Annotated in this window: 64 protein-coding genes and 1 pseudogene (1 of these 65 only partly in view); 22 read left to right on the top strand and 43 right to left on the bottom strand. The window is 35.2% G+C overall.

Annotated features, from left to right (window positions below):
• Window positions 1-121 precede the first annotated feature (121 nt).
• From ypfJ to B6A10_RS07350, 34 genes and pseudogenes are all read right to left on the bottom strand, one after another.
• A pseudogene (gene ypfJ, locus B6A10_RS07515) lies at window positions 122-997 on the bottom strand (KPN_02809 family neutral zinc metallopeptidase).
• A gap of 23 nt (window positions 998-1,020) precedes the next feature.
• Window positions 1,021-5,043, bottom strand: coding sequence for a PAS domain S-box protein (locus tag B6A10_RS07510; RefSeq protein ID WP_188220377.1), 4,023 nt, complete (start codon window positions 5,041-5,043; stop codon window positions 1,021-1,023).
• A gap of 156 nt (window positions 5,044-5,199) precedes the next feature.
• Complete coding sequence (locus tag B6A10_RS07505; RefSeq protein WP_188220376.1) at window positions 5,200-5,952, bottom strand: DUF2189 domain-containing protein; 753 nt, start codon at window positions 5,950-5,952, stop codon at window positions 5,200-5,202.
• Between the two features lie 75 nt (window positions 5,953-6,027).
• Entirely contained in the window at window positions 6,028-6,717 is a 690-nt protein-coding gene (locus tag B6A10_RS07500) for an RluA family pseudouridine synthase (RefSeq protein WP_055091062.1), read from the bottom strand.
• 90 nt (window positions 6,718-6,807) lie between these two features.
• A complete protein-coding gene (locus B6A10_RS07495) occupies window positions 6,808-7,593 on the bottom strand; it encodes a glycosyltransferase (protein WP_188220375.1) in 786 nt (261 codons plus the stop codon).
• Between the two features lie 66 nt (window positions 7,594-7,659).
• On the bottom strand, window positions 7,660-8,478 hold the full coding sequence (gene panB / locus B6A10_RS07490; protein WP_055091060.1) for a 3-methyl-2-oxobutanoate hydroxymethyltransferase: 819 nt from the start codon (window positions 8,476-8,478) through the stop codon (window positions 7,660-7,662).
• Window positions 8,479-8,578: 100 nt separating this feature from the next.
• On the bottom strand, window positions 8,579-9,946 hold the full coding sequence (locus B6A10_RS07485) for an MGH1-like glycoside hydrolase domain-containing protein (protein ID WP_157502546.1): 1,368 nt from the start codon (window positions 9,944-9,946) through the stop codon (window positions 8,579-8,581).
• A 39-nt stretch (window positions 9,947-9,985) separates the two neighbouring features.
• Window positions 9,986-11,281, bottom strand: a complete 1,296-nt coding sequence (locus B6A10_RS07480; RefSeq protein ID WP_188220374.1) for an acetylxylan esterase — start codon at window positions 11,279-11,281, stop codon at window positions 9,986-9,988.
• Window positions 11,282-11,373: 92 nt separating this feature from the next.
• On the bottom strand, window positions 11,374-12,702 hold the full coding sequence (locus B6A10_RS07475) for a rhamnogalacturonidase (RefSeq protein WP_188220373.1): 1,329 nt from the start codon (window positions 12,700-12,702) through the stop codon (window positions 11,374-11,376).
• A gap of 165 nt (window positions 12,703-12,867) precedes the next feature.
• Complete coding sequence (locus B6A10_RS07470; RefSeq protein ID WP_188220372.1) at window positions 12,868-14,166, bottom strand: APC family permease; 1,299 nt, start codon at window positions 14,164-14,166, stop codon at window positions 12,868-12,870.
• 109 nt (window positions 14,167-14,275) lie between these two features.
• On the bottom strand, window positions 14,276-14,848 hold the full coding sequence (locus B6A10_RS07465) for a uracil-DNA glycosylase family protein (protein ID WP_188220371.1): 573 nt from the start codon (window positions 14,846-14,848) through the stop codon (window positions 14,276-14,278).
• Between the two features lie 155 nt (window positions 14,849-15,003).
• Window positions 15,004-15,390 (bottom strand): DUF805 domain-containing protein, encoded by a 387-nt coding sequence (locus tag B6A10_RS16435; protein WP_188220370.1) that lies wholly within the window; start codon window positions 15,388-15,390, stop codon window positions 15,004-15,006.
• A 13-nt stretch (window positions 15,391-15,403) separates the two neighbouring features.
• The gene (locus tag B6A10_RS07455; RefSeq protein WP_188220369.1) at window positions 15,404-15,712 is read right to left on the bottom strand and encodes a hypothetical protein; all 309 of its coding nucleotides are present in this window, start codon (window positions 15,710-15,712) and stop codon (window positions 15,404-15,406) included.
• A gap of 179 nt (window positions 15,713-15,891) precedes the next feature.
• Window positions 15,892-16,281, bottom strand: a complete 390-nt coding sequence (locus B6A10_RS07450; protein WP_188220368.1) for an energy transducer TonB — start codon at window positions 16,279-16,281, stop codon at window positions 15,892-15,894.
• A 62-nt stretch (window positions 16,282-16,343) separates the two neighbouring features.
• Entirely contained in the window at window positions 16,344-16,712 is a 369-nt protein-coding gene (locus tag B6A10_RS07445; protein ID WP_188220367.1) for a lipocalin family protein, read from the bottom strand.
• A gap of 350 nt (window positions 16,713-17,062) precedes the next feature.
• Window positions 17,063-20,410, bottom strand: coding sequence for a preprotein translocase subunit SecA (gene secA, locus B6A10_RS07440; protein ID WP_188220366.1), 3,348 nt, complete (start codon window positions 20,408-20,410; stop codon window positions 17,063-17,065).
• A 77-nt stretch (window positions 20,411-20,487) separates the two neighbouring features.
• Complete coding sequence (locus B6A10_RS07435; RefSeq protein WP_007138072.1) at window positions 20,488-20,709, bottom strand: DUF2795 domain-containing protein; 222 nt, start codon at window positions 20,707-20,709, stop codon at window positions 20,488-20,490.
• 172 nt (window positions 20,710-20,881) lie between these two features.
• A complete protein-coding gene (locus B6A10_RS07430) occupies window positions 20,882-21,451 on the bottom strand; it encodes a cob(I)yrinic acid a,c-diamide adenosyltransferase (RefSeq protein WP_188220365.1) in 570 nt (189 codons plus the stop codon).
• Window positions 21,452-21,532: 81 nt separating this feature from the next.
• Window positions 21,533-22,222: an ABC transporter ATP-binding protein gene (locus B6A10_RS07425; protein WP_055091221.1), complete on the bottom strand. Its 690-nt coding sequence runs from the start codon at window positions 22,220-22,222 to the stop codon at window positions 21,533-21,535.
• Window positions 22,223-22,338: 116 nt separating this feature from the next.
• On the bottom strand, window positions 22,339-23,118 hold the full coding sequence (locus tag B6A10_RS07420; protein ID WP_055091052.1) for an O-methyltransferase: 780 nt from the start codon (window positions 23,116-23,118) through the stop codon (window positions 22,339-22,341).
• Window positions 23,119-23,212: 94 nt separating this feature from the next.
• A complete protein-coding gene (locus B6A10_RS07415; protein WP_188220364.1) occupies window positions 23,213-23,884 on the bottom strand; it encodes a 3-keto-disaccharide hydrolase in 672 nt (223 codons plus the stop codon).
• Window positions 23,885-23,912: 28 nt separating this feature from the next.
• Entirely contained in the window at window positions 23,913-24,248 is a 336-nt protein-coding gene (locus B6A10_RS07410; RefSeq protein ID WP_055091050.1) for a cupin domain-containing protein, read from the bottom strand.
• Window positions 24,249-24,310: 62 nt separating this feature from the next.
• On the bottom strand, window positions 24,311-25,669 hold the full coding sequence (locus tag B6A10_RS07405) for a glycoside hydrolase family 28 protein (RefSeq protein ID WP_188220363.1): 1,359 nt from the start codon (window positions 25,667-25,669) through the stop codon (window positions 24,311-24,313).
• Between the two features lie 42 nt (window positions 25,670-25,711).
• Window positions 25,712-27,262: a glycoside hydrolase family 43 protein gene (locus tag B6A10_RS07400; protein WP_188220362.1), complete on the bottom strand. Its 1,551-nt coding sequence runs from the start codon at window positions 27,260-27,262 to the stop codon at window positions 25,712-25,714.
• A gap of 10 nt (window positions 27,263-27,272) precedes the next feature.
• Window positions 27,273-28,670: a Gfo/Idh/MocA family oxidoreductase gene (locus B6A10_RS07395; RefSeq protein WP_188220361.1), complete on the bottom strand. Its 1,398-nt coding sequence runs from the start codon at window positions 28,668-28,670 to the stop codon at window positions 27,273-27,275.
• A gap of 167 nt (window positions 28,671-28,837) precedes the next feature.
• Window positions 28,838-30,106 (bottom strand): bile acid:sodium symporter family protein, encoded by a 1,269-nt coding sequence (locus B6A10_RS07390; RefSeq protein ID WP_188220360.1) that lies wholly within the window; start codon window positions 30,104-30,106, stop codon window positions 28,838-28,840.
• Between the two features lie 10 nt (window positions 30,107-30,116).
• Window positions 30,117-30,779, bottom strand: a complete 663-nt coding sequence (locus tag B6A10_RS07385; protein WP_055091044.1) for an aspartate/glutamate racemase family protein — start codon at window positions 30,777-30,779, stop codon at window positions 30,117-30,119.
• A gap of 17 nt (window positions 30,780-30,796) precedes the next feature.
• Entirely contained in the window at window positions 30,797-32,182 is a 1,386-nt protein-coding gene (locus tag B6A10_RS07380; RefSeq protein WP_188220359.1) for a four-carbon acid sugar kinase family protein, read from the bottom strand.
• Complete coding sequence (locus B6A10_RS07375; protein WP_188220358.1) at window positions 32,182-33,423, bottom strand: ribulose-bisphosphate carboxylase large subunit family protein; 1,242 nt, start codon at window positions 33,421-33,423, stop codon at window positions 32,182-32,184. Before B6A10_RS07375 ends, B6A10_RS07380 begins: the two co-directional genes overlap by 1 nt.
• A gap of 395 nt (window positions 33,424-33,818) precedes the next feature.
• Window positions 33,819-34,031, bottom strand: a complete 213-nt coding sequence (locus tag B6A10_RS07370; RefSeq protein ID WP_188220357.1) for a helix-turn-helix domain-containing protein — start codon at window positions 34,029-34,031, stop codon at window positions 33,819-33,821.
• A gap of 3 nt (window positions 34,032-34,034) precedes the next feature.
• Window positions 34,035-34,514 carry a DUF2975 domain-containing protein gene (locus tag B6A10_RS07365; RefSeq protein WP_188220356.1) on the bottom strand — a complete coding sequence of 160 codons (480 nt, stop codon included), beginning with the start codon at window positions 34,512-34,514 and terminating at the stop codon, window positions 34,035-34,037.
• 70 nt (window positions 34,515-34,584) lie between these two features.
• A complete protein-coding gene (locus tag B6A10_RS07360; protein ID WP_188220355.1) occupies window positions 34,585-35,277 on the bottom strand; it encodes a hypothetical protein in 693 nt (230 codons plus the stop codon).
• Between the two features lie 49 nt (window positions 35,278-35,326).
• Window positions 35,327-37,780: a DUF4982 domain-containing protein gene (locus B6A10_RS07355; protein ID WP_188220354.1), complete on the bottom strand. Its 2,454-nt coding sequence runs from the start codon at window positions 37,778-37,780 to the stop codon at window positions 35,327-35,329.
• Between the two features lie 83 nt (window positions 37,781-37,863).
• Window positions 37,864-38,316 carry a DinB family protein gene (locus B6A10_RS07350; RefSeq protein ID WP_188220353.1) on the bottom strand — a complete coding sequence of 151 codons (453 nt, stop codon included), beginning with the start codon at window positions 38,314-38,316 and terminating at the stop codon, window positions 37,864-37,866.
• Window positions 38,317-38,485: 169 nt separating this feature from the next.
• Here B6A10_RS07350 and B6A10_RS07345 point away from each other — a divergent pair, with 169 nt between their 5' ends.
• Window positions 38,486-40,015 (top strand): SulP family inorganic anion transporter, encoded by a 1,530-nt coding sequence (locus B6A10_RS07345; RefSeq protein ID WP_188220352.1) that lies wholly within the window; start codon window positions 38,486-38,488, stop codon window positions 40,013-40,015.
• A gap of 164 nt (window positions 40,016-40,179) precedes the next feature.
• Here B6A10_RS07345 and B6A10_RS07340 read toward each other — a convergent pair whose 3' ends face one another.
• Genes B6A10_RS07340 through B6A10_RS07330 form a run of 3 tightly spaced genes read right to left on the bottom strand, consistent with a single transcriptional unit; the run spans window position 40,180 to window position 41,940 of the window.
• Window positions 40,180-41,121, bottom strand: coding sequence for a DUF6807 family protein (locus B6A10_RS07340; protein WP_188220351.1), 942 nt, complete (start codon window positions 41,119-41,121; stop codon window positions 40,180-40,182).
• Complete coding sequence (locus B6A10_RS07335) at window positions 41,121-41,624, bottom strand: SRPBCC family protein (protein WP_188220350.1); 504 nt, start codon at window positions 41,622-41,624, stop codon at window positions 41,121-41,123. The genes B6A10_RS07340 and B6A10_RS07335 overlap by 1 nt, the downstream gene beginning before the upstream one ends.
• On the bottom strand, window positions 41,602-41,940 hold the full coding sequence (locus tag B6A10_RS07330) for an ArsR/SmtB family transcription factor (protein WP_188220349.1): 339 nt from the start codon (window positions 41,938-41,940) through the stop codon (window positions 41,602-41,604). Before B6A10_RS07330 ends, B6A10_RS07335 begins: the two co-directional genes overlap by 23 nt.
• 137 nt (window positions 41,941-42,077) lie before the next feature.
• Between B6A10_RS07330 and B6A10_RS07325 the strand changes: the two genes are divergently transcribed.
• The 4 genes from B6A10_RS07325 (at window position 42,078) to B6A10_RS07310 (ending at window position 43,670) form a co-directional block, all read left to right on the top strand.
• Window positions 42,078-42,269, top strand: coding sequence for a hypothetical protein (locus B6A10_RS07325; RefSeq protein WP_055091026.1), 192 nt, complete (start codon window positions 42,078-42,080; stop codon window positions 42,267-42,269).
• A 49-nt stretch (window positions 42,270-42,318) separates the two neighbouring features.
• Window positions 42,319-42,801 carry an RNA polymerase sigma factor gene (locus B6A10_RS07320; RefSeq protein WP_188220348.1) on the top strand — a complete coding sequence of 161 codons (483 nt, stop codon included), beginning with the start codon at window positions 42,319-42,321 and terminating at the stop codon, window positions 42,799-42,801.
• 3 nt (window positions 42,802-42,804) lie between these two features.
• Window positions 42,805-43,356 (top strand): hypothetical protein, encoded by a 552-nt coding sequence (locus tag B6A10_RS07315; protein ID WP_188220347.1) that lies wholly within the window; start codon window positions 42,805-42,807, stop codon window positions 43,354-43,356.
• 125 nt (window positions 43,357-43,481) lie between these two features.
• Complete coding sequence (locus B6A10_RS07310; protein ID WP_026714276.1) at window positions 43,482-43,670, top strand: hypothetical protein; 189 nt, start codon at window positions 43,482-43,484, stop codon at window positions 43,668-43,670.
• 76 nt (window positions 43,671-43,746) lie between these two features.
• Here the strand turns inward: B6A10_RS07310 and B6A10_RS07305 are convergent, their stop codons facing one another.
• The 6 genes from B6A10_RS07305 to purL form a co-directional block, all read right to left on the bottom strand.
• Window positions 43,747-44,529, bottom strand: a complete 783-nt coding sequence (locus B6A10_RS07305) for a PhzF family phenazine biosynthesis protein (RefSeq protein WP_194431824.1) — start codon at window positions 44,527-44,529, stop codon at window positions 43,747-43,749.
• A complete protein-coding gene (locus tag B6A10_RS07300) occupies window positions 44,526-45,944 on the bottom strand; it encodes an aminotransferase-like domain-containing protein (protein WP_188220346.1) in 1,419 nt (472 codons plus the stop codon). Before B6A10_RS07300 ends, B6A10_RS07305 begins: the two co-directional genes overlap by 4 nt.
• Before the next feature lie 61 nt (window positions 45,945-46,005).
• Window positions 46,006-46,380, bottom strand: a complete 375-nt coding sequence (locus B6A10_RS07295) for a GNAT family N-acetyltransferase (RefSeq protein ID WP_188220345.1) — start codon at window positions 46,378-46,380, stop codon at window positions 46,006-46,008.
• A gap of 215 nt (window positions 46,381-46,595) precedes the next feature.
• The gene (locus B6A10_RS07290; RefSeq protein WP_188220344.1) at window positions 46,596-47,021 is read right to left on the bottom strand and encodes an HIT family protein; all 426 of its coding nucleotides are present in this window, start codon (window positions 47,019-47,021) and stop codon (window positions 46,596-46,598) included.
• Between the two features lie 64 nt (window positions 47,022-47,085).
• A complete protein-coding gene (locus B6A10_RS07285) occupies window positions 47,086-47,529 on the bottom strand; it encodes a DUF2059 domain-containing protein (RefSeq protein WP_188220343.1) in 444 nt (147 codons plus the stop codon).
• 128 nt (window positions 47,530-47,657) lie between these two features.
• Window positions 47,658-51,311, bottom strand: coding sequence for a phosphoribosylformylglycinamidine synthase (purL, locus tag B6A10_RS07280; protein ID WP_188220342.1), 3,654 nt, complete (start codon window positions 51,309-51,311; stop codon window positions 47,658-47,660).
• Between the two features lie 204 nt (window positions 51,312-51,515).
• Between purL and B6A10_RS07275 the strand changes: the two genes are divergently transcribed.
• From B6A10_RS07275 to B6A10_RS07195, 17 genes are all read left to right on the top strand, one after another.
• On the top strand, window positions 51,516-52,205 hold the full coding sequence (locus B6A10_RS07275; RefSeq protein WP_188220341.1) for a DUF1826 domain-containing protein: 690 nt from the start codon (window positions 51,516-51,518) through the stop codon (window positions 52,203-52,205).
• A gap of 223 nt (window positions 52,206-52,428) precedes the next feature.
• Complete coding sequence (locus B6A10_RS07270) at window positions 52,429-53,496, top strand: formylglycine-generating enzyme family protein (RefSeq protein ID WP_238929374.1); 1,068 nt, start codon at window positions 52,429-52,431, stop codon at window positions 53,494-53,496.
• Between the two features lie 335 nt (window positions 53,497-53,831).
• Window positions 53,832-56,564 carry a substrate-binding domain-containing protein gene (locus B6A10_RS07265; protein ID WP_188220339.1) on the top strand — a complete coding sequence of 911 codons (2,733 nt, stop codon included), beginning with the start codon at window positions 53,832-53,834 and terminating at the stop codon, window positions 56,562-56,564.
• Between the two features lie 231 nt (window positions 56,565-56,795).
• The gene (locus tag B6A10_RS07260; RefSeq protein WP_188220338.1) at window positions 56,796-58,154 is read left to right on the top strand and encodes a sugar porter family MFS transporter; all 1,359 of its coding nucleotides are present in this window, start codon (window positions 56,796-56,798) and stop codon (window positions 58,152-58,154) included.
• Window positions 58,117-59,715, top strand: a complete 1,599-nt coding sequence (locus B6A10_RS07255) for a glycoside hydrolase family 32 protein (RefSeq protein WP_188220337.1) — start codon at window positions 58,117-58,119, stop codon at window positions 59,713-59,715. Before B6A10_RS07260 ends, B6A10_RS07255 begins: the two co-directional genes overlap by 38 nt.
• Window positions 59,716-59,729: 14 nt before the next feature.
• The gene (locus B6A10_RS07250; protein WP_188220336.1) at window positions 59,730-62,834 is read left to right on the top strand and encodes a SusC/RagA family TonB-linked outer membrane protein; all 3,105 of its coding nucleotides are present in this window, start codon (window positions 59,730-59,732) and stop codon (window positions 62,832-62,834) included.
• Between the two features lie 20 nt (window positions 62,835-62,854).
• Entirely contained in the window at window positions 62,855-64,546 is a 1,692-nt protein-coding gene (locus B6A10_RS07245; RefSeq protein ID WP_188220335.1) for a RagB/SusD family nutrient uptake outer membrane protein, read from the top strand.
• Between the two features lie 18 nt (window positions 64,547-64,564).
• Window positions 64,565-65,965 carry a DUF4960 domain-containing protein gene (locus tag B6A10_RS07240; protein WP_188220334.1) on the top strand — a complete coding sequence of 467 codons (1,401 nt, stop codon included), beginning with the start codon at window positions 64,565-64,567 and terminating at the stop codon, window positions 65,963-65,965.
• An 11-nt stretch (window positions 65,966-65,976) separates the two neighbouring features.
• Window positions 65,977-67,524, top strand: a complete 1,548-nt coding sequence (locus B6A10_RS07235) for a glycoside hydrolase family 32 protein (protein ID WP_188220333.1) — start codon at window positions 65,977-65,979, stop codon at window positions 67,522-67,524.
• Window positions 67,525-67,546: 22 nt separating this feature from the next.
• Window positions 67,547-68,452: a carbohydrate kinase family protein gene (locus B6A10_RS07230; RefSeq protein WP_188220332.1), complete on the top strand. Its 906-nt coding sequence runs from the start codon at window positions 67,547-67,549 to the stop codon at window positions 68,450-68,452.
• A gap of 331 nt (window positions 68,453-68,783) precedes the next feature.
• Window positions 68,784-70,466, top strand: coding sequence for a DUF6377 domain-containing protein (locus B6A10_RS07225; RefSeq protein ID WP_188220331.1), 1,683 nt, complete (start codon window positions 68,784-68,786; stop codon window positions 70,464-70,466).
• Between the two features lie 218 nt (window positions 70,467-70,684).
• Window positions 70,685-73,708, top strand: a complete 3,024-nt coding sequence (locus tag B6A10_RS07220; protein WP_188220330.1) for a SusC/RagA family TonB-linked outer membrane protein — start codon at window positions 70,685-70,687, stop codon at window positions 73,706-73,708.
• A gap of 11 nt (window positions 73,709-73,719) precedes the next feature.
• The gene (locus B6A10_RS07215) at window positions 73,720-75,201 is read left to right on the top strand and encodes a RagB/SusD family nutrient uptake outer membrane protein (RefSeq protein ID WP_188220329.1); all 1,482 of its coding nucleotides are present in this window, start codon (window positions 73,720-73,722) and stop codon (window positions 75,199-75,201) included.
• Window positions 75,202-75,212: 11 nt separating this feature from the next.
• The gene (locus B6A10_RS07210; RefSeq protein ID WP_188220328.1) at window positions 75,213-76,685 is read left to right on the top strand and encodes a SusF/SusE family outer membrane protein; all 1,473 of its coding nucleotides are present in this window, start codon (window positions 75,213-75,215) and stop codon (window positions 76,683-76,685) included.
• A gap of 50 nt (window positions 76,686-76,735) precedes the next feature.
• Complete coding sequence (locus tag B6A10_RS07205) at window positions 76,736-78,499, top strand: endo-dextranase (RefSeq protein ID WP_188220327.1); 1,764 nt, start codon at window positions 76,736-76,738, stop codon at window positions 78,497-78,499.
• 242 nt (window positions 78,500-78,741) lie between these two features.
• A complete protein-coding gene (locus B6A10_RS07200) occupies window positions 78,742-80,856 on the top strand; it encodes a glycoside hydrolase family 97 protein (RefSeq protein WP_188220326.1) in 2,115 nt (704 codons plus the stop codon).
• 4 nt (window positions 80,857-80,860) lie between these two features.
• Window positions 80,861-82,403, top strand: the 5' portion of a protein-coding gene (locus B6A10_RS07195; RefSeq protein ID WP_238929373.1) for a glycoside hydrolase family 31 protein. The gene runs 995 nt beyond the window's last position; 1,543 of the gene's 2,538 nt are visible here — the first part of the coding sequence; the start codon lies at window positions 80,861-80,863; its stop codon lies beyond the right edge, outside the window.

The following is an 82,403-nucleotide window of genomic DNA, read 5'->3' as shown; positions in this document are numbered from 1 at the left end:
GGACAATTTTAGTTTTTTTCAGCAGAAGTAAAAATCAAACCAAATAGACTGAAATGAAAAAACCGCCTCAAATTATGTTTTGAGACGGCTTCTTTTTTTGTTTTAGGAATTTCTATTTTTTTTAGTTCAAATTATAACCAAACTCTCTAAAAGTATTTCCCTGTTTGATATCACCTGATTTATAACCTTTCATAAACCAGTATTTCCTTTGTTCAGAAGTGCCATGAGTAAAAGATTCCGGTACAATATGTCCCTGCATTTTTGCCTGAATGGCATCGTCACCTACGGCATGAGCCGCACTTAAAGCCTCGTCCAAATCCCCTTCTTCTAAAATATTATTCATTTCCTGATTGTAATGTGTCCAAACTCCGGCATAAAAATCAGCCTGAAGTTCCAGGGCTACGGAAAGTTTATTAGCTTCAGCCTTAGATTTTCCTTGTTGCATTTGTCTCATTTTAGCCGAAGTTCCTAATAAAGTTTGAACGTGGTGTCCTATTTCGTGCGCTATGACATAAGCAGTTGCAAAGTCGCCTCCTTTAGCGCCAAATCGGGTTTTGAGTTCTTCAAAGAAAGTTAAATCCATATATACTTTTTGATCTCCGGGACAGTAGAAAGGTCCTGAATCGGAAGTAGCATTTCCGCAGGCTGTTTGTACTGCTCCGCTAAATAAAATGATAGTTGGCTTTTAGTATTTCAGATTGTTTTCTTCAAAAATTCGGGACCAAACATCTTCGTTATCTGCTAATAATGTTTTTACAAAAGCCTGTTCTTCGAGTTCTTTGGCAGTTAAATCTCTTTGTTCGGTAGTTTGCTGACTTTGTCCCTGATTTAATTGTTCCAAAACAGGAGTAATCATTTGGGCATTTTCGCCACCAAAAACATTAAGTAATAAAATGATAATTCCAAGAATTCCACCTCCTACAATTGTTTTTCCACCGGAGGACATACCTCTGCGGTCTTCCACATTGTCACTTTGTCTTCTTCCTTTCCATTTCATAGCTTTTAATTTTAGTTAATAGTTTATTTAACCCATTTGAGCAGTGTTTTTTCGATGATGCCTTTTACAATTGGTTTCGAAATATAATCATTCATTTGCATTTCAAGGCATTTGTTTTTTTCTTCTTTTTCGGTTCCGGCGGTAATGGCTATAATCGGGACTTCTTTTCCGCGGTCTAATTCCCGAATGGCTTCCGTGGCTTCATAGCCGTTCATAACCGGCATTTGGATATCCATAAAAATAATGTCCGGAAGAATATTTTCAAATTGTTTAACCGCTTCAGCACCATTTGCAGCTTCAAAAAGTTGGGCTTCCGGAAGACTGTTTTTTATAATGGTTTTTAACAAAAGCATATTGATTTTATTGTCTTCTACCAGTAAAATTTTGCTTTTTGCTAAATTAGAATTAGCCGTTAGCATTGCCGGCGTATCCATATCGGAAACTGTTTTGTTTTCTTGTTGTTCTTCCGGTAATTCGGAATTTGTTTGTAAATCAATATCAAAATAGAAATGACTACCTTTTCCAATTTCACTTTTCAATTTTAATCGGCTGTCCATTAAATTTAAAAGTTTATTCGAAATGGTTAGTCCAAGACCTGTTCCTCCAAATTTTTTGGTCGTAGAACTATCTTCTTGCGAGAAGGCTTTGAATATTTTTTTCTGATTTTGTTCTAAAATTCCAATACCGGAATCGATTACCGAAAAACGAATTCTGGTTTGGTTTTCGCCGATTTTCTCCTTTAAAATAATATTTAGTTGTACGCTTCCTTTTTCGGTAAATTTCACCGCATTGGATAATAAATTAATAAGAATCTGTTTGATTCTCACGATGTCTATCCAGGCATAACGCGGAACTTCAGTATCAATGTTTAATTCCAGCTTCAGGTTTTTTTGATTGGCTTCAAATTGAATTAAATCAATCACCTGATCCATCAATTCTTTCAAATCGTGTTTCTCGATGTGTAATTCCAGTTTTCCGGCTTCGATTTTCGAAAAATCCAAAATATCGTTTACAATTTCCAATAAAGTATGCGCCGACTGATTGACCGTTATCATGTGTTTTTCCTGAATACGATCCAGTTTGGTTTTCATCAACAAATCGGTAAATCCGATAATTCCATTAAGCGGAGTTCGGATTTCGTGGCTCATATTGGCTAAAAATTCCGATTTTGCTTTGTTGGCCGCTTCGGCATATTCTTTGGCTTTAATAGCTTTTTCGGCATCTTTTCGTTTGCTGATGTCGAGCATGATTCCTTCGATGTATTTGATTTCACCATTTTTTACTACCGTATCCACAAATTCGTCAACCCATACGATTTCGTTATTTTTGTTTATAATGCGGTAAGCAAGATGAAAAGCTTCTAATTTGGATAATTTTTGGATAGTTTTCGTTAATGTTTTTTCTAAATCATCCGGATGAATTAAATCTTTGAAAACGATTCTTTTTTCCAGAAAATCTTCTTTCGGATAACCTGTTAGTTTTTCAATTTCATCGTTGAGGTAAATTTTGGTGAAATTCTCGTCGTTTTCAGACAGATAAACCGTTCCGGGAATATTATTAGCCAGCAATCTGAATTTTTCTTCACTTTCGTTAATTGTAATTTCGTTTTCTATTCGTTCAATAGAAGAACCAATATTCATCGTTAGTGTTTGCAAAATTTGAATTTCATCATCAGCCCAGTTACGACCTTCGTTCAAATCGTTTAAGCCCATGAAACCGTGAAATTTATTTTTTACGAAAATGGGTAAAAGGATTATGGAACCGGCTTTTAAGACTTTCATTTTTTGTCTTAAGGTTTCGCTTTTGACATTAGAAATCGTATTGTGATAAATTTTATTTTCTAATAAAGGTTCCAGTAAATCTTCAAAAAAAGGATATTCCAAATTTTGGAAGGAAGCATCAATTTCAGTTAAAGTTTCATGTCCGGTTGTCCAGCGGTATTTTTGGCTGATAGTATTGTTTTCAGGATTGTTTTGGTAATAAAAACTGCGATAAGATTTAGTTGCTTTTCCAATAATGATTAAAACGTCAGCAAAAACTTTATCGATGTCTTTTACATTTAAAAAACGTTCGGTGCAAAGGTTCATAGCTGCAAGCAGTTCACTTTTGTATTTAAGTTTGTGCTCGGCTTCCAGTCTTTTTTTCGATTCAAAGGCAATAGCAACGCTGTCGGCAATGGCTCTGGAAAAATTAATATCCTCATTATCCCATTGCTTGATTGTTGCAATCGTTTCGATACACACTAATCCTATAAGTTCACCGTTAATAAAAACCGGGGTTTTGATTACGGAACAAACGCCGGGTACGTCCTGTCTGTCCGGATATAATTCTTTTATTATTGGATTGTTTTTTACATTCGAAGCTACCAGCGGAGTTTTATTTTCTAAGGACAAAAAGAAATCCGGATAGTTTTCTTTGGTTATAATTAAGCCATTGGTAAATGTATTGCTGTTGAGTTCGTATGATTGTAAACAGCAAATTTTATCTTCAAAATATTCCCAGTAACTCGTTCTGCTGGCGCCAATGGTTTTAGCCGCATTTTCCAGAATCGACTTTAGTTTGGTCTCTAAATTTTCTTCGGTTGAATAACTTTTTGCGGTAAATTTTAATAAGTTTTCATTGTATTTTTTGTTTTTATCATCTCGTTTTTGCTTTTCTACATCAATATTTTTCATAAAAGTGATGTCACGGGCAATTGCCGAATAACCGTTGATTTTTCCAAAATCATTTCGGCTGATGATAACTTTTTGAGCCACCCATAAAGTGTCTCCGTTTTTCTTCAAAACAGGAACTTCCAATGTTGGGAAATCTACGCTGTTTTCACTATTGTTAAGGTAAAAAGACTCCAAAATGCTCAGATAATCTTTTCGGACAAACAGAGAATAATGCTGATTTACAATTTGTTTTTTGGTATAATTAAGGCTCTTTAAGGTATAATCATTGACAAAAGTGATGTTTCCATATGTATCTAGTTCATAAATAAAATCCTGAGCATTTTCAACCAGATTTTTATATTGATTTTGAATTTGAATCTGATTACTGATATCCTGACCAATTCCGATAATTAAATCATTAGAAAATTGTTTGTTTTTCCATTGAATGTATTTGTATTCACCGTTTTTACATCTTAATTTTCTAACAAAAACTCTATCATTTATCTGGCTTTCAAAAGTTTCATTAGCCGTTATTTCGGGATTTTCTGTTAAATTATAATAGCCATACCCCAGTAATTCTTTGGAACTGTAACCCAAAACTGTTTGTACACTTTCGCTGCAAAAAACAATTTTGTTTTGATTGTTTTTGGCCATTATCAATGAATTTCCTTTATGTATAATCTGATTGTAAAATTGGAATTTATCATTTAAATCCTGTATCGACATGTGGCGGATGTAATTGACAAAAACAATAATTAAAGTGTAATTAAAAAGAATTGTAATCCGGTTTAAAGGTGCTAATTTGAGTAAGGAAATTCCAATGAGTGTACTGAATACAAACAAAATAAAAGCCCAGTAAAGTTTGCCGGGTTTTAGGGTTGTATATGAAAAGTAAATAAACAGTAAAAAAGTCAAAAACGGGATGTTGTCCGTATCCAATTTGATCACATTGCGGAGTGTATTGAGGAAGGCAACAAAAAAAACAACTCGAAATATTTTTACGATATTTTGAAATACAAAATCAAATTTTGTACTAATAAAACTCATGAAAATTAGAAAAAAAGCAATGCTCACATTAGTGATTAACATGCTTTTAGGTCTTAAATTAAAATATTCGAAAGTGATTTCCAATATTAAAACTATCAGTCCCAGAAATAAAAAATAGAGTTGGTATTCTTTTCTTTCGGAGTTTTCCGGAGTAAAGTTTTTAATAAAACGATTCCCGAAGGAATATTTGATTTGATGAAATTTATAAATTAATAAAAAAATAATCAAAAAGATAAATGGAATCACAGTTCGATAAAGATTTTTATCAATAGGTAACTGATCTACAATGTCAAAGGTATTAATAGAGTAAAAATTAGTGGAGCCATTAACACTGTTGGTAAGCATTTTTAATGCAATGAGACATTGTGGCATCATAATTTCATGGATTAAATCTTAAATTTAGCAAAATTATTTGGGGTAATTTCGTTAAAAATAAGAATGTTTGAAAGAAATTGGTAGTTGTTTCGTCAAAAAAATGAGTTTTTAAGGGAATTTAAATGTTTATTCGAAATCTATAATTGATTTGTAAATTGCGTAATACATGGAATACAAAAGCGGCAAAGTAAAAAACAAACCGATGAAAAACATGAAAACACCCGTTATGCAAAATAAATAAGTAACCGTTAGCAGCCCTAAAAGCACCAGTGGTTGTTTGGAAACCAAAGTAAAGCTGGTGTTGATGGCTTCTAAAGCTTTAAAATCACGGAAAATAATTAATGGAACCGTGAGCACATTCAGAAGTGAAATAGCTAATGAAGCCAAGAATCCTAAAATAGGCAATCCGCTTAAATCTACCACAGAGGAAACGCCCATGTTTAAAATTGTAATGAGTAAAGTGGCAAGGAAAAGTGATTTGAAATATTGGAATTGGTAATATTGAAAAGCTGTCGAAACGTGAAATTCTTCGTCTATTTCAGCACAATGAGCCATTTTTATAATTCCTGCAAAAAATGGACTCACCAAGCAACTGAATAAAGTGACGCTGCCAATATAAATCATTAAAAATTCATCGGAAAAGTTGTTTGGATCTAAATTTTCCGGTTTGATGAATTCCTGGAAATTCTCTATTCCGAAAGTGAAGGCTATAATTACGAATGCCAACATTCCAAGTAAGACGGCTGAAACTAAAAACAGTAAACCGGCATAGACCACTATTTTTTTATAATTTTCAAAAGCAAGGTTGAAAACCGCCTCAAAACTAAGTTGATAACCGTTGGTTTTTAATTCCTGAATTCGGTCTTTATTAGATTTCATAAGTAATGCTGTAAGAATAATTGATTGAAAATTTGAAGCGTATAAAGCTACGTTTTATTTTTCTCTTCTAAAATACTAAATCGCGTTCCAAATTACATCGTTCGGAACGGGCGCAACAATAGTGAGTATTTCTTTAGAAACCGGATGCACAAAAACTAATTTTCGGGCGTGTAAATGAATTCCACCGTCAGGATTGCTGCGGTCAAAACCATATTTCAAGTCGCCTTTTATTGGTGAACCGATGGCTGCCAACTGTGCTCTGATTTGGTGATGTCTTCCGGTGTGTAAGTTGATTTCTAAAGCGGTGTAATTGTTAAGTTCTTTGATGATTTTATAATCCAGGCTGGCTATTTTACTGTCCGGAACTTCTTTTAAGTGCGCTTTTGAAGTGTTGTTTTTTTCGTTTCTTTTAAGGAAATGCACCAATTTAGCTTCTTTTTCCAGCGGTTTATTTTTCACAACAGCCCAATAGGTTTTTTGAGTTTCTCTGTTTTTAAATAAATCGTTCAATCGGGTTAAGGCCTTGCTGGTTCGTGCAAAAACGACAATTCCCGTTGTGGGACGGTCCAAGCGGTGTACCACGCCCAGAAATACTTCTCCGGGTTTGTTGTATTTTTCTTTGATATATTCTTTAACGACTTCACTTAGTGGTTTGTCTCCGGTTTTATCGCCCTGAACAATATCACCAACCCGTTTATTAACTACAATAATATGATTGTCTTCATGTAAAACCTGAAGATTATTTTTATTGGAAAGTTCTTTCATCAACTGCTTTATTAGATTGCAAAAATAGCAGTTTTATAATTGTTATCTTTTAACAATAGTGTCACAAAAACACTTTTTTTAGATTTTTTTTTAGGCTGTAGTTTTTACCAGATAAGGCTTGAATGTTTTGCTTTTTGCCGTTTTGTATGCTTTTTTAATGAAATATAAATCAAGCCAGAGTTTAAAAAAATAGCTGGGTTTTACTTTCGAATTTCCTTTTTCAATCCAGGATTTAAGTGGAATTTCGCTCATTTTTTTCAGAGCGTTTTCTTTGCCAAAATGCTTTATCATTCTAAAGAATAATTCGACATCAAAAAGCCATTTGGATATAAATTCTTTTTGAAACAGAAGTTGGGCAATTTCACTTGTGAAAACTTTACACCCACATTGGGTGTCATATACTTTTAAATCTAAAATATTCGAAATAAAAGTAGCGATAATACGCCCGATAAGAAAGCGACTGTTTTCACGGTTGATGGTAGAACCTATTTTTCGAATTCGGGAGCCAAAGCAAAAGACAATTTCGTTATCTAAATTGTTTTTTACCGCCATAAATTCTTCCAATGTTGTGGCCAAATCAGCATCAAGATAGCCGATGTGTTGCGGTCTGAAATTTTGAGTACAAAATAGTATTCCCTGTCTGACTGCTTCGGCTTTTCCGCTGTTTTGAGGCAAAGGTATCAGCTGAATTTGTAGAGGATGTTCCTTTTGGATTTTTTGTAGAACAAGGAGCGTATTGTCGGTAGAGCCGTCATTTACAAAGCAAACAGAGGCTTCGGGGTGATTTTGTAAAAAACGGGAATATTCAATGCCCGAAATAGCTTTTTCTTCATTATAACAAGGAATAACAATAAAGGTTTTTGATATTTCGGGCATTTCTTTTTTTTTGGTAAATATAGAATTACCAAAGAAGTGCTACTTTATATAGAGTTTAAGAAAAAGTTAATATTGCTCTTTCTCGTTCGGAAAGTCTTTGGATTTCACATCGTCAACATACTGACTGATTGCCGAAGTCATTCCTTCATATAAATTCATGTAACGACGTAAAAATCTCGGACTGAATTCATTATTCATTCCCAGCATGTCATGGATTACCAAAACCTGTCCGTCAACTCCGGAACCGGCACCAATTCCAATCACCGGTATAGAAATACTTTCGGCTATTTGCTGGGCTAATTTGGCTGGGATTTTTTCTAAAACTAAAGAGAAACAACCTAGTTTTTCCAGAAGTTTAGCATCTTCAATTAATTTTAACGCTTCCTGTTCTTCTTTGGCTCTTACGGTATAAGTTCCAAATTTATAGATGGATTGTGGCGTTAAACCCAAGTGTCCCATCACCGGAATTCCGGCATTTAATATTTTTTTGATAGAATCTTTGATTTCTTTTCCACCTTCTAATTTCACCGCATGACCGCCACTTTCTTTCATAATTCGAATTGCCGAACGCAAAGCTTCTTTAGGGTCAGACTGATAACTTCCGAAAGGCAAATCGACTACAACCAAAGCTCTGTCGGCTCCTCTAACTACCGAAGAAGCATGATAAATCATTTGGTCTAAAGTGATCGGCAGGGTCGTTTCATGTCCCGCCATTACATTGGAAGCCGAATCTCCCACAAGAATCACATCAATTCCGGCCGAATCCACAATTTTAGCCATTGTATAATCGTAGGCAGTAAGCATGGAGATTTTTTCTCCCTGTGCTTTCATATCAATTAAGGACTTAGTTGTAATTTTTTTATAGTCTTTTTTTGCTGTTGACATAGTAGTAAAATTAGGAACTGCAAAAGTAGTAAAACAATTTTGGATGGGATATAGAAAAGCTAATTTAGCTATATTCTAAAAACAGATTTTAAGATTTGCGTTAAAATTCTTCCACTGCTTTTTTTCCTTCTAATGAAGCAATCATATTTAAAACCAGATAATTCCAGTTTTGAAATCCTTTATTTAAAAGAGGTTCAGCTGTTTCCGGTTCATAATATTCGTGTAAGGCGCCATTTTTTTTGAAATCCTTTCCAAACATTGTTATTGTTTTTCGGGCGAGTTCAGATGCTTCTTTTTTGTAGCCATATTTTTCTAATCCTTTAAAAACCATATAGTTTGAAATTCCCCACACAGGACCTCTCCAGTTTGAAGGATTAGCACTGGCTCTTAAGCTGTACATTTTTTCCATTTTAGAAAGTGTTCTCACACCTGCAGTAGCATTAAAGGTTTTAGGATTTGCAAAATGTTCTTTAACAATTCTTTCGGCCTGTTCTGGAGTTGCAATTCCGGACCATAAAGCCAAAAATCCCGACCAAACTTCAATGCGTTGAATCAGACAGTCGTAATCACGGGGATAGCCGCTGTGAATAATAAATGATTTACCTAATGTGTTGTCCTGATGGTTATCAACGGGTTTTAAATTTAAATCAACACTATAAAAGAAACCATCCCGTTCGTCCCAACAGTTTTTTTGAATAGCCGCTTTTAGGGCTATGGCATCTTTTTCAAATTCTTCGCCCACAGCAGCCTGATTTAATTGTTTGGCAAGATAAACCATTGCTTGTAGCTCTTTGTACATTAGGCAGTTCAGGTAGATGGATGCTGAACTTTTATTGGGTCTGAAAAAAGTTGCGGGATCGTTATCTACCCCTATAGCTACATCATTTTGCCAGTAATAAAGTCCCGTTGCCTGATTTTTGTGATGGGATTTATAATTGTTTACAAAGGCCTGAAGATGGTAGAACTTTTCCCGAAGCCACTCTGCATCACCACCAATGGTTTTGGTTATAAATGCAGCATGTTGTGCTAAAACCGGTTTGTGCATATTAACATCATAAATGTTTTCGGGACGGATATCACGTGGTTTTGAATCTTCCCAAATTACAATAGGTAAATAACCATCCCAGTCGCCATAATGTAAAAAATTAAGAACACAACCCTGTTCGTATTTTAAAGCTTCCTGTTTGTCCTTTTCTGTTCCAATATCACTTAAAATTTGGCGAAGTGCAATATTACTTAACCAGGAATCCCAGTCCCATAATACATTATCATATTGATTGCTGCCGGGAGTAAGAAACGGATAAACTAATGATCCCCCTCCTTTGCGATACATTCCTTTATAATCCTTATAAATATTGGACTTAATAATAGAAATATAATCAGAAATAGAATCTTTTTGCTGGCTATAAGCTGACAAAATACCACTTACTATTACTAATAAAATGAGATTGGTTTTTTTAGTCATCATGCTGTTTTTAGGTTGGTTGATTTGGTCTATGTTTTCTTGTTATTCAATCCCGCATTTTTGTTGTAACCATTTTATAGATTGGGCATTGGTTTCTCCAAATCGCCAATGGGCAGAAATAGGAGTAATTACAATTTCTTTTGGTGCTTTAACCGAATTGAAGGCTGAAAGGGTTGAAGTAGGCGGGCAGGTATTATCGTTGTACCCTGCTGAATAGAATCCGGGGATTTTTATTTTTTTTGCAAAATTTACTACATCATAATATTCCATAGTTTGTAGTTTTTCGGGACTGTTGTTTTTGTGTTTATCGCTAAACATATGTGGCCAGCCTCCGGCACGATCATGTAAATAGCCTGAATTATCACAAAGTGCCGGATAAAAAGCTGCAATATAATTGACTCTTTTGTCGATTCCGGCAGTGACCATAGTTAAGGCACCACCCTGACTGCCGCCAGTTACCACCACGTTTTTTTGATCAAATTCGGGAAGACTGGTCAGGAAATCAATGGCTCTGACACAGCCTAAATAGACACTTTTGTAATAATAATTGTCTTTGTCTTCTAAATGAATAGCCCAATAATCTGTAAGTTGTTTACGGATTTCCTGAAAATCTGTTTCGTTTGTTTCGGGAGAAACACCGTGAATTTCAGTGTTAAAACTGATAAAACCGTCATCGACATAAGAGGTTATCGGATTGATTTTCTTGACTCCCGCACCTGGCGGATTGAATAAAACGGGATGTTTTTTATCGTCTTTTGGTTTGCTTAAATAACCATAAAGATAGTGTCCTAATTTATAGTTTTGTAAACGAACCAAATAAACGTCAACTGTTGGAGTAGATAATTCCGGTTTGTGTGTGATTACGGCATCCATTGGAATTTTGCTGTTTTCGGCTTTGGCTTTTTCCCAAAAGCGGTCAAAATCATTAGGCATTTTTACCGTTGGTTGAATTTCAAAAGGAGCAAAGCCTACTTTGATTTCGTTTTTATAAACGTAACCATCAATTTTGGTTTGAACTTTTAATTGACGAAAGCCCGGAGTATTCATCGTTCCAATGTTAATTTCACCAATCCCGTGCGTTAATTTCAGCGTTCCTTTTTTTTCAGGAGCTAATTGTTCGGGACCGTATTGGTATTCAATTTCTACATTTTCAACAGCTGATCCATATCGCAGAACGCTAATTTTTACGGTAGCTTCTTCATTGAGTTTGTAATTCCAATCGGGATGACTGGTAGTAAGTAGAATATCAATCAGTTTGATTGGAGCGGTTGTATTTTGTGCTTTAGTATTAGCACTTAAAAAGAATATTAGAAGAACTAGTTTGTGAATAATTTTCATAGCAAAAGATGTTTAAAAACGGCAAAGGGCATAATATGATTGATATTATACCCTTTGCGGTGTATTGTATTATTTTTAAAATAGAATTATTTTTATTTGATGCTTTTGTTGTTTACTACTACATTTTTAAGTTTTAAACCTGTAATGATTGTTTTATCCATCTCTTCTTTTTTGGCTTCGATTTTTAAATTTTCGAAAGTGAAGTTGCTCAATTTGTCGTACTGTGTAATGGCCATATCATAGAAAACATCACATTTAATATCGATATTTCGCATAGTAATGTTGTCACAATAAGATAACGGAACGTCCTTTCTTCCTTTTAAGTCAAAAAACTGAGTCCAGGGTTTTACATAAATCATACTTTTAGCATAACCTTTAATATTTTCCACGGTAATGTACTCGTATTTTTGAGGCGTATCTGGACGCATTTTTAACCATAAAAGTCTAATGGCATTGTCAACAGTACAATTACGAACAATAATATTCTTGTTCTGAATAGCTTCGCTTCCGCTGGTTAAAGCACCGTGGCAAAATCCAAAATCACAATCTTCGATAATGATATTTTGGTTGGCTCCGTTGCTTGGATCTTTATCAGCCCAAGGTCCTTTTCCACCTTTTAAAGCAATAGCATCATCATTTACAGCCATATAACAACCTTTGATTAACATATTGGTACACACATCAATATCAATCGCATCAGTACTTGGCGCTTTTACAGGAGCATGAGGCGAAGTAATATGAACATCCAAAACTTTAACATTGTTACATTGATAGTAATGGCTGGTCCAGAAACCCGAATTGTGCAATTTTACATCCTGAACCTGAACATTATCGCATTTCCAGATAAAAACTAAACGCGGTCTGGAAACTTCGAGGTTTGTACATTTCGGATTTTCTTTTCTTCTTTGCCAAAAAGCTTCCCAAAATTTTAGACCGTTTCCGTCAATAGTTCCTTTTCCGGTAATGGTGAAACCGTTGATACCGTATGCATTTACCAATGCTGTAAAATATTCAATACTTTGTCCTTCAATTCGGGAAGGCATAAAAGGATAATCGTTAATGTTGTTCGAACCTTTTAAAACGGCTCCTTCGGATACATGAAGATGGGTGTTTGGTTTAAAAAATAAAGCCCCGCTCATAAATGTTCCTTTTGGAATCACGACCACACCGCCGCCGTTTCGGTAGGCTTCGTCAATGGTTTTTTGAATGGCTGCGGTTTGTACTATGGTGCTGTCATTTAGCGCACCATAGTCGGTGATGGAATAAAATTTACCTAAATCCGCCGGATTGATTTTGGAAGCATCCGAAAACCATTCCGGAATTGGAGTTCCGTCAGGAAAAATATTTTTATCGTTTTTTTGCGAAAATGCGTTTGTTGTAATTGCTAATGAGGCAAGAAGGAAGAAACAGATTTTTTTCATTTTTTCTATTAAAGGTTAATAATGATTGGTGTCACCACAAAAAAGATGCCTGAGTTATTGGTTTTATCAGTGCTAAAATTTTGTGGGAACACGAAGATAAGCAATTTAGGAGGAAAACTTTATCCTGTTTAGTAAGCAGGACACTCCTAAAAGGTTGTTGTTGTTTTATTTTTTAGTGTTTGAAAAACGAATTAAAGCATAAATTGCAGTTAAAACGATAATTGCAATTACCGTCCCAATGATTTCATTTTGAGCTAAATTGGATAAAAAATAAAGAATAATACTGATGGAAAGAACAGGAATTGTTAAACCGCCAGGAATGGTAAATTCGTCCGGTTTTGTTGGTTGGCTATATCGTAATTTAATGACAGCCAAAACAACTCCAAGGTAAACCATCAGGATAGAACTGCTGGCAATAATTACTAAACTTTCAAAACTTCCTGTGACAGCAATTAAAAAACCAATTGCAGCATAGAGTATAATAGATAAATAAGGGGTTGCAAATGAAGGATGGATTTTAGCCAGCGCTTTAATCGGGATAACGCGGTCACGAGCGAGTGCGTATAAAGTTCTGGGATTGTTTAAAATATCACCACTTAAAAATCCAAACATCGAAATTGCCGCACCAATAGTTAAAATCAGGAAGCCAATAGGTCCAAAAATTACTTTGGCGGTAGCAGCCAGCGGGGTAGCGGTATATTGAGGTAATTCGGCACCTAAAACGCCCTGCGCAACAGTTTGAATAAGCATATAAAGAACTACCACAGCGGTAATGCTGATAAAAATAGCCTTTGGAATGGTTCGTTTGGGATTAATTACCTCACCCGAAACCACAATTCCCGATTCGCAACCCTGAAAGGCAAAAAATAAAACCAGAGAGGTTTTGCCCAGTTGTTGAATGTCAGGAAAACTTTCGATAGTAAGATTAGCAGTAGTAACTGCTTCCCATCCAAAAGTGACTAAAAGCAACAACGGAATTAATTTGGCAATCGTATTGATTTTTACCAGTCCAATTCCCTGTTTGACACCAATTACATTGATAAAAGCCAAACCAAAAAACACTATGGTTAAAAAGGAAAAACGTACCAAAGTTTGTTGGAAAAAAGGATGAGCGGCAGCCAGTACATTGACTAAGGCGTTAGAAACTGCGGCATCGGCAAGTAAAGTTCCCATTACTGTAAAAACTCCAGCCAGAAATCCGGCATAAGGTCCAAAAGCCGTTTCAATATACGAATAAACACCTCCGGTTTGAGTTACTTTACTGGAAGCTTCGGCAAAGCAGAGCATAATCAATGCCATCAATAGTCCGCAAAAAAGATAAGCAATAATACTTGAAGCTCCCATAGAAGCAGCAACAATAGCGGGTAGAGCAAAGATTCCTGCGCCAATAATTACATTCATAATATTGGCCGATAAGCCAAAAACTCCTATGGTTCGTTTTAATTCTTCTTCCTGGTGACTCATTTTTATGTTTTCTGAAGTTGATACTTAAAAAAACGAATTTATGTAAAATATGTTTTCATAAGCAAAAAAAGCGATTAGCCGAAGCATATTTTTCAAAGAATGCTTTGAATTACCGAAAAATTTGTCTGATTTCTGCTTTTAATTCGGGTAAAACTTCCTGAGCAAACCATTCGTTTTTAGCCATCCAGATATTGTTTCGGGGAGAAGGATGTGGCAGTGGAAAATAGTTTGGTAAGTAGCTTTTAAAATTTCTAACGGTTGCTGTGAGTGTTTTTTCGGCATCGTTGCCTAAATAATACTTTTGGGCATATTGACCAACGAGCAAAGTAAGCTTCGCCTGAGGCATTTGTGTGATTAATTGCGGATGCCATAGCGGAGCGCATTCCGGGCGCGGTGGTAAATCGCCCTGTTTTCCGGTGCCGGGATAGCAAAATCCCATCGGGACTAATGCTACCAGATCAGGATTGTAAAAGTCGCTTTCGTCAATATCCAGCCATTTTCTCAGAGTGTCACCACTTTTATCATTCCAGGGAATTCCTGTTTGATGCACAATTCTACCCGGTGCCTGACCAATAATGATGAGTTTGCTTTCGGTTCCTGCTGCCACAACCGGACGAACGCCATCGGGCAGATAAGCTTCGCATACGCGGCAGTTTCTTATTTGGCATAAAAGTTCTTCCATGATTTTTTATCAAAAAAGGTATCCTTAAAAATAACTAAATAAAAGAAGTTGTTATAGATATTGTGTAAAAGAAATTCGACCGCTTCTTAATTTTCCTCAATCTTGTGATGCTGACGAAGGAAGCATCTCATCTAGTAATTTTAAAAACTATTGGTTTATTTGGTTTTCTTCGAGTCAGGAGACTTCGAAGAGCTATGTTTAGATTTTGCAACAGTTAAATAGATTTTAAACAAAATACTAATAATCGGTATGACATTTACAATAATTAAAGTTGTATTTAAATTTAAATCTCTCAATCTTCTCGTTGCCACAGCTTGCATAGGGACAAATTGTAAAAGAAGGATTAAGTCAACGTAAAATAAATTTAGAATTTTTTCATTATCTAAATTTATCTTGGAATATAAATCGATCATAATTATTTGTAAAACACAATATATTAGAAAATAGATTCCAAACTCAATTCTTCCAGATTTTCCAGAAAAAGAAGAATAAAAAAATAATAAGTTTTTAAAATGCTTTGTTATTTTATTTTGTTTTATCAAAAAAGTATGTTTTTTATATTAATAAAAATACAATATTACCAATCAAACTTCCAAAAAAGAGAAATACAAAAAGTTGTTTTAACGGAATATATTCAAGAGTTTTTTTAAAATTTAATTTGCTAATTAATACGTTAAAAATTAATACAGGGATGAAAAAAATAAGCCCTATAAAAATACCTGATAAAATTCTTAAAGGAAGAGTATAGTACCAGTTTTCAACTATTTTATTATGAAATTCTTCTGTGCCTAAAAAAGGGAACACAGACAAAGTAGTCACAAAAAGTGAAATGCATATAATTAAAAAGCTATTTAATTTTTTCATTATTACCTTTTTTTTGAGGTATTGGTCTATTTGAGCTATCAGGTTTTTAAATTGTTTTCCGCAAACTTGTCATGCTGACGAAGGAAGCATCCCATTAAGTAATTCTACAAAGTTACTCATCGTTGCGGGCACAGAATGCAATTCTGCCTAACGTTTGTGGATGTCCGAGCGATCTGGTGTTATTTACCAGACATTATAGTTATTGGGAGTGTGTATTTAGTTCTAACGACTTGACTGTTCTTTGTTCCTGGTTGCCAGTTTGGACATTTTTTAAAAAATCGAGTTACCTCCTCTAAACTACCGTATCCAATATCTTGAATTACATTAAAATTAGAAATTGAACCATCTTTTTCGATTATAAATTCTACAATAATTTTTCCTTTTATTCCTTCTTCTTCTGGTACTTTAAAATTTTCAGCCATATACTTATAAAATTTCTCCATTCCACCTTTGAATTCTGGCTTAGTATCAACTTCATTACTGTTAAAGAACTTCTGTCCGTCTTCAACTACTTGAGAGTAAGTATTTGATATTATTAGCAACATAATAATTAAGCAGTATTTTTTCATATTATTTGTTTTTAAATGTTCCTTTTAGTTTGTTTTGAGTGAATTTAACCTAACAGTTGCCGTTAGATTTTTTTCATTAAAAACTCTCCTAATCCTATTTTTAATATTATTTCACTTTCGGTAAGTTTAAGAATTAATATTTCAAATTTTTCCTTATCAACATTTAAAGAAATCGTTTTTAAGTCTTTTGAATATTTCCATGTTCCACTCATATTTTGTCCAAATGCAAATGCAGTAAAATTGTTATTGTTTTTAAATTCAAAAGTCATTTTATTGATTATATCTGATTTTAAAGTTTTTCTACCAGCAGCATCAACTTCTTTATTTAATGCTTTTTTAAAAATCCATTTTCCGTTTAATGGTTCATAATTTTGTGCAATTAAATTAACACTTAGCATTAAAAGTAAAATTATTGTAATTGTTTTTAACATTTGAATTAGTTTATTTGATTCTGCTCACTAATGTCGCGTAATTTGTATTTAATACTGCTGAAATTTATTTATATATCCAAATTTAATCGTGTAAGTCTTATTTAATCGGATTTATTTAATTCCAAATATATAGAAATTAACTTATAAATAAAACAAATTCTAATCTAGCCCCGATAGTAGTGAAAATCCTTTTTATTTTGTATTTCGACAGGCTCAATATGACAAAATAAAAAGATTGCAACGAATAGCGGGAGGGATGCTCATTGAAAACACAAAAAGTGCTGCTCCTAAAACAAAAAATCCTCGACTTTCATCGAGGATTCTTTTAATTTATGCGGTCTGCAAACTGATTACTCATTAACAATAACCCATTCGCCAGTGGCTAATAAAGCTTCGGCTTTTTTGTATTTCATGGATTCCGTTTTTCCGGTAGCAATTTGTTGTACGGTAACGGTATCGTTGCGATTGATTTTTGGCATCTCTCTAACGATGGTTTCTGTTACCTGACGTTGTTGCGTCTCTCCGGCTTCGCGGTTCATACTTTCGCTATTAGGAATTTCGTCTTTCGTCAATTGTAATTTTTCCTGAGGAAAGCTTTCTTCCGGTGCTTCTTCAATATTTGGAGCCTGTTGTTGTGGCAAATCGCCTTTGAATAAGAACGAAATTACTTCTTTGTTGATACCGTTCAACATATTGTTGAATAAGTTGAAAGCTTCAAATTTATAGATAAGCAACGGATCTTTTTGCTCGTGAACGGCTAACTGAACTGATTGTTTCAATTCGTCCATTTTACGTAAGTGTTTTTTCCAAGCTTCATCCACAATAGTAAGTGTGATGTTTTTCTCGAAATCGGCAATTAATTGTTTTCCTTCGGTTTCATAGGCTTTTTTCAAATCAGTTACCACGCTTAAAGCTTTTACACCATCAGTAAATGGTACTACAATGCGCTCAAACTGATTGTTTGGATCTTCGAAAATGTTTTTTACAATCGGGAAAGCTTCTCTGGCACTACGCTCGCATTTTTCGTTGTAGTATTTTAAAGCTTCTTTATACACTTTTCCGGTGATTTCCAGTTCGTTTAATCGGCTAAATTCAGCTTCAGTAACTGGTGAAGTGATCGAGAAATAACGAATTAAATCGAATTCGAATGTTTTATAGTCGTTAGTAGCTTTAGTATTTTGAACGAATAATTCGCAGGTATCATACAACATGTTAGCGATATCTAGTTTCAAACGTTCTCCAAATAAGGCGTGACGACGACGTTTGTAAACCACTTCACGTTGCGCGTTCATTACGTCATCATATTCTAATAAACGTTTACGAACCCCAAAGTTGTTTTCTTCTACTTTTTTCTGAGCACGTTCGATAGATTTGGTCATCATCGAATGTTGGATTACTTCTCCTTCTTCAAGCCCCATTCTATCCATTACTTTGGCTACTCTTTCAGAACCAAATAAACGCATTAAGTTGTCTTCCAAAGAAACATAGAATTGAGAACTTCCCGGATCTCCCTGACGACCGGCACGACCACGCAACTGACGGTCTACACGACGTGAATCGTGACGTTCTGTACCAATGATAGCTAAACCTCCTGCAGCTTTTACTTCGGCAGATAATTTAATATCGGTACCACGACCCGCCATGTTAGTGGCGATAGTAACTACTCCGGCTTTACCGGCTTCTTCTACGATTTGAGCCTCCTGTTTGTGCATCTTAGCATTCAATACGTTGTGAGTTACACCACGCATTTTCAACATACGGCTTAATAATTCGGAAATCTCAACAGAAGTTGTACCAATCAATACCGGACGACCTGCTTTAGATAATTCGGTTACGTCTTCAATTACGGCATTGAATTTTTCACGGGTAGTTTTATAGATAAAATCTTCTTTGTCATGTCTTGCAATCGGACGGTTGGTTGGGATTTCCACTACGTCTAATTTGTAAATTTCCCAAAGCTCACCAGCCTCAGTTACTGCAGTACCAGTCATACCACCCAGTTTGCTGTACATTCTGAAGTAGTTTTGCAAAGTTACTGTTGCAAAAGTTTGCGTTGCCGCTTCGATTTTTACGTTTTCTTTGGCTTCAATGGCTTGGTGTAATCCGTCAGAATAACGACGACCGTCCATAATACGACCGGTTTGTTCGTCAACAATCAGGATTTTGTTATCCATGATTACATATTCTACATCTTTTTCGAAAAGGGTATAGGCTTTCAAAAGTTGCGTTAAGGTATGGATACGCTCGCTTTTTACGCTGAAATCCTGGAATAATCTTTCTTTGGCTTCCGCCTCAGCATCTTTTTCTAATTTTTGTTTTTCGATGTTGGCAATTTCAGTTCCAATGTCCGGTAAAACGAAGAAATCAGCATCAGTATCTCCCGAAAGGAATTTGATTCCGTTATCGGTTAATTCTACCTGATTGTTTTTTTCTTCAATTACAAAATACAAGGCTTCATCCACTTTTGGCATTTCGCGGTTGTTGTCCTGCATGTATTGGTTTTCTGTTTTTTGAAGTAATTGTTTGATTCCCTCTTCACTTAAAAACTTAATCAAAGCTTTGTTTTTAGGCAAACTTCTGTATGCTCTCAACAACATGAAACCACCGTCTTTGGTGTTTCCTTCTTTGATTAATTTTTTGGCTTCCGTTAAGAATCCGGTTGCCAATTGACGTTGTAAACCAACCAAAGTTTCGATTTTTGGTTTTAATTCGATGAATTCGTGACGGTCTCCCTGAGGAACCGGTCCCGAAATAATCAATGGCGTTCTGGCATCATCAATTAATACCGAATCCACCTCATCGACAATGGCAAAGTTGTGTTTTCTTTGTACTAAATCAGATGGCGAATGCGCCATATTGTCTCTTAGGTAGTCAAAACCAAATTCGTTATTGGTTCCATAAGTAATATCAGCATCGTAGGCTTTTTTTCTTCCTTCTGAATTCGGTTGGTGGTTATCGATACAATCAACTGTCATACCGTGGAATTCGAATAAAGGTGCCTTCCAAGTGCTGTCACGTTTTGCCAAATAGTCGTTCACGGTTACTAAGTGAACTCCGTTTCCGGTTAAAGCATTTAAGTAAAGCGGAAGAGTTGCTACTAAAGTTTTTCCTTCCCCTGTTTGCATTTCGGCAACTTTACCCTGGTGTAAAACCATACCACCAATCAACTGAACGTCGTAGTGAATCATGTCCCAGGTAATGTCTTTTCCGGCAGCATTCCATTTGTTTAACCAAATGGCTTTGTCTCCTTCAATAGAAACATAACTTTTAGTAGCTGAAAGTTCGCGGTCTCTGGCAGTAGCAGTAACAGTAATTTGTTCGTTTTCTTTAAAACGACGTGCCGTTTCTTTTACCACAGCAAAAGCTTCCGGAAGAATATCCATTAAAGTTTTTTCAGAAACAGTATAAGCTTCTTTCTCCAGATTATCAATTTCTGTATAAATATCTTCTCTTTTGTCAATATTTTCAATGCCTTCTACTTCTGATTGAAGAGTTGCAATTTTAGCATCAATTGCGGCACGGGCTTCTGTAATTTTTTCTTTGAAAAATATAGTGCGTGCTCTTAATTCATCATTGGATAAACTGCTTAAGTTGCTTTCAAAAGTTTTAATTTTATTTAAGTAGGGCTGTAAAGACTTTACATCTTTCTCGGATTTGTCTCCTACAAAAATTTTAATAATGCTGTTTATGAAACTCATAATGTTTGTATTTCTAATTAATTTTTTCTCTTTAAATGAACAAAAAAAAAGTCTCTTTTGAGACTTTTTCTTAGTTTTTAATATTCATCCTCATTCCAAAGGTAATCTTCGTCAGTAGGATAATCCGGCCAAATTTCTTCCATTGACTCGTATATCTCGCCTTCATCTTCAATAGATTGCAGGTTTTCTACTACCTCTAATGGGGCTCCAGCACGTATAGCATAATCTATAAGTTCGTCTTTGTTAGCAGGCCATGGTGCATCACTAAGATAGGAAGCTAATTCTAATGTCCAATACATCTTTTGTCGATTTAGTTTTGTGCAAAAATAAATTTTTTACTGAAAAAGGCAAGTAAAAAATCATTTATTTTATGTTAAAGTTAAGAACGTTGTTTTTAGTGTTCAGTATTCAGCTTTTAGTGTTCAGATTTTTACTGTTTACTGCTTTCTGATCCCGAATAATAGGGACTAATCACTTTCGGGGAATCCATTTAATTTCCTCGGCGTTTAAATCGAGGGTCAACTTTCGTGCCAAGACAAAAAGGTAGTCAGAAAGTCGGTTTAAGTAGCTGATGGTAATCTCCGGAATACTTTCATTATGGCTTAAATGAACGGTTAATCGTTCGGCACGACGGCAAATACATCTGGCAATATGACAATGTGACACTGTAGGATGTCCGCCCGGTAGCACAAAATGTGTCATTTGTGGTAATTGGGTTTCCATGGTGTCAATTTCTTTTTCTAATAATTGAATATCACTTTCGATAATGCCTAAATTTTGCAATCTGGATTTGCCGTTTTTTAAAACGGTTTTATCTTCCGGAGTTGCCAAAATAGCTCCAACCGTAAAAAGGCGATCCTGAATTTCTATCAAAATGTTTTTGTAATGTGTGTCTATTTCCTGATCGCGAATCAATCCGATGTAAGAATTGAGTTCGTCAACCGTTCCGTAACTTTCAATACGGATATGGTCTTTAGGGACTCGGGTTCCGCCAAAAAGAGCTGTGGTTCCTTTGTCTCCTGTTTTAGTGTATATTTTCATTCTTGGTTGTTTAATCGTTTAACTGTTTAATCGTTTATCCGTTAAGTGTTGATTCGGTTAAACACATTAACAAATAAACGGTTAAACTTTGCTCGTGTCGCTTTCAATCATTCCGTCTCGTAAACGAATTACGCGATGCGCATAAGCGGCAATTTCTTCTTCGTGAGTTACTAAAATAACAGTATTTCCATTAGCATGAATATCATTAAAAAGATTCATGATTTCTATTGAAGTTTTGCTGTCCAAATTTCCTGTAGGTTCGTCAGCCAGAATAATGGAAGGTTTATTGACTAAGGCTCTGGCTACAGCCACACGCTGGCGTTGTCCTCCAGAAAGTTGGTTGGGTTGATGATCCATTCGGTCGGAAAGATTGACCTGTTTTAAAACTTCGATAGCTCTTTTATTGCGTTCCGGTTTTGGATAACCCGCATAAATCATGGGTAAGGCTACATTGTCCAGAGCGGTAGTTCTGGGCAATAAATTGAAAGTTTGGAATACAAAGCCAATTTCTTTGTTACGAATTTCAGCCAGTTCATCATCTTTCATTTGGCTGACATCTTTTCCGTTTAAAATATAAGTTCCGGAAGTTGGCGTGTCCAAACAGCCTAAAAGATTCATCAGTGTTGATTTTCCGGAACCCGAAGGTCCCATAAGCGCCACATATTCGCCTTTGTGAATTTCTAAATTGATTCCTTTTAAAACATAAACAGTTTCGTCTCCTAATTCAAAATTACGTTTGATATTGGATATTTTGATTAATGGTTTGCTCATCATTTAAAGTCCGATTTAGAATTTATTTTCGAAAAATCAAAGCTAAAAAATCATTTACTAATATCTGGGTAATATTGTGAAAATCTTATGATAAATAATACAAAAAAACTTGAAAATTACACGCGGATAATAAAATGTTCTTTGGGTTGTTCGCGTCGGAAGAAAACCAGTCCCCATTGAAAAGTGTCGATAGTTACACTCACTTTTGGGTGTTTTTTGATGGCTTCCCAAGCTTCTTCCATTTCGGCTGACCAGTGAATGTCGTCAAAAATCCAAACCGAATCGTTTGTGATTGTGGGTAATAATAAGTCGAAATAGGCTAAAGTGGCTTCTTTGGAATGATTGCCGTCGAAGTAGATTAGATTGTGAGTTGTGAGTTGTGGGTTGTGAGATGTCAGGTATCCTGAAAATTCAGTTATAACGCATGCTACATTATTAATTCTGAATTTTTGTAATTGCAATTGACATTGATTTGCCGTATTTGGGCAGCCTTCCAGAGTTATAATTTGAGCATTTTTATTTCCAAGAGCCAGAGCTGAAGTAGCTAATCCCAGAGAAGTGCCTAGCTCTAAAATGTTTTCCGGTTGAAAATAATTCGAAATTCTAAATAATAATTGGGCTCTTTTAGCTGAAATTCCAGCTGTTTTGGCTATTTGGGCAATTTTTCTTTTGTTGGATTTAAAAACTTTGGAACCAACACCAAAGTCGGTGACTTCAATCGAATTTTTATTTTCTAAAAGTGCGTTGCGGTATTGCTGTAAAATGGCGTAATCGGGTTTTGATTTTTTGTCATAAAAACATTTGGTAATCAAACTGAATACAAAAGGGGAGTGCACCGCATGCTCGTTCTTAGAATGCCAAAGGAATTTTAAATAAGCTTTAAATTGGAACCACATAAAATATTAAGAAAAATAAACCGCAAATTTCGCAAATTAACATCAATCTGTTTGTGTTAATTTGTGAAATTTACGGGTGCTTGAAAAAGCAAATTTATTTGATTTTTTTAATGCACACTTTTCTAAAATCAATCGGGTAGCCTTCATACTGCAACAAAATTCTTCCTTCAGTAACACTTGATTCGATTCCTTTGTTAACTAATTTTCCGTTTAATTTTTGGGTGATAACGCCGTTTTTAGAAATTACCTGTAGTTTGTTCCATTCGCCAATTGGTTTTTCTGCATCGGCAAAACGTTTTGAAACCACACTTTTTCCGGCTTCCGTTTTTGTTCCGTTAATGTTTAAGGTCACTTCCTGAAGCAAAACAAAATCTCCGGAGGCACCTTCTTTAATTTGAAATTGAATGCCTTTTGGCCATAAAAAATCCGGAGTTTCAGACGGAACAAGGTACATCACACCACTGTTTTTGGAATTACTTTTTTTAGCAAATTGACTATCGGTATTCCAACGGAATTCTACTGTCAGTTCAAAATTGCGAAAAGATTGTTCCGACATTAAGTAGCCCGCCTTTGGTCCATACATTCGGATCATATTATTTTCTACCGAAAAAAGTTCAGAAGCATTGTTTGCTTTACCTTTTTCTTCTCCAAAAGCATACCAGCCTTTTAAATCTTTTTGGTTAAAAAGAGCAATGCGCTTTTGAGCGTTATTGTTTTGTGAAATAAAAAATGACGTAACAAGCAGTAAACGATAAATAGTATTCATAAGGTTAATTCTTGATAAAACATTGGGTTTATAAAAATTCCTCACGCAAAGGAGTGAAACTATCTACCAGTTTTACATATTCGGAAAGGGTTTGAATGCTATGATTCAAATTAGATTCTATTTTATAAACATCACCTTCGTTTAAAAGATATTCTCGATCCTCAATAAATAATTTCAACGAACCCGAAGCCACATAAGTAATTTGCTCATGAATGTGTTTGTGCGGCGGATCAGGAGTTTCCATTGGGCCGTTGTGAAATTCAAAAATAGTCATCATCAAATGGTCTAAGTGAATCACTTTTCGCATTAATGAGCCATTGGGATTGATAGCTTCAAATCCTTCGGTGCTTTTAGTTACTTCCATGTTTTTTTGTTTATAAGTGCTTCAAAGTACTTAAATATTTTTTTTAAAATCTAATTATAAAGCTAATTTAGTTGATAAACATTTTTAGTATCATCTTTGATGAGCCAAGGCCTTTTGTCCGGTGATATTGATGTTATTTTACAATTTTTGAAAGTAACAGTGTCTGTATGTCTGATAAAAAATCCAAAAGCATTTGTGTTTCCAAAATAACTTCCTTCAGGGTATTTACCGTCATATTCCATAACGGTTTGATTGGTTGTTTGAATTCCTCCTTTTAATTCGAAATTTAGATTTTCCAAAGTTACATTCTGGATATTATGTCCTTTTATTCCGGTAATAATCGAAGGATATTGTTGAGTGAAATTAGTTCCAACAATATTTTTAAACTGGATATTTGAAATAGTTCCAATACGGGTTTGTCGGTTAGGAACGGTTCTTTTTCTATCGGCTAAAAGTATGAAGATAGCCTGTCCGCAGTTTGAAATTTGGCAATCACGAAAATTTAAATTGTCAATGACAGCTCCATCCATAGATTCGATGCAGAAAGCAGAATTTTGATATGCATTTTGTAGTATCAATTCGGAAACGTCAAAATTCATAAAGCTTCCTAAACCATCCGTTCCTAATTTAAAGCAATTGCCGGCTTTGACATTTAGTTTGTCTAATAGGCAGCGTCTAACAACAATATCTTTACAACCGTATTCGCTACCGCTTTTAAAACAAATTCCATCATCTTCCGATTGGATAAAACTATCTTCAATAAGTACATTATGGCAATCCACAATGTCTATCCCATCACGATTAGGTGTTAGTTGACCTGTGTTTACTTTGATTTTTTGAATAGTAATATTATCTGATTCAATGTAAACCTGAGTCCAGCAGGCAGGCTTAATAAGTGTTATATTAGATACGGTAATATTACTACTGCCTACAAACGCAAGGATAGAAGGGCGGTCTTTTTCGGTACCAATTTCTTTTACATGCATCCATGGTTCATAATCGCCCTGCCCGTTAATGGTTCCTCCTCCGGTTATGGTGACATTTTTAACATTGTTACCATAAATTAATCTTCTTTGACAATCCTGTAGCATTCTGTTAGGGTATTTGGTGTCAATAAGATGATGCGGATAATCCTTTTCATCGTCTGATTTTATTCCTAAAATAGTTGCTGTTGAATTAATTTTTAAGGTTAAATTATTTACTAATAACAATTGTCCGGTTAGGAAAATACCTTTTTCTAAAACAACTGTCCCTCCATTTTCTTTGCAGGCATCTATTGCTTTTTGTATAGCCGCCTGATCATTGGTTACGCCATCTCCTTTGGCACCAAAATCTCGTACATTGTAAACCGCTTGTTTTATTTGAGCATTTAAATAGTGTATCGATAAAAAAGAGAGTAGTGCTATAAGATATTTTCTCATGGTTTTATTTGAAATGGTTTTTTAGTTAAAATTTCGACTGGATTATTTTGGACCGTCATAATTATAATGAAAGAAATTGAATGCTGTAGTTCCGCCATCATTCAATTCATTATAACTAAATAACGCTATTCGGCTGCCTTTCCAGTATCCAAAAGCAGCATCAAAGTCGGGACCAATAGCTTTGAAGTTTTTGTTGTCAAAACTGTAGTAAAAATGATTTTTTTGATGAACGAGGTCTAATTTTAATTTAAAATAAATGCTCTTTTTAGTAATTAAAATTTCTTCTGACGTTTTGTCTTTGCCTTCAAAATAAACGTATAATTTTCCGTTATCATTTTTAACTCCAACCGAATTATAAATTTTAGACATACTGCTTAATCCTGCTTTTTGACCGGAAATCATTTGGTGAACATCCATTTGAACTGTAACTTCTCCGGTATTTCCCATTACTTTTTGAGTTAAAGTATTATGGGCTTCCATAAGGTTTGCTGCTTTTTTTGCTTTTAAAACGAGCGATCCTTTTTTGTCGGTTAAAGACCAGTTTGCATTTATGGGGTTATGATTCCATTGCCATTGAAGTCCTAATTCAGCTAAATTGAATTCATCATCTGATTGTGGAGCAACGATGGGGAAATTACCAGCTATATCAGGTTTTTTCCATACGGTTACGGGTTCGCCAATTCCGTTTCTGTCAATGTCGATTCCAATAACTGGCCAATCGTCATGCCAAAACATGGGGTGTAAATGTAATACACGACCTAAAGCACCCGCTGACTGAAAATGATAAAACCACCATTCTCCATTTGGTGTGTCGACAATTGCGCCCTGGTGTGGGCCGTTAACGGGAGTGCTTCCTTTTTCTAAAACGACTCTTTTTTCATAAGGGCCATAAATGTTTTTAGATCGTAAAACAGTTTGCCAGCCTTCAGAAACTCCTCCTTCCGGGATGCTTATGTAATAATAGTTATTTCGCTTGTAGATTTTAGTTCCTTCGGCAACCGGACCTGTATATACTGTTTTGCCTTCATCAAGTAGTTTTGTTCCGTCAACACTCATTTTATGAATAATAATCGGTCCTGCTCCATGTACACTATGTCCCAGAAAAGCTTGTCCATCATCATCCCAAAAAGGGCAGGGATCTTCCCATTTTTCTACCTCTTTTACAAGAAGTAGCGGAGACCATGGGCCTTCAGGACTACTGGCATTTGTCATAAACAAACCTTCGTTAATTGTACAAAAATAAATCCAAAATTTATTGTCATGAAAACGAATTGCCGGAGCCCAGCTTCCTCCGGCATATCGTTTGAAAGTATCATAAGCCGGAAAGTTCAAATGATCATAAATCCGGCCAACAATTTTCCAGTTCACCATATCGTCTGATTCCTGAATAGTCATTCCCATGTAATGAAATTCAGAGCAAATCATATAGTATTTGTTTCCAACTCTAATAACATCCGGATCAGAATAATCAGCATTTATAATGGGATTGATATAAGTGCCATTTCCCTGATCTCCCCAGCTTCCTCGTTTTTGACTGTAAGATAGTGTGGAAATAAGTACAATAAAGTATAAAACCAGTAGCTTTTCTTTCATTTTAAGAAACTTATTTCCCTCTATTGGGCATTGGCGTAATATCAGTTAAATCATTAATTTTTATTGGATTTCCTGATTCAATACTATTTCGTGCAGCAATACCAATTAAAACTGACATAGCACCGTCCCTGCTTCCGGCAGATCTTTCAAACGGATCAGCAGTATTTGGAGTTTTGAAAATTTTGTCATGCAGGCGTTGATCGCCGCCGCCATGTCCTCCTTTTTCTGTTGGAACAGTTACTTTTTCAAAATCTTTCCAAAGTTTATGGACTATAATTGTTTCATGGTTTGCATCTTCTAAGGCAGATTGTTCCATTTCTTTGGCGTGCATTTCAGCCTGATCCACCTTTGTTTTTTTATCATATGGAATATCCAAAGAAGCTTCAATGCGTCCTTCGGTACCGTTAAAAGCTAATCTCCAGCCTTCAAAAGGAGAATAGGTGGTTAGCGAATAGTTGACAATGGCATTGTTGGCATATTTTATTTGAGCCGACATTTTATCATAAATATCAATCTCTTCTCTAAAAAGGCAGTTATCTCTGATGTAACCATCGTATTGTTCATTCGCAACATACAGATTCATCGATTGCTGGTCTTTAGTGATGTCATAATAATAATCACAAGTTGTTTTATGGTCGCAACTTCTGCAATTTTTACCTCTGAAAGGATTATTTTTTCCATAATGCTCTAAATCGCCCAAGGCAAAAACTTCAGTCGGATCGGAATCTAGCCACCAATTGAGTAAATCAAAATGATGGGTAGCTTTGTGTACCCAAAGTGATCCACCACCTGCTTTCATACCATGCCAACGTCTGAAATAGGAGGCTCCATGATAAGTGTTTAGATACCAATGAAAATCTACCGATGTTATTTTTCCAATCGTATTATTGGCTAAAAGTTCTTTAATTTTAGTACTGTAGGGACTCCATCTGTAATTGAAGCCAACAATTAGTTTTTTGCCTGATTTTCTTTCTGCATTTAGAATTTCCTGACATTTGTTTTCATCGGTAGTCAAAGGTTTTTCGGTAAGAACATCGTAACCGGAATTCAATCCTTTGATGATGAATTGATGGTGTGTAGAATCTTTGGTAGTAACAATGATTAAATCGGGTTTGGTTTTGTCTAACATCTCATCAAAATTTACAAATGTTGGACAATTGACCCCAATGAATTTTTTGGCATATTCTAATCTGCCGGGATTAATATCAGACAATCCTACAAATTCCAGAATATCCGAATATTCCTGAACTAATCGTTTGCCCCAAAAACTAATACCTCGGATTCCTGTTCCTACAAGGACAATTCGGAGTTTCTTAGAGGGGTCAAAATCAAAAGAACAGAGGGGGAAAGCTGTATAAGCTGCAAGCATACTTATAGAAGTTAAAAATTTTCTTCTGGTTACATCCATAATTTTGGTTTTAAGAGGTTATTGATAAATTTAAAATTTGGTTTTTTAAATGTAAATAATTTATTTCTAATTTCTTAGGGTTGATTCGGTGTTGTTTAGAAAAAAAAATCATTTGCTATCAAGATTGACAGTAAATGATTTTTTTAAAATTTAAAAATGATTTATAGTTATTCTTTTTTCTCCTTTTCAGCTTTTTTTCTCCAAAAATTAGCCAACAAAGAACCGGAAACATTCATCCAGGGACTAAAAACGGCTGAAGCTAAACCTACGGTGGCTAGCTTTCCCATCGCGCCGGCCAGTCCGGATGCCATTCCGCCGTTTTGTAAGCCTACTTCGAAAGCTATAGTACGGCTGCTGCTTTTGTCTAAACCGCAAATGCGACTCAGGTAGTAACCAAAGAAATATCCGGCACTGTTGTGCAAAATTGCCACTAAGAAAAGAATAAATCCAATTTGGATGAGATTATCTCTTCCGGCAGCGGTAGTCACCAGTGTAAAATAGATAATTCCAAACATGGAAAAATAAGGCATGAGACTGTCAATCTTCGGGTAAGCTTTATAAGCCAAATGATATGCTTTTCCGACGATAAATGCACCTGCGACGAAAGCGCTTATTTCGATTAAAATTGCCATTGTACTTTCTTTTTCGAATGAAAATTTCGATTCAAATAAAAATAATATTACAAGCCAAATTATTGAAATTAGCGTTAGTATGTCAATTCGTTTTCGGGCAGTTGCGCCATAATTTTTTAAAATATCATGAATCATCGCTGCCGAAAGCGGAATCAAAACAATCTTGATAATTTCCATCATCATATTGAAAAAATGCACCTCGACCATAGTTCCGGCGAAAATTTTCATCAAAAATGGCGTCATAATTGGCGCTGCCAAGGTTGAAATAGCGGTCACTGTTACTGATAAAACTAAATTTCCTTTGGCAATATAAGTCATAACATTCGAAGCTAATCCGCTACTGCAAGATCCAATTAAGATAATTCCGGCGGCAATTTCAGGTTCAAAATCAAAGGTTTTTGCCAAAATGAAACCAGTGATAGGCATGATGGTAAAATGTCCCAATAAACCAATTAAAACACCTTTTCCGGATTTGCGGATACCGGTAAAATCTTCAATGCTCATTTGGGTTCCCATCCCAAACATCACTAGTTGGATGATGATTAAAATGAGCCATTTGTTGCGTAAATCAACTTCTCCGATATGCAGAAATGTTTGCGGGTAAATCAAACCGGCACAAACTGCGGTAATAATCCAACAGGTGTACTGGTAACCACTCAACAATTTGCTGTGTCCAATTCCGATGGCTAAACTGGAAAAAGCAGTGATTAGACTAATTTTCCAGAGGTTGTCAATTTGTGAAAACCAACCAATTGCTGCCAGAATAAATAGGAGAGGACTAATCCAAAAAAAGAATTTACGCATAAGATTTTTATTAGAAATAGATTTCGGCTAATTTTTTCATGGCAATCGCCGGACTGGCTAAGATTGGAACTACTTTTTCTGTGTCGCTTAATCCGTCCACAACGCGAGCCATGGAAGCCTGAGCCAAAACAATTACGCCAACTTCCTTCATTAATTCTTTTAAGGCATTAGCAACCATTTCGTCATGTTTAGCGGCATCGCCACTCATTAAGGCTTCAAAAGCACCCTCGCAAAGTTTGGAAGTAATAGTAACATCTTTTCCCGCTGCTAAGGCTCTTCTTCGTACCAAATCAGAAGTTGGTTCTAAAGTGGTAGGCAAGGTTGCAATTACGCCAATTTTGTTGCTAATTTGAACGGCTTCGTCTGCCATAGCCTGATCTACACGTATCACCGGAACCGAGCTTAAAGTTGCAGCTGTTTCGATTGCAACACCAATAGAAGAACAGGTTACCAAAATCACGTCGGCACCGGCTTCTTCGGCAGCTTTTACATGGTTGACCACTCGGGCTGCCGTGTTAGGCATTAATTTTCCTTTTTTAATCACATCTTTAATCAGACTGTCATCTACAATATTAAAGGTTTCTACACCACTTAAGTGTTCTGTTGTTAATTGTTGAAATAAGGGAACTAATGTCGCTGAAGTATGTACGAATCCTAATGTTTTTGCTTTCATGTATGTTTTTTTATGTATTATAATTTTTCTCCTTTTTGGACTTTGATGAAGTAATCCGCAGGGCCCACCTGACCTCCTTTAAAGTTAAGTTCTAAACCGTTTACTTTTTCATCTTCAGAAATGGCTTTGCAAAGCGGAGCACCGGGTGCCAGTGGTGCAATCATTTCCAAAGCAAAAATGCCTAATTCAGAAGCGGCATAACTGGAAGTATCGCCTCCGGCAAAAAGAATACGCTGGATAGAAACAGATTCTAAAACGTTTTTAATGATTTGTCCTAAAACACGTCCGTAAATTTTACTGCTTTGTTTTTGGACTTCTTTTGCTGTTAAACCGCTATGTTTTAAATAAGATTCCGTTTCGGCAATTCTGGGGTCATTTGGACCAATACTGGTATGTAAAACGATATTTTTTCCCGCTTTTAACAGTTTGGTGATTTTTTCGGCTACTTCGGCAATGCTTTGTTCCTGATGGTCGTGATGCATGACTTTAGAGGCTAATGCTACGCTTTCAAAACCATTTGCCGTTGCAAATTCAATTTGGCCTGCTGTAACTGGCGAGCAGCTTCCTGATACTACTAATAGCGGACTTGCTTCGCCGGGATGTTTGAATTCGAAGCTGTTTTGAATGATTTTGTCTTCATTCCAAGCCAGACCTAAAGCCATTTCGATTCCGGAAGAACCCACCGTAAAAAGTGTTTTTTCTTTTCCTTTTTGGTGTAAAACCGTTCCGATGGTTTTTAAATGTTCCTGATTCAGTCCGTCCAAAAACAGAATTTCGGCTTGTTCTTTTGCTTGAATTTCATCTAAAACAGCGTCTGAACCCTTTTCGATAGTCGTAATATTGATTAAATCAATATTTTTTGTTGTTTGCTGCGCCAAATGCAATCTCAAATCGGCTTCATGAGCCGGAGTCACCGGATGCTTGCTCATGGACGGATGTCGGTCAATGCGGTGGATTTCGCCGTTTCCGCTCGTACCCATTTTGGCAAATAAATTTCCAAAAGCGCAATAACGTCCCAAATGAGGTGCTGCCGGGGAAATGAATGTTGTTTTTTGGTTAAAAACTTCGCTGCCAATTTCGATAGCTTTTCCAATGTTTCCCACATGTGGTGCCGAATCGAATGTCGAGCATACTTTATAATGTACCTGCTCGGCATTGAAATCTCTCAGCGTTTCAAAAGCAGGGAATAACTCTTCTTCCATTTCCGTTGGCGACATCGAACGGCTTTTTCCCGCCAGACCAATAGCCTGAACTCCCGGAAAAAGCGCAACATCTTTATGCAACGGCGGACGCAGAAAAAGAACGGTTTTTATTCCGGCCAAAGTCAGAAATTCTAAGGCATCGGTGGAGCCTGTAAAATCATCTCCATAGTATGCTAATAATAGGGGATGTGCTTTGTTCATTATTTTGCGAATTTTTTTACTGATGCTGCAAATTCAGGATACTGCAAAGCGGCTTCTTCAACAGATAATCCGTCAACGGCTGCTTTCCAGGCTTGTTGTAAGGCATTTACGCCCGCTGTGGCTCCCATGGGATGGGCTAAAATTCCACCTCCGGCCATGTATAATAAGTCGGTGGTTTGCGTTCTTCGATAAGTTTCTGGTGCTTGTCCGCCCCATTGTCCCGAAGAAACTACCGGTAAAGGATTGTTTCCGCAAACAAAAGGTTTTAAACAAGATTGAATAGATTTAACCACTGAATCATCCGATTCCCAAAATTTATTTTGAATTCCGTTCACGTGCATTTGATCCACACCGGCCAAACGCCAAATTTTTTGGTAAGCCGGAAATTCAATTCCTAATAGTGGATGACGGTTTAGCATTCCCCAACCGTTTCTATGACCGTGAATAACCAATTCACCTTGATCACATATTTTTTTGGTACCGCTCAATCCAACGCTGTTGATGCTAATCATGGCACAGGTACCTTCGTTTTTTTGAATGTGTTCGTATTTGCGTTGCATCGCGTCAATTTCGTCACTGATGTTAAAAGCATACATTACTTTTTTGCCGGTTTTGTGAGCATGTTCGTTAATTACTTTCATGATAACGTTTACACGGTTTTCAAAAAGAGAGTTGGCAGTCGATCCCATTAACTCATCATCTTTGATAAAATCGATTCCTGCATCGATTAAGGTTTTAACCAAAGTAGCAGTTTCTTCAGGACTCATTCCAACACTAGGTTTGATAATGGTTCCAATCATCGGTCTGTCGCCTACACCACAAGAAACTTTGGAACCCTGAATACCAAATCGAGGTCCGCGGAAATGATTTTTAAAGGAATCCGGAACTTCAAAATCCATGAGTTTCAATCCGGTAAACTGGCTGATTTCGTATAAATTACCCTGTAAAGTACTAATTAAAACCGGCAGATTGTAGCCAAAATTTTCGATGGACCAACTTACCTGAACTTTGGCTCTTTGGTATTTTTTACCCGGAATAGCGTTACCGGGAATCGAAGGTTCGTCAACCAAATCCAGTTTTTCAATATTTTCTACACGGGCAGCAAAACGCTGTTTGAGTTCGGCAGTTTCTCCCGGAACAGATACAAAAGTCCCTGAGGATTGTTCGCCGGCCAAAACCGCCGCAGCCTGTTCCACTTCATAAGGTGTTTCGATATAATATTCTGCAAAAATTCGTTCCATTTCTTTTATTACGCTACTTGTTATTGTTTTTGTATTCTTGTAAAATTAAGACTTAAAATTACAATTACAAACGAAAAACAGATTTTTCGAAAAAAATAAATAATTTTCGAAAATAAAAGCAAATGAATTCAAATAAAAAACAAATCAGGACGATTAGTTTATTGCCGGATGAATTTATAATTCATCGGGTAAAATTAGTAATGCCGTCAGTTCGTATTTATGGAGCATAGCGGAATAAAATGTCCCGATAGTTATCGGGACGAGAAGTTTTGTTTGTAGAATGGTTCTCGATACTTCAAACCAATTTTCTGTCGCAAACTGGTTTTCAACTCGAACAGACGCAAATTGAACATCTAAAGTGAATTTACCTTTATTTGTTCTGCCTTTTTTACTCTTTATTCCTCATTATTGACATATTCTAAAATATCACCGGGCTGACAATCTAAGGCTTTACAGATGGCCTCGAGTGTACTGAAACGAATGGCTTTCGCCTTTCCGGTTTTAAGAATTGAAAGATTGGATAAGGTCAAATCTACTTTTTCTGAAAGTTCATTCAGGGACATTTTTCGCTTAGCCATCATCACGTCAAGGTTTACAATAATCGCCATAGTTTAAATAGTTAGGTCATTTTCATTTTTCATATCGATGGCATTTTGCAGCACTTTTTCAAGTACCGCCACAGCTGTCGCTACGGCAATCCCAATAAAAATAAGAATCATACACATAGCCAGAAATCCTGCTGGATCATCGTTGGGATGATGAAAAATCCTGATATAAATTCCGGCTCCAGCTATCAAAACACATAAGATTATGGCGCAAAATTTGATGCTTTTTAAAGCTTTCACGGTATTTGTGGTAAACAATTCATTTTTTCGTATAAAGCCTAAAATTTGAAAGGCTTTGTACAAAGCCATAAAAAATGCTATGGACGAAGTATAAGCGTAAAGGATAAGCGGGTCGGCATAAATGTGGAATAGATCTAAGTCTTGGGCTCTTCCTTCGGTCAGCGGAAAGCGAATTAAAATGATTAGTGCAATTAAGCTAATAAGCAGCACAACTGTCTGGAGGAATACTATTGAAATGCGTTTCATAAAGGATAGGATAAAAGTGAAACAATAGTCCAAAAGTACTAAATATTTATTGATATTCGGTAAATATTTATTATTGTTCGTTGTTTTGTTGTTTGATTACAATTTTATCTATTTCCCAAGAAGATCTAAGACATTGCTGAATTCCAATAGAATTACCTGTTATTATTTTGATTTTTTTGGATAATACTTTAATGTCGTTAATTTTAATTGTGCAGTAATTACCTTTTTGGATAATTTCATATTTGTTAAATGCATTGGCATTTACGGGATAATAAACTGTTTTGTCTTTGTTTTTTAGTTGAACAGAAAATTGATTAGAGGAAGTATATTTTATAGGTAAATTTTTTTCAAACAAATAAGACCAACCTTTATCAAAATAATTGAGACGGATCAAGCCAGAGGTTCCAAATTCAATTTGATAAAGTCTCTTTTGATTACCATTTAAATCACCCCATTGAAAATCGATATGATTAACAACATCTTCAAATTTAATAATTTTTGCCATAAATTGTATTGAAAAATCCTTAGAGGTATCAAAATTCTTTATTTCTTTTTTATACCAAAGACATCCATTGTTAATACGGTTTAGAGAAAATTTCTCAATGTGTAATTTACCTTCTGCGATATTGACCAAAAACTCTTTATTATCTTTATACAGTTCCCAATTATTATCATTGTTGTTGAAGTCTTCACTGAAAATAGTTTTACAGGAAAATAGAGAAGTTAATAATACAAAACAAGCAATGATTATTTTGATTTTCATAAGAGTATTTTGGATTTATAAATTAATTTTTAGAAGTTATTTCGAAAACCTATTTCACTTCCAGTACAATTTTTCCAGATTTAACCTCTTTAGCTTTAGCTTCAAAAGTCAGTTTTCCGGCTTTTTCAGAAGCTTGCACAATGGCGGTTAACTGTCCGTTGAACAAGTGCATTTTTGGCAAATGAAACAAATCTAAACAAGTAGGATCTCCATTGGCGGAAGCCTTATAATTTCCGGCGCCACTGGTACTGAAATTGACTAAACTTTGGTCATTCGAACATAAATTGCCGTCTTTGTCCACGATTCGTACAGTGATGTAAACTAAATCCTTGCCGTCGGCCTGCATTTCAGTTCTGTCTGCAACCAATTCGATATGATGCGCTTTTCCGGCAGTACGAATGATTTTTTCGGTCTTTTTAGTACCATTGGCATCATAAGCAACTACTTTTATTTCGCCCGGCTCGTATTTGACATCCATCCACATCAGGCGGTAACGGTTTTCGGGAGTGGCATTGTTTTTAGTTTGTTTGCCGTAACTTTTTCCATTTACAAACAATTCGGCAGTTGGATAATTAGTATAAGCAAAAACGGGAACAATTTGACCTTCCTTGCCTTCCCAGTTCCAATGCGGTAAAATATGCAGGGTTTCGGCATTTTTATTCCAAACACTGCGGTACAAATAGTAACGGTCTTTAGGAATGCTTGCCAAATCGATAATACCAAACATAGAACTGTGATTAGGCCAGGAATTGATGCTGTAAGGACTTGGTTCGCCTAAATAGTCAAATCCGGTCCAGACAAACTGCCCTAAAGTCCATTCTTTATCATCGGACATGGCAAAATCTAAATCCGGCAGATTAGACCAGGAACAGGCTTCAAAATCATAAGAAGAGGATTGATGGTCGTCATATTTGGCATCCAGTTTTTTTTCAACCGGAAATTTATAAATCCCACGCGAACTAACTGTTGAAGTCGTTTCGGAACCTAAAAGCATGTTTTGGGATAATTTGGCATAACCTTCTTCATAACGATTCACACGATAGTTAAAGCCCGGAATATCAATCATATTGGCAAATCCGTTTTCCAGTACGCAGCTCACCTGATCCATACCGCAGGTTACCAATCTTGTTGGGTCTTCGCGGTGACAAATGTCCTGTAAAAACTTAGCCACTTTGTAACCGTCGGCACTACATTGGGTAGGTACTTCATTTCCAATGCTCCATAAAATTACCGAGGCATTATTGCGGTACTGATGCAACATGTTAATCATATCTTTCTCTGCCCATTCGTCAAAAAAGCGGTGATAGCCATTTTTACATTTGGCTTTGTCCCATTCGTCAAAAGGTTCCAGCATCATCATAAAACCCATTTCGTCACAAAGAGCTACCAGTTCCGGAGCCGGCATGTTGTGGGAAGTTCGAATGGCATCGCAACCCATATCTTTCAAAAGAGTTAATTGACGGCGTAGAGCGGCTACATTTACCGCAGCTCCTAATGGTCCTAAATCGTGGTGGTTACACACGCCCTGAAATTTTCGAAGTTTTCCGTTGAGGAAAAAACCTTTTTCGGCAATGAATTTAATATCACGAATTCCAAATCGGGTGGTGTAGGTATCTACCAATTGGTCTTTCGAATAGATTTTGGAAACCGCCTGATACAGTGTTGGGTTTTCAGGAAACCAAAGATGCGGTTGGTTTACTATGAAATTTTGAACAAAAGGCTCGCCATGATTGAGTTTTCTTTTGTCGTTTTTGGTTGCAACCGTTTTTCCGGATTGATCCAGGATGGTAGTTTCAATTCTTATTTCAGTTTTGTTAGGGACATTTTCCAATTTTGTTTCTAAACGTACAGAAGCATAATCTTTGGCTACATACGGAGTTGTTAAATACGTTCCCCAAACCGGTACGTGAACGGGATTTGTGATTACCAAATGTACATTGCGGTACAATCCTGCTCCGGGATACCAGCGGGAAGATTGTTCTTTGTTCTCTAAACGAACAGCAAGCAAATTATTTTGTCCGTTTTCTGTTAGAAAATCGCTTACATCTACATGAAAGGAGTTGTATCCATAAGGCCAAAAAATAGCTTCTTTGCCATTCACAGAAACATGGGCTTCACTCATCGCTCCGTCAAAAACCAGACTAATACGTTGTCCTTTTTTGAAATCAGGAACATTAAATGAGGTTCTGTACCAACCCACACCCATATAAGGTAATCCTCCGGTTCTTCCGGTTTGACGTTTGGCTTCTTTTTCCAAATTTTGGGTAATGGCTACTTTTTGTACATCGTTATTTTCGTCAAAAGGACCGTAAATTGCCCAATCGTGCGGGATAGTAACCTTTTGCCATTTTGTATCGTTAAAGCCAATCTGGCTGGCTTCTTTAAAATCACCTTTGGAAAATGACCAGTTTTTGTTTAGTAAAATGGATTTTCGAACTTCCTGAGCCTGAACAAAAGAGATACTTAGGATGTTTAAGAAAAGGAATAGTTTTTTATAATTCATTATGGGTTGTTAATTTGGATTTGTAAAAACGGTTTGCAAAATAGAAAAATGATTTAGCTTGACTATCCTGTATTTTTTCGAATTTATTCTCTTTTGTAAAAAATATAATCCGAATTGAGTGGATCGATGTTATTTGTTTTTAAATCACTGGTTATTTGGGCACGATGATAGGTCGAGTGATTAATCACATGAAAGAGGATATCCTGAGCGGAATTAGAAAAGGAAATTCCCTTAGAATTGCTGTAGTTTATTTTCATTCCCAAATCCATAGTTTTTAAAATTGCCATGCTTTGGTTGAAATTGGCTGTATTGTGGTTTTTTAATTCTTCCAAAGATTGAATTTCCCAAACGCCTACAGATGCTTTTTGTTCCAAAATTCGGCTAATCCAAATTTGATGTGCATTTATCAAGTGATTTAGTAATTGAATGGATTTTTCAGGAATGTTTTGTTGCTCTTTTTCGAATAGTTCAAGGAGTTCCTGATTGCAATGCCAATTGTATTCGAAAGTATCTTTGAAGAAAATGTTAGTTTCCATTTTACCGTGGTTTTTTTATAAAAATAGGAAATTATGATTAAAATTTTTTATTCGAAATGGATTATAAAAATCAGCAATTGCCTATTTTATTGGAATAAGCGTTTGAAAAAAGTACCTTTGCACTTCCTTGAAAAAAAAGAAAACCCTATTACAAATTCAAAAATAAAACATGAAACAATATTTTAATCTGTTTGATTTTTCGCAAAAAGTAAATTATAAAACCGAAATTTTAGCCGGTCTTACAGTTGCCATGACGATGATTCCGGAGTCGCTTTCTTTTGCTATTTTGGCTGGTTTTCCACCTTTAGTAGGTTTGTATGCGGCTTTTATTATGGGATTGGTTACGGCAATTTTTGGCGGACGTCCCGGATTAGTGTCGGGTGGAGCAGGAGCTACAGTAATTGTACTGATTGCTGTGATGAAGTCGCACGGATTGGATTATGTTTTTGCGGCTGTTGCTATGGCAGGAATTATTCAGATTTTGATAGGTGTTTTTCGTTTAGGAAAATTTATTCGCCTCGTGCCGCAACCGGTAATGTATGGTTTTGTGAACGGATTGGCAGTAATTATTTTTATGTCGCAATTAGAACAATTTAAAACTATTGTCAATGGCGAAAGTTTGTGGCTTTCCGGAAGTCCGTTGTATATTATGATTGGATTGGTACTTTTGACTATTGCAATTGTTATTGGTTTTCCAAAAGTTTCCAAGGCAGTTCCGGCTTCTTTAGTGGCGATTATGGTGGTTTTTGCGTTGGTTTTTGGTTTTGGCATCCAAACCAAAACTGTAGCCGATATTGCTTCAGTTAGTGGCGGATTTCCGTCTTTTCATATTCCGAATATTCCTTTAGATTTAGAAACTTTACAATTGATTTTTCCTTATGGTCTGATTATGGCTTGCGTAGGATTGACCGAAGGTTTACTGACTTTGAATTTGGTAGATGAAATTACCGGGACAAAAGGAAATGGAAACCGCGAATGTGTGGCTCAGGGAAGTGCTAATATCTTGAACGGATTTTTCTTTGGAATGGGAGGTTGCCCCATGATTGCACAAACTTTAGTGAATTTGTCAGCCGGTTCCAGAGCGCGTTTGTCCGGAATTGTAGCTGCTTTAACAATCCTTTGTATTGTGTTATTTGGCGCTCCGGTGATTGAAAAATTGCCAATGGCAGCTTTAGTGGGCGTGATGTTTATGGTAGCCATTGGTACTTTTGAATGGATTAGTTTCCGAATTATTAACAAAATGCCTAAACAGGATATTTTTGTGGGAGTTTTGGTAGCTTTGATTACTATTTTTATGCACAATCTGGCTTTGGCTGTTTTAATTGGCGTGATTATTTCGGCCTTAGTTTTCGCCTGGGAAAGTGCCAAACGTATCAGAGCCAGAAAATATACAGACGAAAAAGGAGTGAAGCATTATGAAATTTACGGCCCGTTATTTTTTGCTTCTACGACAGCATTTGCCGAAAAATTTGATGTTTTGAATGATCCAAACGAAGTAATTATTGATTTTAAAGAAAGTAAAATTGCCGATATGAGTGCTATTGATGCCGTTCATAAAATTACAGCCCGTTATGCTAAAATCGGCAAAAAAGTGCATTTACGACATCTAAGTGATGATTGCCGCGTATTGCTTGAAAATGCCGAGGGAATTATTGAGGTAAATATTTTGGAAGACCCAACTTATAAAGTAGTACCTTAAAATAAAGGTTACTTAAATTCTTTTTGCCGCAGATTTATACAGATTAACAGAGATCTTATAAAACTTAGTTTGTTTTTTAAGATGAAAAAATAGAGCCACAAATTCACAAATTTAATTTACAAATTCGTGAATTCGTGGCTTTTTGTTATTAATGAGGTGCTAATTTATTTGCTATAATTTTTAAATATTTCAGCAATTGGAATGTTGGCTGCATTGCCTTCGTGCACAATTAAACGGTATTTTAAGACCGTAGGTTTTTTGTCAGAAAGCGGAATTGCTGTTGCTCCGGGATTAGGATATACGGCGTTTTGCATGCTTTTTTTGGCGCGTAAAATCCAGGGATTTGGAAAGCCGGGATTTTGTGGATTGCATAAAATTGTCAATCCCGCCAGTTGTTTATTTTTCCCAATAGAACCCGAAATATCCATCCATTCACTGGCCGGAATGGCTAAATTGGTCGGGATGATTTTTCCAGTTGGAGCTGTAAAAATAACGTCTTCGCTCAGTTTGATTCTTGGTGAAAAACCGCCATAACCTTTCTCATCTTCTGATCCTCCAATTCGCGTGTTAGACTCTAAAGCCAATAAACTAATTTCAATATCAATCAGGCGATAGTGATTTTGTTTAGGATGCACTCTGACAAGTGTTGTTTCTTTAACAAATGGTTTTTCCTTACCATTTTTATCCGTCCATAAAGGCGATTTCCAATAAACTACAGTTTGTATGGCTTTGCTGTGGTCTTTTTGCTTTAAGGATTTAACTTTGGCTACATCCCAACTGAAATTTTCAATTTCCCATCCGTCGCCAATTCGTTTGTTGTCAATATATAATTGGTGCCATGCCCAGAAAATTCCCCGATGATGTAGGTGATCGGCAGGGAAATCTTCGCTTAAAACACTACCGTCTAAATTGTATAAGGGATGAATATAATTGGAACGAATATATTTTCCGTTCAATGATTTTTCGGCAGCCTGATAGGTCAAAACAGAGTCTTTACCTTCGGTAAAATAACTTTGTTTTTTTTCAATTTTTAAATGAATCTGGCTAAAAGTAATTTGTCCGGTTAAAAATACTAAGCCTATGATGGAATGTTTAATTGCGAGCATTATTTGGTGATTTGTTCTAAATATTCGTCCAAATTTCCCAGAGCCATCGTGAATCCTTCTTTGAATCCCATAGCGATGATTTGTTCTAAATCGGCCAGTTTTTCATATTGAGCAACGATGTTTACTGTAGTGGTTTCACCATTATCTGTAAAGGTATTGGTCCAAACTGTACGGGGAAAATCGGTGTTAATTGCACCATTTTCGTCGCAAAAGGCATCTAAACCGGAGAAATTTTTTAAAAGCTCAATTTTTTGATAATCATTTCTGCACCAGTGAATTATTCCTTCCGGACTTACCATGCCATAAAACCAGGAGCCTCCTTCTCTAAAATCCATCGATTTTGTCTTGGTTTGATAAGGTTTTGGTGCCCACCATAAGTCTAAAATTTCTGGTTTGGTCCAGGCATCCCAAACTAACGGAAGTTGGGCTGCAAATTCTCTTTTTACGTTTACCGTATTGTTTTCTTTGTTGACGATAAAGTCAAATTGTAGGTTCGTTTTCATCTGTTTTATTTTTAAGGTTTGCTAATACGTTATCTAATTCGTTAAATCGGTTTTCCCACATGGCTTTAAACTGGGTGAGCCATTGGTCAATTTCTTTCATTTTTTCAAGTTCGAGCTGGTAATAAATTTCCCGTCCCTTTTGCTCTTGTTTTAAAAGTTCGCATTCTGTTAGGATTTTCAAATGTTTTGAAATGGCTTGTCGGCTGGTTTCAAAATGTTCTGCAATTGCATTAGGTGTCATGGCTTGAATAGCAATGAGTCCTATTATGGCTCGTCGAGTTGGATCGGCAATGGCCTGAAAAATATCTCTTCTCATTTGTATTTAAATTAATGAAACCAATCAGTTGCAAATTTAATTGCAATTAATTGGTTGCGCAAATTTTTAATGTTAAATTTTATTTTAGATGTAAGTTTTTAAGAGTATTAACAACTAATGTTTTAAAATCTTTACTTATGAAAACAATTCTAATAGCAGCGACTTTTTTTATGGTATGGGCTTGCGGTCCGGAATCTTCGCCGGAAGGCAGATCAAAAATCAGAGATAGGAATTTACAAGAGCAATTGGACAGTTTAAAAACGGAAAATATTCAAATGAAAAAAGAGATTCTTTTGATAAAGGAAAAATTAAAAATGCCTGTTAAATGAAGCTAATCCTGAATTTTGTTACTTTGGTTTATTCTAAAATAGAGGAACAATGAACACAGTTGAAAAAGAATTTTTAGCAATTGTTTCGCAATATCAGCCGATGTTGTACAAAATTGTTCGTTTATATCGCGACAGCGTTGAAGATCGGGAAGATTTGTTTCAGGAAATCGTGTTTCAATTGTGGAAATCTTATCCTAATTTTCGGGGAGAAGCCCAAATAAAGACCTGGATGTACCGGATAGCTTTGAATACAGCTCTGGCTTCTTTCCGAAAAAACAGTGCAAAAATCAATTATTTGTCGCAATTACCCGATTTAGCCGAAGAAATCATTAGCGACGAACAAGTATTGAGAGAAGAACAGTTATTTGCCGTTTTAAACTTGCTTGAAGATGGCGAAAAAGCATTGATTGCTTTGTATTTTGACGAATTATCCTATCAGCAAATGGCTGAAATTTTAGGAATAAATGAAAATTATGTTGGGGTAAAACTCAATCGGATAAAGACTAAAATTAAAAATCTTTTAAAAAAATAAATCATGGAATTAGAGGATTTAAAATCGGAATGGAAAACAGTAAAAACGATTTCTAAAGAGGAGACCGCTTTGTTGTTGATGTTGCAGGAAAACCGTCACCCGGTTTTGAAAAAAATCAGAAGGCAAATTCAAATAGAAGTAAGCGCCTGGATAGTTTTTTTGCTGGTTTATTTTTCCATGTTTGACGGTGATAAAAAACCGTTTTGGGTAAATTGTATTTTAATTTTTTCGTTCTTATTGCCTATTTTGCATAGTTTGTATGGCTATTTTTATAATAAATATGTAACAGACGGTTCCAATGTTAAAGAGGCATTGGAATTACTTTACAATCGTTTAAAGAAATATGCTTTTATAGCAGTATTTAGCCGTGTTGCTTTGATTTCGGGTTTTTTATTGTTTTTTACGTATTCCATTGATTTTACAATATCTAAGTTTTTGATACTGCTGTTTTTAGGCATTGTTTTTTCTTTTCAATTGTTTGTGTTATTTCGACTTTGGAAAAAACGATTAAAACAAATTTATCAGGATATTCAGATGATTTCAGAGGCTGAATAAGACAAATCTTAAGAATTAATTAAAAAGACTTTAAAAAATCACTAAAAGTGGGTATTGTCATGAAAATGGAATTACTATACTTTTACAATATAATTAAACGGGGTATTAATTAACGCTGTATCAAGATGACAAATTCAGAGAAAATTAGAAAAGTAAATGAATTGCTTATTGAAGTAATCAAAGATGAAGAACATCAGTCAGAAAGTTCTTTTAACGGTTTGAAAGATGTTGTTTTAAGTATCCTCGCAGATTACTGGCAAAACGAGAGAGAGCCAGCTATTTTTATGGAAAATGCTTTAATCGATTTAGATTAATAAAAATAACAGAATTTGTCATTTTAGGGTTTGATGAATTTTTTATAGAAAGCCACTTTTTTTAAAGTGGCTTTTCTTATTTTACAAAGATTTCACCAATTAGATAACACTTTGCAAGACCACTTATGCAAACCCTGTTTTCCAATAATTCACAATCCAAATAACCTTTGCGTTTCGAAAGCTGAATAGCGGAAAATTTAGTTTTCTTTAATTCTTTTGCCCAAAAAGGAATCAGGGTAGTATGAGCCGAACCTGTAACCGGATCTTCATTAATACCGGATTGAGGCGCAAAAAAGCGGGAAACAAAATCGGAAGTTTTGCCTTGAGCAGTAACAATAATTCCTCTTACAGGCCATTTTGAAAGTTTTTCAAAATCAGGTTCTAAATTCAGAATTTCATCTTCATGGTCAAAAACAAACAAATAGTCTGTTTTTCCTTTAAATGCTTTTTGTGGTTTTGTATTTAACCCATCTGTAATTTGAGATGTTAATTGCAGAGGTTCTAATGTATCAACAGGAAAATTTAACGAAAGTAAATTTCCTTCTTTCGTTACTGTTAAATCGCCGCTTCTTGGAGAGAAAAAGTTAATGAGATTATCTGTATAATTTTCATAATTAAATAGCACAAAAGCGGCTGCTAAAGTTGCATGTCCGCAAAGATCGACTTCAACGGTGGGAGTAAACCATCTGATTTCGTATTGCTCGTTGTTTTTTACATAAAAAGCGGTTTCGGCAAGGTTGTTTTCGGCAGCAATTTTTTGCATTAAATCCGCACTTATCCATTTGTCTAATGGACAAACAGCAGCCGGATTTCCAGAAAATACTTCATTGGTAAAAGCATCTATTTGATAAATTTTCATTGTAATTGTTGTTTGATTAATAATCCTAAAGTTTTGAGACTTTCTTCTACTTTTTCATCCCATTTAATGGCAAAATTCAGCCGCATACAGTTGTTGTAGCGGTTATGTTGGGTAAACATTCTTCCGGGAGCAAAGCCTATTTTGTATTGAACGGCAATATCGTATAAAATCGCGGTATCAATTTTCGGGTCGAGTTCTAACCAAAGCACAAAACCGCCCTGAGGATTGGAAATTTTAGTATTTTCCGGAAAATATTTTTCAATTGCTTTTTTAAAATGCAGGCAGTTGTTGTAAAGGGTATTTCTTAGAGTTCTTAAATGGTGTTCATAGCGACCGTGCTCCATAAAATCGGCAATGACTTCCTGATATAAGGGCGGACTGGACATGGTATTCAGTAGTTTTTTTCGAATCGTTTTTTCTTTGAATTTACCCGGTGCAACCCAGCCCACGCGATAGCCCGGTGCTAAGGTTTTGGATACCGAACCACACCACAATACATTTCCTGTTTCGTCAAAAGCTTTGCAGGGTTTTGGTCGGCTGACACCAAAGAAAATATCGCCGTATAAATCGTCTTCAATCAACGGAATATTATGTTTGCTAAGTAAATGAACTACTTCTTTTTTATTTTCTTCAGGCATACAACTTCCCAAAGGATTGTTGAAATTGGTTACAAAACAACAGGCATTTATTTTAGGAAGTACTTTTTTTAAATCTTCAATTGAAATTCCGGTAACAGGATGTGTTGGTAATTCGATAATATGTAATCCCAAAGATTTTATCATTTGCAAAATGCCAAAATAAACAGGACTTTCGATAGCCACTGTATCACCGGGTTCGGTTACGGTTATTAAGGCATAAAAAAGTGCATTTAAAGCTCCCGAAGTGGTCACAATATCATCTTCTGTCAAATGACCGTCCCAGGTAAAAGACCATTTGGCAATATTTCTTCTCAAATTAATATTTCCCTGAGCAGGTTCGTAACCGGTTCCGCTGTCTTCTAAATTGCGTAAAACTTTTACAACTCCTTTGTTGAGTTTCGCAATGGGAAGCATACTTTTATCCACAACTCCAAGCGCAAACTGTGTAAAATCTTTGTGGGTCAAAGTGTTGAAAACCTTACTGATTAAGTCTTCCGGAGTTTTTTCCTGCTGACTTAATTGTAACTGGCTAACAGAAGGAAGTTCCAGTTTACTATGGAAAGAATGGCTTACATAAAATCCGGATTTGGGTTTCGATTCAATTAACGATTTACTTTCTAATTCTAAAAAGGCCTGTTTTACGGTATTGATGCTAACATTGTATATTTTTTGAATGGTTCGGATAGAAGGCAGTTTTTCTCCGGTTTTTAACGTTCCGGAGGAAATTTGGTCTTCAATGATTCGGGCAATTTTTAAATATAAAATCTCTCTGGGCATTCGTTACTGTTTTGTGTCCTATAAAAGTAATAAATATTCTAACTGTAACCGTTTTTGATTTTTAAGAATAAGAATAGTTTAACCAGTTAATAAGTCGCGTGATGGAAGAATCCAGATTTTTATGAACCAAATTTTTTCCTTTTTCCTTTAAAAGCAGTTCTGATTTTTGAATCAAATTTTCCTGAAGAAAATAATGTTCAAAAGCAGTGTCGATATATGTTTTTAATTGATATACGTTTGAATTTGAGTTTGATGCATAGGAATAGCCAACGATTTTATCGTTTAATTCTGCTACCAAAAGTGGTAATCCAAAGTGTTGGTTGAGTTTTGATTTTTCCTTTTTTTGCTCCTGATACAGTTTGATAATTGTGTCTAGATCAGCTATTGTTACTGCTCTGAAATTAAAATTGGCTTGTTGTTGTGCTGTCGTTTCCATACGTTGCTATTTTAGGTAAAGCTATTTATTTCCTAAAAACAAGTACAGATACAGAAATAATTTTGTTTATGGTTACAGATTGCTTTTGCTTTTTTAAATTTTAAAACAGATAAAACAAATTAAAATTGGGGATAATTTGTGTTTTGTAAACAAAAAATCCTCTTTTTAAATTGAATTAAAAAGAGGATTTCACTGTGTAAATTAGCCGAAGTTTTTTATAAAACCGCTTTTATTTTTTCTATTACTGTTTGATATTCAGCATCCGTAAGTTGGGTTTTGTTGGGATTCATTTCGAAAACACTTCCAAAACCATAGCCGTCTTTGTATTTAGGAACTACGTGAAAATGCAAATGCGACAGGGTGTCGGCATAAGCTCCGTAATTAATCTTGTCCGGATTAAAAGCTTTGGCAATAGTTTTAGCCGCGGTGGCAACGTCGTCCATAAAAGCATTACGCTCTTCGTTACTTAATTCGTGAAATTCAACGCCGTGGTCTTTGTAAACCACATTTAAACGACCGGAGTAAGATTGTTCTTTGAACAGAAACAATTGCGATACTTTCAGGTCGGTAATTTTAATCATTAGGTTGTGCAGGGTTTCATTTTCCTGACAATACAAGCATTCAGAAACTGGACTTGGCATAGTTTTTATTTTATAAATTGATAATAGCATTTGGATAGACTCTGGCAAAGCTATCCATACTATTTTACTTTTCCAAATTGTCTTTTTCTTTAAGTTTGGCTAGGAGTTTTTCAGTAATTTCTTTTCCTAATTTTTGGCCAGCAGCCATAGATTCTTGCATTACTTGAGGCATGGTGCTAATCATTTTTTTTCCAATAGATGAATTATAAAAAACAATTAATTGGTCAATATCACTTTCGGTGTAATATTTATCATATATAGGAAGTATCATGTTTTCAAAATCTTCTGCTTTTACTCCTTTTTTAAACTCTTCCCAAAATTCATCGTTGACTGAAGAAGAATGAGAAGTTTTAAAGCTACGAATTATTTGGTCCATAATTTGGACACCCATTTTTCCGGAACCTGTTAATTCCATCAGTTGTTTTATTTTTTCTGTTTTTGAAGTACTTTGTGCATTTGCAGAAAACGAAAGTATGCAGAAACTTAAAATTAAAAGTGTTTTTTTCATGGATTGGTTTCTTAGAATTAAAAAGTTATTTCGTTTTAAATATAAGGAATTAAATTTTGTAAATAAAAATTATCTCACAAAAAAAGCGCTCTCTTTCGAGAACGCTTTAAATATTTAAAAACTAAAAATTAGTTGTTTTCAATCCACTTTCTGGCATTGACAAAGGCTTCCTGCCAAGGTGTAACTTCGTCGTTTCTATGGCTTGGGTAATTTGCCCAGTTCCATTGGAAAACCGAACGTTCAATGTGTGGCATCGTAACTAAGTGACGACCTGTTTTGTCACACAACATTGCTGTGTTAAAGTCGGAACCATTAGGGTTTGCCGGATAGCTTTCGTAACCGTATTTTCCAACGATATTGTAGTTTTCTTCACCCATTGGTAAGTTAAATTTACCTTCACCATGAGAAACCCAAACTCCCAAAGTTGTTCCGGCTAAAGTAGATAACATCACAGAGTTATTTTCCTGTACGGTTACCGAAGTAAAGATACTTTCGTGTTTGTGGCTGTTGTTGTGCAACATTTTTCCGTGTACTTCATGCTCCGGATTAATTACTTCTAATTCCATGAACAATTGGCAACCGTTACAAATTCCAACAGATAAGGTATCTTCTCTTTTGAAGAAGTTTTTCAAAGCGTTATTGGCTTTTTCGTTGTATTTGAAAGCTCCTGCCCAACCTTTAGCAGAACCTAATACGTCAGAATTGGAGAATCCACCCACAGCACCAATAAACTGAACATCTTCTAAATTCTCACGACCAGAAATCAAATCGGTCATGTGGATGTCTTTTACATCAAAACCGGCTAAATACATGGCGTTTGCCATTTCGCGCTCGGAATTAGATCCTTTTTCGCGAATAATTGCTGCTTTTGGTCTTGGTTTTGTAGCATCAACTTCCGGTTTTTTTCCTGTAAAATGAGCCGGAAAATTAAAGTTTAACGGTTGGTTTTTATAGTTGTCATAACGCTCTTGCGCTGTTCCGTTTTTAGATTGTTTTTGGTCTAATAAGAATGAAGTTTTAAACCAAATATCTCTGTATTTAGCAATGTCTAACTGGCAAGGACCAAAGTTCAGTGTAGCTTCATTAGTTACTGTTCCTAATTTATGGAAAGCAACTCCGTTAGCGTTTAATTTATTTTCTAAAGCAGCGTCTTCATTAGCCTGGAATACAATTCCGATGTTTTCAGCAAAAAGATATTTGATGATGTCTTTTTCTTCGAAAACAGAAAAGTCAATTTTAGCTCCTAAGTTCACATCAGCAAAACACATTTCTAATAAAGTAGTGATTAAACCACCGCTTCCAATATCGTGACCTGCAACGATATTTCCTTCCAGAATTAATTCCTGAATAGTGTTGAATGCTTTTTTAAAGAAAGCTGCGTCTTTAATCGTAGGTGTTTCAGCTCCAATTTTGTTTAAGATTTGAGCAAATGAAGAACCTCCTAATTTAAATTCATCCTGAGATAAATTGATATAATAAATAGAACCGCCGTCTTTTTGTAAAACAGGTTCAACTACTTTTCTAATATCAGTACAGTTACCAGCAGCTGAAATAATAACCGTTCCCGGAGCGATTACTTCGTCATTTGGATATTTTTGTTTCATTGAAAGCGAATCTTTTCCGGTTGGAATATTGATTCCTAATTCGATTGCAAAATCCGAACAACCTTCAACAGCAGCATATAAACGGGCATCTTCACCTTCGTTTTTACAAGCCCACATCCAGTTAGCCGACAATGAAATGCCGCCCAATCCGTCTTTAATTGGTGCCCAGATAATATTTGATAAAGATTCTGCGATGGCATTGCGGCTTCCTGCTACGGGATCAATTAAAGCAGCAATAGGAGCATGACCAATAGAAGTGGCAATTCCTTCTTTTCCGTTAAAATCTAAAGCGACCACACCGCAGTTGTTTAATGGTAATTGTAATGGTCCGGCGCATTGTTGTTTAGCTACTTTTCCGCCCACACAACGGTCCACTTTATTAGTTAACCAGTCCTTAGAAGCAACGGCTTCCAATTGTAAAACCGCTTCTAAATAAGTAGCAATTTTATCTTTAGTATAATCTAATTCAGCGTAGTTATAGTCAACAGTAGTATCGGTAATAACTGTTTTTGGCGAACTTCCGAAGAAATCTTCCAATGCATAATCCATTGGTTTAGCTCCGGTAGTTTTTGATTCGAAAGTAAAACGGTGGTCTCCAGTTACATCTCCTACTTGGTACATTGGCGAACGCTCTCTGTCGGCAATTCTTTGCAACGTATCAATATCTTTTTGTCCAATAACCAATCCCATTCTTTCTTGAGATTCGTTACCTATTATTTCTTTAGCCGAAAGGGTAGGGTCACCCACAGGCAATTTGTCTAAATCAATTAAACCTCCTGTTTCTTCCACTAATTCCGAAAGACAGTTTAGATGTCCACCCGCACCGTGATCGTGTATAGAGACAATAGGGTTGTTGTCGCTTTCTACTAATCCACGAATGGCATTAGCAGCACGTTTTTGCATTTCAGGATTCGAACGTTGAATCGCGTTTAATTCAATTCCTGAACCGAAAGCTCCGGTATCAGCTGAAGAAACAGCCGCTCCACCCATTCCGATTCTATAATTTTCTCCACCAAGAATAACTATTTTATCACCTTCCTGTGGTTTGTGTTTGATAGCCTGGTCTAATTTTCCAAAACCAATTCCACCCGCCTGCATGATTACCTTATCATAGCCTAATTTACGGTCATTTTCGTTATGTTCGAATGTAAGAAGTGAACCTGTAATAAGCGGTTGTCCAAATTTATTTCCAAAATCAGAAGCTCCGTTTGAAGCTTTAATCAAAATGTCCATTGGCGTTTGGTACAACCATTTTCTTTCTTCAACACCGTTTTCCCAAGGACGATTTTGCTCCAATCTTGAGTAAGAAGTCATGTAAACTGCAGTTCCTGCTAACGGTAATGAACCTTGTCCTCCTGCCAAACGGTCACGAATTTCACCTCCCGAACCAGTTGCCGCACCGTTGAAAGGCTCCACAGTTGTAGGGAAGTTATGTGTTTCTGCTTTTAAGGAAATAACCGAATCAAATTCTTTTACTTCGTAAAAGTCAGCTTTGTCAGCTGTTTTTGGAGCAAATTGTTCAATTTTTGGTCCTTTTACAAAAGCTACATTGTCTTTGTAAGCCGAAACGATATCGTTAGGATTTTCCTGAGATGTTTTTTTGATTAATTTGAAAAGAGAAGTTTCTTTTTCCTGACCGTCAATAACAAAAGTTCCGTTGAAAATTTTGTGACGACAGTGTTCCGAATTGGCTTGTGAGAAAGCAAAAATTTCAGAATCGGTTAGTTTTCTTTCTAATTTGGTTGCCAAATTATTTAGATATTCTACTTCTTCTGAGCTTAAAGCCAAACCTTCCTGTTTGTTGTAAGCCTCAATGTCATCGATTTCTAAAATAGGCTCCGGTTGAATATGGATAGTGAAAATATCCTGATTTAATTCAGTGTATTTTTGAGAAAGCATCGGATCAAAATCAGTAAAATCTTCTGAAGTACGATAAAATTCTTCGATACGGATGATTCCTAAAATCCCCATATTTTGAGTGATTTCCACTGCGTTGGTACTCCAAGGTGTAATCATGGTTGCGCGGGGACCAACAAAAAAATCCGTCAATACGGATTTCTCTATTTTAGTTGCATTGGCAAAAAGCCAGTTCAGTTTAGAAATATCTTGAGCCGAAATTTCGCCTTGAGTTTGTACGGCAAAAATTGCGTTGCTTTGGTTTTCAAAGAAATGAATCATCGTAAATGTATAAGTTGTTCAATTAACGCTGCAAATTTAGTTTAAAAAAATAGTACGGACAAGTGTAAAAAAGACTTTTTAAAGTGGCGGTATTTAAGCAGTTTTTTAGGTTTTTATTTCTAATAATAGGCTTCCGGATTTTACTATTCTGTAACTTTGTGGCCAATTAAAATTTGACTTTCTTAATTTCAAAAAAGCAGTAGTATGATTTTAGTTAGCGACCAAATTGGAAGAGTTTCCTCTTTTTCTGAACTTGTTAATACCGAATTTAAAGGAACGATGAACGCGTTGTGCTGGCATAGAAATTTACAAGGTGATTTTAAGGAAATTGTAACGCAACTACAATTAAAGGAGAATATCACGGAAGTTTCTGCTGAAGATTTATTGGCGCTTCAATTATCGGAAAAAGGAAATCTGGCACGTGAAATTATTCTGAATGATTTGCAATTATTGACTGATTTTGGAGCTTCGCCTTCACTTAATTTATTAAAATGTTATGAGCGTGACGAGGAATTTGATTTCATTTCGACGGATGTTTATTCTTATCATGTGGACCGTTCTCCTGTTGCGACAGATACTTTTTTGTGTACTTATTATGGAGCGGCAAGTGATATAATTCCCAATGAGCAGGCGGAACAGAAAATTTTAATTCCTGAAATTAGAAAAAAGCTTCAGGAGTTGCATAATAGTTCTGCAGAAGAATTTGAGGGTTTCCTGAAAGAGAATTATTTCGATTTGCATTATCAGGCAAAACTGGATTCTGAGCCTGTTAACTTAGGATTAGGACATCTGTGGCGACTGGCAGTCGATCATCCTGATCAGCAGGTTTTGCCTTGTATTCATCGGGCTCCAAAGGAAAACGAAGGGGAATATAGGTTGTTGTTGATTTGTTAGGGGATTTTAGTCAGACCGGATTAGTATTTTGGTTCTTTGAAATTAAACTTTAGCACCAAATAATTAGGATAAAATGGGTGGTATAAAAAAGGTTAATTTAGCGTACAGTTGAAGTTAAGGCTAAACCTTAATAGCTTATAAAAGAATTAGAGAATATTTTGAATCAAATTAAAAAATCAATATGGGTATTAGAGATAAAAAAATAATTAGAGTAATATTTTTTATGATTATTCCTTTAATAGGTTTTTTGTATGTATTGCTGAGTTTTGGAATTAAAAATAACGGAAAGAAAATTTCAGATCCAAAGTTTGAATTAACTGTTGAGAATAAAAACAACAAGCCTAAGAATGCTCCGGAAGGAATGGTTTGGATTCCCGGAGGCGAATTTTCAATGGGAAGTAATTTTGATGACGAGAGTTTGTGTAGTATCAAAGGAGTGACCAATGATGCCCGTCCGATTCATAGGGTTTATGTAGATGGATTTTGGATGGATAAAACCGAAGTGACTAATGAAGAATTTGCCAAATTTGTAAAAGCGACAGGCTATACAACTGTTGCAGAGAAAAAGCCTTTGGCAGAAGAATTTCCCGGAGTTCCTTTAGTTGAATTAATTGCCGGTTCGGCAGTTTTTACACCAACAAAAAGTAAGGTAGATTTGAATAATTATTTAGAATGGTGGCAATATATAGGAGGAGCTGATTGGCGACATCCTACAGGTCCGGATAGTAATATAACTGGCAAGGATAATTATCCGGTTGTACATATTGCATTTGAAGATGCTGCAGCCTATGCAAAATGGGCCGGAAAACGTTTGCCTACTGAAGCCGAATGGGAATTTGCCGCCAGAGGAGGAATGACAGGCGCATCTTATACTTGGGGAAATGTTTTTAAGCCGGAAGGAAAGATTCAGGCGAATATTTATCAGGGAGATTTTCCAGTTGACCAAGGCGATACCGCAGAAGACGGTTTTGTAGGTCTGGCACCTGTAGCTCAATACAAACCTAATGGTTATGGCTTGTTTGATATGGCTGGTAATGTTTGGGAATGGATAAATGATTGGTATAGCGAGGATTATTATCAGATTTTGTCAGAAAGTGGAAAAGTAACAAGAAATCCGAAAGGTCCTCAATCAAGTAATTATTCTGCTGAGCCAAATGCATTAACAAAAGTTCACAGAGGAGGATCATTCCTGTGTACAGACGAATATTGTACCAGATATTTAGTAGGTTCAAGAGGCCATGGAGAAATAAAATCGTCTGCAAACCATATTGGGTTCAGATGTGTTAAATAGTTTTTTTAAATTAGTAGCTTGTTTATAGGATATAATTTGTTTTAGAATTATTTTACTAACATCTCTGTTAAAAAAAACAGGTTATTCCTTAAGTTTTAGCTTTTGATGCCATAAAAAAAATAAAAAGCTGTCAATTGATAATAATAATTTGATTTTTTTACATTTGCTATTATCAATTGAGCTACTAAGCAGTTATTTTTTATAGCAACCTCTCAAAGATTCAATTACTTAAACACTTATTATTAAATTTTATATTTATTAAGTAATTTAAATTCCGTCGATTTTTTTTCTGAAACAAAGTCATTTTTACAGTATTTTTTAATTTATTGAAACTTATGTTAAGAATATATATTATTGCAAGCCTGTTATTTTTTGGGTATTTGTTCAATTCATGCAATTCATCAAATGAGAATAAAGAAACTATAACTATAGGTTTTTCACAAAGTATTGATAATGATTTGTGGAGAAAATCGATGGATCATGCAATGGAAGTTGAAACATTACTTCATCCAAACGCTAAATTGATTATTTATAATGCCGATCGAAAAGTAAAAAAACAGATTCAGGATGTTGAAAAAATGATTCAGCAAAATATGGATGTAATAATTATTGCTCCTTATGAATCCGATTCCATTGTTCCTGTTATTGAAAAAGCAAATCGAAAAGGAATCCCTGTTATAATTGTTGACAGAAAGGTAAATACGTTAAATTACACCGCTTTTTTAGGTGCCGACAATGTTGAAGTTGGTAAACTTGCCGGAAAGCAAATTGTTTCTTTATCTAAAGGAAAAGGTACGGTTGTAGAAATAAGAGGCGAAATTGTAACCTATCCCGGTATTGAAAGAAGCAAGGGACTGCAACAAATTTTAAGTAAATATCCCGGAATACAAAAGATAAGTATTGATGCGGATGATTTTAATTCGCCTAAAAGTAAATTTGTCAAGCTATTAGATAGCTTGTCTATAGATTATGTATTTGGGTTTAACGATCTGATAGCTTATAATGCATGGAAAATAGCTAAGGAGAAGCGACCAAATAATAAAATTAAGTTCATCGGTGTTGACGGACTAAATGGTACCAATGGAGGAGTAGAATTTGTTAAGGAAGGAGTACTAACCGGTACGATTTTGTATCCAACAGGTGGCGCTGAAGCTATTAAACTAGCTTTGAAGATAAAAAACAAAGAAATTGTTCCAAAGATGAACAAGCTTAATACCACCTTGATAGATACACTGAATGCAGAAATCATGAGTAGTCAATTTGATAAAATATCTTTACAACAATCTGATATTGAAAATCAGCAACATTTTATTAAGGAACAATTACAAAAATATAGCAGCCAAAGTAATCTGTTGAAAGCTTTAATTGTTTTAAGTCTTGTTATCTTTTTGTTTGCCATTCATAGTATTTATTCCCGAATAATAATTAGCAGAAAAAAGAAAGAACTTGAACTAACAAATGCTAAAATTATAAGTCAGCGTAATGAAATTGAAAAATTTGCCGATGAAATAAAACGCAGTAATGAGGTTAGGCTTAACTTTTTCACGGGGCTTTCGCATGAATTTAAAACACCTTTAACCTTAATTATGAGTTCCACAGAATCTTTAATGGAAGAAGAAAAAATTAGAGATTCAAAACTCATCGATGAGATGAAATTGATTTATAAAAATTCAAACCGATTATTACGATTAATTAATCAACTGTTGGATTTTAGAAAGCTTGAAGAACAAAAATTTACTTTACAAGCATCCAAAACCAATATTTTTGATTTTACCAATGAGGTAATGATAAACTTTAAAGCCGAAGCGGCACGCAGGAATATTGATTTTCAATTGAGCTGTAAAAGTAAAAATCTGGAATTGTTTATTGACCAAAATTTGATGGATAAAGTGTATTTTAATCTGCTTTCTAATGCCTTTAAATTTACTCCTGATAATGGTAAAATAAATATTTCTATAGTAGAAAATCAAGACAATACGGTTAAAATTAGTTTTAAAGATTCCGGAATTGGTATCCCTGATAATGAGTTGTCTAATGTTTTTCAGCCATTTTTTAAAGCTTCTAATAACAGTAAAAACAGTTCCGGAATAGGACTTCATCTATCAAAAGAATTTGTTTTGTTACATCATGGTACTATCGATTTAAAATCAAAACAGGGCAGTGAATTTGTAATTACGTTATTGAAAGGAAATAATCATTTGGCTAAAGATGAAATTGTTGAAAATATAGACAATAAAAATATTGCACAAAATATAATTACCAATCATTTGGAACTTGAATCCGAGGTTGAAAACTTTAATCTTGCTGCCGATTCTGAAAAGCATTCTATTTTAATTATAGAAGATAACAGTGATTTGGTTGCTTTTTTACAGGCCAAATTAACCAAAGAATATACCGTCTATACTTCAGACGGAAGTGATGGAATTGAAAAAGCTATCGAAATCATACCTGATATTATTATCTGTGATATTAATTTGGTCGGTAAGGACGGTTATGAAATTAGTAAAGCGCTGAAAAAAGATTTGCGTTCTTCGCATATTCCAATTATTATTTTAACGGCTCAAAGCAGTAAAGAAGCTGTATTAAAGGGATTGCAAAGCGGAGTAGATCAGTATCTTACGAAGCCTTTTAGCCTTTCTATTTTGAAGCAATCCCTTTCAAGTTTGCTTTTTAACAGAGAAAAATTACGTTATTATTATACAAATAACATTTATCGTGTGGAGCCGGAATCCCGTTTTGGTAATCCGGAACAAACTTTTATTACTAAAATGAATGAAATTATTCAGAGTAATGTAGAGAATCCAAAATTTTCGGTTGAAGATTTAGCCGATAAAATGAGTGTATCAAGAGTTCAGTTGTACAGAAAAGTAAAAGCGATTATGGGAATTAATATTAGTGACCACATTAATAACATTAAATTAGAGAAAGCTGCCGAACTTTTAAAGCTTAATGAAATGAATATTTCGGAGATTGCGTATTCGCTTGGATTCTCTTCTCCAAATTATTTTTCGACCGCTTTTAAGAATAAATTTGGAGTTTCTCCTAAAGAATATAAAACATCATTATAAGACGTAACATAATCAGCTTCTTTTTTAGGTAACATTTTCATATCTAAAGTTACAAAATCATAACTATATGGTTTTCGTAACAAAAACAGAATATCTGAAAACCATTGAAAACAAAGGGGTTGTGCCGAAAATGATAAACTAATAGTAATAGAATAAATAAATTGTAACATCATTAAAAATAAGTTGCTTTTTTTACGAATAACTTAGCGAAACGTTTTTAATACATGTACAATGAATAAGATATTAATTTGGTCTGTTACTGCTGCACTGGCAGGATTTTTATTCGGTTTTGATACCGTAGTTATTTCAGGAGCTGATAAACAATTACAGCTTCTTTGGCATTCTTCTGATGCTTTTCATGGATCTGTTGTTATGGCAATGGCGCTTTGGGGAACAGTTATCGGAGCTATTTTTGGAGGAATTCCAACCAATAAGATAGGTCGTAAAAAAACATTATTTTGGATTGGTATTCTGTATTTTGTTTCAGCTATCGGAGCTGCTCTTGCGAATGATCCTTATATTTTTGCGTTTTTCCGATTTATAGGAGGATTGGGTGTTGGTGCTTCAACCATTGCTGCTCCGGCCTATGTTTCAGAAATTGCTCCGGCTGATAAACGAGGTCGTTTGGTTGCTCTCTATCAGTTTAATATCGTATTAGGGATTTTAGTAGCCTTTATTTCTAATTACTTTTTAAAAGATATTGGCGAAAACGCCTGGCGATGGATGGTTGGTGTTCAGGCAATTCCTTCTTTTATCTATATCCTTTTTATTATTACAATTCCGGAAAGTCCTAGATGGTTATTATCCAAAAACCGTATTGATGAAGCCCGTAAAGTACTTTTTACAATTGATCCATTAGCAAATATCGAAGATTTTAGAGATGAAGCGAGTGAGAATGGAGCAGTCAAGCATGAAAATATTTTCATGAAAAAATACCGTTTTCCGCTTATGCTCGCTTTTTTAATCGCTTTTTTCAATCAGTTTTCCGGAATCAATGCTTTTTTATATTACGCTCCGAGAATTTTTGAAGAAGCTGGTTTAGGTCAAAATACGGCATTGTTAAGTAGTATCGGAATCGGAATTACAAATCTTGTTTTTACTTTAGTTGGAGTAAGTTTAATTGATAAATTAGGCAGAAAGGTATTGATGTATATTGGTTCTGTAGGTTATATTATCTCTTTAGGATTAGTTTCGGCGGCTTTTTATTTTGATTGGGGAGGCTTGTCTGTACCTGTTTTTCTTTTCCTGTTTATTGCTTCTCACGCTATAGGTCAGGGAGCTGTAATCTGGGTTTTTATTTCCGAGATTTTTCCAAATCATATTCGTGCTTCCGGACAGGCTTTTGGAAGTTCAGTACACTGGGTTTTGGCGGCGATAATTCCTTCGTTAATCCCTGTATTGTTTTCTGAAATTGGACCGTCGGTAGTGTTTTTAATTTTTACCTTGATGATGGTACTGCAATTATTATTTGTGATGTTTTTAATGCCGGAAACCAAAGGAATTTCTTTAGAAACATTGAGCGAAAATTTGACTAATAAAAATACCAACAAAGATGATTTCAAAAAAACAGCTTCAGCTCGCGTTTTGTAGTGGAATTTTAATGACAATAGCAAGTTGCAAAACAGCTTCGGTCACAGCACAAACTACTAATGTTACTGTCACAGCCGAAGAACAAATGTATCGTCCTAATTTTCATTTTACACCCAAAAAAGGATGGATGAATGATCCTAACGGATTGTTCTATCTTAACGGTACTTATCATTTGTTTTTCCAACATACACCATTTCAAAGTGTCCCGGATTTTAGTAAGATGCACTGGGGTCATGCTGTAAGTAAAGATTTAATAAAATGGGAAGAACTAACGCCTGCAATTGCTTATGATGAGAAAGGAGCCATATTTTCCGGAAGTGCTGTAGTTGATAAGGACAATACATCGGGATTTGGTGATGGGACGAATGTTCCGGTGGTGGCCATTTTTACTTATCATAATATGCAAAAAGAGAAAGCGGGAGAAATTGATGCCCAGTCTCAGGCAATAGCTTATTCTTTGGATAATGGAAAAACATGGACAAAATATAGTAATAATCCGGTTTTAAAAAATCCGGGAATAAAAGATTTCAGAGATCCTAAAGTATTTTGGGATGCTAAAAGAAAACAATGGGTAATGGGATTGGCCGCTCAGGACAGACAGCATTTTTATGGTTCTAAAAATCTAAAAGATTGGGTTTTTCTTTCCGAATTTGGAAAAGATGTCGGTGGGCATGGCGGTGTTTGGGAATGTCCGGATCTTTTTCCAATAAAGATAGAGGGAACTGAGGAAGAGAAATGGGTTCTTATTGTAAATATCAATCCGGGTGGACCAAATGGAGGTTCGGCTGCACAATATTTTGTTGGTGATTTTGATGGTAAAACCTTTAAAATGGATGCTCTTTTTACCCAACAATTGCAAAAAGAAAAAGTGGCCTGGCTGGATTTAGGAAGAGACAATTATGCCAGCGTATCTTTTGATAATGTACCGGATAATAAAAGAATTATCATCGGATGGATGTCCAACTGGGATTATGCATCACAAGTTCCTACAAATCAGTGGAGAGGGACTACAACGATTGCCCGTGAATTGAAATTAATAAAAAATCAGGAGCATTATAGTTTGATAAGTGCTCCAGTTCATCAATTAGAAAATTACACTTCAAAATCAGTTAAGAAGAAAGAAATAACTGCTAATGAAAAGGTGACACTTGCAGAGAATAATGAAATTGATTTAACGAAAGTAGTTGTTGAGTTGAGTTTAAAAGATTTGGAATCAGAAACTTATACTTTTGTTTTGTCTAATAAGGAAGGAGAATTGTTGACTTTTGGGATTAATAATGCGGAACATTATTTGTTTATCGACCGTTCAAAATCAGGGAAAAATAATTTTTCGGATAAATTTTATCAACCGCTAACCAAAGCAATTTTGGATAAAAATCAAAAAGAGGCAGTTTTTAAAATCATTTTAGATAAAACATCTCTGGAGATTTTCTTTAATAATGGAGAAAAGGTCATGACAGATATATTTTTCAACAGCAGTCCTTTTACACAATTGGATTTACTATCAGAAGAAAAAATCAATGTTCAAAATCTTGAAATTAACCAAATAAATATTAACTAAAAACAAACTAACCAATGAAATGTAAATTAATTTATTTTTTATGTTTCCTCTTTTCGATGTCTCTTATTCAGGCACAGGAAATAGGAATTAAAGGTACTGTAATCTCATCCGAAGACGGATTGCCTTTGCCGGGAGCAACGGTATTGATTTCGGGTACCAATAAAAGTGTAAGCACTGATATTGACGGAAACTTTGCTTTTTCCAATGTTGCTTCTAACGGAAGTTTAATTATTTCTTATGTAGGATATAATTCGCAAACGATTCAAATAAAGGGACAAAAAAACTTTAAAATTGCCTTAATAGGCGAGAGTAATCAATTAACTGAAATTGTGGTTACGGGTTATTCCAAGCAGAGAAAAACCGATATCACTGGTGCTGTAAGCGTTGTGGATATGAAAGAATTATCCAAACAACCGGAACCAAATCCATTAAAAGGATTACAAGGAAGATTGGCTGGGGTAAAAGTTACTTCAGATGGTTCTCCGAGTGGGGCAAATACCAATATCGTAATTCGTGGGGTGGGAACACTTAATAACACTTCACCTTTATTGGTAATTGACGGAATGCCAACCAAATCCGGAATGCACGAATTGAATCCGAATGATATTGAATCTATTCAGGTTTTGAAGGATGCTTCTTCGGCAAGTATTTACGGTTCGCGGGCTTCAAATGGTGTTATTATTATTACCACCAAAAAAGGAAAAGCCGGCAATATGAAAATTGATTTCAGCCATTATACAGCTTTGTCTTCTTATAGCAGAAGATTGAGCGTTTTGAATGTGGAACAGTACGGACAAGCACTTTGGCAAGCCAACATCAATGATGGATTAAATCCAAACAGCAACAATTTAAGTTATCAGTTTGACTGGGAAGTGGCCAACAACAAACCGCAATTGAACAAAATTTTGGTTCCGGAATACTTAGATGCTAACCAAACTTTAAAATCAGCAAATACCAACTGGTACGATGAAATTTCTCAAACAGGTATCGCACAATCATATGATTTGGCTGCGTCAAATGCTTCAGACAAGGGAAGTTACTTGTTTTCTTTGGGGTATTACAACAACCAAGGTGTAGTGAAAACCACTGAATTTGAAAGAATTTCAGCTAGAATGAATAGCTCCTATAAATACTTTGATGGAAAATTAGTTATTGGAGAGAATTTCACGTTAAACCGTACTAATGAGGTTTCTGATCCAGGAGTTCTTGATCCGGCTTTGCGTGCTTTGCCTTTAATTCCGGTTCGAACAATTGATGGTAAAGGATGGGGTGGACCTGTGGGCGGAATGAACGACAGACAAAATCCGGTTCGTTTATTAGAATACAACAAAGACAATAAATACGATTATTTGCGATTATTCGGAAATGCTTATGCAGATTTAGAAATTGTAAAAAACCTTCATATCAAAACCAGTTTTGGGGTAGATTATGGTTTTTACAAAAAAAGAAATTTACAACGTAGTTATGTTTCGGGTTATTTGCAGAATGACCAAAATTCTGTAACGATTGACCAATCGGTTAGTGATAAATGGACATGGACCAATACCGCTTTGTATAATATAGAATTTGGAAAACATAAATTGAATTTATTGGCAGGAACCGAGATGTACAAAGATGTTTTTGATACCAATACTTTAAGAAAAAATGACTTTTTGATTGAAACTCCAGATTATATGTACCCGGATGCCGGTACAGGAGAATCTTTCACCAGTGGTTCCTCAACAAGTTATTCGTTACTTTCTTATTTTGGAAAAGTTGATTACGAATTTGATGATCGCTTTTTGTTGTCCGGAACCATTAGACGTGATGGTTCTTCCCGATTTGGAAAAAACAATCAGTTTGGAACATTTCCGGCAGTTTCGGCAGGATGGAGAATTAGCAATGAAGCTTTCATCAAGGACAAAGCCGATTTTATTTCTGATTTAAAATTACGTGCCGGTTGGGGACAAACTGGTAATCAGGAAATTAGTAATACTGCAGTTTACTCACTTTATTTAGCCAGTTATGCAGGTGGAAGTCCTACTTGGGCGACTTCTTTTGGGACAGCTTATGATATTGCAGGTAACGGTAATGGTTTATTGCCTTCCGGATTTATTGCTACCCAAACGGGTAATGACGATTTGAAATGGGAAACTACTACGCAAACAAATATTGGTTTGGATTTTGGATTTTTTAATCAAAAATTGAGTGGTTCTATTGATTATTACAACAAACAAACTAAAGATATTTTGGTATTGCCACCTTATTTAGGAGTAATTGGTGAAGGAGGAAGCCGTTGGGTAAATGGTGCTGCTATGGAAAACAAAGGATGGGAATTTGCCTTGGCTTATCATGATGAAACTTCTTTTGGATTGAAATATGATATTTCGGCAAACTTTTCAGCTAATAGAAATAAAATTACAAAACTGCCGGATGAGGTAAAAAATAATTACGGTGGAAATGGTTTGGACGACAATATTTTAGGAAGACCTATTAATTCTATGTACGGTTATGTGACCGATGGTTTATTTAAATCACAGGATGAAGTGGATAATTCACCACTTCAGGAAGGAAAAGGTTTAGGACGTATTCGTTATGTGGATTTAAACGGAGATGGTTCGATTACAGATAAAGACAGAACTTGGATTGGAAATCCAAATCCAGGATTTCAATACGGTTTTAATCTTGGTTTAGGATATAAAAATTTTGATTTGACTACTTTTTGGGAAGGAACCGGAAATGTAGATGTAATAAACAGAACTAAATACCAAACCGATTTTTGGAGTGTAGATGATGTGGGGTCTAACAAAGGAACACGATTATTAAACGCCTGGTCTTTAGATAATCCAAATTCAACTATTCCGGCATTGACTACTATTGATAAAAATGCCGAGTCGAGATTTTCTACCTATTATGTTGAAAACGGAAGTTATTTAAAGCTGCGTGTTTTACAATTGGGCTATAGTTTTTCGAAAGAATTATTGCAAAAAATGAAATTGAACAGCTTTAGATTTTATGTAAGTGGTCAAAATTTATTTATTCTCGATGCAAAATCATTTACGGGAGTTGATCCGGAAAACGCTGGTTTTGGTTATCCACAACCAACCACTTTTACGATGGGACTAAACCTGACTTTATAATCCAATAAAAATTTAGCAAAATGAAAAAAATAATATATATAGCGAGTTTTTTAACCTTATTGATCAGCTCGTCCTGTACCGATTTTTTAGATAATAACCCGAGAGGCGTTTTATCTGAAGATGATGTGGTAACCCCACAATCTATTGAAGGTTTTATGAATGCGGCTTACGCTCAATTAGGGAATGACCATTATGATTCGCCTTATAGTTTGTGGCCGTTTGGGAATGTTCGTTCTGATGATGCATATAAGGGTGGAAGTGGTACTAATGATATACAAAACTTTCACTTTTTTGAAGTTTCAAATAATATTCGTCCCGATTTTGGTGAATTAGATTCCTTTTGGTACATCAGTTATGTAGGGGTTTCCAGAGTAAACAAAGCTTTGAAAGCTTTAGAGATAATTAATGAAAGCGAGTATCCTTTAAAAAGCAGACGTATTGCCGAGATGCGTTTTCTTCGTGGTCATTTTTATTTTATGCTGAAAATAATGTATCGCAATGTTCCTTACATTACCGAAGATATCCCAGTGGAAGATTATAAATTAATTGCTAATAATGCGCTTTCCAATGAAGCTCTTTGGGAAAAAATTGCTGAAGATTTTGAAGCAGCTGCCGAAGTTTTACCAGACACACAGTCTCAGGTAGGAAGAGCAACCAAAAAAGCTGCTTATGCTTATTTGGCCAAAACCAGATTGTATCAAGCCTATACACAGGATGAAAAATACAATGTTACAGGAATAAATACAGAGCATTTGCAACAGGTTTTGGATGCAACCGAAAAAGTAATTGGAAAAGCCAGCTTGGAAGGCGATTTTGCCAACAACTTTTTACCGGGAACTTATGAAAATGGTCCGGAATCTCTTTTTGCGATTCAATTTTCAGACAATGATGGGACTTTATATGGAAGATTAAATTTTTCTGATGTGCTTTCAACTCCACAAGGATTAGGTTGTTGTGATTTCCACAAACCAAGTCAAAATTTGGTGAATGCTTTTAAGACCGATGCGAATGGTTTGCCAGAATTTGACACATTCAATAATGATGATTTTGATTATAAAAACATTGATGAATTTACCGTAGATCCTAGATTGTATCATACAGTAGCTATGCCGGGACTGCCATATAAATACGATCCTGAATATTTATATGTTGAAGCATGGGTTCGTAATCCGGGTACTTATGGTTATTATGCCTCGTTAAAAGAAAATGTGGCTCCTAGTTGTAGTTGTGTGGTAAATATTGATCCTTTTTATGGGAATTCAAAAAACAGAATCCAAATTAGATATGCAGATGTTCTTTTATTCAGAGCCGAAGCTTTAATCGAATTAGGGCAACAAGCCGAAGCGCTACCATTAATTAATGAGGTGAGAAACAGAGCAGCACAAAGTACAGGTCGATTGACTTATGTTTCCAATTTTAAAATCAACCCTTATGTTGATGGGGTGAATTGTACGTGGACTCAGGATTTTGCCCGAAAAGCATTGCGATTTGAAAGAAGATTGGAATTTGCAATGGAAGGTAGTCGTTTCTTTGATTTAGTACGTTGGGGAGTGACCGAGGAGGTGATGAATACTTTTTATGAAGGTGAAAAATCAAAACGTAGCTATTATAGCGATGCACATTTTGATGCCGAAAAAGAAGAATATTGTCCGATACCATTGGCTCAGATTAACTTTAGTCAAGGTTTATACAAACAAAACCCGGGTTATTAATTTAAATATTCAGAAAAGATGAAAATAACACTAAATAAAATTGGATATCTGTTGACAGTATTTTTCATAATGCTGTTAAGCTTAACTTCATGTGAAGATAATTTTAACAATAACGGATTAGATATTGACAGTCCTTCAAATGTTGCTTCTTTAACGGTCAATGGTGTTGAAGCAACAATAAGTCAAAATACAGGAGAAATTAATTTGGTTATGCCTTATGGTTCTGACGTAACTTCTGTAATCCCTGAAGTGGTTTTAGAGGAAGGTGCAACTGCTAATATTGATTTTTCAGAGGCGATGGATTTTAGAAATACCATCAAATTTAGAGTCGTAAATGGTAATCTTTTTAAAGATTATACCATCAAAACAACTATTTTAAGTCCTATCAAAACTTTCTCAATTAACAATGTAGCGGCGGTTATCAATGATGCAGCCAAAACCATAACGCTTACTTTACCGGAAGGAACAGATTTAAGCAGTTTAAAGCCAGTTATTGAAACCACTACAGGGGTTAGTATTTCTCCAACTTCAGGAATAACAATTGATTTTTCTGCTCCGGTTACTTTTGTAATTACGGCTAATGGTAAAAGTGTTAATTATACTGCTAATGTGGGGGTGCCGGTACAAGGTTTAGTGGTTGCATTTTTAGGAACTGCAGCCAACCGTGCAGCAATAACAAATATGGACGAAATAACTGCAGCTGATTGGCTTTTTGATACTTACGGCGGAGGTGCCCGATACATTTCTTTTGATGATATTGTTAATGGTGCTTCTTTAGCGGACATTGATGTGATTTGGTGGCATTTTGATTCGGCTACCAATTTGCCAACGGTGGCATTCAAACCAGTTGTTACGCAAGCCTTACAAACATTCCGATCTAATGGAGGTAATTTATTACTAACATCATTTGCGTCACAATATGTAGATGCTTTGGGTATTGTTCCATCCGGAAAAGGGCCAAATAATGTTTTTGGAGATTTCTTACCTGGAGGTTGGGTTGACGGCAATTCTTGGGGAATGTCTTTTAGAGGTCATGAATCACATCCAATTTTTGATGGACTCACTACTTATGAAACCGGAAAAGCCTACTTATTGCAAAGTGGAACCTACCGATTGAACCATACTGCCTGGTGGTTTGTACCAGAATGGGGTGGCTATGTTAACGGTGCAGGGTGGAGAGATCAAACCGGAGGAACAAACTTAGCCAGTGAAGGTTGGGACGATAACTTAGATGGTCGTGTAACAATTGCAGAATGGCCTAATAACAATGCTGATAAAAATGTCGTAGTGATCTCCATGGGGGCTTATGATTGGTATAATGAAGAAAGTAATGGAGTGCCGAGTCAGCCAAATGAGTTTATTACAAACATTAAATTATTAACGCAAAACAGTATTAATTATTTAGCATTAAATAACTAAAAACGAATCCAATGAAAATTAAAAATATTATTCTGGGATCTTCAATTTTCTTTTCGCTGCTTTCTTGTAGCCAAAATGATGATACCTACATAGGTGGTTCTATTTCAGGTGGTGAATCATCGATAGCCAGTATTTATCCAATTCCTCCATCCCAATGGATGGGGGGAAAGGATCCCTATTACAGCGCCGGTTATACCGGAGATATTATGCCTTTTTTTGATAATGGAAAATTTCATGTGTTTTTTCTGCACGATGCCCAAAATAAACCTGCGGGAAAAGGTTTCCATGATATTCATGAATTTCAAACTACCGATTTGGCTCATTTCAGTTACAACGGACAAATGATTCCTTATGGAAATGCAGATGAGGCAGATTTTGGAGTAGGGACAGGATCGGTGGTGAAAGTTGGTAATACCTATTATTTTTACTACACAGGACATAATGCAATTCCTGCTTTTTTAGAATCAAATCCCAGAGAAAGTGTTCTTTGTGCCACAAGTACGGATTTAAAAAACTGGACTAAGATTTCAAATTTCAAAATTACCGCTCCGGCGGGTTATTTGGATTTTGATTTTAGAGATCCTCATGTTTTCTTTAATGAAGAATTGAATAAATATTCGATGTTGGTAAGCACACAAACCGAACCGGGAAGAAAAGCCGTTTTGTTGCATTTTACCTGTAGCAATCCAGCCACTGGAAATTGGGAAGTTCAGGCTCCTATTTATACCACTACTTCAGAAGAAAATTATTTGATGATGGAATGTGCCGATGTTTTCAAAATGGGGAATTATTGGTATTTGCTTTTCTCTGAAAACTGGGGAAATAGCAAAGGAACTCATTATCGAATGGCAACTTCTCTAAATGGTCCTTGGATTACACCAGAACAGGATATGATTGACGGAGAATATTTTTATGCAGCCAAAACCGCATCGGATGGGAATAAGCGTTATGCTTTTGGTTGGACAGCCAGAAAATCACCGCAAAATGATGCCGGAAGTAAAGAATGGGCAGGAAATATGGTCATTCACCAAATCAGTCAAAATACGGATGGAACCTTGTCGTTTCTGGCACCACAGGCTGTAAAGGATTTATTTACAAAAGAAATTTTTGTAGAATCTGTAAATACAACAGGAACAGTTAGCGAAAATAATGCTAACTTTCAGCTCAGTGGAAATGCCAGTGTAGATTTTAAATCAGCCGGAAAAAAAGCCAAAATTAATGCAACGATTTCTTTAGGAAATACAAGTACTTCGGCTGGTTTTAAATTTGATATTAATGATTCGGGAGATTATTACAAAATAGTATTAGATCCGGCGAACAATCGTATTGCAGCATATAATTCGACAAATCAGTTGGTAACACAAATTCCTTTTGCGATAGCTAAGGATGTTAATTATGAGGTAGAATTAATTTGTGATGGCAGTATTTGTACTTTTTACATTGGTGGAAATAAGGTGCTAAGTAATCGTATTTATGGCAGAGAACTTTATAAATGGGGATTACTTTCAGAAGGAAACCAATTTAAAGTTTCAAATTTAACACTGAAAACAACCGAATAAATCAATTAACTTTTTAGATAAAATGACTAAAAACAAAAAAATAAAAGCATTCTCATTTGGAGAGGTATTGTGGGATGTTTTTCCAACACATAAAAAAATTGGAGGAGCTCCTTTGAATGTGGCTTTGAGAATGCAGTCTTTAGGTGCCGATGTGGCGATGATAAGTAAAGTAGGGCTTGACGAGGATGGAGAGGCTATCGTTACATTTGTGAAAGAAAATGGAGTGAATACCAATTATATTCAGGCAGGAGCAGATTATAAGACAGGTGTAGTTCATGTAATGGTAAATGAGAAAGGAAATGCATCTTATGATATTTTATATCCATCAGCCTGGGACAAGATAAAAGCTGAAGACGGATTGGTACATCAAATTTCAGATTCCGATGTTTTTGTTTTTGGAAGTTTGAGCGCTCGTGACGAAGATTCGCGGGCTACTTTAATGCATTTGTTAGAAAATAGTAGTACTTATAAAGTTTTTGATGTTAATTTAAGAGCACCATACTATACTTTTGAATTGATTAGTCATTTGATGCATGAGGCAGATTTTGTCAAATTAAATGATGAAGAATTACTGGAAATCAGCCAAAAAATGGGATCTCCTTATCACTCTTTTGAGCAAAATATCAAATTTATAGCCAAAGAAACCAATACCAAGCATATATGCGTGACCAAAGGTGCTTTTGGAGCCGTTTTGTATTATAATGATAAATTTTACTACAACAGTGGCTATTTTATCAAAGTAATGGATACGGTAGGGGCCGGTGATTCTTTTTTAGCATCATTGCTTATTAAGCTATTAAATGGCAAATCTCCTCAAAAAGCTTTGAATTTTGCTTGTGCAGTTGGCGCTTTAGTTGCAGGAAGCGAAGGCGCTAATCCTGCATTGACTAAAAAAGACATCAGTAAATTTATGATGTTAAAATCTTAATTTACCATTTTTTCTAAAAGCCTGTACATTCTTTTGAACATGCCCCAAAAAGTTAAATACTCTTTGGGGCATTTTTAATAGTTGTTATGTAATTCATTATTGTTCAGTAGAAAACTTATCAGGAATTTTAATCAAATCAAAAAGGTTTACTTTAAAAAAGTTATTGAAAAAGAGTAATCTTAGTGTAATTAATAGTAAAATTGCAGAGTATTAGTTGTAAAAATATCAAGTTCATTAAGAACAAATTGAATTCCTTTCTGCAAGTATTACAACTCATCTTCTGAATTTTAAAAACAATACTTCTTAATTGACTTTTTAAATTATATTGGCAATGACAAAATTATTCCCATCAAAACAGTTAAGCATTTTAATTACGATTATAGTATTAATTTATACTTCTTCGTCAGCCCAGGAAAGTAAATTAGATTCATTAATTCATATTATTGAAAATGCCTCAAAATATGATGCAAAGAAAAAAGCTGAAATAGACAGTATTCGAAACATTTTAAAAAACACAAAAAAAAGTGACGTTTTATCACTTTATAATCTAAATACCGAAATGTTTTATCGCTTTAAAGTTTTTCAACGGGATTCGGCTTTTTATTATGGAATTCAAAGTAAAACACTGGCAAAACAATTACATGATAAATCGTTTTTAGCGACTGCTAATATGAATCTGGCAGATATTTGTGTGTCATCAGGAATGTATAAAGAAGCACTGGATTTTTTGGAGCCTTCTAAAATAGATGATAAAAATACCGATTACAATACGCTTTATTATGGTATTTTGGGACGGTGTTATGGTGATATGGCTGAATATAGTAATACGCCCTATTTTAATAAGCAATATTTAAGCTTAGCCTATTTATATAGGGAAAAAGCACTCTCGTTAACAGAAGACGGCACTTTTTTTCATTATTTTTTAGAGGCCTTTAATAAGTTTAAAGAAGGCAAATTACAAGAATCATTTTCTGATTTTAAAACCCTTTTACAAAAGAAAAATCAACCTCATGATCAGGCATTAGTGCATTATATGCTTGGCGAATTGTATCAACAATTAGGAAATAATGACAAAGCAATTTCGCATTTTTCGGAAGCTGTAATTTCTGACATTAAAACTTCAACCAAAGAATCATTAGCCATCATCAAGCTTTCGGAACTTTTATTTAAAAAAGGTGATTTGAATAATGCTTCAATCCTCATCAAAAAGGCAAATGAAGATGCTTCTTTTTATGGCGCCCAACAGCGAAAAATTCAGGTTGGAGCTATTTTACCGCTTGTAGAACAAGAAATACTTAAACTCGTTGAAAAAGAAAAGCAAAGATTATACTGGCAATATATCATTGTAAGTATCTTTTTGATTATAGCTATTTGTTTTGCAATTATTATCTACAATCAAAATAGAAAGCTTACTAAAGCAAGGAAAATTATTGCAGATGCACATCAAAATTTAAAGCAGATTAATAAACAGTTACTGAAAGTAAACGATAAAATCAAATCTCAAAATATAGAAATTAAACAAGTTAACAATCAACTTTCTGAGGCTAATAAAATTAAAGAAGAGTATCTCGGATTGTTTTTTACACAATACGACGGCATTTTTGAAAAATTTAATGCCTTTATAAATTCGATGAAAAAAAACATTGAAGAAGAAAGATACGACAAAGTAAACCGTACGATTTTAAGTTATAATTTAAAGAGAGAAAAAGAAAAGTTATTAGAGAATTTTGACAAAGCTTTTGTGAGTCTGTTTCCTAATTTTATAAAAGAATTTAACTCTTTAATGAAAGAAGAACATAAAATTCTATTAGACAAAGAGCAAGTTCTGACTAAAGAGTTACGAATTTATGCTTTAATTCGTCTGGGAATTACACAGAATGAAATTATAGCGCAAATTTTAGGCTATTCTGTTAATTCTATTTACGCTTACAAAACCAAAATCCGAAATAATTCGTCAATTAATAAGGAAGATTTTGATAAAAAACTACTCAAAAACACTACTTTAAAGCTATAAAAACGCCTGATTTTCTATATTATTATTTGACTTTAAAATATTGTAAAGTAAACAAAATTAAGGTTTTGTATTAAATTTTACCTAAAAACAGGCTGTATTTTTCTATACGTTTTTTTTGGAGAGTATTCTCGACATGTTATTTATGCAATTTTGTATTGAAAGTGTTTTTAACCAAACACAATCAAAACTAAAATAACTAACTAAAAAATTAATGTATTATGAAAATTACTTCATTAAACAGGGCTAAACCATCCCTGTGTTTCTTAATTTTTCTTCTCCTTCCATTCTTTATGATGGCTCAAAACGGAAAAATTAAAATTACTGGAAAAGTATTGGATGAAAGCAACCAACCTTTGCCAGGCGCATCAGTTTTACTTAAAAACAGTAATCAGACTTCCATTACCGATTTTGATGGGAAATTTGAAATTACGGTGCCTAATGAAAATGCCGTTTTAAGTATTTCTTTTATTGGATATAAGACCAAAGATATTGCCACAAACGGTAAAACATCTTTAAATGTCAATTTAGAATTAGCATCAGAATCTCTTAACACGGTAGTTGTGGTTGGATATGGAGAGGTAAAATCCAAAGATTTGACCGGATCTATTTCGACTGTAAAACTGGCTGATATTAATAAACAGCCTGTGGCCAATGTGGGTGATGCCATTCAGGGACGTGCCGCCGGTGTTCAGGTTATTACCTCCGGAAAACCTGGTGATAATCCAACATTCAGAATCAGAGGTACGGGTACCATTGGGAATAATGATCCCTTGATTGTTGTTGACGGAATGCCTTTAACCGGAGGACTGAATCAAATAAACATGAATGATGTGGAGAGTTTGCAAATACTTAAAGATGCTTCTTCGACCGCAATTTATGGAGCCCGAGGGGCTAATGGTGTAGTAATCATTACGACTAAAAGAGGTTCCGTAGGGAAATCTTCATTGTCATTTGATTTTTCTACCGGAATATCTCAAGCTACCGATATACTTCAGGTATTAAATGCTTCTCAATTTGCCAGTTTGCATAACGATATTTTAAATAATGCCGGATTAACACCAAATCCAGACTTTCAAAATCCGGAATCCTTAGGAAAAGGCACGGATTGGGTGGATGCCTTTTTTAAAACAGGTATTCAAAATAATTATACGATGTCTTATACAGCCGGAAATGAAAAATCAAAAGTTTATACTTCCTTAAACGTTTTTGATCAAAAAGGTATCATCATTAATACCGATTATAAAAGATATATTTTTCAGTTTAATAGTGACACAAAAGTAAGTGATAACATCAAATTTGGGAATAGTTTAAAATTAAACCATGATATAAAATCACAAGGAGACTATAATATTCAAAATGCATTGATTTCTCTGCCAACACAACCTATTTACAGAGAAAATGGAAATTATTCAGGACCAATAGGGCAAGCCATATATTCTGGTGATGTTGATAATCCAATCGGTAAAGCTAATATTATTGATAATTCGACAAAAGGCTATAATATTCAAGGAAATATTTTTGGTGAGCTCACTTTTTTGAAAAACTTTAAATTCAAATCTTTAGCAGGAGCTGAAGCTAATTTTTGGAAGAGCAGAACTTGGGCACCAACCTATAATTGGGATTCTAAAATAGGGCAAAATGCTTTTTTATCCGAATCATCAAATCAGGCAATTACTTTATTATTGGATAACACATTGACTTTTTCTAAAAAGTTTGATAGTGGTATAAATCTAACGGCTGTTGTCGGAACGAGTGCACAGCAAAATAAATTTGAATATATCAGTGGTTCTATTCAGGATTTTCCAAGCGAAAGTACACAAACTTTGAATAATGGTATCGCACAAAGTACTTTACATGGTAGTGGTTCTGAATGGGCAATTTTTTCCACATTTGCCAGAGCTAATTTCGATTATAAAAGTAAGTATTATGCAACAGCAACAGTGCGTAGAGACGGTTCGTCACGATTTGGTACAGGAAATAAATATGGAACATTTCCTTCTGCATCATTAGCCTGGAGAATTTCAAATGAAGATTTTTTTAAGTCCAAAAGTGTAAATGATTTGAAATTACGATTAGGTTATGGAGTTACCGGAAACCAGGAAATTGGTAATTATTCCTTTTCTTCTAATTACAATACCTATCTGTATAACTTTAATGGGAATTTTGTTAGTGCTGCCATTCCAACGGTTTTGCCTAATTCCAATGTTAAATGGGAATCTCAGGAACAATATAACATAGGTTTGGATGCATCACTTTTTAACGAGAGAGTTAATCTTACTTTGGACGCTTATATTAAAAATACTAACGATATGTTAGTACCTCAGTCGGTACCGGTAACATCCGGTTATTCAGACATCTTTGTACCTTATATTAATGCCGGAAAAATTAGAAACAAAGGAATCGAATTGGTTATTAATACCAAAAACATTCAAAAAGATAAATTGAGTTGGAATACCGACTTTGTTTTTTCATTAAATAGAAATAAAGTAATCGATCTAAACGGTGATGCTCCACTAGTAACAGGAGGTTTAGGCTTAAATTATAATGTATCAAGAATCAAAGAAGGATTGCCAATCAATGTATTTTACGGATTTGTTCAGGACGGGATTTTCCAAACTCAGGCTGAAGTAGATAACCACGCTATTCAAGTACAGGGAACTTCTTCGAGCAACAGTACATCAGCAGGTGATATTAGATTCAAAGATTTAAATAATGACGGTTTGATTACAGATGCTGACCGTGCCTATATTGGAAATCCAAACCCTGATTTTTCAGCTTCTTTAAACAATACACTTACATACGGGGACTTTAGTCTAAGCATATATTTACAAGGGGTTTATGGAAATGATATTTTCAATGCTAACAGATTGTATAATGAAGCGATGTCCATCACCACCAATCAATCTACTGCAGTATTAGGAAGATGGACTGGTCCGGGAACAAGTAACAGTATGCCAAGAGCTGTTTATGGAGATCCAAATAACAACAACAGAGCATCTTCAAGATATATTGAAGACGGTTCCTATTTAAGAATTAAAAATGTAAGTCTTACATACAATATCCCAACTGATTTTGGAAAAGATAAGATTTTTGACTACGCAAAAGTATATCTGTCAGGTCAAAATTTATTCACATTTACAAAATATAATGGTTTTGATCCAGAAGTTTCTACTAATGGTATTGACAACAATATCTATCCTGTTACAAGAATTATTTCTCTTGGTTTAAATGTTGGATTTTAAAAAATAAAAAGATGAAATTTATAAAAATAATAGTTTTAGCATTAGCAATTTTTGCTAATACCCAATGTTCTAATGACTTTTTAGATAAAGCTCCTTTAGACACGATAAACACTTCCAATTACCCAACAAATGCAAATGAATTAGTGACGCTAGTTAATGGCGCTTACCAACCTTTGCAATGGCCTAAATTGTACAACTTAAGAATGTGGACTTCTGATATTATGGCCGGAAATAGTATTGTAGGAGCCGGAGGAGGAACTGATGGTATTGAGACACAGGACATGTCTAATTTTGTAACCAGTACAGATAATCAAGGTGTATTAGACATTTGGAGAGGTCCATGGCCTGGTATTTTAAGAGCAAATATTGTGTTAAATGTTGCTCCAGATTTAAATATTGATGAAAATATCAAAAATCGTTCAATGGGAGAAGCTTATTTCTTAAGAGCTCATTATTATTTCATTTTAGTACGCTTTTTTGGAGATGTGCCTTTAATTACAACTCCGGGAAGTTCTAACACTGATTTGTTTCCTTCTAGAGTTTCTAAAGATTTAGTTTATGAACAAATTATTTCTGACTTAGAAAATGCTGCCGAATTATTACCTAATAAAAGTGACTACTCAGGAAGTGATATTGGGAGAGCCAATAAGGGAGCAGCTTTAGGAGAATTAGCAGAGGTTTATTTGACATTGGGAAACAATTGGCAAAAAGTGGTTGATTTAACTACTCAAGTTGAAGGTTTAGGATTTGATTTAAATACCAACTATGCCGATAATTTTAACCCTGTAACAGAAAATTCAAAAGAGTCCTTATTTGAAGTGCAATATGCTAGTGATGGAGGATATAGTTTTTGGGATAATGAAAATCAGGCATCGTGGACTAGTCCTTTTATGGGGCCTAGAGGAGCCAATTTTGTTGGTGGCGGTTTTGGATGGAATCAGCCAACACAGGAATTTATCGATTCCTATGAGGCGAATGACAAAAGAAAAGATGTAACTGTTTTTTATGACGGAGCGCCAGCTTTTGATGGGAAAAACTATCAAAGCAGTTATTCTACAACGGGGTATAATGTTAGAAAATTTTTGGTGCCCTTAAGTGTTGTTAGTTCCTATGATAATAGTCCTATGAATTTTCCAATTCTTCGTTTTTCTACTATTTTATTGATGAAAGCAGAGGCATTAAATGAATTAGGACAAACATCTCAAGCTGAAACTCCTTTGAATAAAGTTAGAAATCGAGCCGGACTTCCAAATATTGCTACCGGATTATCCAAAGAACAGTTTAGAGAAAAGGTATTGCATGAACGTAGAGTCGAATTGGCATTTGAAGGGCAAAGATGGTTTGATTTAGTACGGGTACTCAATGGACAATATGGACTTGATTTCCTTCATTCGATTGGAAAAACGAATGCTACTACTAAACATTTATTATTTCCAATACCACAAATTGAAAGAGATAGAAATCCAAAATTAACTCAAAATCCTGGGTACTAAAAAATACGATTATGAAAAATATTTTTATAAAAACACTTTCTATTCTTGGTACTCTATTTTTAGTACTAATGAATGCTTCTTGTGAAGATGTATTAAATGATTCTAGCCTGAATCAAAATGACGAATTAACACTTAGCGTTTCAAACTCTGAACTGGTTTTAGATGAACGTCAACCTAATGATAAATTGACCTTTAATTGGACAACGGGAACAAATGAAGGGACTAGTGCTTCTATTAGTTATGTCCTTCAAATTGATAAGGAAGGAAATAATTATGCCTCAGCAATTGATTATGAAATGGGAGTCAATTCATATTCATTTTCCTTAAGTTCGGCTACTTTAAATACTATTTTAATAAATACTTTTGGTGTGCAACCGGGAGCTACGCAAAATTTTGAAGCCAGAGTTATTGCTACAGTTGCTAATGAAAATGTTGAACCTCAAATAGCCAGTGTTACGTTTTCAGTGACAACTTATTTACCGGTTTCAAAAGAATTGTATATTATCGGAAGTGCCACTTCTGTAGGTTGGGATATTGCTAATGCATTACCATTTACGCTTTCATCCTCTAAACCTGGAACTTTTGTTTATCAAGGGGTTTTAAGTACTGGTTCTTTCAAACTGCCAGTAAGTAAAGAGGGGTGTTTTTGTCAGGATTTTTATACCCAAAATCCAACAGATGCCACAAAAATGGTTCATAATATTGGCGGCAGCGGTGATGATTTACAATGGGAAATCACGCAAGCCGGACAATATAAGATTACGGCAGATTTATTGAATTTAACGATTACTATAGAAGCAATTTCAGGACCGGCATTTTCTCATATTTATATTGTGGGTGATGCTTCGCCAAGTGGATGGGATATTAATACTCCAAGAGAATTTACTCAAAGCCAAGACAATCCATTTATTTTTACTTACGAAGCTCATTTAAAGCAGGGTAGTTTTAAAATTCTTGCAGGTGCTACTGGAGATTGGTGTGGCGAATGGTTCCGACCTTTAACTGACGGTCAGGCATTATCTTCAACTGCTGTGGAACAAAATTCAGGTTGTACAGTGGATAACAAATGGAATGTTGGAGCAGGAGAGGTTGGTCGTTATAAAATCACTTTGGATACACAAAATAATACTATAAAAATCCAAAAAGTAAATTTATACATCATTGGTGATGGCGGTCCAAATGGCTGGAATATCGCAACTCCAACCGCTATGACTTACACTAACGGTAATTATGTTTATACCGGACCGCTTGGAAGTGACAATGCAACCGGAGAATTTAAAATTTCCAAATTTAAAGGTGACTGGTGCGATGGCGACTGGTTAAACGCTGCAACTGCCAATCAATCTATATTAAACGGAAATTATATTATTACTCATGCTTGTGATGGTCCCGATAATAAATGGAAACTGCAAACAGGAAATGCGGGTAATTATCAAATTACTATCAATTTAGACAATGGAACAATGACCGTTGTTCCTCAATAATTAAACTTTAGGCCAATCTACAACGGATTGGCCTATTTAAACAAAAAATCATGAAATATTTTATTAAAAATAGTATTAAATGTGCTGTCCTTACATTGTGTTTTACGGCTTGCAGCAGTAATGATTCCGGTTCGTCTTCCATTCCGGAACCTCCTGTTGAGACAATTACATCCATCACAATAAAAACAGATTATGCAAAATATGCGCCTGGTGTAGCAGTTCATTTTATGATTGATAAATTACCTGAAAATGGCGTCATACGGTATAAATATTTGAATACTATTTTATCAGAAGAAGCACTGACTGGGACGAACTGGTCCTGGACTCCTCCTGCCGAAGATTATAAAGGTTATTTGGTGGAAATTTATAAAACCGTCGATAATGTAGAGACCATTTTGGCAACAACAGCCATTGATGTTTCTTCTGATTGGACTAAATTTCCGAGATATGGTTTCTTATCCAAATTTGGAACGATGACTGATAATCAAATAACAGCCGTTTTGGATAATTTAAAAGATTATCATATTAATTCTTTGCAATATTACGATTGGGGAAACAAACATCATGCCCCATTAAAAATGAGCGGAAGTTCTCCTGCTGCCAGTTGGCTGGATATTGCCGGAAGAACCATGTCTTTTAATACCGTTAAAACGTATATTGATAAAGCACATGAAAGAAACATCGCTTCTATGAGCTATAATTTATTGTACGGAGCCTGGAGTGATTTCAGTAACGACGGGGTTTCAAGTGAATGGTTTTTGTATAATGATCAAAATCACAATAATATTAATAAACATGACTTACCGGATTCCTGGCAAAGTGATATTTTGGTCACTAATCCAGCCAATACAGCCTGGCAAAACTATATTTTTGATAAAACCAATTTGATTTATCAAAATTTAAATTTCGACGGCTGGCATTTGGATCAGTTAGGTGACCGTGGAAATGTTTATGATTACAACGGAAATTTGGTAAAAGTAAATGAGACATTTACTCCTTTTCTTCAAAATTTGAAACAACGTTTCCCAAACAAAAAAAACATGCTGAATGCCGTGTCTCAATACGGGCAATCAAATATTTTAAGTACCCCTGTGGACGTGGCTTATACCGAAGTTTGGGGACCACGAGACGGATACAAAGATCTGGCTGACGTGATTCAGGGGAATAATAGTCTTTCCAATAACTCATTAAACACTGTTTTAGCTGCTTATATGGATTATGATAAAGCAAATGGTACCGGATTTTTTAATACTCCCGGAGTATTGCTGACTGATGCCGTGATTTTTGCTTTTGGTGGCGCACATTTAGAATTAGGAGAACACATGTTATCCAAAGAATATTTTCCACATGATAATTTACAAATGGATGGTGAACTAAAAAAATCACTTATTGAGTATTATGATTTTTTGGTGGCTTATCAAAATCTGTTACGTGACGGAGGTGATTTCAATAGTCCGATAATCACTTCAGGTGATGGTAAAATAAATTTGAAAACCTGGCCACCGGCTTATTCTAATGTAGCGGTGGTAGGGAAAAAAGTAGCTAACAAACAATTGATTCATTTAATCAATTTTACTAATGCAACAAGTTTAAATTGGAGAGATACTAATGGGGAACAGGCAACTCCAGCCAAAAAGAGCAACATGATACTTAATCTTCAGAATAATCAGGCGGTTAGCAAAGTTTGGTATGCTTCTCCGGATTATGAGGGTGGAGCTTCAAAAGAATTGTCCTTTAATCAGGTAGGAGGGAATTTAGTTTTTAAAATCCCATCCCTTCAATATTGGGGTATGATAGTAGTGGAATATTTATAAAATGAGATTGAATCTGTCTTCCAATTGAGTAAGCATTTTTATAGCAATAAAACATCTAATTGGTTTGATTTTAAAAAAATTGTTTGGTTATTTTTTAATGCAATTGTAGTACAAATTAGAGAATAAATAAAAATGTTTATCCTCCCCAATAAAAGGAGGCAGATTCAATCTCATTATTAAATTAAAATCGCCTTGTGACAGAATAAATTGATACGCAGCTAAAAGAATTAAAATAATAAAAAATGAAACATTCACGTTCAATACTGATTGCATTTTTGTTTGTATTACAAATATTAAGTGCCCAAAAATTACAGTCTCCTAACCAAAAACTCCAAATGGAATTTTCTTTGCAAAGTGATGGGACTCCTATATACAGTTTGACTTACAAAGGGAAGGTCGTTATAAAACCCAGTAAATTAGGTTTTCAATTAAAAAATGATGCTAAATCATTATTGAATGATTTTACCATTTTGGGTACAAAAACAAGCCGTTTTGATGAAACCTGGAAACCGGTTTGGGGTGAAGTTAATTCCATTCGTAATCATTATAACGAATTGGCTATAACTTTAAATCAAAATGGTACTGACAGACAAATGCTCATTCGTTTTCGATTGTTCGATGATGGTTTAGGATTTCGATATGAATTTCCGCAACAAAAAAATCTGGTTTATTTTACCATTAAAGAAGAGCGTACACAGTTTGCTATGAATGGCGATCATACGGCTTACTGGATTCCGGGAGATTATGACACGCAGGAATACAATTATACCACTTCAAAACTTTCTGAGATTAGAGCTTTTATGGAAAAAGCCTATACTACAGGAAATGTGTCGCAAACTTCCTTTTCGCCAACTGGTGTGCAAACTTCTTTGATGATGAAAAGTGATGATGGTTTGTACATCAATCTTCATGAAGCGGCATTAATCAATTATTCCTGTATGCACCTGAATTTAGATGATAAAAATTTTGTTTTTGAATCTTGGCTTACACCGGATTCAAACAAAGACAAGGGAAATATGCAGGTTCCTTGTCATTCGCCTTGGCGAACCATTATAGTTAGTGATGATGCCAGAGCAATTTTAGCTTCAAAAATGACTTTAAATTTAAATGATCCTTGCGAAATTGAGGATACATCATGGATTAAGCCTACGAAATATGTTGGTGTTTGGTGGGAAATGATTTCCGGAAAAAGCAGTTGGTCTTACACCGATGAATTTCCCGCAGTACAATTAGGTGTAACCGATTTTTCGAAGGCTAAACCCAATGGAAAGCACGGTGCCACTACGACAAATGTAAAACGATATATTGATTTTGCAGCCAAAAATGGTTTTGATGCCGTATTAGTCGAAGGATGGAATGAAGGCTGGGAAGATTGGTTTGGTCATGCTAAAGATTATGTTTTTGACTTCGTAACCCCTTATCCTGATTTTGATTTGAAAGGATTGAATGATTATGCTCATTCAAAAGGTATAAAGCTGATTATGCATCATGAAACTTCCGGCTCCATTCGAAATTACGAACGTTACATGGATGCTGCTTATAAATTAATGAAAGAATATGGTTATGATGCGGTTAAAAGCGGTTATGTTGGAAACATAATTCCAATCGGGGAAACGCACTATAGTCAGTGGACCAATAATCATTATCAATATGCAATTGAAAAGGCCGCAGATTACAAAATTATGGTCAATGCGCACGAGGCTGTACGTCCAACAGGAATTTGCAGAACCTATCCTAATTTGATTGGAAATGAGTCTGCAAGAGGTACCGAATATCAGGCATTTGGCGGAGACCGAAATAAACCAAATCACGTTACTATTTTACCCTTTACAAGATTAATAGGTGGTCCAATGGATTATACACCTGGAATTTTTGAGATGGATGTAACTAATGGTTCTCATGTAAATGCAACCATAGCGAATCAATTGGCATTGTATGTTACTATGTACAGTCCGTTGCAAATGGCAGCTGATTTTCCGGAGAATTATGAGAAGTTTTCGGATGCTTTCCAATTCATCAAAGATGTAGCCGTAGATTGGGATGAAAGTAAATACTTGGAAGCAGAACCTGGTCAATACATTACGGTTGCCAGAAAAGCCAAAGGAACAGATAACTGGTTTGTAGGTAATGTAAATGGAGAAACAGCCCGAACGTCAACGATTACCTTTGACTTTTTAGAAAAAGGGAAAAAATATGAAGCGACAATTTATTCAGATAGTAGTGATGCTAATTATTTAACTAATCCACAAGCTTATACTATTCGAAAAATGAAAATAACTAATAAAACAAAACTGAGTCAGTTTTCAGCTCCGGGAGGTGGTTATGCTATTAGTATTATTGAAAAGAAAAAAAAGTAATTAAATGAACTTAGTTATGCGTAAAACCACTATTTATTTGATTCTTATTCTTTTGTTGATAAAGAATACTGTTAGCGCTCAGGATATTGGAAACGGAAATCAAACTTTAGGCAATTGTTCTTCTTATACAACAAAAAATAATCAGCTTATCTTTAATTGCAAAAACAATGTAAAAGTGATGTTACAATTTTGTAGCGGACAGGTACTAAAAGTTTGGATTTCAGCGGAGGGTACTTTTAAGCGAAATAATGAATCTTTTGCTGTAATTAATGAAGATTTAGGTTGGACGGGGAATATTAATGTTAATGAAGAAACTTCAGCTTACGAGGTATTTACAGAACAATTGCGAATAAGAGTACAAAAAAGTCCTTTTAAATTGCAAATTTTCGATAAATATCAAAAGTTGTTATTTAATGATTTTAATGATAGAGGTTTTGTTAAGCAAGGCAATAGAGTTGCTACTTATAAAACATTAAAGCCAGAAGAGCAATTTTTTGGTTTAGGAGAAAAAGCCGGAATATTAAATCGACGGGGAAAAAGTTATAAAATGTGGAATAGCGACCAACCTTGTTATGGTGTAAATGAAGATCCGCTATATAAAAGCATTCCTTTTTTTATGAGCACTAATCATTATGGAATTTTCTTTGATAATACCTATAAAACAGAGTTTAAGTTTGGAAGTGAATCGAATGAATATTATTCTTTTGAAGCAGCGTCGGGAGAAATGATTTATTATTTTATGTATGGCAATGATTTCAAACAAATTATTCAAAATTATGTTGCTTTAACTGGAAAACCAATCATGCCACCTAAATGGGCTTTGGGTTTTTCGCAATGCAGGGGAAATTATACGGAAGAACAACAAGCCAGAAATATTGCAGCTGAGTTTAGAAAGAGAAAAATTCCTTGTGATATTATTTATCAGGATATTGGATGGGTTGAAGGACTTCAGGATTTTGACTGGAAGAAAAACAATTATCAAAATCCAAAAGATATGGTCAAACAATTGGGAGAGCAGGGATTCAAAATGATTGTTTCTCAGGATCCTGTTATTTCTCAGGCCAATAAAAAACAATGGGAAGAGGCTGATGCAAATGGTTACTTCGCTACAGATATACGTACAGGTAAGAGTTACGATATGCCCTGGCCTTGGGGTGGAAATTGTGGAGTAGTTGATTTTACGAAGCCTGAAGTAGCTGACTGGTGGGGCAACTATCAGCAAAAGCCTTTAAGTGATGGCGTACGTGGATTTTGGACAGATATGGGTGAACCTGCCTGGAGTAATGAAGAGGCTACAGATCGCTTAAATATGAAACATTATTTAGGAATGCATGATGAAATTCATAATGTTTATGGTTTAAGTTGGGATAAAGTTGTAACGGAACAATTTTACAAGCATAATCCCAATAAGCGCATTTTTCAAATGACAAGAGCTGCTTATGCAGGATTACAGCGATATACATTTGGTTGGTCGGGAGATTCCGGGAATGGTAATAACGTATTGGAAGGTTGGAGCCAATTTGCGAATCAAATTCCGGTTGGACTTT

The sequence above is a fragment of the Flavobacterium pokkalii genome (assembly GCF_014596575.1).
Classification (GTDB): Bacteria; Bacteroidota; Bacteroidia; order Flavobacteriales; family Flavobacteriaceae; genus Flavobacterium; species Flavobacterium pokkalii.
The sequence above is the reverse complement of the archived record's forward strand: the minus strand, read 5'-3'. Positions and strand labels throughout refer to the sequence as shown.

Bases quoted from the DNA above. Each gene is read 5' to 3' on its own strand.
- B6A10_RS07505 (WP_188220376.1), bottom strand. From the start codon at position 5,952: ATGAAATCTAATAAAGACCGAATTCAGGAATTAAAAACCAACGGTTAT.
- B6A10_RS07340 (WP_188220351.1), bottom strand. From the start codon at position 41,121: ATGCTCGCAATTAAACATTCCATCATAGGCTTAGTATTTTTAACCGGA.
- B6A10_RS07415 (WP_188220364.1), bottom strand. From the start codon at position 23,884: ATGAATACTATTTATCGTTTACTGCTTGTTACGTCATTTTTTATTTCA.
- B6A10_RS07430 (WP_188220365.1), bottom strand. From the start codon at position 21,451: ATGAAAATATACACTAAAACAGGAGACAAAGGAACCACAGCTCTTTTT.
- B6A10_RS07215 (WP_188220329.1), top strand. From the start codon at position 73,720: ATGAAATTTATAAAAATAATAGTTTTAGCATTAGCAATTTTTGCTAAT.
- B6A10_RS07485 (WP_157502546.1), bottom strand. From the start codon at position 9,946: ATGATGACTAAAAAAACCAATCTCATTTTATTAGTAATAGTAAGTGGT.
- B6A10_RS07220 (WP_188220330.1), top strand. From the start codon at position 70,685: ATGAAAATTACTTCATTAAACAGGGCTAAACCATCCCTGTGTTTCTTA.
- B6A10_RS07310 (WP_026714276.1), top strand. From the start codon at position 43,482: ATGACAAATTCAGAGAAAATTAGAAAAGTAAATGAATTGCTTATTGAA.
- panB (WP_055091060.1), bottom strand. From the start codon at position 8,478: ATGTCAACAGCAAAAAAAGACTATAAAAAAATTACAACTAAGTCCTTA.
- B6A10_RS07270 (WP_238929374.1), top strand. From the start codon at position 52,429: ATGATTATTCCTTTAATAGGTTTTTTGTATGTATTGCTGAGTTTTGGA.
- B6A10_RS07380 (WP_188220359.1), bottom strand. From the start codon at position 32,182: ATGAACAAAGCACATCCCCTATTATTAGCATACTATGGAGATGATTTT.
- B6A10_RS07370 (WP_188220357.1), bottom strand. From the start codon at position 34,031: ATGGCGATTATTGTAAACCTTGACGTGATGATGGCTAAGCGAAAAATG.
- B6A10_RS07290 (WP_188220344.1), bottom strand. From the start codon at position 47,021: ATGCCAAGTCCAGTTTCTGAATGCTTGTATTGTCAGGAAAATGAAACC.
- B6A10_RS07435 (WP_007138072.1), bottom strand. From the start codon at position 20,709: ATGTATTGGACATTAGAATTAGCTTCCTATCTTAGTGATGCACCATGG.
- B6A10_RS07230 (WP_188220332.1), top strand. From the start codon at position 67,547: ATGACTAAAAACAAAAAAATAAAAGCATTCTCATTTGGAGAGGTATTG.
- B6A10_RS07400 (WP_188220362.1), bottom strand. From the start codon at position 27,262: ATGAAAGAAAAGCTACTGGTTTTATACTTTATTGTACTTATTTCCACA.
- B6A10_RS07500 (WP_055091062.1), bottom strand. From the start codon at position 6,717: ATGAAAGAACTTTCCAATAAAAATAATCTTCAGGTTTTACATGAAGAC.
- B6A10_RS07330 (WP_188220349.1), bottom strand. From the start codon at position 41,940: ATGAGAAGAGATATTTTTCAGGCCATTGCCGATCCAACTCGACGAGCC.
- B6A10_RS07420 (WP_055091052.1), bottom strand. From the start codon at position 23,118: ATGTGGTTCCAATTTAAAGCTTATTTAAAATTCCTTTGGCATTCTAAG.
- B6A10_RS07385 (WP_055091044.1), bottom strand. From the start codon at position 30,779: ATGAAAGCAAAAACATTAGGATTCGTACATACTTCAGCGACATTAGTT.
- B6A10_RS07320 (WP_188220348.1), top strand. From the start codon at position 42,319: ATGAACACAGTTGAAAAAGAATTTTTAGCAATTGTTTCGCAATATCAG.
- B6A10_RS07335 (WP_188220350.1), bottom strand. From the start codon at position 41,624: ATGAAAACGAACCTACAATTTGACTTTATCGTCAACAAAGAAAACAAT.
- B6A10_RS07275 (WP_188220341.1), top strand. From the start codon at position 51,516: ATGATTTTAGTTAGCGACCAAATTGGAAGAGTTTCCTCTTTTTCTGAA.
- B6A10_RS07305 (WP_194431824.1), bottom strand. From the start codon at position 44,529: ATGAAAATTTATCAAATAGATGCTTTTACCAATGAAGTATTTTCTGGA.
- B6A10_RS07350 (WP_188220353.1), bottom strand. From the start codon at position 38,316: ATGGAAACTAACATTTTCTTCAAAGATACTTTCGAATACAATTGGCAT.
- B6A10_RS07345 (WP_188220352.1), top strand. From the start codon at position 38,486: ATGAAACAATATTTTAATCTGTTTGATTTTTCGCAAAAAGTAAATTAT.
- B6A10_RS07210 (WP_188220328.1), top strand. From the start codon at position 75,213: ATGAAAAATATTTTTATAAAAACACTTTCTATTCTTGGTACTCTATTT.
- B6A10_RS07200 (WP_188220326.1), top strand. From the start codon at position 78,742: ATGAAACATTCACGTTCAATACTGATTGCATTTTTGTTTGTATTACAA.
- B6A10_RS07445 (WP_188220367.1), bottom strand. From the start codon at position 16,712: ATGTTAAAAACAATTACAATAATTTTACTTTTAATGCTAAGTGTTAAT.
- B6A10_RS07360 (WP_188220355.1), bottom strand. From the start codon at position 35,277: ATGAAAATCAAAATAATCATTGCTTGTTTTGTATTATTAACTTCTCTA.
- B6A10_RS07425 (WP_055091221.1), bottom strand. From the start codon at position 22,222: ATGAGCAAACCATTAATCAAAATATCCAATATCAAACGTAATTTTGAA.
- B6A10_RS07465 (WP_188220371.1), bottom strand. From the start codon at position 14,848: ATGGAAGAACTTTTATGCCAAATAAGAAACTGCCGCGTATGCGAAGCT.
- B6A10_RS07480 (WP_188220374.1), bottom strand. From the start codon at position 11,281: ATGAAAATTATTCACAAACTAGTTCTTCTAATATTCTTTTTAAGTGCT.
- secA (WP_188220366.1), bottom strand. From the start codon at position 20,410: ATGAGTTTCATAAACAGCATTATTAAAATTTTTGTAGGAGACAAATCC.
- B6A10_RS07250 (WP_188220336.1), top strand. From the start codon at position 59,730: ATGAAATGTAAATTAATTTATTTTTTATGTTTCCTCTTTTCGATGTCT.
- B6A10_RS07325 (WP_055091026.1), top strand. From the start codon at position 42,078: ATGAAAACAATTCTAATAGCAGCGACTTTTTTTATGGTATGGGCTTGC.
- B6A10_RS07470 (WP_188220372.1), bottom strand. From the start codon at position 14,166: ATGAGTCACCAGGAAGAAGAATTAAAACGAACCATAGGAGTTTTTGGC.
- B6A10_RS07365 (WP_188220356.1), bottom strand. From the start codon at position 34,514: ATGAAACGCATTTCAATAGTATTCCTCCAGACAGTTGTGCTGCTTATT.
- B6A10_RS07475 (WP_188220373.1), bottom strand. From the start codon at position 12,702: ATGAAAAAAATCTGTTTCTTCCTTCTTGCCTCATTAGCAATTACAACA.
- B6A10_RS07265 (WP_188220339.1), top strand. From the start codon at position 53,832: ATGTTAAGAATATATATTATTGCAAGCCTGTTATTTTTTGGGTATTTG.
- B6A10_RS07205 (WP_188220327.1), top strand. From the start codon at position 76,736: ATGAAATATTTTATTAAAAATAGTATTAAATGTGCTGTCCTTACATTG.
- B6A10_RS07390 (WP_188220360.1), bottom strand. From the start codon at position 30,106: ATGCGTAAATTCTTTTTTTGGATTAGTCCTCTCCTATTTATTCTGGCA.
- B6A10_RS07245 (WP_188220335.1), top strand. From the start codon at position 62,855: ATGAAAAAAATAATATATATAGCGAGTTTTTTAACCTTATTGATCAGC.
- B6A10_RS07455 (WP_188220369.1), bottom strand. From the start codon at position 15,712: ATGAAAAAATTAAATAGCTTTTTAATTATATGCATTTCACTTTTTGTG.
- B6A10_RS07285 (WP_188220343.1), bottom strand. From the start codon at position 47,529: ATGAAAAAAACACTTTTAATTTTAAGTTTCTGCATACTTTCGTTTTCT.
- B6A10_RS07315 (WP_188220347.1), top strand. From the start codon at position 42,805: ATGGAATTAGAGGATTTAAAATCGGAATGGAAAACAGTAAAAACGATT.
- B6A10_RS07405 (WP_188220363.1), bottom strand. From the start codon at position 25,669: ATGAGAAAATATCTTATAGCACTACTCTCTTTTTTATCGATACACTAT.
- B6A10_RS07410 (WP_055091050.1), bottom strand. From the start codon at position 24,248: ATGGAAGTAACTAAAAGCACCGAAGGATTTGAAGCTATCAATCCCAAT.
- B6A10_RS07450 (WP_188220368.1), bottom strand. From the start codon at position 16,281: ATGAAAAAATACTGCTTAATTATTATGTTGCTAATAATATCAAATACT.
- B6A10_RS07295 (WP_188220345.1), bottom strand. From the start codon at position 46,380: ATGGAAACGACAGCACAACAACAAGCCAATTTTAATTTCAGAGCAGTA.
- B6A10_RS07255 (WP_188220337.1), top strand. From the start codon at position 58,117: ATGATTTCAAAAAAACAGCTTCAGCTCGCGTTTTGTAGTGGAATTTTA.
- B6A10_RS07375 (WP_188220358.1), bottom strand. From the start codon at position 33,423: ATGGAACGAATTTTTGCAGAATATTATATCGAAACACCTTATGAAGTG.
- B6A10_RS07355 (WP_188220354.1), bottom strand. From the start codon at position 37,780: ATGAATTATAAAAAACTATTCCTTTTCTTAAACATCCTAAGTATCTCT.
- purL (WP_188220342.1), bottom strand. From the start codon at position 51,311: ATGATTCATTTCTTTGAAAACCAAAGCAACGCAATTTTTGCCGTACAA.
- B6A10_RS07495 (WP_188220375.1), bottom strand. From the start codon at position 7,593: ATGCCCGAAATATCAAAAACCTTTATTGTTATTCCTTGTTATAATGAA.
- B6A10_RS07235 (WP_188220333.1), top strand. From the start codon at position 65,977: ATGAAAATTAAAAATATTATTCTGGGATCTTCAATTTTCTTTTCGCTG.
- B6A10_RS07395 (WP_188220361.1), bottom strand. From the start codon at position 28,670: ATGGATGTAACCAGAAGAAAATTTTTAACTTCTATAAGTATGCTTGCA.
- B6A10_RS07225 (WP_188220331.1), top strand. From the start codon at position 68,784: ATGACAAAATTATTCCCATCAAAACAGTTAAGCATTTTAATTACGATT.
- B6A10_RS07240 (WP_188220334.1), top strand. From the start codon at position 64,565: ATGAAAATAACACTAAATAAAATTGGATATCTGTTGACAGTATTTTTC.
- B6A10_RS07300 (WP_188220346.1), bottom strand. From the start codon at position 45,944: ATGCCCAGAGAGATTTTATATTTAAAAATTGCCCGAATCATTGAAGAC.
- B6A10_RS07260 (WP_188220338.1), top strand. From the start codon at position 56,796: ATGAATAAGATATTAATTTGGTCTGTTACTGCTGCACTGGCAGGATTT.
- B6A10_RS07510 (WP_188220377.1), bottom strand. From the start codon at position 5,043: ATGCTTACCAACAGTGTTAATGGCTCCACTAATTTTTACTCTATTAAT.